Genomic DNA, 111,415 nt, shown 5'->3' with positions numbered 1-111,415 from the left:
GCCTGCCGCAGCGCCTCGCCGTCGGTGTGCAGCAGCGGCCAGATCATCGCCGGCGTCCCGTCGCCGAGCGCGACCTCCGTCAGCGGCCCGGCCGTGGCGGGGACGCGCTCGGCGGTCGTGGTGGTGGTGGTCACGAAGCTGTAACGCGCGCACGGTGCCGATCCCTCCGGGATGTGCGCGAACACACGGTGCGTCCTCTCGTTGCCGCGAGGCCCCGCAGCGCGGAGCCTGGGTGGATGAGCCGCAGCGGGACGTCGGTCGGCACGGTCGTGCGCTGGGACGAGCAGGCGCACGGCGCCCTCCTCGAGGTGTCCGGGCTGCCCGGCGACTGCTGGGCCGACGCCTCCGTCGTGGACACCGCCGACGGCACGCTGCGCGCCGGGCAGGTGGTCTCCGTCCAGTGGACCGAGGAGCCCGAGCACGGCCGCCCGTTCCGGGCGGTGCGCGTGCAGCGGCGGGAGGACCTGCAGGCGACGCCGGGCGCCTGAGCCCGCCGGTCCCCGCACTGCGAGACTCGCGGCACCGTCTCCCAGCCTCCAGGAGGACCCGTGCGCGCCGCCCAGATCGCCACCCTCGACGGCCCCTCGGCCATCTCCGTCGTCGACGTCCCCGAGCCCGACGGCGCCGGCAAGGTGGTCGTCGACGTGCACGTCGCCGGCGTGACCTTCCCCGAGGTGCTCCTCAGCCGCGGCGAGTACCAGCTCAAGCCGCAGCCGCCGTTCGTGCCCGGCAGCGAGGTGGCCGGCGTCGTCCGCAGCGCCCCGGAGGGCAGCGGTCTCACCGCCGGCCGGCGGGTGGCGGCCTTCCCCGGGTTCGGCGGCTTCGCCGAGGTGGCGGTGGCCGACCCCGGCTTCGTGTTCCCGCTGCCCGACGCGGTGTCCTTCGAGCAGGGCGCGGCGCTGCCGATGAACTACCTGACCATGCACTTCGCGCTGCGCCGGCGCGGCCGGCTGCGCGAGGGCGAGACGGTGCTCGTGCACGGCGCGGCCGGCGGCCTGGGGACGGCGGGCGTCCAGCTGGCGAAGGCCTACGGCGCGCGCGTGTTCGCCGTCGTGTCGAGCGAGGCCAAGGGCGAGGCGGCGCGCGCCGCCGGCGCCGACGAGGTCGTCCTCGCCGACGGGTTCCGCGAGCGGGTCAAGGAGCTCACCGGCGGCCGCGGGGTCGACGTCGTCGCCGACCCGGTCGGTGGCGACCGGTTCACCGACTCCCTCCGCAGCCTGGGCCGCGAGGGCCGGCTGCTGGTGCTCGGCTTCACCGGCGGCGAGATCCCCACCGTGCGGGTCAACCGGCTGCTGCTCAACAACGTCTCGGTCGTGGGCGTCGGCTGGGGCGCCTTCTGGTCGGGTGAGCCCACCTTCATGCAGGAGCAGTGGACCGACCTCCTGCCGCTGCTGGAGCAGGGCCGCCTGCAGCCGGTGCTCGGCACGGTGCACCCCCTGGCCGACGCCGCGGCCGCGGTCACCGAGCTCGACGAGCGCCGGGCCACCGGGAAGGTGCTGCTGCGCGTCCGCGACTGACCGGCGCCAGGGGCTGTCGCCCCACCCCGCCGGCCGGCGGGGTGGGGGATCACCCGTGCGGGGGTGTGCCGGCGCTCCGGGGCGGCCGCCGCCTAGCAGGTCTCCGCCGAGTCCGCCAGGTGTCCGCTCCCCACAGCTCCCGGCCGGCCCTGTGGCGAGACCGCGCAGGGCCGTATCACCGCGAGGTCACAGCTGGCCCGACCTGCGCGTCTTTCCTTGACGGCGCGCTTATCGTTCCGCCGCATGTGGTCCATCTCACCGCCAGTGGTGGCGGCGCCGTGCTGAGCGTCGACTCGCTGCAGGTCACCTACGGCGGCGCCGTCGAGGCCGTGCGCGGCGTCTCCATGGAGGTGCCCGACGGCGCCGTGGTGGCGGTCCTGGGCAGCAACGGGGCGGGCAAGAGCACGCTGCTGCGCACCATCTCGGGCACCCTGCGGCTGCACCGCGGCCGGGTCGACGCCGGGACGGTGCGCTTCGGCGACCTGGACCTGACCCGCCGGGACGCCGGGCAGATCGTCCGCGCCGGCGTCGTCCAGGTGCCGGAGGGGCGCCGGATCTTCGGCCGGCTCACCGTCGAGGAGAACCTGCGCGCCGGCGGCATGGGCAACCGCGACCGCGCCGCCAAGGCCGAGGCGATCACCCGCGTGCACGACCTGTTCCCGGTCCTGCGGGAGCGCAGCGGCCAGCGCGCGGGGCTGCTGTCCGGCGGCGAGCAGCAGATGCTCGCCATCGGCCGCGCCCTGATGGCCAGCCCCCGGCTGCTGCTGCTCGACGAGCCGTCCCTCGGCCTCGCGCCGCGGGTCATCGGCCAGATCGGCGAGGTGATCGCCGAGATCAACCGGCAGGGCACCTCGGTGCTGCTGGTCGAGCAGAACGCCACCATGGCCCTCGGGGTGGCCACCCACGCCTACGTGCTCGACGTCGGCCGGGTGTCCCTGTCCGGCGACGCCCGCGAGCTCGCGCAGTCCGACGAGGTGCAGCGGCTCTACCTCGGCCACACCGGGGCCACCCCGGAGCAGCAGCGCACCGAGCGGGCACCCCGGCGCACCCTGTCGCGGTGGACGGCGTGACCGCCGCCCCGACGTCCGCCCCGACCACCCGGGACGACGTCCCGCCGGTCGAGGTGGAGTCCGTGAGCGTCGCCTTCGGCGCCATCAAGGCCCTCAACGACGTCTCCTTCACCGTCGCCTCCGGCTCGATCCACGCCGTCATCGGCCCCAACGGCGCCGGCAAGTCGACGCTGTTCAACGTCCTCTCCGGCGTCTACCAGGCCACCGAGGGCGAGGTCCGCTTCGGCGACGCGCGGCTGAGCGCCATGCGGCCGTTCCAGATCGCCGGCGTCGGTGTGGCCCGCGCCTTCCAGAACATCGCGCTCTCGGGCACGCAGACCGTCGCCGAGAATCTGATGCTCGGCCGCCACCACCTGACCAAGGCCGGGTTCCTCTCCTCCGGGCTGCGGCTGCCGCGGGCCACCCGCGAGGGGAAGGTGCACGGCGAGCGGATCCGGGAGATCGCCGAGTTCCTCGACCTCGGGGACAAGCTGCACACCCCCGTGGGCGTGCTGTCCTACGGCGACCAGAAGCGGGTCGAGGTGGCCCGGGCGCTGTGCATCGAGCCGCGGCTGCTGTTGCTCGACGAGCCGGTGGCCGGGATGAACGCCCAGGAGACCGCCCGCATGGCCGACGCCATCCGGGAGATCCGCTCGGCGCTCGGCATCACGGTCATCCTCGTCGAGCACGACATGGGGATGGTCATGTCGCTCGCGGACCGGGTGACCGTCCTCGACTTCGGCCGCCGGATCGCCGACGGCACCCCGGCGCAGGTGCAGTCCGACCCCGAGGTCATCCGCGCCTACCTGGGCTCGGGGACCGACGACAACCCCGCCGACGCCGTGGCCGCTGCCTCGAGTGTCACGGCCCATCCCACCGACACCCCGGGGAGCCGGTCGTGACCCAGTTCCTGTCCCTGCTCCTCAACGGGATCTCGCTGGGCGCGATCTACGCGCTCATCGCCCTGGGCTTCGTGATCATCTTCAAGGCCAGCGAGGTCGTCAGCTTCACCCACGGCTCGCTGCTGCTGCTGGGCGCCTACGCGATCGCCCGGCTGGCCGACCCCCTGGGCTTCCTGCCCGCCGTGCTGGTCGGTGTCCTCATGACCGCGCTGGCGGCCTTCCTCGTCGAGCGGCTGATCATCAACCGGCTGCGCGGGGCGCCCGTCATCAGCCTGGCGATCGTCACCATCGGCGTCGACATCATCCTGCTGACCGAGCTGATCCGGCAGATCGGCCCGGACATCCTCAACATCCCGCACCCGTGGGGCGGTGACTCCGTCCGCATCGGCGGGGTCGGCATCAGTGAGAACCGGCTGATCGCCATGGGCGTGGCCGGCGTGCTCATCGTCGCCTTCTTCGTCGCCTTCAAGTACTCGAGCTGGGGCGTGGCGATGCGCGCCTCGGCCGAGGACGGCGAGGCCGCGGCGCTCATGGGCATCCGGCAGGGCCGGGTGTCGGCGCTGGCCTGGGTCGTCGCCGGCGTGCTCGCGGCGGTGGCGGCGCTGTTCCTCGTCGGTGCCCCGACCCCGGGCGTGAGCGCTGCGGCCTACACGGTCGCGCTGCGCGCCTTCCCGGCGGCGATCCTCGGCGGCCTGGACTCCACCGGCGGCGCGCTGGTCGGCGGGCTGCTCATCGGCATCACCGAGGCGATGGCGGCCGGCTACCAGGAGCAGCTGTCGTTCCTGGGCCGCGGCTTCGGCGAGGTCGCGCCCTACGTCGTGATGATCGTCGTGCTGCTGGTCCGCCCCTCCGGCCTGTTCGGGACCAAGGAGCTGACACGTGTCTGACACCCTGTCCGCCCCGGCCGGGGCGACCCGCCGGCCACCGACGGCGGCCGGGTCGGCGGCCCGGCGTTCCCCGGCGCGCTTCGTCAAGCCGCTGCTGCTGGTGGCCGCGCTCCTGCTGCTGCTGGTCCTCCCGCTCTACGTGGAGGAGTTCTGGCTGCGCACCGGCTTCGCCGTGGCCGGCGCCATCGTGGGCGCCATCGGGCTGAACCTGCTCGTGGGCACCACCGGTCAGCTGTCGCTGGCGCACGCGTTCTTCCTCGCCGTCGGCGCGGTCAGCTACACCTTCGTCTCCGGCGAGTCCGGCGGCCTGGGCACCCGGGCGGCCCTGCGCGGCCTGGAGCTCCCGCCGATCGTGGGCATGGTCGTCGGCGTCCTGCTCGCCGGCCTGGCCGGGCTGCTGTTCAGCCCCATCGCCGCCCGGCTGCGCGGCATCTACCTCGGCGTCGCCTCGCTCGGACTGGTCTTCATCGGCGTCCACGTCCTCAACACCTGGACGCCGGTGACCGGTGGGTTCAACGGCCGCTCGGTGCCGGAGTTCTCGCTGTTCGGGTTCTCCTTCGGCAACGACGACCCGCAGCTGTTCGTCCTCGGCGTCCCGTTCCGGGAGGCCGAGCGCCTCTGGTACCTCGGCATCGTCCTGGCGCTGGCCGCCTACCTCTTCGCCCGCAACCTGCTGCGCAGCCGGCCCGGCCGGGCGCTGCAGACGCTGCGCGACAGCGAGGTGGCCGCCTCGGTCATGGGCGTCAACGTGCAGGCCTACAAGGCGCGGGTGTTCCTGGTCAGCTCGATGTACGCCGGCCTGTCCGGGGTGATGTACGGACTGTCGATCGGCAGCATCGCGCCGGAGTCCTTCGGCCTGACCGTGTCGATCCTCTACCTGGCGATGATCGTGCTGGGCGGCCTCGGGTCGGTGGCCGGCGCGGCGCTCGGCGCGGCCTTCGTCACCGCGCTGCCGCTGGTGTTCCAGCAGTTCGCCGACGTGCTGCCCCTGGTCAGCGCGCCCGGGGAGGGCGGCATCGCTGCCGGCGTCGCCGCCCGCTACCTCTTCGGCCTGGCGATCATCCTGGTCGTCCTCTTCGAGCCCGGCGGCATCGCCGGGTTCGCCAATCGCTTCCGCCGCCGGGGTGCCAGACCCGGCCGCGGATCGCCGGGCGCCGCCGGTGGTCCCGGCGCCACGGCCCCCACCGCCACCGACCCGTCCGATCCACCAGCGCAAGGGAGCAGCAGCAGATGAGAGCAGGAACGCGTGTACGGGGGGCCACCGTGCTGGCCGCCGCCGCCGTCGTGGCGGTGAGCGGCTGCAGCACCAAGGCGCCGGACAGCGGCGGGGGCGGGGGTGGCGGCGCCGCGGAGGGCGAGGTCACCACCGACGTCGGCGTCGAGGGCACCACGATCCGGCTCGGCGTGCTCACCGACCTCACCGGCGTCTTCGCCGCCCTGGGCACCGACATCACCAACGGCAACACGCTGTACTGGCAGGACAACCAGGTCTGCGACACCTACGACGTCGAGCTGGAGGTCCAGGACACCGGCTACGTGCCGCAGACGGGCGTGCAGCTCTACAGCGGGATGGAGCCCAACGTCCTGGCGATGCAGCAGACGATCGGGTCCCCGATCAACACCGCCCTGGCCGGGGACTATGAGAGCGACTCGATCGTCAACTTCCCGTCGGCCTGGGCCCGCACGCTGACCGAGATCCCCGGCACCGGCGTCCTCGGCGCCACCTACGACGTCGAGATCGCCAACGGCTACCAGTACCTGTTCGACCAGGGCCTGCTGGCCGACGGCGACACCGTCGGGCACATCTACTTCGAGGGCGAGTACGGGGAGAACGGCCTGGCCGGCACCCGCGCCGTCGCGGAGGCCCGGGGCCTCAACGTGGTGGAGGCGCAGATCAAGTCCACCGACCAGGACATGTCGGCGCAGGTCACCCAGTTCGCGTCCGAGGGCGTCGACGCCATCGTCCTGACCGTCGCGCCGGGGCAGACCGCCTCGGTGGCCGCGGTGGCGCAGTCGGCGGGGCTCGACGTGCCGATCCTGGGCAGCAACCCGGTCTTCGCGCCGGGCCTGCTGCAGGGCCCCTCGGCGCAGTGGCTCAAGGACCACCTCTACGTGGCCTCGCCGATCACCGCGTGGGACACCCAGCCCGAGCTGCTCGAGCAGTACGAGGCGGCCTACCCGAACACCACGCCCAGCCTCGGCGTGATCTTCGGGTACGCGATGGGCGACGTCATGAAGCAGGTGCTCGACGCGGCGTGCGAGGGCGGGGACCTGACCCGCGAGGGCGTCCTCGCCGCCTTCGGCGAGCTGTCCGACGTCGACACCGGCGGGCTGATCGTGCCGCTCGCCGGCTTCGAGACCGGGGTGTCGCCGAGCACGCAGAGCTTCGTGCTGCGGCCGGCCGACGTCCCCGGCGGTGCCGAGGTCGTCCAGGACGCCTTCGAGGGCGAGCTGGCCACCGACCTCGCGGGGTAGGGACCCCTCCGGGCACCGTCCGGCGCCCCCTCCTCCGGGAGGGGGCGCCGGACGCGTCTCAGCGCAGGACCGGGAGCTCCAGCCGGGACGGGTGCGCGGCGTCGGCGAAGACCTCGAACCGGCACGGGCGGCCGGTGCTCGCCGACGCGAACGGCTCGCCGGTGCCCAGGTTGCGCGCGAACCGCGGGAACGCCCCGCCGGACACCTGCACGCGCAGCCGGTGCCCGGCCCGGAAGCGGTAGGCGGTGGGGAACAGCTCCACGTGGACGGCAAGCACGCCGTCCTCGCCCACGGCGACGTCGTCGGCCGGGACGGTGCGCGGGTCCAGCCGCCGGATGCCGTCGACGACGTTGCGCGACACGCCCCCGGGGTCGACGTCGCACAACCGGACGAACAGGTCGGCGTGGTCGAGGTCGGTGCGGACGTGCACGCGGGCGCGGACGTGCCCGACGACGTCGACGTCGCGGGGGAGCACGGGGCCGGTGAAGACGAGGACGTCGTCGCGGGCCTCGACCGCGGTGTTGTCGCCCTGCTTCCCGGGGCGTTCCAGCAGCGGGCCGCCGACGGTGGGGGTGGGGTCGGCGGGGTCGTAGGTGAACCGGCGGGGTGCCGCGTCGCCGGTCTCCGCCTGCTCGGTGAGGCCGCCGCCGGGCCGCAGGTGGTGCGACACGGGGGAGACCCCCGGCGGCGGCCACGTCTCCGACTCCAGCCACGTGCCGGCCTGCTGGAGGAACAGCCGCACGGGCGCGCCCGTCGGCGCCGGGCCGCCGTGCAGGTGGTGGCGCAGCCAGCGCACGTCGCTGCGGACGATCTCCCTGAGCTCGCCGGGTTCGCCGTGCAGCCACGGGCCGACGGTGATCCGGGCGGGGACCCCGGCGGCGCGCAGGCGCGCGTGGTCGGAGAGCTGGGCGGCGGCGAACAGGTCCCACCAGCCGGTGACCATGTTCGCCGGCGGGAAGCGCGTCAGGTCGGCGTCGTCGTGGTCGGTGGAGTCCCAGAACGGGTCGCCGGGACCGGCGTGGCCGGTGAAGTCGCGCCAGAACGGCACCGGCGCACCGGCGGCGACGGTGTCGGCCGCCTGCAGCGGCAGCGTCCGCAGCGCCCGGTCGACCCGCGCCCGCAGGCCCGGCGGCTGCAGCGGGGCCGGGAGCCCGCCGGCCTCCTGGCGGCCGATGGCCACCGACCAGCGCAGCGCGTTCTCCAGCCCCGGCGTGCCGTGGTCGTAGAAGGCGGTGGTGATCCGCGCGCCGGTGATGTGCGGCGAGACCGCGACCAGCGGCGGGTCGGCGTAGGGGGCCACGGCCCACTGCGTGTGGCCGAAGTAGCTGCCGCCGGTCATCGCCACCCGGCCGTCGCACCAGGGCTGCGCGCGCACCCAGGCGAGGGTGGCCAGGCCGTCCTCGTGCTCGGTGGTGAACGGCCGGAAGTGCCCGCCGGAGCCGAAGGTGCCGCGCGTGGACTGGACGAACACCTGGAACCCGCGCCGGGCGTACGGGGCGGCGAAGGCGTGCGCCAACAGTCCGGCCCGGCCGTAGGGGAGGCGGATGAGCACCACCGGCTGCGGGCCGCCGGCGCCGGCCGGCCGGTAGTGGTCGCCGAGCAGCGTCACGCCGTCGGGCATCGGGACGGCGACGTCCCGCTCGACGGTGTAGGGCACCGGCCGCAGCACCGCCCGCAGCGGCAGCCCCAGCGCCGCGTCCGCGAGCAGCCCGCCCAGCCTGGTCAGCACCGGCACGTCCTCGTCCTCCCGACTCCGCTGCGGCGCTCCCCGCCTGCGGTCGGAGGTCATCGTGGTGCCGCGGCCGGCCGGCCGCCAGGCGTGCGCGAGGGGTTCCCGCCGGCACCGGCGGAGGTCCACCATCGGCGGATGGACCTCGACGCGCGACTGAGGGAACTGGGCATCGAGCTGCCGGAGCCGAGGAGCCCGGCCGGGAACTACATGGCGGCCCGGCAGGTGGGGGACCTGCTGTACCTCTCCGGCGCGGGGCCGGTGCGGCCCGACGGGAGCCTGGTCACCGGCAAGGTCGGGGACGGCGGCGTGGACCTGAAGACGGCCCGGGAGGCGGCGCGGCTGACCGGGCTGCAGCTGCTCGGCACGGTCCGCGCCGAGCTCGGCGACCTCGACCGGGTGCGCGCGGTGGTGAAGCTGTTCGGGATGGTCAACTGCGCTCCCGGCTTCAACCGCACGCCCGCCGTCATCGACGGGTGCTCGGACCTGTTCGTCGAGGTCCTCGGCGAGCGCGGCCGCGGGGCCCGCTCGGCGGTGGGCATGGCCGAGCTGCCCTTCGACATCGCCGTGGAGATCGAGGCGGTCGTCCAGGTCGCCTGACGCCCGTGACGGACCCCAGGATCCTGCCGTTCGGCTCCTGACGCGGGGTCCTCCGGCGAGTAGCTTCGCTGTGGTGACCGTCCCCCAGGACCTGGACGCGGTCACCGGCCTCCGGCCGGGTGACCACCTCTGGCGGTCCTTCGCCGGCGACACGGACCTCGCCGCGGCGATCGTGCCCTTCCTCGACGAGGGGCGCCGCCGCGACGAGCAGCTGCTCCTGGTCGGGTGCTCGCGGCCGGCCCTGCTCGCTGCCGTGTCAGGGCTGCCGCACCGGGACGCGCTGCTCGCCGTCGGCCGGCTCGTGCTGCAGACGACGGGCGACGCCTGCTCACCCGACGGCGGACCCGTCGCCACGGACCTCGTGCAGCGTCACCGCGGCGCGACGCAGGCGGCGCTCGACGCCGGGCGCACCGGCCTGCGGGTGGCCGTGGACGTCACCGGGCTGCTGCGGCGCGGGCGGTCCGGCCGCCGCCTGCTGCACGCCTGCGGGCAGTTCGCCGACGAGACCGTGGGCGCCGTCCCCGTGACCGTGCTGTGCCTCTACGACGCGTCGGTGGGCCCGGAGGCCCTCGGCCCGGTCGCCGTCCTCCACCCGGTGCAGCACCCCGGGGACCGGCCGCCGCTGGCCCGCCTGTCCGGGCGGGGACCGGTGTGGTCGCTGCACGGGGAGGTGGACCTCACCGAGGCCGTGTACGTGGCGACCGCCCTCGTCGACGTCGCCGGCGACGCTCCCGGCGAGGTCGTCGTCGACCTGTCCGGCCTCGCCTTCCTCGACGTCGCGGGCGCGCGTGCCCTCCACAGCGCCGCCGGGGAGCTGGCCGGCCGGGGGATCGCCCTGCGGCTGGCGGGTGCGCACCGGAGCGTGCGCCGCTGTCTCGACCTGTTCGACCTCGATCTGTCCGGGTCGGAGCAGCGGTGACCCGGATGCGCCCGACCGGCGACTGGGACGGGACCCGGCTCGCGCACGAGGGGTTCGTGTTCTCCGCCGACGTGCAGCTCGTCGAGCGGGTCGTGCCCTTCGTCCTCGAGGGGTTCCGCCGGGAGGAGCCGGTGCTCGTCGTCGCCGGCGAACGCGTCCGGCGCCTGCTGGCCGAGCACCTCGGGACCGACCTCGGGCGGCTGGCGGTCTTCGCCGCAGCGGAGACCTGGTGGCGCGGTGGCCACGGCACGCTGCAGGCCTACGACCGCGACCTGCGCACCCTCCGTGCCACCACCCCCACCTGGCGGCTGGCCGCCGAACCGACCTGGCTCGCCCGTGAGGACGGTCGGGTGTGGAGCCGGTTCGAGGCGGTCGCGAACCGCTGCTACGACGCGATGCCCTACTACAGCCTGTGCCTGCACGACGCCCGCCGGCTCCCGGCCGAGGTCCTCCCGGCCGTGGACCGGTCCCACCCGCTCACCTGGGGCGGTGCCGCACCGGCGCCCGGACCGGCCTACGAGGACCCGGCCGGCTTCCTGCGCGCGGTCCAGCCCGCGTGGACCGCCCGTCCGGCGCACGCGGTCGTCGGCACCGTGACCGCACCCGTGCAGGGGCGCCGCGCCATCAGCGCCGCGGTGCCCTCCGACCGGCGGGCCCGGCTCGGCGACGTCGTCCTGGCCACCCACGAACTGCTGGCCAACGCACTGCGCGTCGCGGCGTTCGCCGAGCTCGCGACCTGGACCGACGGGGACACGTTCGTCGTCGAGGTCTCCGACGGCGGTCCCGGCCTGCCGGACGAGACGCTCGGCTACGTGCCGCCCGATCCGGAACGCGGTCCCCGGGGGATGTGGCTGGCCTGGAGCCTGGCCGACGACGCCGCCGTCCGCAGCGGCCCGGCCGGCACCGCCGTCCGGCTGCACTTCGGTCCCCAGCCGTGAGTCCGGTCAGGGGGCGTCGAAGAGGGTGACCCGGTCGGGCTCGGCGACGGGGAACGGGTTGGCCCACTCCGACGGCGTGCCGGTGATCGGCTGGGCGTCGGTGACCACCACGTGCGGCGTACCCGGGTAGACGGCGAGCACGCGGGCGGTCGAGGTGAGCTCCTCGGTGTGCTCGAGCAGCTCGCCGCGGCGCAGCGTCGTCGTCGTCCGCCGGCCGTGCAGCTCGCGGCCCACCTCGGCCACCCACGCGGCGCCGTCCTGGCGGAAGGAGATCGAGTGCACCCGCCGGCCCGGGGGCGCGGGCTCGCAGCCGGCGAACTCGGCGAGGGCCTCGTAGAGCCGCTCGGCCTGGTCGTCGTCGCTCGCGCGGGGGAGGAAGAAGGCGGCCACGGACCCATCCTGACCGCCGGTACCGACAGCCTCGGGATGCGGACCGTGCACCGGGCGTGCACCCTGGGTGCACACGCTCCGCTCCGGTCGAGTAGAGGGGGACTCCTCACCGGCGCACCGGGCCAGGTTCCGAGCTCATGCTCCCTGGCCCGGCTCCGAGGACCCAGGTCGTGCACGACCGGGTGTCACCCCTCCGGGTGTACCTCCGGCGCGCGGCTCACCGTCGCGCGCAGGACCCGGCCGCACACCAGCGTCGCCACCCCGGCCACGACGACGGCGAGCAGGCCGACGCGCAGGCTGGAGGCGTCGGCGATCGCGCCCACCAGCGGCGGCGAGGCCAGGAAGCCGATCCGCAGCAGCCAGTTGACCAGCGTCAGCCCGACGCCGTGCCGCAGCCCCGGCAGGTCGTCGGCGGCGGCGTACACGGCGGGGACGAGGGTGGCGACGCCGAGCCCCGCCATCGCGAAGCCGACCAGCGTCGTCGGCAGCGACGGGACGGCCAGAGCCAGCCCCATGCCGGCGGCGATGACCGCACCGCCCACGCGGGCCACCCGGCGCTGGCCGAACCGGTCGACGACGCGGTCGCCGGTCAGCCGCCCCACGGTCATCGCCACCGACAGCGCCACGAAGCCGAGGCCCGCGGTCGCGGCGCCGGTGCCGATCTCGCCGCGCAGGTACAGCGCGCTCCACGACGAGCCGGCGTCCTCGACGAACGCCCCGCAGGCGGCGAGCACGCCGAGGGCGGCCAGCGCGGGGAGGACGGCGCGCAGCGCGCCGCTCCCTCCGGTGGGCACGACGTCCTCGGCGACCTCCACCTGGTCGGGGCCCGGCAGCATCGACCGGTACGCCACCAGGGCGAGGACGGCGAACACGCCCGCGACCACCCCCAGGTGCAGGCCCAGCGGGATCCCCAGCCCGGCCGCCGCGGAGCCGAGCAGCCCGCCGGCGACCGCGCCGATGCTCCAGATGCCGTGGAAGGCGTTGAGGATCGACCGGTCGTAGGCCCGCTGCACGCGCAGGCCGTGGGCGTTCTGCGCGACGTCGACGACGGCGTCGAGCGCACCGGCCACGAACAGCGCGCCGGCCAGCAGCCACCACGACGGCGCGACGGACGCGCCCCAGACCGCCGCGGCGAGCGCCACCAGGCCGAAGGAGGCCACCCGCGCCGAGCCGAACCGCCGCATGAGCGCGGCCGAGGCCAGCGCGGAGACCAGCGCGCCGAGCGGGAGGGCGGCCAGCGCGGCGCCGAGGGAGGCGTTGGTGAGGTCGAGCCGGTCCTTGATCTCGGGCAGCCGCGGTACCAGGTCGGCGTAGAGGACGGCGTTGATGAAGAAGCAGGCGGCGACGGAGGCGCGGGCGGCGCGCAGCCGCGGCGGGGCGGCGGCCGGGGCGGCGTCGGGCACGGGACCTCTCTCGGGGTGCAGGGGGTGTGGTCCGACCGGGCAGGGCTGCGGCACCACCGATGAGTTTCGGCAGCCGTCGCGGTCGACAGGGCAGACCCCATCACACCCGGAGGCCCGAGATGTCCAGCACGCCGACCGCGCCCGCGCTCGAGACCCGCACCCTCGAGGTGCCCGGCGCCGTCCTCACCTACGACGTCCGGCCCGGCGCGCCGGTGCTGCTGCTGGTCGGCTCGCCCATGGGCGCGGAGGGCTTCGGCACGCTGGCCGGCTACCTCACCGACCGCACGGTGGTCACCTACGACGTGCGCGGCGCCGGGCGCAGCCGCCGCACCGACGGCGTGCCCACGAACACCCCCAAGGAGCACGCCGACGACATCTCCGCCGTGATCGACGCCGTCGGCGGCGGCCCGGTGGACCTGTTCGCCACCAGCGGCGGCGCGATCAACGCCCTGACGCTCGTGGCCCGCCGGCCGGAGCAGGTGCGCACGCTGGTCGCCCACGAGCCCCCCGTGGTGCACTACCTACCCGACGCCACCGAGGCCTCGGCCGCCACCCACGCGGTCGGCGAGGCCTACCGGCAGGGCGGTACCGGCCCGGGCATGGCCGCCTTCATCCGGCTGGCCTCCCACCGCGGGCCGGTGACCGCCGAGCTCGCCGGGCCGGCGCCGGACCCGGCGGGATTCGGCCTGCCCACCGAGGACGACGGGTCCCGCGACCACGCCCTGCTCGCGCAGAACCTCATCCCCTCCACGCACGCGGAGTTCGACGTCGCGGCGCTGCAGGCCGCGCCCACCCGGGTCGTGGTCGCCGTCGGTGCCGGGTCCGAGGGGGAGCTGGCGCACCGGGGCGGCGAGGGCGTCGCGGCGGCACTCGGCACGGCGCCGGTGGTCTTCCCCGGCGGCCACGGCGGCTTCATGGGCGGCGAGTTCGGTCAGGTGGGGGAGCCGGAGGCCTTCGCCGCGCGGCTGCGCGAGGTCCTCGACGGCGAGGTCGCTGACGGCGGGGTCCCCGACGGCGCGGCCTGAGGACCCTTGCCCGGCTCCCGGCGCAGCGGGAGGCTGATCCCGCCAGGACAGCCACGCCAAGCCGGGAGTGTCCGGGAGGTCGCCGTGGAAGCACGCGTGGGGGACAGGATCGTCGTCCGCTCGACCCACCAGGGGGAGCCGGACCGCACGGGACGGGTGACGGAGGTCCGCGGGCCGGCCGGGGGCCCGCCCTACGTCGTCCAGTGGGACGCCGACGGGCACACCGGCGTCTTCTACCCGGCCGGCTCCTGCACCGTCGAGCCGCAGCACGCCGGGACCTGACGCCCGCCCCGCCGGCGGCCGCACCCGCCGGCTGACCGGCGCGGTGTGCACGTGCCGCGCCGGGGGAGGGCTCGCCGCCGCGCTGCGTGCACACGCCGGCGCCCCGCGGCGAGGGAGTGCGTCTCAGCGCAACACGAGCTCCCGCGGTGGCGGTGCGACCGGGACCTGCGGGGCGGCCGCGCGCCGTCGGAAGACCAGCGAGCGCTGTACCGCGTAGCCGGCGCCTCCAGCAGCACCTCGGTGGCCACCTTGGCCGGCAGCAGCGGCATCCCCAGGCCGGTCAGGACGGCGAGCAGCGCGTAGTTGCCCGCGAGCAGCGGGACCGCCAGCGCCGTCGGCGACCAGATCGTCGGCCGTCGTCGTGGTCTCGTCGTACACCTCGACCGTGCCGTCGCGGTAGAAGGCCAGCCCCTCGCGGGCGCCCTCGTCGCGGTAGACGACGCCGTTGCGGATCTCGATGCCGGTGTCGCGGAAGCCGCGGTAGTCGCCGTTGACCGCGAACACCGCGCCGTTGTCCTCGGCGATGTCGGAGGTGTCCTCGGTGATGTTGGTGCCGAAGGCGTCCTGCGCGAAGGCCGACCGCAGCACCGTGGCGTCGGGGAGGGTCGCGTCGGCGACGTGGTAGGTGACCGTGCTGTCGCCGCTGCCGGTGGTGACCGTGGAGACGGTCATCGAGGCGTCCCCGGAGGTGGAGGTGTCGCCGGTGACGGTGCCGGTCGCGCTGCCGGTGTCGGCGCCGGTCACGTCCTGGGCGGCCTCCTAGGCGGAGACGTCGGCGATCTCGACGTGGTCGACGACGAACCGGTCGAGCGCCCAGGCCGTGCCCCCGCCGGCGGCGAGCGTGACGGTGGTGGCCGCGGCGATGACGGCGTTGCGGACCCGGCGGCGGCGGGGTCGGGGGGTCTGGGACATGCCGTCCCCTGTGACGGCCGGGTCTGGGAGGGGCGTGGACCCTCCCTGGGAGATCACTGCGGACCGTCACCGGTCCTCACTGTGTGCTGTCTCACCCCGCCTGGAGGCGTTCACAGGGAGCTTCGAGGCGACGCCCAGTGACATCGCATCGACGGACGGCAACGTGCTCGTCGTCCCGCCGTCGACCCTCGGAAAGCCGGATGTCACCCACCTCGCTCCTGTTCGCCGCCGACCTGCTCGCCATCGGCCTGCTCGCCTTCGGCATCTACTTCCCCCGCCACCGCCGGCGTGACCTGGTGGTCGCCTACGTGGGCGCGAACGCCGGCGTGCTCGCCGTGTCCGCCGCGCTCGAGAGCAGCGGGGTGGGCGCGGGCCTGGGCCTGGGGCTGTTCGGCGTGCTGTCGATCATCCGACTGCGCTCCACCGAGCTCGACCAGCACGAGGTCGCCTACTACTTCACGGCGCTCGCGCTGGGCCTGCTCGGCGGCTTGGGCGACGGCGCCCCGGTGCTCGCGGTCTCGCTCATGGCGCTGCTCGTGGCGGTCACGTACGTCGCCGGCCACCCTGCCCTGTTCCGCCGTTATCCCCAACAGCTCGTCGTCCTGGACGCCGCGTTCACCGACGAGCCCACCCTGATCGGCTCCCCGGAGGCACTGCTCGACGCCCGCGTGCACCAGGTGACCGTGCAGCGGGTGGACCTGGTCGACGACACGACCTGGGTCGACGTCCGGTTCGAGCGGCCACGGGTCCGCGCCGCCGCAGCGGCGGTCGGGGAGGCCCGGACCGCCGCCGTCCCGCAGGACGGGCACGCGCTGCTCCGCTCAGCACCGGTGCAGCCGTGACCGCCGCCGTGCCGCTGCCGCCCGGCGCACCGGCGCTGCCCTCGGCCGCGGACCTGGAGCCGGTGGGTCTGGCCGAGCTCGTCGAGCGTGCCGCACTGCAGACCCGCGTCGACCGCAAGTACCTGCTGTCCCTGACCGACGCCGACGCCGTCCTCGCGGCACTGGCCGCCGAGTGTCCGGTGCGGGTGCTCGACGCCGGCGGACAGCGGGACTTCGCCTACGGCTCGCTGTACTTCGACACGCCCGACCTCGCCGGCTACCACCTCGCGGCGCGCGGCCGGCGGCGCCGGTTCAAGGTGCGCCGGCGCACCTACCTCGACAGCGGCGACGCGTTCTGCGAGGTCAAGACCCGCGGCCGCCGCGGCGAGACCGTCAAGCAGCGCGTGCAAGCAGCGCGTGCCCGCCGACGGCGCGGGGCTCGGCGGCGCCGGCGCCTTCGTCGAGCAGGTGCTCGACGACGCGGGCCTGGGCTGGGTGCGCAGCGGCGACCTGCGGCCGGTGCTGGCCACCCGGTACCGCCGCACGACCCTGCACCTGCCCGGCGCACGGGCCGGAGCCGGTCCCGCCGCCGACGCGCGGATCACCGTGGACACCGGCCTGACCTGGTCACTGCCGGGGGGCCGCGCGCTGACCCTCCCGGGGCTGGCCGTCGTCGAGACCAAGTCCGGAGCGGCCGCCTCGGCCGCCGACCGGGCGCTGTGGCGCGCCGGGCACCGGCCCAGCCGCGTCTCCAAGTACGGCACCGGGCTCGCCGCGCTGCGCGGTGACCTGCCCGACAACCGCTGGTGCCCGGTGCTGCGGCGCCACTTCTCCTCCCTGACCCCCGTTCCCGCCCCCTCTCCCGACAGGACCCTCCCGTGCGACTGACGAAGACCCGTACCGCCCTCTCCGGTGCGCTGATCGCCGCCGTGCTCGCCGCCTGCACCGCCGAGGCCGCCGGCACCACCGCCTCCGGTGGCACCGCGAGCGTCTCGGCGGAGCAGGTGGCGGCCAGCAGCGGCACCACCGTGGCCGACGCCGTCGCCGCCGACGCGACCGCCACCGCCGGCGACGCCGCCTACGCCGAGGCCGACGTCGTGGACGTGACGCTCACCGGCGACTCCGCCGAGAGCGACTCCGACGCGGTCACCGTCGACGGCGGCACCGTCACGATCACCGCCGCGGGCACCTACCGCCTCTCGGGCACCCTCGCCGGCCAGGTCGTCGTCGACAGCCCCGACGACGGCGTCGTGCGCATCGTGCTCGACGCCGCGGAGATCACCTCCTCGACCACGTCCGCGCTGGCCGTCGTGGACGCCGGGAGCACGGTGGTCGTGCTCGCCGACGGCTCCACCAACTCGCTGTCCGACGGCTCCGCCCACGGCACCGGCGACGGCGAGCCCAACGCCGCGCTGTACAGCTCCGCCGACCTGACGATCGCCGCCACCGGCTCGCTGACCGTCACCGGCAACGCCAACGACGGCATCACCAGCCAGGACGGTCTGGTCATCGCGTCGGGCACCGTCACCGTCGACGCGGTCGACGACTGCGTCCGCGGCAAGGACTGGCTCGTCGTCCAGGACGGCACGCTCACCGTCACCGCCGGCGGCGACGGGCTGACGTCCGACGACACCGAGGACACCACGCGCGGCTACGTGTACGTCGCGGGCGGCACGGTCGACGTGACCGCCGGCGGCGACGGTCTGTCCGCAGCCACCGCGACGTCGTCGTGGGTGCCGGCACCGTGAGCGTCGAGACCGGCGGCGGCAGCTCCGGGACCGTGGCCGACGACGGCTCGGCCAAGGGCCTGGAGGGCGACGTCAGCGTGGTGGTCGGGGACGGGGCGACCGTCGACGTCGACGCCGCCGACGACGCGGTCCACTCCGACGGCGTCGTGAGCGTCACCGACGGCACGCTCACCCTGGCCACCGGCGACGACGGAGTGCACGCCGAGGCCGACCTCACGGTGGCCGGCGGCACGCTCACGGTCTCGCGCTCCTACGAGGGCCTGGAGAGCGCGGCGATCACCATCGCCGGCGGCGACCTCGCGCTGACCGCCAGCGACGACGGCGTCAACGTCTCCGGCGGCAACGACGGGTCGGGGCAGCTGGGCCCCGGCGGCAGCAGCGACTCGTCCTCCGGCTCGGGCACGCTGACCATCACCGGCGGGACCACGGTGGTCGACGCCGGGGGGACGGCCTGGACGCGGCCGGGACGGGCACGATGACCGGCGGCACCGTGGTGGTCAACGGCCCGACGGAGAGCGGCAACGGCTCGCTCGACCTCGACGGCGGGCTGGCGATCAGCGGCGGCACGCTGCTGGCCGCGGGGAACTCCGGCATGGCGCAGTCGCCGGCGGACTCCTCGGCGCAGGGCTGGGTCGCCGCGACGCCGGACTGGACCGTGTCCGAGGGCACCGTCGTCTCCGTGGTCGCCTCCGACGGCACGGTGCTGGCCACCTACACCGCCCAGGTGGACTTCTCCTCGCTGGTCTACTCCTCGGCCGACGTGCAGAGCGGCGCGGAGTACTCGGTGGTGTCCGGCGGCAGTGCCTCCGGCGACGAGGTGGGCGGCCTGTCCTCCGGCGGCGACGCCGGGGACGGCGAGGTCGCCACCGCGACGGCGGGCGAGGCGCTCGCCGGCGGCATGGGTGGTGGCCCGGGCGGCGGTCCCGGCGGCGGCCGCGGCTCCGGCGGCTGACCGACCGGTGTCCCGGGCGCGGTGTGTCCCCCCACCGCGCCCGGGACCCCGACCACGTCGCGTCGCGTGCACACGCCGACGCCCCCGCCGCAGGGATGCGGCGGGGGCGTCGGTCGCCGGTTCAGCCCTGCGGGTCCTCCGCGGCCGGGGGACCCTGCGCGCCCTCCGGTCCCTCGGCCAGCAGCAGGTACAGCGAGCGGCGGGCCTCGGCCAGGACCCCGGCCGCGGCGGTGAACTGGGCCTCCGTGCCGGTGCGCGCCACCTGGCGGACCGCGCCGTGCAGCTGCTCGAGCAGGCCGCGCAGGTCCGCAGGCGGAGTGCCCTCGGCAGCGCCGGCGAACGGGTCGCCCCCCGTACCGCGCAGCTGCTCCGCGGTGCTGCGGCCGGTGTCGGTGAGCGTGGCGAGCTTGCGGCCGGCGTCGGCGGTGACCGTCACCAGCCCCTCGTCCTCGAGCTGGCTCAGCGTCGGGTAGATGGCACCCGGGCTGGGGGTCCAGCGGCCGCCGCTGCGATCGGCGATGGCCTGCATGAGCTGATAGCCGTGCATGGGCTGCTCGGCCAGGAGCAGCAGCACGGCGGCGCGGACGTCACCGCGGGGTGCCCGCCCGCGGCCCCGCCGGCGCAGGCCGGCCGTGGGGTCGAAGCCGGGGCCGAAGCCGGGACCGCCCTCGCGGCCGCGCCACCCGGGTCCCCCGAAGCCGGGTCCGCCGAAGCCCGGGCCCCCGAAGCCCGGGCCCCCGGAGCCGAAGCCTCCGGAGCCGAAGCCCCCGGGACCGGGGCCCCCGGTCGCCCCGGGCCCTGCGACGCCGAAGCCGAAGCCCTGCGGGCGGTGGCCGTGGCCGCCGTGCTGCTGGCCGCCGTGCCCGGGGCCGCCGTGTGGGTGGCCACCGTGTCGGTGTTCCCCGTGCTGACCGTGCGGGCCCTGCCCGCCGTGGGAGGGACGGCGGCCGGGCCGCCAGCCCTCGAAGCGTGGATCGAACTCCATGATTGTCCTCCTGACGTATCAGATGACAGTAACGATATGTCGTTAACCGTCACGATGCAAGGACTCGATCTCCGACGTGGCGATCGCCTGGACCGCCGCCTCGCCGAGCGCGTCCACCTCGGGAGCCAGGGCGCGCAGGTCGACCGGCTCCGGTGTGCGGAGCAGGGTGGCGAGCCGGGCGGCGACGTCGTCGATCCGCTGTGCCGGGGAGACGCCGGGAGCGGCCGGTTCCGGTGGCAGCGCGGTCCAGGGCTGGGCGACCTCGGCACTCAGGGCCGGCAACCGACGCAGCAGGGCCGCGCACCCGGCAGCCAGTCGCCACCAGGTACCGGTGCGCAGCTCCGGCGGCCCGGAGGAGCCCGCGGCCGCCCAGCGCAGCAGCCGGACGACGTCGCCCCAGACGACGTCGGAGACGACGTCGTCGACGGGCCGGCCGCCGGGGGAGCGATGCGCGAGCACGAGGGCTCGGGTGGCGTGCGGGTCGAACAGCCAGCGGGCAGGGTCGCCGTCCATGACGGCACGCTGGGCCCCCGGCCTCCCGGGAGCCTGAGCGTGCCCTGGCAGGGACCTGGCAGCTCAGCCCAGGGCGCCGAGCACGGCGACGGCGGCGGCGTCGAGGGCGGCGCGGGCGCGCGCCCACGACGTCGCCACCGGGAAGTCCCCGAGGAGCACGACCACCCGACCGTCGGGCAGCACGCCGGCCGAGTGCAGCTGCCGCCGGCCGTCCACGCAGCACATCCAGCCCTGCTTGGCCGCCACGCCGGCCGCCCCCTGGAGCAGCCCGAACACCTGGTCGAAGCCGTCGGCCGCGGTCGCCGTGGTGGCCCGCATCCACCCGAGCAGGAGAGCCGCCGGCGCGCTCCCGGACGCCGCGGCCAGGCCGGCCAGGAACGTGGCGACGTCGGCCGCGCTCGTGGTCGCCTCGCCCCACTCGCCCGCGACCACCGGCGGCGCGGTGGCGGTCAGCCCCGTGTCGGCCGCCGCGGCGGTGAGCAGGGCCGCGCCGTCGAAGCGGTCCCACAGCACGCTCATCGCGCCGTCGCCGGAGCGCACGACCGCCCGCTCCATGAGCGCGAGGTCGCGGTCGCCGAGCTCGAGCGCGCCGGTGGCGTCGAGGGCGAGCAGACGGCCCACGACGAGGAGCTTCACGAGCGAGGCGGTGTAGCGGACCTCGCCGGAGGAGGGGCCCGCGACCAGCGGCCGCCCGGCGGCGTCCAGGACGACGACGTCGACCGTGCCGCCTGCCGCAGCGGCCGCTGCGTCCACCCCGGCGAGCACCGTGGCCGCGTCCACCGGAGCCGGCGGTGTCACCGGCGCGCTCGCGGGGGACTGCGCGGGGGCCCCGGAGGGCCGCGGCACCACCGCGGCGTGAACCGTGCCCGGGGCGGGCGCGGCCGGGGTGGGCGCGGCGGGGGTGCCGTCCCGGACCAGCAGCACGACCGCCAGCACGCCGCCCGTGGTGACCACCAGGACCGACGCCAGCACCACGGTCAGCGCCGCGGTGACCAGCCGGGAGGCCGTCCTCCGGCGCGGGGGCAGCGGGTGTGCGGTGATCACGCTCCCAGGGTGGACCCGTTCCCTGTCGGGGAGGTGGCCATCTTGTTGCCGGTTCCGTCGCGGGCGAGGCGGGCGCGGACCAGCGCGACCAGGTCCGCCAGGTCCGGGGGCGGGCTGTCGGCCCACCAGGCCAGCCTCACCGGCACCCACGGCGCGTCCCGGAGGGGCCGGTAGACGACGCCGGGCCGCGGGTGCTGTCGCGCGGTGGCCTCGGTGGTCACCCCGGCGGCCTGGCCGGCGGCGATGGCGGTCAGCCACGCGTCCACCCCGCGCACGTCCCGGATCGCCGCGGGCTCGTGCGTTGCGGTCCACAGGTCCCTCGTCGTCGTCCCGGTCCCGCCGTCGGAGGCGAGGACGCGCCCGGTGAGGTCGGCCAGCCGGACGCTGCGCCGGCGGGCCAGTGGATCGTCGGCGGCCACCACGGCGTAGCGCCGCTCCCGCCCCACCTCCGCCGTCGCCAGGCGCGGGTCACCCGGCGGCCGGCGCAGGACGGCGACGTCGGCCAGGCCCTCCGTTAGGCCGGCGGTCGGGGTGTTGGACTGCACGAACAGCAGCGCGGCCCCGGGGTGGGCGTCGGCCCAGGCGCGCTGCACGGCAGCGGTGTGCCGGCCGAGCGCGGCCCAGGCGTAGCCGATCCGCAGCTCGTCCCGGGCCCGCTCGGCGGTGCGGCGGAGCGCGGCGACCTCCTCCAGCACGCGGCGGGCGTGCGCGGCCACCCGGATGCCCGCCGGGGTGAGCGCCACCGTCCGGGTGGTGCGGTGCAGCACCCGCGTCCCCAGTGCGCGCTCCAGCGCGGCGACCGTCCGTGACACCGACGCCTGCGTCGTGTGCAGGGCGGCCGCGGCGGCGGTGAACGTCCCGGTGTCGACGACGGCGAGCAGCGCCCGCAGCTGGCGCACCTCGGGATCCATACGCCGACCGTATCGCCGGGCCCGGCCCAGGCATTTCCCCCCGGCGTCCGGGCTGCTCAGGATGGGTCAGGTGAACAGCGCCCCCGGCACGCCGCCGTCCACCCGGTCCCGGACCGCCCGGAGCGTGGTCACCCTGCTGGCCGGCTCGGCCAGCAACCAGGTCGGTGCCGCGCTCGGCGCGCACGCCTTCCCCGCCGTCGGGCCGGCCGGGGTGGTCGGCGTCCGGCAGTGGGTGGCCGCGGCGGTCCTCGTGCCGCTGGCCCGCCCGGACGTCCGGCGGATGACCTGGCCGCAGTGGTGGCCGGTGCTGCTGCTGGCCGCCGTCTTCGGGGCGATGAACCTGGCGCTCTACTCGGCGATCGAGCGGGTCGGGCTGGGGCTGGCGGTCACGCTGGAGTTCCTCGGGCCGCTGGCCGTCGCCCTGGCCGGGTCGCGGTCGCGGCGGGACCTGCTCGGCGCCCTCGTCGCGGCCGCCGGCGTGTGGCTGCTGGTCCTGCCCGGGGGATCCAGCGACTGGGCCGGCATCGGGCTCGGGCTGGCGGCGGCCTGCTGCTGGGCGGCCTACATCCTGCTCAACCGGGTCGCCGGCGCGCGGCTGCCCGGGCTGCAGGCCCCGGCGATCGCGACGGCGCTGTGCGCGCTGGCGGTGACCCCCGTCGTCGTCGTGCTGGTGGTCCAGCAGCGGCTCACCGGCGCACCGCTGGCGTACGCCGTCGCCGCCGGGGTCCTGGCCTCCGCCGTGCCGTACGCCGCCGACCTGGTGGCGCTGCGCCGGGTGACGCCCCGGGCCTTCGGCGTCCTGTGCAGCGCGCACCCGGTGTGGGCTGCGCTGGCCGGGACGCTCCTGCTGGGGCAGGCGCTGGCGCTGCACGAGTGGGCCGGGGTGGCCGTGGTGGTGCTGGCCAACGTCGTGGCGGTGCTGCACGCCTCCCCGGCGCCGCGGCCGGCGGAGGTCCACAGCGCCGCCACGGCCGCCTGACAGCTACACCACAGGAACGTCCTCCACAGTGAGGGGCGTCGACCGGAGCAGCCGGCCGCAGCCCGACCGAGGAGAACACCGTGCGCAAGAAGATCGTGCTCGCTACGACGGCCGGCGTCCTGGCCGTCGGCGGCGGCCTCGCGTTCACCGTCCCGGCCATCGCCGACGACGAGACGACTCCCGAGACTGCGGCGACCTCGGTCGAGGACCGCATCCGCGACGCGCTCTCCGGCCTGGTCGACGACGGCTCCCTCACCGCCGAGCAGGCCGACGAGGTGGCCACCACGCTCAGCGACGCCGACCTCCGCGACCACGGCTCCGGTCCCTGGCCGGGCCTGTCGGTCGCCGCGGAGACGCTGGGCCTGTCCGAGGACGACCTGCGCACCGCGCTCGAGGCCGAGGGCGCCACCCTCGCCTCGGTGGCCGGAGACCAGGGCGTCGCGGTCGAGGACCTCGTCGCCGCGCTGGTCCAGGCCGGACGCGAGCGCCTCGAGGAGGCCGTCGCCGAGGGCCGGCTGACCCAGGAGCAGGCCGACGAGCGCGCGGCCGAGATGCAGACGTGGGTGACCGACATGGTGAACGGCGCCGGCTCCGGCGACCGCGGTCCGCACGGTGGCTGGGGCCGCGGCTGGGGCGGCGGCTGGGGCGGCGGCCCCGACGGGGACGACGACTGACCCGCTCCCCGTCCGTGGCGCCGCTCTCCCCGGGAGGGCGGCGCCGTGGCGCGCGGGCGACGGCCGTCGGCGCGCCGCGGCGGGTAACCTCCGCGCCCCCGCCCGGCGCGCACCGCCCGGACGGAGGACCGAGGAGGCGACCGTGCCGACCCTGACGACCCCCCTCACCGACCCGGCCCCCGACCCGCGCCCCGACCGGGGCGCCGGGCAGCGGCTGCTGGTCGTCGTCGGCGGCCTGCCCGGCAGCGGCAAGACCACGATGGTGCGGCGGCTGCTCGGCGACGGCGTCCCCGGGGTGACGTCGGTCGACTCCGAGGACGTCGCCGCCCGCTGGCGCACCGGCGCCCGCGTGCCCTACCGCTTCGTGCGCCCGTTCGTGCACACCCGGCACCGGTTCCGGGTGCTGCGGGCGCTCGCCGGGGCCGCCCCGGTCGTGGTGCTCTCCGACCCGTGGACCAGCCGCTGGTGGCGCCCGGTGGTGCGGGGCACGGCCTCCCTGACCGGCCGCACCGTGCGCCTGGTGCTGCTCGACGTGAGCCCCGGCGACGCCGCCGACGGTCAGTGCATCCGCGGCCGCCGCATCCCCGAGGGCCGCATGCGCCGGCACGCCGGCCGCTGGGACCGCTACCTCGCGGCCGGACCGCTGCCCGGCGACGCGCTCGTCCTGGACCGCCCGGGGGCCGGCCAGCTCAGCCTCGGGGAGCTGCTGGGGGCAGCTCCTGCGGAGCCGGCGGCGGGCTGAGGGTGCCGGTCAGGCCCAGCGCCCGCTCCAGCACGCGCAGCCGGTAGGCCGCCGTCAGCACGGCGAACCACACCACGAGCGCCGGCAGCACGATCTGGAAGACCGGGTCCGCCGCCTCGGTGAGCCCGAAGTAGTCGGTGAACGACGGCCAGAACAGCCCGGCGGAGAACACCACGACCAGCGCGGCGACCAGCAGCGCCGGGCGGCGGTCGCCGTCGGGGCGGGTCCAGGCGGCGAACCACCGGTTGGGCGGCTTGAGGAACAGGACCAGCAGGAACGCCGCGTAGGACACGAACGTCGACAGGCCGGTCTGCGCGCCGATGGTCGCCGCCGCCTCGGCGAACCCGACGTCGTCGGAGGACAGCCCGGTGTAGTCCTCGAACTCGTCGCGGACGAACGGGGGGAGGTCCGTGCCGGAGAGGCCCTCGAGCAGGCCGGTGTAGAGCCGGGTGTAGACGGCGACGCCGGCGGCCGCGGTGACCAGCATGGCCGGGACGACGAACCGCCACAGCGTGGTGAGCAGGTGCGGGTCGGGCGCCTGCGGGCGGGCCCAGGCGGTGAGGAACAGCGTCGGGACGCCGACCGTCAGCAGCGTCAGCCCCACGTTGGCGGGGGAGTAGGGGAACCCCAGCCCGAGCATGGTGACGGCGAGGATGACCAGCCCCTGCGTGCCGACGCGGGCGAGGAAGACCTGCATGGAGGTGCTGATCCCGGTGATGATCCGGCGGCCCTCGTGCGCGGCGGGCAGCAGCGCGCCCAGGGAGTCGCCGGTGAGCACGATGTCGGCGACGTCGCGGGTGACCGCGCTGCCGCTGGCCATCGCCACGCCGACGTGCGCCCGCTTGAGCGCGCGGGCGTCGTTGACGCCGTCGCCGACCATGGCCACGTAGCCGCCCTGCCGGCGCAGCGCGTCGACCAGGCGCTCCTTCTGCTCCGGGGCGATGCGCCCGAACACCGTCGTCCGCCCGACGACGGCGTCGAGCTCCTGCTCCGACAGGCCGGCGAGGGCCGGGCCGGCCACCGGCTCCCCGGGCTCGAGCCCCGCCTGGCGGGCCAGCGCGGCCACGGTGGACGGGTCGTCGCCGGAGATGACCTTCACCGCGACGCCGTCGGCGGTGAGCCGGGCGAGGGTCTCGACGACGTCGGCGCGCAGCTCGTCGGCCAGCGCGACCACGGCGAGCGGCTGCAGCTCCGGCAGCCGGGCCCGGCCGGTGTCGTCGCGCAGCGGGGCGTCCCGGTGCGCGCGGGCCAGGACGAGCACCCGCAGGCCCCCGGCGGTGAGCTCGCGCACCGGGCGCCCAGCGGCGGGCCGGTCAGCCGCGGCGCCAGCGTGTCGGGGGCGCCGAGGACCAGCACGGCGTCGCCGGTGCGCAGCGCGCTCCAGCGCAGCGAGGAGGAGAACGGCACCTCCTCGGTGACCGGCACCGCCTCCCCGGGCAGCACGTCGGCCAGCGCCGTCGTCGTCAGGTTGCCCGCGGCGGCGCTGCGGGCCATCGACCCGAGCAGCCGCTCGACCTCCGCGGCGGGGACGTCGCCGACCGGGCGCACCTCGGCCAGCGACAGCCGCCCGGTGGTCAGCGTGCCGGTCTTGTCGGTGCAGACGACGTCGACGTTGCTCACCGACTCCACCGCGTTGACCTGCTGGACCAGTGCACCGCGCCCGGCGCTCCGCGCGGCACCGACGGTGTAGGCGACGGCGACGAGGAAGAACAGGCCGTAGGGCACCAGGCCCGAGAGCACCGCGGTGGTCTGCACGGTCCGGACGAGCGTGAACCCCTCGAGCGCGGCCTGCGCCAGGATCGTCACGCTCATCAGCAGGACCAGGAGCATCACCAGCCGGACGACGAAGTCGATCCGCCGCTGCAGCGGCGTCTTGTCGGTGGAGACCCGCCGCGCCTCGGCGGTCAGCCGGCCCGCGTAGGACGCCGCCCCGACGTCGCGGGCCAGCTGGGTGCCCTCCCCGCCGACGACGAACGAGCCCGACAGCAGGTCCCCGCCGGGCTCCTTGGGCAGCGCCTCGGACTCGCCGGTGAGCAGCGACTCGTCGACCTCGAGCCGCCCGCCGAGCACCGGCCCGTCGACGACGACCTGCGCGCCGGGGACCAGCCGCAGCACGTCGCCGCGCACGACCTCCTCCGGCGGCACCTCGACGTCGGCGCCGTCGCGCACCACGGTCACCGTGCCGCGGGCCAGCAGCTGCAGCCGGTCGAGCTTGCGCTTGGCGCGGATCTCCTGGACCGCGCTGATCGCGGCGTTGACCAGGCCGAGACCCACGCTGGTGAAGGCGTCGCTGTAGCGGCCCAGCGCCAGCAGCGCGGCGCCGATGGTGAACAGGATGACGTTGAAGAAGGAGAAGACGTTGGTGCGCAGGATGACGCCGTAGCTGCGCGAGGACGCGCTGACCGCGACGTTGCCCTCCCCGCGCCGGTGCCGCTCCCGCGCCTCTGCCGCGGTCAGGCCGCCGGGCTCCACCGTGCCGGGCGCGGGGGGCGGCGACTGCGTCTTCACCGGGACGACGATGACAGGCCCGGCGGCGGAGGGCAGGGCGTGGCGCACGCTCCTCAGCCGACTCCTGCCCGGTGTCCAGGGAACGCGCAGCCGCGCCGCGCACCGTGACGGCATGACGACGCGAGTCCTGCCGGGGCGCGGTCCGACGACGGGCGCCCGGTCCCGCTCGCTGCGGGCGCGGCTGCTGTGGGCCTTCCTGGTACCCCTGGCCCTCGTCCTCGCCGTCGTCGGGACCGCCGCGACCGCCGCGGTCCACGGGGAGCTGCTCGGTCAGGTCGACGACCGGCTGGCCGCCGCCGTGGACCGGTCGGCGCACGCCGACGGCGCCCCCGGCGACGGCGAGGCGGGGGACGGCGAGGCGGGGGACGGCGAGGCGGGGGACGGGGACGGGCCGGACTTCCTGCTGGTCCCCGGCCAGGGCGACGGGACGCTGGGCGCCCGCGTCGTGGACGGCGCCGTCGTCGAGGCCGCCGTCATCGGGACCGGGGGCGAGGGCGAGGCGCTGACCCGGGAGCAGGCGGCGGTGCTGGCCGGCGTGCCCGCCGACGACGTCGCACGCACCGTCGACCTCGGCCCGCTCGGCGACTACCGGGTGGTCGCGACGGCGACCGGCGACGGCGGGGCGATCGTCACCGGCCTCCCGCTGGCCTCCGCCGAGACGGCCCTCGTGCGGCTGGTCGCCGTCGAGGCGGTCGCCGGCCTGCTCGGGCTGCTCGCCGCCGGCGCCGTCGGGTCGGTGGTCGTGGGCCGCACGCTGCGCCCGCTGCACCGGGTCGCGGCCACCGCCGGCCGGGTCGCCGAGCTGCCGCTGTCCAGCGGGGAGGTGCAGCTGGCCGAGCGGGTGCCCGCGGCGCACACCGACCCGCGGACCGAGGTGGGCCGGGTCGGTGCGGCGCTCAACCGGCTGCTGAACTCGGTGGAGTCCGGCATAGCCGCACGGCAGGCGTCGGAGACCCGGCTGCGCCGCTTCGTCGCCGACGCCAGCCACGAGCTGCGCACCCCGGTCACCTCCATCCGTGGCTACACCGAGCTGGTGCGCCGGCGGGGCGGGCTGCCCGAGGACGCCGACGCCTCGCTGCGCCGGGTGGAGGCCGAGGCGGTCCGCATGTCCGGTCTGGTCGACGACCTGCTGCTGCTCGCCCGCCTCGACGCCGGCCGCGAGCTCGCCGTGGACACCGTGGACCTCACCGGGCTGGTCATGGACGCCGTCAGCGACGCCCACGCCGCCGGGCCCGCGCACTCCTGGCGGGTGGACCTGCCCGCCGCGGCCGTGCTGGCCCCCGGCGACGCCGCCCGGCTGCACCAGGTGCTGGCCAACCTGCTGGCCAACGTCCGCACGCACACCCCGCCCGGCACCACGGCGACGACCCGGCTGCGCGCCGAGGACGGCACCGCCGTGCTCGAGGTCGCCGACGACGGCCCGGGCCTCCCCGCCGGCCTGCTGCCCGGCGTGTTCGAGCGGTTCGCCCGCGGGGACGCCTCGCGCTCGCGGGCCAGCGGCAGCACCGGCCTGGGCCTGGCGATCGTGGCCGCCGTGGTCGAGGGGCACGGCGGGACGGTCGGCGTGGACAGCCGGCCCGGGCGGACGGTCTTCACCGTGCGGCTGCCCGGCGCCACGGTGGCCGAGTTCGAGGACGACGACGCCGAGGAGCCCGCGCCGGCCCCCGCCTGACTAGGCCGGGGCCAGGCGGCGGCACTCGGGGCAGACGTCGTCGGCACCCAGCCCGCGGCTGCCGTTCCACGCCCCCTGGACGACGGCGACCGGCGTGCCGCAGGCGGCCACCCACGGCGGCGGCCCGTCGGCGGCCTCGCGCGGGACGGCGTGCGCCCGGCTGCTCTCCTGGTCCCGGCCGGCCGCGTGCCCGCGCCCCGTGCTCGTCACCGCCCCAGTCTCCCCGCAACCGGCTCGACGGGCCGCGACGGAGGCGGGCAGGCCGCGCCCCGTGCGGACGACCGAGCACCGGGTGAGCGCAGCGGAGGGGATCGACCTGTGGGTCGAGGAGCGCGGCGACCCGGCCGCGCCGCCGCTGCTCCTGGTCACGGGCGCCGACGCCGGCGTCGTGGGCTGGCCCGGGGAGCTCGTCGACCTGCTCGCCGCCCGGCACCGCGGAATCCGCTACGACCACCGCGACACCGGCCGCAGCAGCGCCGTGTGCGACCGGGCGCCCTACGCGATCCGCGACCTGGCCGGCGACGCCGTCGCGGTGCTCGACGGCCTCGGCGTCGAGCGCGCGCACGTCGTCGGGATGTCCCTGGGCGGCACGCTGGTGCAGCTGCTGCTCCTCGACGCGCCGCACCTGCTGCGCAGCGCCACGGTGTTCGCCACCTCCGCGCTCGGCGCCGGACTGGCCGACGTCGCGGGCACCGGCGGTCTGCCCGGCCCGGCTCCCGAGCTGCTGGCCCACTGGCAGACGATGGGGGAGGCGCGCGACCGTGAGGCCGAGCTGGACTGGCGCGTCGAGCACTGGCGGCTGCTGTCCGGGGGCGCTGCCCTTCGACGCCGCCTGGTTCCGGGCGCAGGAGGAGCGCACGATGGAGCACGCCGGCACGGTGCGCAGCCCGGTCGCCCACGCCCTCGCCGACCAGTCGGGCCTCGACCGCGGTGCCGAGCTGGCCGGGGTGCGGGTGCCCACCCTCGTCGTCGAGGCCCCCGAGGACCCGATCAACCCGCCGCCGCACGCGGCACACCTCGCGGCCGCGATCGGCGGCGCGCGGCTGGTGACCGTCCCGGGCACGGGGCACGCGCTGCCACCCGTGGTGCACGGGCCGCCGGCCGCGGCGGTCACCGCGCACACCGCCGCCGCGGACGCTGGCACGGCGGTCGGCTGACCGGCTGACCGGCTGCCCCGCCGATGGCGTGTGACCTGCGCGACACGCCCGGCGGACCATCCGGCCTCGCGGTGTGCTCGGCTGCCGCGCACCTCCGGCGCCGTGGCCGGGGCGGACCCGACCCGTTCCTGCGGAGGACCCGGCGCGCCCCCTGCGGAGGTGACCCTCCGCAGGGGGCGCGCCGCGTTCCGATCCGGCCGGGCCCCGTCCGGTCCAGGATGTCGGCCGTGACCGCCCCGTCGACGCCGCTGCCGTGGTTCCCCGCGGCCGAGGCGCCCGGCGGGCGGCCGGTGCCGGCACGGGCCGGGGGTGGGCTCGACCGGCTGGTCCTCGACCCCGCCGCGGTCTCCCTGGCCGGCCCGCGCGGGCACGACCAGGACGCCGGGTACGCCGGCCCCGGGCTGCTCGTCGTCGCCGACGGCGTGGGTGGCGGCCGGGGCGGTGCCACCGCGGCCCGGGTGGCCGTCGGCGAGGTCGTCCGCCGCGCGGCCGCCGCCCGCGCGGACGGCACCGAGGCCGCGCCCGACGCCGGCCTCGCCGGGACGCTCGCCGCCGCCGACGCCGCCGTCCGCGCGGCCGCCGCCGCGGACCCGGCGCTGACCGGCATGGCCACCACCTGCACCGCCGCCGTGCTGGCCCGCGACGGGCGGGTCGTCGTCGCCCACGTCGGGGACAGCCGCGCCCTGCTGCTGCGCGGCGGCGTCCTCACCCGGCTGACCACCGACCACTCGCTGGTGCAGGCCCTCGTCGACTCGGGCGACCTGACGCCCGAGGAGGCCGCGGCCTCCCCGATGCGCTCGGTGCTGCTGCGCGCGCTCGGCGGCTCGCAGGACCCCGGCCCGGCCGACCTCATCGCGGTGGCCGCCGAGCCCGGTGACCGCCTGCTGCTGTGCTCCGACGGCCTGTCCGGCGTCGTCCCGGCCGCGACGCTGCGGCGGGTGCTCGCCGCCGAGCGCCGTCCCGCGGCCGCCGCCGCCCGCCTGCTCATGGCCGCGCTGGCCGCCGGCACCCGGGACGACGTCACCGCGGTGGTCGCGGACGTCGCCCCCGCCGGGTGGGCCGGCGGCGCGGCGGAGGTCCGTGTGGGGTCGGCGGGGGACATCCCGGACGACTGAGTCCCCGGGGTCTTGCCCGGCGCGCGCGTCCGGGGGCAGGGTGTGAGCCACACCACATCCCGCAGCGACCCATGAGGCCCGGGAGGTCCCCGTGCGCATCCCCCACCAGGACAGCGACCGGCCCGGCGGCGGCCGTGGGTAGGGACGTCGTCCCGGCGCCGGCGCCGAGGGAGCCGGCCCGGGTGCGCAACGTGGCGCTCGTCGGCCACGCCGGCGCGGGCAAGACCACCCTCGCCGAGGCCCTGCTCGTGGCCACCGGCGCCCTCCCGCGCGCCGGGCGGGTCGAGGACGGCACCACCTGCCTGGACAGCGACGACGTCGAGGTGCGCCAGCAGCGGTCGGTGACCCTCGGCGTGGCCACCGTCGAGCACGACGGCACCCGGATCACGCTGCTCGACACCCCGGGCAGCCCCGACTTCGTCGGCGAGCTGCGCGCCGGGCTGCGCGCCGCCGACGCCGCGCTGTTCGTCGTCTCCGCCGTCGGGGGCGTCGACGCCTCGACCGTCGCGCTGTGGGAGGAGTGCGCCGCGGTCGGCATGCCGCGCGCCGTCGTCGTCACCCAGCCCGACCGCGCCCGCGCCGACGTCGAGGAGACCGTGCGGCTGTGCCGGACGGCGCTCGGCGCGGGCGTCTACCCGGTCCACCTCGTCGACCGCGCCCCCGACGGCACCGTGCGCGGGGTGGTCAACCTGCTCGAGCCCGGGGCGGCGGCCGAGGACGCCGACCGCCTCCGCAGCGAGCTGATCGAGGGGATCATCGGCGAGAGCGAGGACGAGGCGCTGATGGAGCGCTACCTCGCCGGCGACGAGCTCGTGCAGGGCGACCTGATGAGCGACCTCGGCACCGCCGTCGCCCGCGGCCACTTCCACCCCGTCCTCTGCGCCGCCCCGCTGCTCGGTGTCGGCCTGGACTCGCTGCTCTACCTCCTGGTCAACGGCTTCCCGTCCCCGCTGGAGCACGGCTGCCCGCCGGCCACCCGCCCCGACGGGGCCCCGGCGCCGCCGCTGTCCTGCGACCCCGACGGCCCGCTGGTGGCCGAGGTGGTCAAGACGACGACCGACCCCTACCTCGGCCGGGTCTCGCTGCTGCGGGTCTTCTCCGGCACCCTGCGCCCCGACACCCCGGTGCACGTCTCCGGGCACGGCGGCGCCGAGCGTGGCCATCCCGACCACGACGCCGACGAGCGCATCGGGGCGGTGTCCTCCCCGCTGGGGTCGGCGCTGCGCCCGGTCGCCGCCTGCCCCGCCGGTGACGTCTGCGCCGTCGCCCGGCTGAGCTCGGCCGAGACCGGCGACACGCTGTCCTCGCCCGGCGACCCGCGGCTGGTGCCGCCCTGGGAGCTGCCGGTGCCGCAGCACCCGGTGGCCGTCGAGGCCGCCTCCCGCGCCGACGAGGACCGGCTCGGCCCGGCGCTGACCCGGCTGGCCGCCGAGGACCCCACCGTGCGCGTGGAGCGCTCCCGCGACACCGGGCAGCTGCTGCTGTGGTGCGTGGGGGAGGCGCACGGCGAGGTGCTGATCGAGCGGCTGCGCACCCGGCACGGCGTCGCGGTGACGACGGTGCCGGTGCGGGTGCCGATGGTCGAGACGCTGGCCGGGCCCGCGCGCGCCACCGGCCGGCTGGTCAAGCAGTCCGGCGGCCACGGGCAGTACGCCGTGGTCGTGGTCGAGGCCGAGCCCGGCCCACCCGGGTCGGGCATCACCTTCGCGCAGCGCGTCGTCGGGGGAGCGGTGCCCTCCAACTACCACGGCAGCGTGGAGAAGGGCATCCGCGCGCAGTGCGCCCGCGGCGTCCACGACGACCGGCCGCTGGTCGACGTCGCCTTCGTCCTGGTCGACGGCAAGGCGCACTCGGTGGACTCCTCCGACGCCGCCTTCCAGTCCGCCGGGGCGCTGGCGGTCCGCGAGCTGGCCGCGGCCGCCGGCACGCGGGTGCTCGAGCCGTGGTGCGTGGTGGAGGTGGTCGTGCCCGCCGAGCACGTGGGCGCGGTCATGAGCGACCTGTCCTCCCGCCGCGCCCGGGTCACCGGTAGCGACGCCGACCCCGACCGGGACCGCACCACCGTGCGCGCCGAGGTCCCCGAGATCGAGCTGCTCGGCTACGCCGGCGCGCTGCGCTCGGTCAGCCACGGCACCGGGTCGTTCGGCCGGCGCGCGCTCGGCCACGAGCCGGCGCCCGCGTCGCTGGTCGCCGTCCCTGCCTGACGCTCGGCCCCGCTGCGGGGGCCCGCCACGAGCTCGCGAGTGGCGGGGGGCTGCGGGGTCCGTCGACTAGCCTCGGGCACGGTGTGCAGCGGGGTGGAGGAGCAGTGACGTCGTCGCAGGGGCCGTCGGCCGCCGTGCCGGTGACCCCGGCGGCGGGGACGCCGGTGGTGTCCGACCGCAACGCGCTGCCCGACCGGGTGTGGACGGTGCCCAACGCGCTGTCGGTGCTGCGGCTGCTCGGCGTGCCGCTGTTCCTGTGGCTGCTGCTGGGCCCGCGCGAGGACGGCTGGGCCGTCGTCGTGCTCATGGTCGCCGGCGTCAGCGACTGGGCCGACGGCAAGCTCGCCCGGGTCCTCGGCCAGTCCAGCCGGCTCGGCGCGCTGCTGGACCCCGCCGCCGACCGGCTCTACATCATCGCGACGCTCGTCGCCTTCGTGCTGCGCGACGTCGTCCCGCTGTGGGTGGTGGCCGTGCTCGTCGGCCGCGAGGTCGTGCTCGGGCTGATGCTGCTCGTCCTGCGCGTCTACGGCTACGAGCCCCTCCAGGTGCACTACCTGGGCAAGGCGGCCACCTTCAACCTGCTCTACGCCTTCCCGCTGCTGCTCCTGGCCGACGACGCGACGGGCGCCTGGCTGGCGTGGGTCCAGCCGGTGGCCTGGGCGTTCACCATCTGGGGCGGCGCGCTCTACGTCCTGTCCGGGGTGTTCTACGTCGTCCAGGTGGCCGGGATCGTGCGCGCCGAGCGAGCCGGGACCCCGGGAGGGACGACACCGGGAGGGACCCGGCCCGGGGCGGGCGCGCCGGCCCGCCCGGCGCCGTGACCGCCACCCGGCCGGCCCGACCCCCGCGCGGCGGCGGGGTGCGCTCCATGGGTGCCTCCCTGCTCGACCAGGTGCTCGCCGAGACCCTCGACCCCGCCTACGCGCGCGCCGCCGAGGCCCGGGCGGGCCGGGGGACCCCCGCCACCGGCGACTCCTCCGACGGCCGCCGGCGGGGCCTGGGCGCGCTGGCGGTCGCGGTGACGATGGGCGCGGCCGGCCTGCTGTTCGGCGTCACCTACGAGCAGGCCGCCTCCGGCGAGGCCGGCCGCGAGGAGGTCCGCGGCGCGCTGGTCGAGGACATCGGCGCGCAGTCGGACACCATCGACGACCTCTCCACCGAGCTGGAGGACCTGCGCGCGCAGGTCGCCGACGCCCGCGACGACGCCCTGGCCGCCAGCGCGGTCGGCCAGCGGGCCATCGACGACCTCGACGCCGCGGAGCTCGCCGCCGGCCTCGTGGCGGTCACCGGACCCGGCCTGCTGGTCACCCTGGCCGACGCCGAGCCCGACGCCGACGCCGATCCGGTCGGCGGCACCGACGACGGCAGCGGCGACGTCCGTGACGGCGACCTGCAGCTGGTGGTCAACGCGCTGTGGGCCGCCGGCGCGGAGGCGGTGTCGATCAACGGCCAGCGGCTGGGCCCCACCACCGCGATCCGCTTCGCCGGGGAGGCGGTCCTCGTCGACTTCCGCCCGGTGACCAACCCGTACCAGATCAGCGCCGTCGGCGAGCCGGGCGAGCTCCGGTCGCGGTTCCTGGCCAGCCCCGAGGTCAACGCCCTGGCGGTCATCTCGGAGTCCTACGGCCTGCTGTTCGAGTTCGCCCAGGAGGACGAGCTGTCCGTGCCCGCCGGGGGAGTCCCCGAGCTGCGATCCGCCGCTCCCTTCGACGGCCAGCCGGCCGAGGCCGCCGCCGGCGGCTCGGGGGGCTGAGCCGTGATCCCCGTCATCGGCCTGGCCGTGGGCATCGCCCTCGGCCTGGTCCTCGACCCCACCGTCCCGCTGTGGCTGCAGCCCTACCTGCCGATCGCCGTGGTCGCCGCCCTCGACGCGGTCTTCGGCGGCGCCCGCGCCCGCCTCGACGGGATCTTCGACGCCAAGGTGTTCGTCATCTCGTTCGTGTCGAACGTCGTCGTCGCCGCGCTGATCGTCTTCCTCGGCGACCAGCTCGGCGTCGGCGCGCAGCTGTCCACCGCGGTCGTCGTCGTCCTCGGCATCCGCATCTTCGGCAACGCCGCGGCCATCCGCCGGCACCTGTTCCGGGCATGAGCGACACCCCGCGTCCCGCGGACGACGAGCAGCCGCGCCCCGACGACGTCGGGACGCCCGCCGGTCCGCCCGCCGATGCGCCCGCCGGGGAGGCGACGGCGGCGCCGGCGCACGAGCCGGCAGCCGGCCCCGCCCCGGCGCCCGCCCGCCGGCGCCAGCGGCTGGTGGCCGCCTCGCTGATCGCCGTCCTCACCGCGCTGCTCGGCTTCGCCATCGCGGTGCAGGTGCGCAGCACCGACACCGGCCAGGCGCTGGAGGGCGCCCGCGAGGAGGAGCTCGTCGCCATCCTCGACGACCTCGACCTCGAGGAGGAGCGGCTGCGCGCCCAGATCGCCGACCAGCGCGGCGCCCTGCGCGAGCTGTCCGACACCGACAGCCGCTCGGCCGCCGCCCTCGAGGACGCCGACGAGCGCGCCGACGCCCTGGCGATCCTCAACGGCACCGTCGCCGCGGAGGGCCCCGGCCTGGTGATGAGCATCCGCGACCCCGAGGGGCAGGTGCGCGTCGCCGACCTGCTCGACGCCGTCCAGGAGCTGCGCGGCGCGGGCGCCGAGACGATGCAGATCGACGGCGTGCGGGTCGGCGTCTCCACCGCCGTCACCGGCACCCCCGGCGACCTGCGCATCGACGGCCGGCCGGTGTCGGCGCCCTACGAGGTCGTCGTCATCGGCTCCCCGCAGGACCTGCAGACGGCGATGAGCATCCCCGGCGGCGTCGTCGACCGGGTGGGCCGCCAGGGCGGCAGCGTCGACATCCAGCAGCGCGACCGCGTGGTGGTGGACGCGTTGCGGCCGCTCGACGAGCCTCAATACGCTCAGCCCGACACCGGCGACTGAGCGCTCCGCGCGGCGCCGGGCCACCCCCGACCCCTGGAGACGACGCCGCATGGCCACCCCGGACGACCGCCGCTACACCGACCAGCACGAGTGGGCCCTCGTGCAGGGGAGCGGGGGGTCGGGCACGGTCGTGCGGGTCGGCATCACCGACCACGCGCAGGACGCGCTCGGCGACATCGTGTTCGTGCAGCTCCCCGAGGTCGGGGAGGAGGTCGGCCCGGGCAACCCGATCGGCGAGGTCGAGTCGACCAAGTCGGTGTCCGACGTCTACTCGCCCGTGGCCGGCACCGTCTCGGCGGTGAACGAGACCCTCTCCGCCGCCCCGGAGACCATCAACGCCGACCCCTACGGCGACGGCTGGCTGGTGGAGATCACCGTGGCCGGCGACGGCGGCGACCCCACCACCGACCTGCTCGACGCCGCCGCGTACGAGGCGCTCGTCAGCGCGTCCTGACCGCACCCCCGGGCCGGTCGGGCCCCTCGGGGCGATCACTATGCTCCCCTGGGGACCGGCTCTCGACCGGCCCCCGACAGGCCTCGTGGGGCTGCTGTGACGCCGACCGGGCGTCCGGTTGACCCTCGGGACCACCGCTGGTTCCATGACCAACGGCCCGCCGTGCCCCGCACGGCGGCCGACCCGCGACAGCACCGTCCGGTGCCGTCGTCCGCCGGCCGCCCGCGGCAGACCCCCTCGTCCGCGGCGGTGCCCCCTGCACCGGAGGAGACAGACGTGCACTGCACTCGTTGTGGCCACGACAACCCCGAGGGCAGTCGCTTCTGCGCGCAGTGCGGCGCCGCCCTCTCCCAGGAGCGCGTGGGTGAGTCGACCAGCGTCATCCCGAAGGTGGGCGGCGAGGACACCGGCGACGTGCCCGAGGTGGCCGAGCCGTCCACCGACGCCCACGCCGGCGCGGTCGAGTCCCTGCCCGCCGGGTCCGCCCTGCTGGTGGTGAAGCGCGGCCCGAACGCCGGCAGCCGCTTCCTGCTCGACCAGGACGTCACCACCGCCGGCCGGCACCCCGACAGCGACATCTTCCTCGACGACGTGACCGTCAGCCGCCGGCACGTGGAGTTCCACCGCGAGGGCGGCGGCTTCTCGGTGCACGACGTCGGCAGCCTCAACGGCACCTACGTCAACCGCGAGCCGGTCGACGTCGCGACCCTGGCCGGGGGTGACGAGGTGCAGATCGGCAAGTTCCGCCTCGTCTACCTCACCGGCCCGCGCACCGGCGAGCACGCCACCCGCTGACCCCGGTGCCCGGAGCGCCCGCCGGCGCGCACGGGGACGGCGCCGCCGACGCCCGCACCCCCCGACTGACGATCGGGGCGGTGCTGGCGGCGCTGCGCGGCGACTTCCCCGACGTGACCATCAGCAAGATCCGGTTCCTCGAGGGCGAGGGCCTGGTGGCTCCGCAGCGGACGCCGTCGGGGTACCGGAAGTTCTCCCGGGCCGACGTCGACCGGCTGCGCTACGTGCTCACCGCCCAGCGGGACCACTACCTGCCGCTGCGGGTCATCAAGGAGCACCTGGACGCCCTCGACCGGGGGCAGCCGGTGCCCGGCTCCCCGCCGCCCGGTCCGCCGACGTCCGAGCCGGCCGCACCCGGCCCGGCGGTCGACGACGACGGCGGGCGGGACGAGGAGCCGGCCCCCGCTCCGGGGCCGATGGACGCCGGCGAGTTCGCCCGCGCCGCGGGGCTCACGCCCGTGCAGCTGGCCGACTGCGTCCAGTTCGGGCTGCTCGCCCCCGACGCCGAGGGGCGGCACCCCGCGGGGGACCTGCCGATCGCCCGGGCGGCGGCGGGACTGGCCCGGCACGGCATCGAGCCGCGGCACCTGCGGGTGTTCCGCAACGGTGCCGAGCGGGAGGCCGCGCTGGTCGAGTCCCTGCTGGCGCCGGTCCTGCGGTCGCGGTCGGAGGACGCCCGCACCCGGGCGGGGGAGCAGCTGGCCGAGCTGTCCGCGCTGTCGGCGCAGCTGCACCGGGCGCTGCTGGAGGCACGCCTCCGGGACCTGTTGCGCCCGTGACTCCGGCGTACGGTGGACCCTGCCGCCGGACCGGTCGCCCGCCGCGCACCGGCGCCCACCCGTACCGCCGCAGCTGAGGGAGCAACACCGTGCAGGAACTCAGAGTCGTCGGGGTCCGGGTCGAACTGCCCGGCAACCAGCCGATCCTGCTGCTCAAGGAGACGCAGGGGGAGCGGTACCTGCCGATCTGGATCGGGGCGGTCGAGGCCGCGGCCATCGCCTTCGAGCAGCAGGGTGTGCGCCCGGCGCGCCCGATGACCCACGACCTGCTGCGCGAGGTGGTGCGCACCCTCGGTGCCACCCTCGAGGCGGTCAACATCACCGAGATGCGCGACGGCATCTACATCGCCGAGCTCGTGTTCGGCGACGACCGGGTGGTCAGCGCGCGACCGTCGGACGCCGTCGCCCTGGCGGTGCGCACCGGCGCGCCCATCTACGGCGCCGAGGAGCTGCTCGACGAGGTGGGGATCGAGATCCCCGACGAGCAGGAGGACGAGGTCGAGAAGTTCCGCGAGTTCCTCGACCAGATCTCGCCCGAGGACTTCGGCGCCGGCTCGGGCTCCGGCGGCTCCTGAACGCACGGGGCGGGTGGGACCACTCCCGTCACTGTCGTCACACGCGTCCCGGATCGCGGAGTCCGGTCGCGGACGTGCCGATACCACCCTCTCGGGGTAGATGGGGCGACACGCCGCCCGCGTCAGTTGACCGCCCTGGGGGCCCGGCTTACGGTCGCGGACAACACCGGTGTGACCCGTGGGGAAGCGGGAGCACTCCGGGACGCTCCGCCGCGCCCGTGGCGGGACTCGAAGGAGGACGCTGACGTGAGCGACCAGAGCGAGGGCTCCCAGGGTCAGCTCTTCAGCGACGCCGCCGTGGGGGTGACGGACTACGACGAGGTCGACAGCGACCTCGTCGGGTACCGCGGCCCGACGGCGTGTGCCGCCGCCGGGATCACCTACCGGCAGTTGGACTACTGGGCCCGTACCGGACTCGTGGCCCCGTCGGTGCGCAGTGCCACCGGCTCGGGGACGCAGCGGCTGTACTCGTTCCGCGACATCCTGGTGCTGAAGGTGGTCAAGCGGCTGCTGGACACCGGGGTGTCGCTGCAGAACATCCGCAAGGCCGTCGACCACCTGCGCAACCGCGGGATCAAGGACCTCGCCAACGTCACGCTGTTCAGTGACGGGGCGACGGTCTACGAGTGCACCTCGGCCGAGGAGGTCGTCGACCTGCTGGCCGGCGGCCAGGGCGTGTTCGGCATCGCGGTGTCCGGCGCGCTGCGCGAGCTGTCCGGTGAGCTGGCCGAGCTGCCCGCCGAGCGGCTGGACGGCGCGCCGCTGCACACCGCGGACGACGAGCTGGCGATGCGCCGCCGGCGCCGCGCACAGCCCGCCTGAGCTCTCCCCGCCCGTCCCGAGGGGGCGTCCCGCATCCCGCGGGGCGCCCCCTCGGCGTGTCCGGGCCGGCGGCGCGGAGGGGGGACGGCGCACTGCCGGTGTTCCTCGTGCCGTGCCGGTCCTGCGGACCCGGTAGTGCGCGCGACACCGGCAACCCCGGACGACGGCGTCCGGCGGGGCTCGAGCCGTCCCACCGTGCGGGATCGGCCGCTCCAGCGCTGGTAGCGTCGCGGCAATGGCGGATGCTGCTGGCCCCCTCCCGTCGTTGCGCTCCCTGAGCCCCGCAGGCTCCTTCGCCGCCCGCCACATCGGCCCGCGCGGCGACGAGACGGCCGCGATGCTCGAGGCGATCGGGTACGACTCGCTGCAGTCACTGGTCGACGCGACCGTGCCCGAGGCGGTGCGCGACCGCGACGAGCTCTCCCTGCCCCCGGCCGCCGACGAGGCCACCGTGCTCGCCGAGCTGCGCGAGCGGGCGGCCGCCAACGAGGTCAGCGTCCCGATGATCGGGCTGGGCTACTCCGGCACGGTCACCCCGGCGGTCATCCAGCGCAACATCCTCGAGAACCCCGCCTGGTACACCGCCTACACGCCCTACCAGCCCGAGATCAGCCAGGGCCGGCTCGAGGCGCTGCTGAACTTCCAGACGATGGTCGCCGACCTCACCGGCCTGCCCGTCGCCGGCGCCTCGATGCTCGACGAGGCCACCGCCGCCGCCGAGGCGATGACGCTGGTGCGCCGCGCCGGCCGGGCCAGGCCCGACGCCGTCTTCGTCGTCGACGCCGACACGCTGCCGCAGACCCTCGCGGTGCTGCGGACCCGCGCCGAGCCGCTGGGGATCCGCCTGCACGTCACCGACCTGTCCGCCGGGTGGCCCTCCGACCTGCCCGGGGCCGGCGCGTTCGGCGTCCTGGTGTCCTACCCGGGAGCCAGCGGTGCCGTCCGCGACCACCGGGCGCTGGCGAAGGCCGCGCACGCCGCCAGCGCGTCGGTGGTCGTCGCCGCGGACGTCCTCGCGCTCACGCTGCTCGAGGCGCCCGGGGCGTGGGGCGCCGACGTCGCCTGCGGCAGCACCCAGCGCTTCGGCGTCCCCCTGGGCTACGGCGGGCCGCACGCCGGCTACCTGTCGGTGCGCGAGGGCCTGGCCCGTCAGCTGCCCGGCCGCCTGGTCGGGGTGTCGGTCGACGCCGACGGCGACGTCGCCTACCGGCTGGCGCTGCAGACCCGCGAGCAGCACATCCGCCGTGAGAAGGCGACCAGCAACATCTGCACCGCGCAGGTGCTGCTCGCCGTCATGGCCGGCGCCTACGCCGTCTACCACGGGCCCAAGGGGCTGGCCGCGATCGCCGCCCGCGTGCACCGCAGCGCCCTGGCGCTGGCCGGGTGGCTGCGCGCCGGCGGGGTCGACGTCGTCCACGGGTCCTTCTTCGACACGGTGCAGGCGCGGGTGCCCGGCCGGGCCGACGAGGTGGTCGCCGCCGCCGCGCAGCGGCGGATCGACCTGCGCCGGGTCGACGCCGACACCGTCGCGGTCGCCTGCGACGAGACGACGACGCCGGAGGTCCTGCGGCAGGTCGCCGAGGCGTTCGGGGTGGCCGCCGACGAGTCGGCCCTCGACGACGACGGCCCCGACGCGCTGCCGGCGGAGCTGCGCCGGCGCACGCCGTACCTGACCCACCCGGTCTTCTCCGCGCACCGCTCGGAGACGGCGATGATGCGCTACCTGCGCGCGCTGTCGGACAAGGACCTGGCGCTGGACCGCACGATGATCCCGCTGGGCTCGTGCACGATGAAGCTGAACTCCGCCGTCGAGATGGCCGCGGTGACCTGGCCGGAGTTCGCCGGGCTGCACCCCTTCGCCCCCGCCGGGCGGGCCCGCGGCTACCGGCAGCTGATCGACGAGCTGTGCACGTGGCTGGCCGAGATCACCGGCTACGCGGCGGTGAGCGTGCAGCCCAACGCCGGCTCGCAGGGCGAGTTCGCCGGACTGCTGGCCATCCGCGGCTACCACGCCTCCCGCGGCGGGTCGCACCGCGACGTCTGCCTCATCCCGAGCTCGGCGCACGGCACCAACGCCGCCAGCGCGGTCATGGCCGGCATGCGGGTGGTCGTGGTGGCCTGCGACGAGGCCGGCAACGTCGACCTCGCCGACCTGCGGGCCAAGGTGGACCAGCACGCGCAGCGGCTGGCCGCGATCATGATCACCTACCCGTCGACGCACGGGGTGTTCGAGACCGACATCCGCGACATCTGCGCCGCGGTGCACGACGCCGGCGGGCAGGTCTACGTCGACGGCGCCAACCTCAACGCGATGGTCGGGCTGGCCCGCCCGGGCCGGTTCGGCTCCGACGTCAGCCACCTCAACCTGCACAAGACGTTCTGCATCCCGCACGGCGGCGGCGGCCCCGGCGTCGGCCCGATCGGCGTCCGCGAGCACCTGGTGCCCTTCCTGCCCGGGCACCCGCTGGTCGAGACCGGCGGGCAGGGCCCGGCGGTGTCGGGAGCGCCGTTCGGCTCGGCCGGCATCCTGCCCATCTCCTGGGCCTACCTGCGGCTGATGGGTCCCGACGGGCTCACGCGCGCCACCGAGCACGCGGTGCTGGGCGCGAACTACCTCGCCGCCCGGCTGCGCGAGCACTTCCCGGTGCTCTACACCGGCGCCGGCGGCCTGGTGGCCCACGAGTGCATCCTCGACATCCGGCCGCTGACCAAGGCCACCGGCATCACCAACGACGACGTCGCCAAGCGGCTGGTCGACTTCGGCTTCCACGCCCCGACGATGAGCTTCCCGGTGGCCGGCACGCTGATGGTCGAGCCCACCGAGAGCGAGGACCGGGCGGAGCTCGACCGGTTCGTCGAGGCGATGGTGACCATCCGCGGCGAGATCGAGAAGGTCGTCAGCGGTGAGTACGACCGCGAGGACAACCCGCTGCGCAACGCCCCGCACACGCTGAAGATGCTGGCCGGCGGGTGGGAGCGGCCCTACCCGCGGTCGGCGGCGGTGTTCCCGGTGGCCCGGCTGACCACCCGGGGCTACCTGTCCCCGGTGCGCCGGATCGACCAGGCCTTCGGCGACCGCAACCTGGTGTGCTCCTGCCCGTCGCCGGAGGCCTTCGCCGAGCCGGAGCCGGCGCACGCGCCGCAGACGCACGTGCCCGCCCGCGACGAGGGCGCCCCCGACGACCTCGGCACCGCCGCCGACGTGGTGGGCGCCACCGCCTGATCGACCGCCTGATCGAAGGACCCCGCTGCTCCGTCACGTCACCGGCGTGCGGACGGCCACGGAGGCGATGCCGAGCCAGGTGTGCCGGTTGCCCGCCCAGCACCAGCCGACCTTCGCCGCTCCCCGGCGCTCGCGTCCGTCCCGCCCGGTGCCGTTGCTGATCCACAGCGCCGGCGTCCGCGCGTCCAGGGAGCCGTTCGCCCGCCGCAGCCGCGAGCCGACGGTCATCGTGCAGGTGTTGCGCTCGAGCACGTCCGGGCACTGCAGCAGCCAGGTCAGCCCCTCGGTCACCGTCAGCGGCGTCCGGCCGGCGGCCCGGATGCGCGGCAGCGACTCGTCGGGCGTGCAGTTGCGGTACGCGTCGCCGCGGTCCGGGTCGCGGAGCGCGTAGGCCGGCGCGGGCGGGACGGCGTCGGCGAGCGGCGCGAAGTCGTCGAGGTCGGTCATGTCCACCACGACGAACACCGGCCGGTCCCGCCAGGTCAGCAGGTCCGCCAGCGCCGAGGCCGGCAGCAGCGACGGCGCCAGGACGAGCAGGTCGCCGTCGGGGACGCCGGCCGCGACACCGCGCAGGTCGGCGGCGGACAGTCCGGCCCGCTCGTGGGCGCCGGCGCCGAGCAGCCGCTCGACCTGGTTGGCGGGGGAGGGGAGGGTCAGCAGGGCGGCGGTGGGCACGGGGGACCTCCGGCGACGGCGACGGGCGGACCGCGGACCAACGCCCGGGGTCGTGGTCCGGTTCCGACCTCTGCCCCGTCGACGGCGCCGCGGTGCGGGGAGGACCATCGGCCCATGGCGCTGGAGGGTACGGCGGATCGGGTGCGGCGGAGCGCGTGCGCGGCGGTGCTGGCGAGCGGCGCGGTGCTGCTCGCCGCGTGCGGCGGCACGGGCGGGAGCGCGGACGACGAGGCGGCCGGGCCGGGCGCGGTGAGCCCCGCGGCCGCCACCGAGGAGGCTCCCGAGCCCACCCCGGCCCCGGCCGGGGACCCGGGCGGCACGACCGCGTCCGGCGACCTGGCCGGCCGGCTGCTGCCCGCCGAGGCGTTCGGCGCCGACGCCGAGGTCGTCCGCCTGGACGAGGGGCAGCCCGGCCACGACGGTTGGTACGGCGGCTGGGGCCGGGGCGGCTGGCACGACCACGGCGGCGACGACCACGGCGGCGACGACCACGGCGGCTGGCTCGAGGAGGTCACCGTGACGCCGTCCACGTGCGGGGACTTCCTCGAGGCGCTGCCGATGCCGTCGGAGGACGCCGCCGCCCCGACGGTCGCCGCGCAGGCCGCGCACACCGACGCCGTGCACAGCTGGCAGGTGGTCGCCGAGGCGCCCGAGCTCGAGGGGCTGGCGTTGCCGGTCGAGGAACTCGTCGCCGCGTGCTCGTCGGTCACCGTGGACGGCCCCGGCGGGTGGGGCGCCACCGTGCAGCTCGCGCAGGCGCAGGTGCCGGCGGTCGGGGAGGACAGCGGAGCGCTGCAGGTCACGGTCGCGGGGTGGGGACGGGAGATGACGGCGCTGGTCGGCATCGCCGTCGACGGGCCGCGCGGGATGCTGCTGGCCCAGACCGCCGAGCCCGGTGCCCCGGCGCCGGACGCCGCGGCGTTCGCCACCCTCTTCGAGCAGGCCGGAGCGGTCGCCTTCGGGTGACGCCCGGAACGACACGGCGCCCGGCCCCAGGAGGGGACGGGCGCCGGTGTACGGCCTCCCTGCGGGGGCCCGTCGCGAGGTCGCGGGTCGTGGGGGGCAGGGAGGTCCTTCCTCAGGCGGGGACGAGGCCGGCGGTCCGCCACTCGTGGTGGTCGGCGACGGCCCGGCCGTCGGGGAGCAGTTCGCCGTCGTCGTCGAAGAGGACGACGCCGTTGCACAGCAGACTCCAGCCCTGCTCGGGGTGGCTGCTCACGACGGCCGCGAGGTCACGCGCGTCGCTGGTGGCGTCGGGGCAGGGGGTGGTGTGTACGCACATCAGGAGGACTCCCGATCGGGTCGGCGGGGAAGGCCGAGATGTCACTGGCGGTGAACGTCCGGTGACCGGACGTCTACGAGTGTGCGCGCGCCGACAGCACCTGTCAGGTGACGGAACTCACCAGCTGACCCTTTCGGGTCGTCAGTCCTCGCCATGGCGAGCACCGCCGCGGCGGGCGGACCATGCCGCCCGGACCCCGTCGCGTCAGCGCACGAGCATGCCGGCGTCCACCGGCAGGGCCATCCCGGTGACGTAGCGCGCCTCGTCGGAGGCCAGGAACGCCACCGCCGCGCTGACGTCCTCGGGCTCGATCAGCGTCACGTCGAGCAGGTTGGCCACGTCGTCCGGGGACTTGCCCCGTCGTCGGTCAGGGGCCGCCGAACAGCGCCTCCACGGCGGGGTCGAGCACCATGGGGGTGGCCACGCCCGACGGGTTCACGCAGTTGACCCGGATGCCGTGCGGGGCCAGCCAGGTGGCGAAGGTGCGCATCAGGCCGACGACGCCGTGCTTGCCGGCCACGTAGCCGTCCCCCCCGCCGGTGCCGTCACCGCCCAGACCGAAGACGGAGCTGGTGAGCACGACCGCGCCGCCGTGGCCCTGCTCGAGGAGCACCGGCACGGCGGCGTGCACGGTGTTCCACACGCCCACCAGGTTGACGTCGAGCTGGTCGCGGAAGGCCTGCCGCGGATCGGCGGCCGGGTCCATGAGCCCGATGCCGGCGTTGGCCAGGACGACGTCGAGGCCGCCGAGCCGTGCGACGCCGTCGGCCACCGCGGCCGTGAGCGCGTCGGCGTCGCGGACGTCGACCTGCGCGGTCACCACCCGGCGTCCCTCGGCCTCGACCAGCCGGGCGGTCTCGGCGAGGTCGTCCGGCGTGGCGAGCGGATGGGCGACGGTCCCCACCGGCGCGCAGACGTCGACCGCGAGCACGTGGGCGCCCTCCCGGGCGAGGCGAGGGCGTGCGCGCGGCCCCGGCCCCGCGCGGCCCCGGTGACGAACACGGTCTTCCCCTCGAACCTGCGCATGGAGGGAGGATCGGCCGGGTGCGGCGGACTCACCGGTCGGCCACCTCCCGGTACACGGCGCGGGCCCGCTCGACCACGTCGACCAGCGCGCCGAGCTGCTCGTCGCGGTGCGCGGGGTCGAAGCGGCCCTCGGCGGTGACCAGCGCCTCGAGCGCGCCGAGCGCGGACAGGCACCAGCGGGCCGACGCGGGCACCGCCACCCGGCGGCCGCCGACGTCGACGAACACCGGCCCGGTGTGCGCGAAGACGGGCGCGCCGAGGGTGTGCTCGTCGTCGTCGCCGTAGGCCGCCGCGGCCAGCCAGGTCCCGGTCTCCACCGGCACCTCCACCTCCAGGTCGGCACCGCCGGTCTCCGCCAGCACCGCGCCACCGGCGCCGTGCAGCACCAGCCGCTCCACCCCGCCGCCGGTGACCGTGGCGCGGACGGCGAGCCGGTCGCCGGGGGAGCGGTCGAGCACCGCGCCGGGCCCCGCGCCGTCGACGCCGAGGGTGGGCCACGGGCCGTTGGTGACCACGGTGCGGCCGGCGGCGACCGCCGACCGGAACGCGGCGGCGGTGAGCTGCTCACCGCCCAGGTGCGCGTACACCCGGCCCCAGCCCGGCGGGTTGGACGCGACGCCGGGGCCGTGGGCGAAGGAGAGGAAGACGTCGGTGCCGGCGACCGCCGCGAGCCGCAGCCCGCAGTCGAGCAGCCGGTGCCACAGCACCACGGCGCCGCGGTCGTCGAAGCAGGAGACCACCTCGACGGCGTCGACCAGGCCCAGCGCGGCGTCGGCAACCAGCTCGCGGGCCTCGACGGTGCGGGCCGGCGCGTACAGCTGCCCGACGTCGGTGAGCGCCGAGTACACCGGGTGGGCGTAGGTGGCCAGCCCGCCCCGGTCGCGCAGCGCGGCGCAGACGGCGGCGTTGGGCGGCCAGTCCCACGGTGCGGCGGTGCCCTCGTCGCCGGAGTGCAGGACCTCCGGCACGCCGGCCAGGCCGAGCGCGTGCACGTGCCCGAGCAGGCCGTTGCGGTACTCGAGGCCGGCCACCCCCACCCGGTCGCCGGACCACAGCTCGGTGCCGGCGGTGGCATCGAGCAGCTCGCGGTCGTAGACCAGCGCCCCGCCGAGGTTCCCGGCGACCAGCTGCACCAGGTGCAGGCCCTCGCCGGCCTGCATGCGGGCGGCGTCGGCCGGTTCCAGCACGGCGTCGCCGGAGTAGTTGAGGTGCACGTGCAGGTCCCCGCCGTACCAGCCGGCGGCCGCGGGGTCGAAGCGCCGCTGCGGCTCCCAGGTGACCTCCGCGGTCCCCCCGGGGGCGGGGTCCACCGTGAGCGTGGTGCGCCGGTACTCCAGCCCGCGGGCGACCACGACCTCCAGCGGACCGGCCGGGACGTCGAACTCGGCCTCGCGGGCGTGCCAGTAGGGGCGGTGCGTGACGTCCCACTTGGCGGGCAGGCCGGGTGGCCCCCACCCGCCGCCGGTGGCGTCGGTGACCGACCAGCGCGCGCACACCGGCGCCGAGACGCGCAGCCGGGCCGCCGGCACCTCCCGCACGGCGACGACGTCGGCCCGCGCCGGGCCGCAGGTGACCGGCACCGCGGGCGCGGCCGGGTCGACGTCGACCACGGCCAGCCCCACCCCACCGGCCGGGACCGCGACCGCGGTCCCGGCGACGGACACCGTCCGGTCCTCCCGCGCGTCGGAGAGCACGACGACGTCGATCGGCAGGGACGCGCCCGCCGGGCCCGGCCGCGGCGGGCCGGTGCGCACGGTCAGCTCCCCGCCCGCGCCGGCGGTGACGACGGCGACCCCGGCGGGCGGGTCGCCGTCGCCGAGGGCCGCGCGGACGGCGGCCGGCCAGTCACCGGTGGCGGCGGCCGCGTCGAAGGCCGGCCCGAGCAGGGAGAACCGGGCCCACCGGAACAGGTCGGGCAGTGCGCCCTCGCCCCAGCCCCAGCCGTGCGCGTCCCGCATCCGGCGGTAGCCGGCCAGCGCCTCCAGCACCGGTGCCGGCAGGCCGAGCACCGCGTCCTCGCCACAGCACATGCCGGCGACCCTGGCACGATCCCCGGCCCGATGCGCCCGTTATCCCCAACTCAGCCACTGAAACCGGCGCACGGGAAGACGACCGCGAGGGGAGGGGGTCAGAGCTTGCGCAGCAGGACCCGGCGCACCGAGTGGTCGGCGGACTTCTGCAGCACCAGGCGGGCGCGCGACCGGGTGGGGGCGATGTTCTGCCGCAGGTTGGGCCCGTTGACCGCCGCCCAGATGGACAGGGCGGTGGTGCGCGCGTCGTCGTCGCTGAGGTCGGCGTAGCGGTGGAAGTAGGCCGAGGTGTCGGCGAACGCGGTCCGGCGCAGCGCGAGGAACCGCTCGACGTACCACTGCTGGATGTCGGTCTCGGCGGCGTCGACGTAGACGGAGAAGTCGAAGAAGTCCGAGAGGAACACCTCGGGCAGCCGGCCGTCGTCGCGGCGGCCGGCCTGCAGCACGTTGAGCCCCTCGACGACGAGGACGTCGGGCCGGTCCACCACCTGCCGCCGGTCGCCGAGCACGTCGTAGGACTGGTGGGAGTAGACCGGCGCGCTGACCTCGCCGCGGCCGGACTTCACGTCGGCGAGGAAGCGGATGAGTCCCCGCCGGTCGTAGCTCTCGGGGAAGCCCTTGCGGGCCATGAGCCCGCGGGCCTCGAGGACGGCGTTGGGCCACAGGAACCCGTCGGTGGTGACCAGGTCGACGCGCGGGGAGCCGGGGGCGGCGGCCAGCAGCGTCTGCAGCAGCCGGGCGGTGGTGCTCTTGCCGACGGCGACGCTGCCGGCGACCGCGATGACGTAGGGCACCTTGGCGGTGGTGTCGCCGAGGAAGCGGTTCTGCGCGGCCCACAGCCGCTGGCTGGCGGTGACGTGCAGGTTCAACAGCTCGGCCAGGGGCAGGTAGACGGTGGCGACCTCGTCGAGGTCGATGCGGTCGCCGAGGCTGCGCAGCGCCCGCAGGTCGGCCTCGTCCAGCGGCAGCGTGCGGGCGACGGCCAGCGCTCGCCACGCGTCGCGGTCGAACGCCGCGTAGGGCGAGATGGAGGGGCGCGTCCCGGCCGTCACGGTGCCCATCGTGCCGCCCGGGTCCGCGCGGCCCCGTCGCCGGGTCACCCGCGGGGGTGGGGCGGCGGCACCGGCCGGGCTCCTCGGGCGCTCTGGCGGGGAGGCGCGTCTAGGGTGCCGGTGTGCCGTCCCGCCCCGGGCTGCTCGACCGCGTCGAGCAGTACGCCGTCGTCGCGTCGCTGCCCGACGCGCCGCCGGTGGCCGCAGGGGCGCTCGCCGTCCCGATCGGCCCGCCCGCCTGGCCGTTCCCCGCCCGCCCGTACCCGGGCACCCGCACCGTCCCCGCCGACGACGTCCGCGCCGCGGTGGCGCTGCAGGAGGAGGCGGGGCTGCCGGCCGCCGTCGAGTGGGTGGTCGACCGGACGCCGTCGCTGGCCGCGGCCGCCCGCGCGGCCGGGCTGCTGGTCACCGAGTTCCCGCTGCTGGTCGTCGACGACCCGGTCGAGCTGCTGCTCCCGCTGGGCGTGCGGCTGTACGTGGTGGGCGGCGACGACCCGGCCCTGCCGCACTACCAGCACCTGCTGGAGACCGGGTTCGCGCCGCACGCCGCCGAGGGACCGGGGAACGCGGGGGAGGACCCGGCCCCGCCTGACGAGGCGCGCACCGCCGTCCTCCGCGAGCGGGTCGCCACGGGCCGCACGGTGGTGATGGTGGCCGTCGAGGACGGCACGCCGGTCGCCGTCGGCTCGCACCAGCCGGTCGACGTGGACGGCACCGAGATCAGCGAGGTCGTCGGCGTGGCCAGCTCGCCGCGCCGGCGCGGCCGCGGGGTCGGCGCGGCGCTGGCCTCGGCGCTGGTGGCCCAGGCCCGCGAGACCGCCGACCTGGTGTTCCTCACCGCCGGGGACGACGACGTCGCGCGCGTCTACGAGCGCGTGGGCTTCGCCTGGCTGGGCTCCACCGGCGTCGCCGCCCGCCCGCCGGACTGACCGGCCGCCCTCACGCACGGGGCGGCGGCAGCGCCGCCCGGGCCCGGTCGTGGCCGACCGAGGCCGTCACCTCGCTGAGCAGCACGACCACCCGGTTGCCGACGACGGCCACCGAGTGCAGGTGCCGCATCCCGTCCACGCAGCACATCCAGCCCTGCTTGACCGCCGGCAGCCCCGGCACGGTGCCGAACGCCCCGAAGCGCTGGTCGAACCCGTCGGCGGCCGTCGGCGTGGCGGTGCGCATCCACGCGGTCAGCGTCGCGGCGTCCGCTGGGTGGGCGAGGACCGGCAGCAGCGCGAGGAAGCGGGCCAGGTCGCGCGCGGTCGTCGTCTCGCCGCACTGGGTGGGGTCGGCCGGGGGAGCGGTGCCGGTCAGGCCGTAGCGGGCGGCGACGTCCCGGACCGTCTGCGGGCCGTCGACGCGGTCCCAGAACTCGGAGGCGGCCGGGTCCTCGGAGGAGCGGATCATCGCCTGCAGCTGCCGCCAGTCGCGGGCGTCGAGGGTCAGGGCGCCGTCGCGGGCCCGGCGCAGCACGTCCTCGGCGAGGAACAGCTCCACCATCGAGGCGGTGGGGAAGGGGCGCGTGGCGGCGCTGCCGTTGTCGGCGGTGCGCCGTGCCGTGCCAGCCGCCCCTCGCGCGCGTCGAGGGCCCGCGCGGTGAGGCCGTCCGCGGGCGCGGCCCGGGGCGGTCAGCGCGACGGCGAGCGTGTCGCCGGGGATGCCGTAGGCGCTCACCACGGCGGGCACCTGCTGGGCGGCCGGTGGTCCGGCCAGCGCACGCCGGGTGCCGCCGAGCCCGGCCTCTGCCAGCAGCAGGTACAGCACGAGCACGGGGAGGAGCGCGCCCCCGGGGGAGAGCCGGCGGGGTACCCGGGGCGTCATGGCACCCGGGTACCCCGTGCCGGCCCCGGCCTCCCGCGCCGGGGAGGACGGAGCAGTTCCGTGGGTCCTGCGCTCAGTCCTGCAGGTAGACCGGGACGAGCACCGCGCGGGCCAGCGTGTGGCCGAACAGGTTGAAGCCGTGGAAGGCCGGGCTGGCGTCGGCGGGCACGCCCATGTCCTCGACGTCGAGGGCGTGCACCACCGTGAAGTAGCGGTGCGGGCCGTGCCCGGCCGGGGGAGCGGCCCCGACATAGCCGGCAAAGCCCGCGTCGTTGCGCAGCTGCCGGGCGCCGGCCGGCAGCGCCGCGCCGTCCTGCGACCCGGTGCCGGAGGGCAGCTCGGTGACGTCGCCGGGGATGCCGGTGACCACCCAGTGCCAGAACCCGGACACGGTGGGGGCGTCGGGGTCGAACACGGTGACGGCGAAGCCCCGGGTGCCCTCGGGGAAGCCCGACCAGGACAGCTGCGGGGAGCGGTCGTCGCCGCCGGCGCCCATGACGCCGCTGACGTGCGGCATCGGCAGCACCTCGCCGTCGGCGACGTCGGTGCTGGTCACCGTGAACGACGGGACGGGCGGCAGGAAGTCGTACGGGCTCGGCGGGACGGGCCGGTCGGCCATGGCGGTCCTCTCCTCGGAACGGGGTCGGCGGCCGCTGCCGCCGGGCCGACCCTAGGCAGCCGCTCCCGGCCGCGCGCCCCGGCGGAGCCGAGCCCCCGCACCCGGGCGCTGCCCACGGGGAGTGGGCAGAGCACGACCCCGAGCCGCACACTCGTGCTCTGCCCACGGGGAGTGGGCAGAGCACGACCCGCGGTGGGGGAGGGAGGACCCGGGCGGGTGGTGCTGCGGTCTCGACAGGTGGCCGCGCCGCCCGCGCCGTAGCGTGGGGGATCGTGCTCGGACTCCCCGACGGCATCCGCGTCTGCCTCTTCGACATGGACGGCGTGCTCACGCGTACCGCCACCGTGCACATGGCCGCGTGGAAGCGGACCTTCGACGAGTTCCTCCGTGCCCGCGACCCGCAGGCGCCGGAGTTCAGCCAGCTCGACTACAACCGCTACGTCGACGGCAAGCCGCGCGCCGACGGCGTCCGCGACTTCCTCGCCAGCCGCGGCATCACGCTGCCCGAGGGCACACCGGAGGACCCGCCGGCCGCGCAGACGGTGCACGGCATCGGCCGCCGCAAGAACGAGCTGCTGCTCACCGAGCTCGAGGAGAACGGCGTCGAGGTCTACCCCGGCTCGATGACCTACCTGCGCGCGGCCAAGGAGGGGGGGCTGGCGACCGCGGTGGTCACCGCCTCGGCCAACGGCGAGCAGGTCATTGCCGCCGGCGGCTTCGCCGACCTCATCGACGCGCGCGTCGACGGCGTGGTGACCGCCCGCGAGGGCCTGCGCGGCAAGCCGGCCCCCGACACCTTCCTCGCCGGCGCCCGCGCACTCGGCGTCGAGCCCTCGGCGGCCGCGGTGTTCGAGGACGCCCTCGCCGGCGTCGCGGCCGGCCGGGCGGGGGACTTCGGCTTCGTCGTCGGCGTGGACCGGGTCGGGCAGGCCGACGCCCTGAAGGAGAACGGCGCCGACGTCGTCGTCACCGACCTCGACCAGCTGCTGGAGGACGCCACGTGACCGAGGGGCGGGCCACCTTCCCGGTCGAGCCGTGGTCGCTGACCGAGATCGGCCTCGACCACTCCTCCCTGGGGGTGCACGAGTCGGTCTTCGCCCTCGCCAACGGGCACATGGGCCTGCGCGGCTCGTTCGAGGAGGGCGAGCCGATCGTCGTCCCCGGCACCTACCTCAACGGCTTCTTCGAGGAGCGGCCGCTGCCCTACGCCGAGGCCGGCTACGGGTTCCCCGAGCAGGGGCAGACCGTCGTCAACGTCACCGACGGCAAGCTGATCCGGCTGCTGGTCGGCGACACCCCGCTCGATCTCGACTACGGCGAGATCGTCGAGCACCGCCGGACGCTGGACCTGCGCCGCGGCGTGCTGCGCCGGGTCACCGAGTGGCGCTCGCCCAACGGCCGCACGGTGCGCGTCACCAGCACCCGGCTGGTCTCGCTGCGCCGCCGGTCGATCGCCGCCATCGAGTACCAGGTCGAGTGCACCGACGACCGGGGCGACCTCTACATCGCGCTGCAGTCGGACCTGCTGGCCAACGAGCCGGTCGACAGCGGCAGCGAGGCCGACGACCCCCGTGCGGCGGCGGCGCTGCGCCGGCCGCTGGTCAGCGAGCTCGCCGTCGGACGTGGCCACCGCGCCGTCCTCGTGCACCGGACCAAGCGCAGCCACCTGCGCATGGCCGCCGGGATGGACCACGTCATCGAGGTCCCCGACTCCGTCACCGAGGACATGGAGGCCGGCGAGGACCTCGCCCGCTACACGCTGGCCGCACGCCTGCCCGGCCGCGGGTCCAGCGTGACGATGATCAAGTACCTGTCCTACGGCTGGTCGTCGCGGCGGTCCGCGTCGGCGATGCGCGACCAGGTGGAGGGGGCGCTGGCCACGGCCAAGCTGGCGGGCTTCCGCCGGCTCGCCGAGGAGCAGCGGCAGGTCCTCGACGAGTTCTGGGCGACCGCCGACGTCGAGATCGAGGGCGACGACGAGCTGCAGCAGGCGGTGCGGGTCGGGGTCTTCCACGTGCTGCAGGCCGGGCTGCGCGCCGAGCGTCAGCCGATCCCGGCCAAGGGGCTCACCGGTCCCGGCTACGACGGGCACACCTTCTGGGATACCGAGACCTACGTGCTGCCGGTGCTCACCTACATCGCGCCGGCCGCCGCCCGCGACGCGCTGCGCTGGCGGCACTCGACGCTCGACCTCGCCCGCTCCCGGGCGCGCGAGCTCGGCCTGCACGGCGCGACGTTCCCCTGGCGGACCATCCGGGGGGAGGAGACCTCGGGGTACTGGCCGGCGGGCACGGCGGCCTTCCACATCAACGCCGACATCGCCGACGCCGTCGTCCGCTACCTGCACGCCACCGAGGACGAGGAGTTCGACCGCGACTTCGGCACGGAGCTGCTCGTCGAGACCGCCCGGCTGTGGGCCTCGCTCGGTCACTTCGACGAGGAGCACGGCTTCCGGATCGACGGGGTCACCGGGCCCGACGAGTACACCGCCGTGGTGGACAACAACGTCTACACGAACCTCATGGCGCAGCGGAACCTGCGCGAGGCGGCAGCGGCGGTCGAGCGGCAGCCCGACGTCGCCGGCCGGCTGCAGGTCACCGAGGACGAGACGGCGACCTGGCTGCGGGCCGCCCGCCTCATGGCCGTGCCCTACGACACCCGGCTGGGCGTGCACATGCAGTCCGACGCCTTCACCCACCACGAGGAGTGGGACTTCACGAGCACCCCGCGCGACCGCTACCCGCTGCTGCTGCACTACCCCTACTTCGACATCTACCGCAAGCAGGTGATCAAGCAGGCCGACCTGGTCATGGCCCTGCACCTGCGCGGGGACGCCTTCACCTTCGAGGAGAAGGTCGCCGACTTCGCCTACTACGAGGCCCGCACCGTGCGGGACTCGTCGCTGTCGGCGGCGCAGCAGGCCGTGGTGGCCGCCGAGACCGGGCACCTGGAGCTGGCCTACGACTACTGGGCGGAGGCCACGCTCACCGACCTGCAGAACCTGCACGGCAACTCCGGTCACGGCCTGCACATCGCGTCCATGGCCGGCGGCTGGACGGTCGCCGTCGCGGGCTTCGGCGGCATGCGCGACCACGACGGGCACCTGCTGTTCGCGCCGCGGCTGCCCGAGCGGATCACCCGGCTGCGCTTCCGGCTGGCCTACCAGGGACGCCTCCTGCAGGTGACGGTGACCAAGGAGCAGGCCACCTACCGGCTGCTCGACGGCGAGGCGCTCGACGTGCACCACCACGGCCGCCGGCTGACGGTGGACCACGCGGACGTGGTGGTCGACATCCCCCCGGCGCCCGACACGGGCAAGGTCACCCAGCCGCACGGGGCCGAGCCACGTCGGCGCAGTCGCTACGGGGCCCTGTGACGACCGTCAGGGCACCAGCAGCCACCTGACCGCGAGCGCCAGGGCGGCGACGTCGACCAGCAGGAAGACGCCCACCCACAGCAGCGCGGGCAGCCGGGTGAGCCGGGCCAGTTGGTCGGCGTCGGAGTCCGGCGCGGCCCGCCGCCGTCGTGCCCCGGGCAGCTCCAGCACGGTGCGCGGCGCGGCCAGCAGCAGGAACCAGGTGACGGCGGCGGCCACGGCGGCCTGCCCGGCCGGCGGCAGCCACGCGGTGACGGCGGCCAGTCCGGCGCCGGTGACCAGCACCGCCCACAGGCCGTAGAGGTTGCGGATCTGCAGCATCAGGAGCGCGAGCAGGGCCAGCACCGCCCACAGCACCCCGACGGCGTACCCGGCCGCGAGCAGGGCCGCGGCGCCCAGGCCGAACAGCGCCGGGCCGACGTAGCCCGCCGCGCAGGTGAGCACCATGCCCAGGCCGGTGGGGCGTCCCTTCGAGACGGTCAGCCCCGAGGTGTCGGAGTGCAGCCGGATCCCGGCCAGCCGGCGGCCGGTGGCCAGTGCGGCCAGGCCGTGGGCGCCCTCGTGGGCGATGGTCACCACGGTCCGCGCCGGCCGCCACAGCGCCGGGGTGGCGACGACGAGCAGTGCGACGACGGCGGCCCCGGCCAGGACCTCGAGCGGGAGGGGCGCCTGTTCGGCCACGCGGGTCCAGAGGCGGTCGACGGCGTCCATCCCGGGGAGTGAACCGCACGTGCCTGGGAGCGCCCCGGATGCCGGCTCGTTCGCCGTGTCGACCGTTATCCCCAGCTGTCCGCAGCAGACCCAGTGGGTCGCGTCGGAGACGGGGAAAGCAGCGAAGAGCGGGCAAGATCACGCCCCGGCGACCTGCGGCGTGCCCGGCCGCTCGCCCATCCTGGAGGCGTGACGTCGCCGCTCCCGGTCGCCGCCCGGCACCTGCCGGTCACCGTCTCCTTCACCCGCCGTGCCGACCCTGCGCACACCCGGGAGATGACCGCCTGGATCCGGGCGGGCATGACGATGGCCGAGTCCTTCCCCGGCTTCCTCGGCGCCGGGTGGGTCCGCCCGCGCGACGGCTCCGACGAGTGGCACATGCTCTGCCGGTTCGCCGACCAGCAGGCGCTCGACGCCTGGGAGGCGTCCGCGGAGCGGGCCTGGTGGCTGCGCTCGGCCCAGGGGCTGGCCGAGGTCACCCGCACGGAGCGGCGCACCGGCATCGAGGGCTGGTTCGACCAGCCGGCCGGCACCGAGGTGGTGGCGCCCTCCGGCCCGCCGGCCCCGCCGCGGTGGAAGCAGGCGACGACGATCTGGCTGGTCTTCTACCCGCTCAACCTGCTGGCCACGGTGACGCTGGGCGCGGTGCTCGCCGACGTGCACGTGGCACTGCGGGTGCTGGTCGTGACCCTGGCGCTCACGCCGGTGATGACCTACCTGCTGCTGCCGTGGATCACCCGCCGGCTGGAGTGGTGGCTTCACGGCCGTCCCTGGCGGCAGCGGCGCGCCCGCTAGCCGGTCCGGACGCGGCGCGGGGCAGGGGAGCGGTCCCGCCCAGGCACCGCCGATGCCGGCGGTGCGCAGGCGGTCGTGCGCTCGTCCTGACGGGACCGGCTCCACCGGCCGGCCGTGATGACCGCGGAGGTCAACCCGTGCCCGGCGACGCCGGCGCACGTGCATCGCCTGTTCGGCCGTTATCCCCAACTAACATCACAACGTTTGTAAGCAACAAGCACCCGCCAACGAGGAGGGCTTCCAGCGTCGGTGAGTGCCCTCCTCGGGTCGGGATCAGGACCGCCCACGACGCCGGTACGCCCAGCCGGCCGCGGTGACGGCGGTCGCGAGGATCCCGCTGCACCACAGCAGCGCGAGCCAGCCGGAGGAGCCGCTGGGCGTGCCGGTCAGCAGCCCGCGGACCGTCTCGATGACGGGGCTGATCGGCTGGTGCTCGGCCACCGCGCGCAACGCCGTCGGGAGAGTCTCCGGCGGGACGAACGCGCTGCTCAGGTAGGGCAGGAAGAGCATCAGGAAGCTCAGCGCGCTGGCCGACTCGACGCCGGAGGCGAGGACGCCGAGCAGGGCGGCCAGCCAGGACAGGGCGGGGACGTGGAGCAGCAGCAGTCCGGCGACGGCGAGCCACCTGGAGGGTCGGATCACTCATGCGCATGTCGTACGCGCAGGGAGGGGAGGGGACCGCAGTTGGACAGGGAGCAGCCCGAGCTGCCGCCGCAGGTGGCGCTCCTCTGGGGCCGGCGGGGCCCGGCCCGCCGCGGACGCGCCTCCGGGCTGGGTGGAGAGGCGATCACCCGGGCCACCATCCGCGTCGCCGACGCCGAGGGCCTGGCCGCCGTCTCCATGGCCCGGGTCGCGGCCGAGCTGGGCAGCGCGCCGATGTCGCTCTACCGCCACGTGGACAGCAAGGACGAGCTCCTGCTGCTCATGTCGGACGCGGCCCTCGAGGGCGCGCCCGAGCTGGCCGGCTCCGACTGGCGCGAGCGGCTGACCGCGGGGCCTACGCGGTGCTCGCCTGCTTCCGGCGGCACCCGTGGTACCGGGAGATCCCGATCAGCGGGCCGCCGGTGGGCCCACGCAACCTCGAGTGGTTCGACCGTGCCCTGGGCGCCCTGGCCGACACCGGCTGCCCGAGTGCGAGAAGGTCTCGTCGTCATGGGCCAGATGCCCGTCGTGCACGGCCAGGCCCAGCTGTCGATCGACCTCGCCGCCGGTTACGAGGCGGACCCGGAGGCCTTCGTCGCGGGCTGCGCACGGGCACTGGCCGCGGTCGTCGACCCGGCCCGGTACCCGGCGCTGAGTAGGGTGATGGCCTCGGGTGTCGTCGGACCTCCCGGCCAGGGGGGTGACGACCCCCCTGCCCGAGGGGTATGACGACTCCGGAACCTAGTTCGCCTTCGCGCTGAGCTGCTACCTCGACGGCGTCGCGGCGTTCATCGAGCGGACCACCGAACCGCGGTGACGGATTGACACCTGGCATCGTTATCCCCAACAAAGTGAACGCCGGACCGGTGGTCCGGACTCGCCGGTGGGACGAACACCTACCACGTGATCGTGAGGTTCACCGCGTTGCCGTCAGGGTCCCGGACGTGGGCGACGCGCTGACCCCACGGCATGTCGGTGGGCGGTGCCTGCACCTCGCCGCCGAGCTCGGGAACGCGGGGGAGTGCGGCGTCGACGTCGTCGACCTCGATGCTGACCAGCACGCGACCGGGGGAGCCGGCCGGGACCTCGGCGTCGGCGACCACGCCGAGGTCGGAGTCCCCGATGCGCAGGCCCTGGAAGAACACCGGCCCGTCGTCGGGGACCCGCTGGGTGAGCACGGCGCTGGCGACACCGACGTAGAAGCGCACGAGGCGCTCCGGGTCGGACGTCACCAGCATCGGCTGCACGCTGCTGGGCACGGGGCCTCCTCGGGCTCGCGGTCGTCGCAGGGAGGACGGCCTGGTCGACGCGGACTCATCGCCCGTGCGCCGACCGGCCGGCAGCGCGCAGACCGTCGCCGAGGAGCACGAAGGCGGCCACCGCGACGACCAGCACGAGGCTCGGCAGGACCAGTGCGTGCGGCGCCCGCGACGCCACCTCACCGCCCTGCTGCAGCAGGATGCCCCAGGACTCGGTGGGCCGCTGCAGACCCACGCCGGCGAAGGTCAGCACGGCCTCGGCCGAGACGAGCACCCCGGCGTAGGCGCTGGCGAAGACCACCAGCGGGCGGACGGCCGAGGGGAGCACGTGCCGGGTCAGCAGCCGGCCGGGGCCGGCGCCCAGGGCGCGTGCCGCGGTGACGTACTCGAGCGTCAGGGCCTGCCGGGTGCCGGCCCGGACGATCCGCAGCATCAGTGGCCAGCTGAACACCGCGAGCACGGCGACGACCTGCCACACTCCGCGCCGGTCGGTCGCGCTCAGCAGGACGACGCCGCCGAGCACCAGCGGGATGCCCGACCAGACGTCGGTGACCCGCGAGACGACGCCGTCGAGCAGCCCCCCGGCGTAGCCCGCCAGGGTCCCGAGGACGACGGCCAGCAGCCCGGTGAGCACGAGGACCGAGACGGCGAGCAGCAGCGAGGTCCGGGCGCCGTAGAGCGTCTTGGCGAGCAGATCGCAGCCGAAGAGGTCGAAACCGAAGGGATGGGCACGGGACGGCGGCACCAGGGAGTCGGCGAGGTCGCACGAGCGCGGGTCGTCGGTGGTCAGGGCGCCGGGGACCAGCGCCATGGCGCCGAGCAGCCCGAGCAGGACGACGGCGACGCCCAGGGGTGCGTTCCAGCGGTGCAGCCCCGCAGCCGGGCGCAGGAGGGACGGGGAGGGCACCGGGCGAGTCTCGCCGAGCGGACGCTCCTGCGTCGACCGTGGTGATCACGGGGCTGCCACGATGACGGCCGTGCTCGCGTTCGCCCTCCGCCGGTCCGGGCAGATGCTGCTCAGCCTCTGGGCGGCCGTGACGCTGGTGTTCCTCGCCGTGACGCAACTGCCCGGCGACCCCGTGCGGGCGCTGTTCGGCTTCCGGGCGGCGCCTCCCGAGCTCGTCGCCCGCATCCGCGCCGAGTACTCCCTCGACGAGCCCGTGCTCGTCCAGTACGGCCGCTACCTGCGCGCCCTGGTGACCGGGGACTGGGGTCGCGGACTCCCGGCCCTGCGGGGCACCGTCGTGGAGCCCGGGCCGGCCGTCGCGGACGTCGTCGTGGCGACCGCGCCGGTGAGCGCGGTGCTGCTGGGCGGCGCGGTCGCCGTGCAGTTCGTGGTGGGGGTCGTCGCCGGTGCGCTGGCCACGAGCGGGCGGAGGACCGGCAGGGGCGTGTACGCCGTGGCCACGGTGCTGGTGGGCACGCCGGTCGTGGTGGCGGCGTACCTGCTGCGGTGGGTGTTCGTCTCCGAGCTCGGCTGGGCACCGTTCAACGGCCGGACCGGTGATCCCGCTGCCTACGTGCTGCCGATCGTGGCGCTGGCGGCGCTGTCGACCGGGTCCGCCGCGCTCATCACCCGTGCCGAGGTCGGCGACACCCTGCGGGCGCCGTTCGTGCTGGCTGCCCGCGGGCGGGGACTGCCGCCGTGGCGGGTGGTCGGCGTGCACGCGCTGCGGCCGGCGCTGACGCCCGTGGTGACCTTCGTGGCAGCCAGCCTGGGGCAGTTGGTCGTCGGGCTGGTCGTCGTGGAGGGCGTCTTCGGGATGCCGGGCGTCGGGGCGGCGATCCTGGCGGCGATCGAGGCGCACGACCGGGCGCTGCTCATCGGGCTGACCACGGTGGTGATCGCGGCGGTCATGGTCGCCAACGCGGTGGCCGACGTCGCCGCGGCCGCCGTCGACCCCAGGGTCCGGCTGCAGCCGGCGACCTGAGTCCGGTCGTGTCCGTCAGCGGACGACGGACCGGTGGGCGGAGACTCCAGGGGACCGGTCATCCAGGTGCGGGGAGTGGGTCCGCGCCGAGCTACTTGACATAATGTGCATTATCGGCGCTGGTTCTCCGAGCGGCGAGAGGGGTTCCAGGACGCCGTTCGACCCGCCTACGCCTCGAGGTCGCCGAGGCCGTTCTCCACTCGGGTCGACACCGACGGGGCGGACACCGCCCGTCCCGTCGGCACGTGCGGGTCGTCCTCGTCCTGGTGGTGTCCCGGACCGACGTGCCGCCGCCGTCGCTCGCGGAGACCTCCGCCGGCCGCCGGCGGCCACGACATCGTCATCCGTCCGGCCCCCTACCGCCCCATCGACGATCCCTGACCGCCTGGACCGCCCTGGGCAACTGGCGACTCCCGATCCGCTCCGGACCTCCGCCGGCACTCGGTGCGGACGTCCCGTCCCGGCCCAGACCCCTCCCGCTCCCATCCGCCGACACCTCCGCCGATTCGTCACTGTGACGTTACTAGCGAGGTGTCTGCGGCTTCGACGGGCGGCTCGCCGGGTGCCTCCGTAGTGTCGGGTGCATGCAACTCCGACGTCCGATCGCTGCACTGATGACCGCGTTGGCGCTCTTCGGGGGCGGCGCCACGCTCACCGCCTGCGGCGACCCGGCGGGGCTGGACCGTAACGACGGCACCACCGACGACAGCGAGAACACCAGCGGCGACGACCCGTCCGAGGACTCGCAGGACAACCTCCCGGACAACAGCAACCCGGACCCGGGCGCGCCCGAGGACCAGGACGACGACACCCAGGACCCGGACTGACGGTCCCGGCTCAACCGGCGGCCCGCTCGGACACCCACAGCTTGTCGAGCCGGCCCGTCGAGTGCACCAGGTCGGCGAGCATGCGCTCGAGTTCGGCCTTGGTGTGCCGCTCGCCGAGCAGCGTCTGGACGTCCTCGAGCGCGCAGCGCAGCTGGAACAGCCGGTCCTGCAGGCCGTCGAGCTCGGCACGCCGCACCAGGACGACGTCCTCGGAGAGACCGGCCTTGGCCGTGGCCGTGCGCTGCTCGTAGGCGCGCTGGCGGCAGGCCTGGCCGCAGTACATCCGCGGGCGGCCGACCGACCCGGCCTGGGGCAGCACCCGCCGGCACCACCCGCACCGCCGTTCGGCGCCACTCCCCTGCCGTCCCGTCGTCTCGGTCACCGTCCCGTCCGTCGTCCCGACCGCTCGGTCGAGCTGCTGCTTGCCCACGGCGGGCACGCTAGACGGCCCCACCGACAGTCCTGGCGGACACGCCCGACGGGCTCGCGAGAAGGGGCTGGTGAGAGCGTCGCCACGTCCGGTTAGCGTGTCGCCCGTGCCCCGCGCCCGGTTCACCTACCTCGACGGGCCGACGCCGTTGGCCATGGCGCACCGCGGCGGGGCGATCGAGCACCTGGAGAACACCATGCCGGCCTTCGAGGCCTGCGTGGCGATCGGCTACCGGTACCTGGAGACCGACGTCCGGGTGACCGCCGACGGCGTCGTCGTCGTCTTCCACGACCCCACGCTGGACCGGGTCACCGACCGCACCGGCCGGGTCGAGCAGCTGCCGTGGTCCGAGGTCGCCGGCGCGCGCATCGGCGGACGGGAGCCGATCCTGCGGCTGGAGGAGCTGCTCGGCGCCTGGCCCGACGTCCGGTTCAACCTCGACATCAAGGCCGCCGGCGTGCTCGCGCCGCTGGTGCGGGTGCTGCGCCGGATGGACGCGCTCGACCGCATCTGCCTGGGGTCCTTCTCCGACGCCCGGGTCGCGGCCGCCCGGCGGCTGCTGGGACCGACGGTGTGCACGTCGCTGGGCCCGCGCGGCGTGGCGGCGCTGCGGCTGTCGTCCTACTCCCCCCGCGCTGCGGGGCTGGTGCGCATGCAGGCCGGCTGCGCCCAGGTGCCGCTGCAGCTCGGCGGCCGGGCCCTGGTCGACGAGCGCTTCATCGCCGCCGCGCACGCCCGCGGCCTGCAGGTGCACGTGTGGACCGTCGACACCGAGGAGGAGGCGACGGCGATGCTCGACCTCGGCGTGGACGGGATCATGACCGACCGTCCGGCCATGTTGAAGGAGATCCTCGAGAAGCGCGGCCAGTGGGCGGGCCGGTGAGCGGCTGGACCGAGCGGCTGCGCACCTGGCGGCCGGCCCCGCCGCCGCTGCCCGACCACCTCGAGGGCATCCTCCGCGACGGCGATCCCGAGTGGTTCGTCCGCGAGCTGGCCATCGCGGCGGCGCCGCCGTGGTGGTTCTGGCGGTTCCTGCTGCGCAACTTCTCCTGGCTGGTCGACCTCTTCGGCCGGGTGGAGATCACCGGCTCGATCCCCGAGGAGCTGCGCCGGGGGCCGCTGTTGCTGGCCGCCAACCACGTCGGCGACTTCGACCCGTTCCTCGTCGCCGTCGCGCTGCACCGCCTGGGCGTGGTCCCGCGGATCATGGCCACCGGCGGGATCATCTCCGCGCCGGTCGCCGGGCCGCTGCTCGAGCGCGCCGGCGGCATCCGCGTGCAGCGCGGCACCGAGGACGCCCGGCACGCGGCACGGGTCACCGAGGTGGCGCTGGTCCACGGCGGGCACGTCGTCGCCTATCCCGAGGGGCGGGTCGGCCTGGCGCCCGACGGGTGGCCCGAGCGCGGCCGCACCGGCATGGCGCGGCTGGCCCTCGGAGTCCGCGTCCCGGTGATCCCGGTCAGCCAGTGGGGCGCCCAGGAGGTGCTGCAGTACGGCAACGACTGGGGGAAACTGCGCACTCTGGCGCGCTCGCTGGTGCGGCGGCCGGTGCTGCGGGTGCACGTCGGCCCGCCGGTGTTCATGGAGGACCTCGAAATGGGCCGGGTGGGCGACGCCAACCGCGCGCGGATGCGCATCGCCGCCGCCATCACCCGCGGGCTGGTGCCGCTGCGCGCGGCCAGCCGGCCGCTGCACCCCGACCCCACCCGGCCGACGACGGGCGCCGCCGCGTTCCCCGGCGGCGTCGTACCCGAGGACGTGCCGTGAGCGGACACACCGTGACACGCGCGTGCTGGATGTGCCCGGTCGCGGCTGGCACCCTCCGCCCGTGACCGCCCCCGACGTCGACGCCGCGCAGCCCGTCGACCGCGCACTGCGCCGCGAGCGCTTCGGCTGGTACTCCTACGACTGGGCGATGTCGGTGTTCAACACCAGCGTCACCACGGTCTTCCTGGGCCCGTACCTGACCAGCGTCGCCGAGGACGCCGCCGGCGCCGACGGCCGGCTGCCCTTCCTGGGGCTGTCCATCCCGCCCGGCAGTTGGTTCTCCTATGTCCTGTCCTTCTCGGTCGTCCTGCAGGTCGTCGTCCTGCCGCTCACCGGCGCCGTCGCCGACCGGTCGGGGCGCAAGCGGCACCTGCTCGGCGCGCTGGCCGCCCTGGGGGCGCTGGCCGCCACCTGCCTGTTCTTCGTCGCCGACGGGCGGTACCTGCTCGGCGCGGCGCTGTTCGTCGTCGCCAACGTGGCCTTCGGCGCGGCCACGGTCGTCTACTACTCGTGGCTGCCCGACCTGGCCGGGCCCGACGAGCGCGACGCCGTCTCCAGCCGCGGCTGGGCGTTCGGTTACGTCGGCGGCGCGCTGCTGCTCGCCGTCCACCTGGGGCTGTTCCTGGGGGCGGAGTCCCTGGGGCTGACCTCCGGCGAGGCGGTGCGGATCTGCCTGGCGACGTCGGGGCTGTGGTGGGGACTGTTCACGCTGGTCACCGTCTCGCTGCTGCGCGACCGGCCGGCGCAGGCCGCCGCGCACGGCGCCGCCACCAGCGGGTTCCGGCAGCTGGCCGCGACGCTCCGGGGCATGCGGGCGTTCCCGCTGACGCTGTGGTTCCTCGGCGCCTACCTGCTGTTCAACGACGGTGTGCAGACGGTGATCTCGCTGTCGGCCACCTACGCCAGCGAGGAGCTGGGGCTGTCGCAGTCGGTGCTCACCGGCGCGATCCTCATGGTGCAGGTGGTCGCGGTGTTCGGGGCGCTGGGCCTGGGCCGGGTGGCCGCCCGCTACGGCGCCAAGCGCACGGTGCTCGGCTGCCTGGTGGCCTGGACGGCGGTGCTCGTGGCCGCGTACACGCTGCAGGAGGGCGCGGTCGCGCAGTTCTACGCGCTGGCCGCCGTCATCGGGCTGGTGCAGGGCGGCACGCAGGCGCTGTCCCGGTCGCTGTTCAGCCACCTGATCCCCACCGGCCGGGAGGCGGAGTACTACAGCTTCTACGAGATCAGCGACCGCGGGACCAGCTGGCTGGGTCCGCTGGCCTTCGGCCTGACCTACCAGCTGACCGGCTCCTACCGGTACGCGATCATCAGCCTGGTCGTCTTCTTCGTGGCCGGCTTCCTGCTGCTGCTCCGGCTGCCGATGCGCCGGGCCGTGCTGGCCGCCGGCAACACCCCGCCGGAGCGGCTGTGAGCGATCCGTCCGTCCCGCTCGCCGCGGTCCCCGCGGCCGGGGACCGGCGGCGCGCCGTGGCACCGGCGCACCTGCGGTTCTTCCACGGGCCGATGGACTGCGGCAAGTCCACCCTGGCGCTGCAGGTCGACCACAACCAGAGCCGGCAGGGCCGCTCGGGGCTGCTGGTCACCCAGGGCGACCGGTCGGCGGAGCCGCGGATCAGCTCGCGGGTGGGGCTGTCCCGCGACGCCGTCGAGATCGACCCCGGCACCGACCTGACCCTGCTGGTCCGCAGCCACTGGGCCGACGGACGGCGGGTGGACTACCTGATCGTCGACGAGGCGCAGTTCCTCACCCCCGCGCAGGTCGACCAGCTCGCCGAGCTCGTCGACGCCTCCCACGTCGACGTCTACGCCTTCGGGCTGACCACCGACTTCCGCGCCCGGCTGTTCGCGGGCACCCAGCGGCTGCTCGAGGTCGCCGACGACGTGCAGCGCATCCAGGTCGAGGTGCTGTGCTGGTGCGGCCTGCCGGGCCTGCTCAACGCCCGCGTCGTCGACGGCGCGATGGTGCGCTCGGGCGCCACCGTCGTGGTCGCCGACACCGCGCCCACCCCGGCGCCCGGTGAGACTGACGACCCGGCCACCGGCACCGAGGTGCACTACCAGGTGCTGTGCCGGCGGCACCACGTGCTCGGCCAGCTCGGCCCCACGGCGGCCGGTCCGGGGCAGCTCGCCCTCTCCTGAGGGGTGCGGCCTCCCCCGTCCGGGGGGCGGTGCGCGCGCCAATACCACCCCATGCGATGATCGGGAACTGACTCAGCGGAATCTCTCCGCGAAATCCGCCGTTGGTCTCCATGACACCCTCCGCAGTGGGTACCCCCTGCTGTGACGGAGAGTCCTGACCGACACCATCAGCACGAGAGGACGGTGTGCCATGGGCGAGCGTTCCCTGCGGGGCAGCCGACTGGGCAGCGTGAGCTACGAGACCGAGCGGAACACCGCGCCGATCGAGCGGCAGTACGTCGAGTACAAGTGCCCCTCGGGTCACCAGTTCACCGTCCCGTTCGCGGACGACGCCGAGGTGCCCGACACCTGGGAGTGCAAGTTCGACGGCGCCTCGGCCAAGCTGGTCGGCGGCTCCGAGCCGGCGCCCAAGAAGGTCAAGCCGCCGCGGACGCACTGGGACATGCTGCTCGAGCGTCGCTCCGTGGAGGACCTCGAGGAGGTCCTCGCCGAGCGACTGGAGGTGCTGCGCGGCCGGCGGACCCGCGCCAGCTGAGCTCGGCCCGACCGACGGAACGGCCCCGGTGGGACTCCCCACCGGGGCCGTTCCGCGTCCGGGGCCCGATGGGTTCCGGTGCGGGTCCTCCCCGCGGGGAGCGCTAGCGGACCAGGTGCCCCTCCCCCGCGACCTCGCCCTCGATGACCCGCACCGGGCCCTCGGGCCGCGGGAACGTCTCCACCCGGGTGCTGCGCACCCGCACCGGCCGGACCACGCCCAGCTTCGCGGCCAGCCCGCGGCCCACGGCGGCGCGCACCAGCGGCCGGGTGGGCGGCAGCAGGCACAGCAGGCCGACGACGTCGCCGAGGAACCCCGGCAGCACCATCAGCACGCCGCCGACGGCGACCAGGCCGGCGTCGGCGCCCGCGGAGCCCGGCGGGCGGTGTGCCAGCGCCCGCTCGCGCAGGTCGGCCAGCGCCTGCGTCCCCTGCCGGGCCATCAGGGTCCAGCCGAGGACGGTGGTCGCCAGGGCGGCCAGCAGCGTCCAGCCCACGCCGATCCAGGCGGCGACCACCGCGAAGACGACGACCTCGGCGAGGGCCCACAGCCCCGCCACCACACGTACCCGGTGTGCCACGGCACTCCTCGGTCCGGCCACGCGGGCGGTCCGGGTCCGCCTACCGGACCTCGCTGGACCGCCCGCCGTCGCGGACCCGTCCCGGCACGGGCGGAGGGACCCGGCCCGGCAGCCGATCGGCCAACCGGTCCTGCAGGCCCCATCCGGTGACCCGTGCCAACGCCTCTACAACGATCGAGGACGTCATCTTGCTCCTGCCGGACGCCCGTTCGCTGAAGGTGATCGGCACCTCCACCACGCGGGCGCCCGCGCGCCAGGCCCGCCAGGCCCAGTCGACCTGGAAGCAGTAGCCCTGGCTGGCCACCTCGTCGAAGGGCAGCCGGTCCACCAGGTCCCCGCGGACGGCGCGGAAGCCGCCGGTGGCGTCGGCCAGGGGCAGCCGCAGCGCCCGCCGGGTGTAGACGTTGCCCAGCCGGGACAGCAGCAGCCGTCGGCGCGGCCAGTCCTCGACCCTGCCGCCGGGCACGTAGCGCGAGCCCAGCGCCAGGTCGGCGCCGTCCAGGGCGGCCAGCAGTGCCGGCAGCTGCTCGGGGTCGTGGGAGCCGTCGGCGTCCATCTCGACCAGGACGTCGTAGTCCCGCGCGCGGCCCCACCGGAAGCCCGCGACGTAGGCCGGACCCAGCCCGGCCTTCTCCGTGCGGCGCAGCACGTGCACCCGCTCGTCCTGCGCGGCGAGCTCCTCGGCCAGCTCGCCGGTGCCGTCGGGCGAGCCGTCGTCGACGACGAGGGCGTGCGCGTCGGGGACGGCGGCGTGCAGCCGGTCGAGGACCGGCTCCAGGTTGTCCACCTCGTCGTAGGTCGGGACGACGACGAGCACCCGCGACCCGGTCACCGGCCGGCTCGCCGCGCCTGCAGCCGGCGGCGCACCGCCGGGCCCGCGACCGCCAGCACGGCTCCGAGGCCCAGCGCGGTCAGGAGCCACTCCGGCGCCGCGCCCAGCCGCTCGGCGACGGTGGCGGAGTCGCGCTGGGCGACGTCCTCGACGAAGACCGCGGGGGTGAACAGCTCCGAGCGCCGGGCCAGCGAGCCGTCGGGGGCGACCACCGCGGAGATCCCGCTGGTGGCGGCCACGACCACGGTGCGGCCGAACTCCACCGCACGCAGCCGGCTGGCCGCCAGCTGCTGCTCGCTCTCGTCGGTGAACCCGAACGTGGCGTTGTTGGTCTGGACGACGAGCATGCCCGCGCCGGCCTCCACGGTGTCGGCGACCAGGGAGTCGTAGACCACCTCGAAGCAGATGACGTCGCCCACCTGCGCGCCGCCCATCTCCAGCACACCCACCTCGGTGCCGTGGGTGAAGTCGCGGCGGACCAGGTCGACCTTGTCGCTGAAGAAGCGGAAGAAGTCCCGCGCGGGCACGTACTCGGCCAGCGGGACCGGGTGCCGCTTGACGTAGGTGTCGCCGGGGCCGGTCTCGGGGTCCCAGACGATGCCGGTGTTGCTGATGAACCGGCCCGGCCCGTCCACGACCGCGCCGACCAGGATCGGCGCGCCGATCGCCTCGGCGGCCCGGCCGATCTGCCGGGCGGCGTCCTCGTTGGTGTAGGGGTCGATGTCGGAGCTGTTCTCCGGCCACACCACCAGATCCGGCTGCGCCCGGTCGCCGGCCCGCACGGCCGCGGCGAGGGAGATCGTCTGCTGCACGTGGTTGTCCAGCACCGCCCGGCGGCGGGCGTTGAAGTCCAGGCCGGCCTCGGGCACGTCGCCCTGGATCACCGCGACGGTCCGCGGGGGGCCGCCGTCGGTGAGCGAGGGGCCGGGCAGCGGCAGCCAGGCGAGGGCGCCGAGCAGCGGGACGGCGAGCACGGCCGCGACCGCCGCCACCGCGGCGCGCGGCGTCGTGCCCCCGTCGGCCGCGCGCCAGGCGCGGACGAGGGCGAGGACGGCGGCCGCCAGCAGGGTGCCGGTGAGCGCGACGGCGAAGGAGACCCCCGGCACCCCGCCGTACGCCGCCAGGGACAGGAACGGCCCGTCGGTCTGGCTGAGCCCCAGCCGGCCCCAGGGGAAGCCGCCGAACGGGACGCGGCCGCGCAGCGCCTCGTCGGCCACCCACAGCGCCGCGGTCCACAGCGGCCACAGCCGGAACCGGGAGACCACCGCCGTGGCCGCCCCGAGCAGCGCCACGAACAGCGCCTGGGAGACCGCGAGCGCCAGCCACGGGAACGAGCCGACGTAGACCCCGCTCCAGGACAGCAGCGGCACGAAGAACGTCAGGCCGAGGACCAGGCCGAGCCACGCCCCCGAGCGGGCGCGGCGGCCGCGGACGGCCAGCGCCAGGGCGGCGGGGCCGAGCACGGCCAGCGGCGGGAGGGAGTAGCCGGGGAAGGCGAGCAGCAGCGCGAGGCCACCGGCGGCGGCGAGCGCGGTGGGCCACGGCAGGCGACGGCGGGACCGCTGCGCGCTCGCGGAGGCGCCGGGGCCGGTGTCGAGCGCATCGGTCACGGCTGCTGGCGGCACTCCCGACCTCCCCCCGAGGACTGGCCGCGGGCGGCGCCCGGGCACGGCCACGATCGTGGCCCGTCGACCAGCATCCCACCCCGCCGGGCGCATCCCGCCGCGCGACCTGCGGGATCCCCCGCCCGTGCGGTCACCGGACCGGGCGGTTACAGCGACCGCAGCGGACGGCCCGCCACCACCAGCTGCCGGCAGCCGGGGCGCGAACGGCGGTCGAGGACGGCGGAGAGGCCGGCGTCGGTGTCCCAGAGCGCCAGGTCGGCCGGTGCGCCCGGCGCCAGCGGGCCGGCGGCGGTCCCGGCGCGGACCGCGTGCCAGCCGCCGTGGGTGGCCGCGTCGAAGGCGTCGAACGGGCGCAGGCCGGCGCCCTCGGTGCGGTGGTCGACCGCCGCGTGCACGCCGCCCCAGGGGTCCATCGGCGTCACCGGGGCGTCGCTGCCCAGCGCCAGGGCCACCCCGGCGTCGGCGAGGTCGGCGAACGGGTTGCACGCCGCGGCCCGGTCGGTCCCCAGCCGCTCGGCGTACATCCCCGCCGGGCCGCCCCACGCGGCGTCGAAGGCGGGCTGGACGCTGGCCACCATCCCCCACGACCGCATCCGCTCGACCGCCGCCGGACCGGCCATCTCCACGTGCTCGACCCGGTGCCGGCAGGCCCGCACCGCCGGCAGACCCAGCTCGCCGACCACCGCGCCCACGGCGTCGAGGACCTGGTCCACGGCGGCGTCGCCGATGCAGTGGAAGCCGGCCTGCACGCCGGCGGCGGTGCACGCGCGCAGGTGCTCCACCAGCTGCGCGGTCTCGAAGCGCAGCGCCCCGGCGGTCCCGGGCCGGTCGCGGTAGGGCGCGCTCAGCGCCGCGGTGTGCGACCCGAACGCCCCGTCGCAGAACAGGTCCCCGCCGGCGCCGGCCAGGCCCAGCTCGCGCACCAGGTCCAGCCCGCCGCGCTCGCTCAGCTCCCCCCAGTAGCCGGCCACCCGCGGCCCCGGCCGCTCCCGGGCCAGCGCCAGCAGCGCCCGCAGGTCCTCGGCGCTCGACACCTCGGGGCCGGCCATCTCGTGCAGGCTGCCGATCCCCAGGCGCCCCGCCTCGGCGAGCGTGGCGGCCTGCGCGGCGGCGCGCTGCTGCGCCGTCACGGCGCCGTGGGCGGCCTGCCGGGCGGCGTGGTGGGCATCGAGGCGCAGCTGCCCGTCGGGAGAGAAGCCGGGCAGGTCGCGTATCCCGGGCACGAGGTCGAGCAGCGCCGTCGACACGGTCGCGGAGTGCACGTCGACCCGGGCGAGGTAGGCCGGGCGGTCGCCCAGGACCGCGTCGAGGTCGGCACGGGTCAGCCCCCGGCCCTCCGGCCAGCCGGTCTCGTCCCAGCCGGTGCCGAGCAGGATCCCCGGTGGCGCGGTGCGGACCGCCCCGGCGACCGCGGACAGGGCCTTCGCGAGGCTCGACCTCGAGTGGAGGTCGAGACCGGTGAGCGCCAGGCCGGTGGCGGTGGCGTGCACGTGCGCGTCCACGAACGCCGGCGTCAGCAGCCCGCCCTCCCCGGCGAGCACCTGCCCGGCCCGCGGCGCGTCGGCGGCGGCGCCCACCCAGGCGATCCGCCCGTCGACGACGTGCACGGCACGGCCGGGACGGTCGCCGACGGTCACGTCGGTGAGCAGCAGGTCGGGCGGCGCGGTCACGCCCCGAGCATGACGGCGCGCGCGGGTGCCCGCGGCGGCGGGTCGGCGGATAGTCCCGGACGCCCCGGGTAGGCAGCCGCGATGCCGGACGGGGAGCTGCTGACCGACCGGCTGCGGCTGCGCCCGTGGACCACCTCCCGCGACGACCTCGCCCGGCTCACCGACATCTACCGGCGCGAGGAGGTCACCCGCTGGCTGGGCGGCACCCCCTCGGTCGGCCCCGTCGAGCTCGTCTGCCGCTGGGCGCAGATCCGCCGCGCCGATCCGGTGCACGGCTGCTGGGCGGTCGAGGTCCGGGACGGGGCTCCCCCGCTCGTCGCCGGCACGGTGCTGCTCAAGCCGCTGCCCGGCGGCGTCGGGGAGGTCGAGGTCGGCTGGCACCTGCACCCGGACAGCTGGGGCCGCGGGTACGCCACCGAGGCCGCCGGGGCGGTGGTCGAGCACGCCTTCGTCGCCGGGCTGCCGGAGGTCTACGCCGTCGTCCGGCCCGGCAACGAGGCGTCGCTGGCGGTCTGCCGCCGCCTGGGCATGACCCCGCTGGGCCGGCTGCGCCGCTGGTACGACGTCGAGCTGGAAGCCTTCCGGCTGATGGCGCCGGTGGTCGTCGAGTAGGGCGCCTCAGGCGGCGTCGCGACGGCGGGTCAGGCGGCGCAGCCGGGCCCGCCGGGTCGTGCGCGCCTTGATCCGGGTGCCCGCGGCGTCGTCGCGGTCCCGCCGGGCGGCCTCCTCCAGGGTGGGCGCGGTGCCGCCCAGGTGCCGGGGCAGCCACCACAGGTCGTCGGGGCCCTCGGGCTGCTGCGGATAGGTGCGCTGGGCCTCGTCGAGGAGGGCCTCCATGGCCACCCGGGTGCGCGCCAGCAGCGTGGCGGACGTCTCGCCCGGCTCGGGCACGATCGGCTCCCCCAGCAGTACGGTCACCGCGCGGCCCCGGGTGAGGTCCACGGGGTGCTTCTTGGTGGCCACCCGGTGCCCGCCCCACACCGCGGCGGGCAGGATCGGCACGCCGGCGTCGAGGGCCATCCGGGCCGCCCCGGCCTTGAGGTCCTTGACGGTGAAGCTCTGGCTGATCGTCGCCTCGGGGAAGACGCCGACCACCTCGCCGTCCTTGAGCGCGCGGACGGCGGCGTCGAAGGCGGCCGCGCCGGCCTTGCGGTCGACCGGGATGTGCTTCATGGCCCGCATGAACGGCCCGGCGAACCAGTGCCCGAAGACCGAGGCCTTGGCCATGAACCGCACCAGCCGGTGCTGCGGCAGCGCGGCCAGGCCCAGGAAGGTGAAGTCGAGGTAGCTGACGTGGTTGCTGCAGATCACGGCGCCGCCGGCGGTGGGCACGTGCTCGGACCCGCGGACGTCGAACCGCAGCCGTAGCAGCCGGAAGACCAGCAGCGTGACCCGGATGACCAGCCGGTAGGGCCCGTCCCCGCGCCCGGGCCGCCGTCCGAACAGGTCGCGCCGCACGACGTCGCGCCAGCTCGCGGTGTACATGACGGGACGATAACCGCCGTTCCCGCGCGCCACCCGCGGTGTCACTCCCCCGTCGTCAGTCCTCCGTCGTCAGCCGTACCGCCGCGCGCACCACCGCGGTCAGGTCCCCGGTCTCCCGGTGCACCCGCCGCTGCAGGTCGGCGCCCGTGCCGCGCGCCAGGACCGCCGCCACGCCGTCGGCCACGCGCTGCCGGTCGCCGGTGACGTCGAGGGCCGGACCCACGTGCTCGAGCAGGGCCGCGACGACGTCGGCGGCCGGCGCCGGGCGGCCCGTCCTCGGGTGCACGAGGTCGCCGGTGGTCCCGGAGCGGCCGGCCCGCCAGGCGGCCACGCGCAGCACCTCGCTGCGCACCCGCGGCGCCGGGACCCCGTCGCGCCACGCGCGGGCGGCGGTCTCCACCAGCCCGCGGACGAGCCCGGCGTGGGTGACGGCGTCCTCCACCCGCAACGCGACGTCGGCGGTGCGGACCTCGACCGTCGGCCAGGTCTGCGAGAGGCGGGCGTCGAAGTAGACCATCCCGGCGTCGACGATCGTGCCGGTCGCGACCAGGTCGGCGACGACGCGGTGGTAGGTCGCCGCGTCGCCGAACGGCTCGGTGGCGCCCGAGGAGGGCCAGCGGTTCCATGCCTGCGACCGGAAGCTCGCGTACCCGGAGTCCGCGCCCAGCCAGAACGGGGAGTTGGCGGTCAGCGCGGTGAGCACCGGCAGCCAGACGCGGATGCGGTCGAGGACGGCCACGCCCTCCTCGTCGTCGGCCACCGACACGTGCACGTGGCACCCGCAGGTCAGCTGGTCGCGGGCGATGAGGCCGAAGGTCTCGGTCATCTCCTCGTACCGCTCCCCCGGCGTGGTCTGCGGCTGCACCCCCACCGGCGAGGTGGCCAGGGCCGCCACCCGGGCACCGACGGCACGGGCCGCGGCGTCGGCGCGCCCGCGCCAGTACCGCAGCTCGCCGGTCACCTCGGCCAGGTCGGTGCACACGCCGCTGCCCAGCTCGACCTGCTCCCGCTTGAGCTCGGGCACCAGGTGCCCGGGGGACTCCCCTCCCCCGTCGCCGGCGCGCTCGTGCTGCTCGGGCGTCTCGCCCTCCCCGCGCCGCGCGGCCACCTCCAGCGCCTCCGGCCCGAGCGGCACCGGCGTCCCCGACGGGTCGACGACCAGCAGCTCCTCCTCGACCCCGACCGTGCGCACCGGCACATCCTCCCCACCGGTCCCCGGGACCGCAGGACCGCCGGTCAGTGCACGAGCCGGGGCAGGACCTCCTGCACGGCCTCCCGCAGCGACGACGCCGCCTCCGGGTCCCCGGCGAGCTGCCGCAGCAGGGCCTGCTGGAAGAGCCCGTCCAGCACCGCGTAGAACACCGTCGGGGGGACGCGCGGCCGCGCACCCGAGAGCTCGGCGTACCGGCTCACCACGCGCCCGACCATGCGCTCGAGCAGCAGGTCGATCTCGGCGACGTCGGCGCGGAACGCGGGCTCGAACATCGACTGGTTGCGCAGGTCGTACCAGAGCCGGTGCATCTGCGGCTCGCCGGTGAGGGTCGCGGTCTGCTCCCGCAGGAACCCGGCGACCAGCTCCTCGGCCGTGGTCGCCGTCGCCACCGCCTCGTCGTAGCGGGTCGCGCAGCGGGCCTTGTACTCGCGCACGCAGTGGGTGATCAGCTCCACCTTGTCGCGGAAGTAGTAGTGCAGGACGCCGTGGGAGTACTCCGAGCGCGCGGCGATGTCCCTCAGCCCCGTGCGGGCGTAGCCCAGCTCGGCGAGCGTCTCGAGCGCCGCCGTGGCGAGCTCGCTGCGGCGCTGGGCCACCTTGTCGACGGCGCGCCCCTCGACTGCGGGACCCACGGCTCTCCTCCGGTGCAGGGGACGGGCAGCGGTCCTGCGCCCGGACGCAGCGTAGCCGCGCCCACCCTGTCTTGACGACTGTCCAGGAAAGTCTTGACGGTCGTCCAGAGGCGGGTCGAGCATGACCGGCGTCACACCCGGCGGCCCAGACCTGCGCCCCGGACACCTCGACGACGAGGAGAGACCCATGTCGGTCCCCGCACTGCACGGCCGCACGGCGCTGGTCACCGGAGGCGCCCGCGGCCTCGGCCAGGGCATGGCGCAGGCCCTGGCCCGCGCCGGCGCCTCCGTGGTCGTCGCCGACGTCCTCGACGAGGAGGCCGCCGAGACCGCCCGGGTGCTCGCCAAGGAGGGGGTGACCGCCGGCTCGGTGCACCTCGACGTCACCGACGAGGCGGGCTGGGAGGCCGCCGTGGCCGCCACGGTGGAGCAGCTGGGCGGGCTCGACGTCCTGGTCAACAACGCCGGGGTCGAGGTCACCGCCCTGGTCACCGAGATCGACCCCGCCGACCTGCGCCGCATGCTCGACGTCAACGTCGTCGGCACGGCCCTGGGGATGAAGCACGGCCTGCGCGCGATGCGGCCCGGCGGCGCCGCGGGCACCGGCGGCTCCATCGTCAACGTGTCCTCGGTGGCGGCGACCATCGCCTTCCCGGGCATCGCCGGCTACTCGGCCACCAAGTCCGCCGTCGACCGGATGACCCGCATCGCGGCCGCCGAGGCCGGCAAGCTCGGCTACGGCGTGCGCGTCAACTGCGTCTACCCGGGCCTGGTGCCCACCGCGATGGGCATGAAGCTCGCCGTCGACTGCGCCGGGATCGGGCTGTTCGACAGCCCCCAGGCCGCGGTCGAGGCGGTCGTGGCACAGACACCCTCGGGACGTCTCGGAGAGGTGGCCGACATGGCCGACGCCGTCGTCTTCCTCGCCTCCGACGCCGCCCGCTTCGTCAACGGCACCGGGCTCGCCGTCGACGGCGGCATGGGCTCCTGACCCCCACCCCCCGAGGAGATCCCGCCATGAGCACCAAGCCCGTCGTCGTCTACGGCGCCTCCGGCTACACCGGCCGGCTGATCTGCGAGTACCTGCGCGAGCTCAACGTCCCCTTCGTCGCGGCCGGCCGCGACAAGGACCGGGTCCAGGAGGTCGTCGGGAGGATCCCCGGCATCGAGACCGCCGACCACGACGTCGTGGAGGTCGAGCACACCGTCGAGGCGCTCACCGACCTGTTCACCGGCGCGAGCGTCGTCTGCAACACCGTCGGCCCCTTCATCAAGTACGGGCCGGAGGTGGCGCAGGCGTGCCTGGCCACCGGTGCCCACTACCTCGACACCACCGGCGAGCAGGACTGGATCCTCGACGCCCAGCAGCGGTGGGGGACGGCGTTCGCCGAGGCAGGCCTGCTGCTCTCCCCCGGCATCGCGCAGATGTACACGACCGGCGAGATCGCGGCGAACATCGCGCTGGAGACCCCCGGCCTGGACACCCTCGACGTCCTGGTGCTGTGGAAGGGGTTCCCGACCAGCGCCTCCACCGAGACGATCTTCACCATCCTCAAGGCCGACTGGTTCCACCTGGCCGAGAACCAGTACGTGAAGGTCGACCCGCTGGCCAGGTGGGACGTCGTCGTCCCCGGGCAGCACGAGCTGGGCCTGGCCGTGCCGTGGGGCGGCACCGCGCACCCCGTGTGGTTCAAGGACGACCCGCGGGTGTCCAGCGTCAAGGTCGCCGGCGGGGTGCTCAACCGCCCGGTGATGGAGGCCGTCGTCGCGACCACCGCGATGGTGGAGAGCGACATCAAGACGCTGCCCCGCGAGCAGTGGGACGACGCGCTGGCCGAGATCGCCGCCGCCTGGTCCTCGGGGATGCCGCCCCGGGAGAACCCGCGGCTGAACACCTCGGTGGACTCCGTGCACGCCTCGGGGCCACTGGGCCGCAAGCACGTGGTCATCCACGGCAACTCGAACTACAAGCAGACCGGGCTGCTGCAGGCCTGGGCGGCGATGTCGCTGCTGCAGCAGCCGCCGCGGCGGGCCGGCTTCGCCTCCGGCTGCCAGGCCTTCGGGCACCGGCAGCTGCTCGGGGTGCTGCGCCAGTTCGGCCTCGTGCTCGACCCGGTGGTGACCGAGCACCGATGAGCCTCACCGCGTACCTCGACAAGGGAGCCTCCCTCGGGCCGGACGCCGCGTGCCTCACCTGCGGGGACCGCACGATGACCTACGCCGAGGTACAGCGGCACAGCCGGCAGGTCGCCGGGGCGCTCGCGCGCTCCGGCGTCCTGCCGGGCGACCCGGTCGCGGTCCTGTCGGCCAACGACCCCACCGCCTTCGCCAGCGTCTTCGGCATCGCCCGCGCCGGCGCGGTCTGGTGCCCGGTGAACCCGCGCAACGAGGCCGGGGAGAACCGCGAGCTGCTCGACCTCTTCGGGTGCACCGCGCTGCTCTACCAGCGCTCGTACGCGCCCCTGGTGGCGGCGATCCGCGACCGCCTCCCCCGGCTGACCACCCTGGTCTGCCTCGACGGCGAGGGCGACCGCGGTGACCCGTCCCTCGCCGACTGGCTCGCCGGCGCTCCCGAGGCCGGTGACGCCGAGCCGCCCGGCGGCCTGGTCATGCTGGTCGGGACCGGCGGCACCACCGGCCGGCCCAAGGGCGTGCGGCTGACCGACCGCAACGTCGAGACCATGTCCGCGCTGACGCTGATGAGCTACCCGTTCGAGGGGCGGCCTACCTACCTGGCACTCGCCCCGCTCACCCACGCCGCCGGCGTCCTGTGCTTCCCGGTGATGGCCCTCGGCGGCGAGATCGTCGTCATGCCGGCGCCGGACCTCGGGGAGTTCCTGGCGCTCGTCCAGGGCCACCGGGTCACCCACGCCTTCCTGCCGCCCACGCTGGTCTACGTGATGCTGGACCACCCCGACCTCGACGGCACGGACCTGTCCTCCCTGCAGTGCCTCTGGTACGGAGCAGCCCCCATGTCCCCGCACCGCCTCGAGGAGGCGATCCGGCGCGTCGGTCCCGTCCTCGGGCAGCTGTTCGGCCAGTCCGAGGCGCCGATGATGATCTCGACGATGTCACCGGCCGAGCACCTGCACCCGGACGGCTCCCCCGCCCGCGAGCGGTTCTCCTCCGCCGGCCGGCCGACGCCGCTCACCACCGTGGCGGTCATGGACGGCGAGGGGCGCCTGCTCCCGGCCGGCGAGCGCGGCGAGATCGTCGTGCGCGGGTCGCTGGTCATGGACGGCTACCACCGGGACCCGCAGGCCACCGCGGAGGCGAGCCGCTTCGGCTGGCACCACACCGGCGACATCGGCTACCTCGACGAGGACGGCTGGCTGTACCTCGTCGACCGCGCGAAGGACATGATCATCAGCGGCGGCTTCAACGTCTACTCCGCCGAGGTCGAGCAGGCGCTCATGGCCCATCCCGGCGTCCAGGACTGCGCGGTCGTCGGACTGCCCGACGAGAAGTGGGGCGAGCGAGTGGTCGCCGTCGTGCAGGCGCGGGCCGGGACGGCGCTGGACCCGGCCGACGTCCGGGCCTTCGCCCGCGCGCGCGTCGGCGGCGTCAAGGCCCCGAAGGAGGTCCTCGTCTGGGCCGACCTCCCCCGGTCGAAGGTCGGCAAGGTGCTCAAGCCCGACATCCGGGCGCACCTGATGCCGACCACGGGCGCGTAGCGGCAGGCACCCTGCGTCGACCAGGCCCTGGCCGAGGTGTCCGGTCCGCATCCCGGTCGCCGTCGCCGTCGCCTGCGGATCGTCCTCGCGTTGGCGTAACTTGCTGTTTTCGGGGTTCTCATGGTGTGAAGCTAAGTTGGGGATAACGGGTAAGATGAGCGCATGACCAAGGGCTGGCAGGGACCGCTGCCGGAGATGCCGTCACTCCCCGCGGCGCGCGCCTGGGCCCGACTGGCGCCGCCCGAGGGCTACGCCGTCCAGTGGCGCCGATTGATCGACGCCGCGCTGGAGCTCGGCCTCGGGCCGGAGGAGCTCGCCGAGGGCGGGATGGACGACGTCGCCGCGGCCCGGGACTGGAAGCCGGCCACCGTCACCCTGTACAGCAAGGTCGCCCGCTACGGCGGGGTCCCCCTGCCGACGCCACCGACGCCGGAGCCGGACCCGCGGACGCTGGACCTGCGGCCGCTCACCGAGGTCCGCAGTGAGGACCCCGAGCACCTGCGCACGGTGGTCTGGTGCGCGATCGCACTGCGCTGGCCGGCGCCGGTGGGCGGCTTCCGGGACCTGCGGCGCGAGCAGGTGCACGCCACCGCCCGCCGCCTCGTCGTCACCACCGACGACGGCGAGTGGTCGGTGCCCGGGGCGCTCACCGCCTGGCACGCCTGGGAGGCGGTGCGCAACCGCTTCCCCGCCCTGGCCGGCAGCCCGTGGGTGCTGCCGGCACTGCGTCGCGGCCCGGGCTACACCTCGCAGGTGGGCGGCCGGCTGTCGAGCCAGGCGCTGCAGGTGACGTTCACCAAGCACGCGGTGCGAACCGCGCTGTACCTGCGGGCGACGACGACCGGCGGACGGCGGACGCGGGCCGAGGCGCTCGCTGCCGTCTACGAGACGCTGTCCTACGACTCCTACCGTCGGCTGGCCCTGGCCGCCGGCGCGGAGCCGGTGGCCGCCCGCGGTGCGGTCCGGGCCGAGCGGGCGACGCGGGCCAACAAGGCCGCGGCCGCTCCGCCGGCCTGAGCCCCTCCCCTCCCCCGGACAGCACGACGGCCCGGGCGGGTGCCCGGGCCGTCGATGCGGAGCGCGAGGAGCGCGAGGTGCGCCGTCAGGTCGCGGAGTAGGTCAGGCAGCTGGCGGTGTCGTGGTCGAAGCCGACGCGGATGTCGGACGCGCGGCACTCGAGGGCGTCGTTGTGCACGCAGTCGGTGCGGGAGCACGCGCCCACCTGGGCCTCGGCGCGCGGCAGGCCGCCCCTGATGGTGAGCGGGACGAACGTGCCGCAGTCGGCGTGGCCGTCGGTGCCGCTCACGGTGATCGCGAAGGCGTGACAGCCGTGGTCGTTATAGGAGCAGCCGTCGACGGTGCACTCGCTGACGGGGGGCATGACGGTGGTCATCTCTGGTCCTCCGGAGTCGGATGGATCACTCGACCCGAGTGTCCCCCCGAATGGCTAAACAATCGAGTCGAGCGACCATTCCGCGTGTCGCACGGCGCCATTTTTGAGGCTAGCCTCACCTGCATACGGGCAGTTCAGCGGGCCGAACAGCTCCCGGACCAGGCGAGGCTATCCTTCCTCACACGCCATTCCGGTTGCGATCCCTCCTTGTGAGGGCAGCCTTCCCTGACCATTTCCACGCCTCAGATGAGCGCGAGCTGACCGGGGACGTCGCCGGCGCGGGCCTTCCTCGCCCGGGCTCCGCGCGGGCGCTCGGTGGCGTCGCGGGCCGGCGGCAGGCTCCCGGCCGGGAAGGCCGCCTCGTCGTCGCCGGGGACGCCGGAGGAGGCCTCGGCGCCCCGGGCCGCTCCCCCGGGCCGGCCGTCGAGCCCGTGCCGGCGCAGCAGCGGCGTCACGCGCTCGGCGAGCCACGCCCGGTACTCGGCCGGCACGTAGGCGCCGCCGCGGTAGAGCTGCCGGTAGCGCCCGACCAGGGACGGGTGCTCGCGGGTCAGCCAGGCGGAGAACCACTCGCGCGCGCCCGGGCGCAGGTGCAGCGGGACCACGGTGACGCCGGTGGCGCCGGCCTCGGCGATCGCGCCGAGGGCCGTGTCGAGGTCGGACTGCCGGTCGGTGAGGCCGGGCAGCACCGGGGCGAGGAAGACGCCGCAGGGCAGGCCGGCGTCGGTGACCGCCCGCACCAGGTCCAGTCGGGCGCGCGGCGACGGCACGCCCGGCTCGAGGCTCGCGTGCAGGTCGTCGTCCCAGACGGCCAGGGAGACACCGAAGCCGACCGGGACGTCCTTCGCGGCGCCGGCCAGCAACGGCAGGTCGCGGCGGGCCAGCGTGCCCTTGGTGAGGATGGAGAGCGGCGTCCCGGAGTCGGCCAGCGCCCGGATGACGCCGGGCATCAGCCGGTAGCGGCCCTCGGCGCGCTGGTAGGGGTCGGTGTTGGTGCCGAGCGCGACGTGCCGGCGCTTCCACGACGGCTTCGCCAGCTCCCTGCGCAGGACCTCGACGAGGTTGGTCTTGACGACGATCTGCGTGTCGAAGTCCCGGCCGGCGTCCAGGTCCAGCCACTCGTGCGTCGAACGGGCGAAGCAGTTGTGGCTGATCACCCCGTCGGCGACGAAGTCGCCGGTCCCGGTCGTGATGTCGAACATGGGCATCTCCAGGCCCAGCGCCTGCAGGTCGACCACCTGGAGCGCGGCATCGCTCTCGACCGCGATGCCCTCGACACCGCACCTCCGGCGGATCGCGGGGTCGACCAGGTGGACGAAGCGCATGTGTTCGCGCAGGCCACCCCGGACACGGACGGTGGCGAGACCGTCGTCGCGCCGCCGGTCCTCGACGACGGCGTCGAAGTCCAGGCCGGACAGCGCGTTCCGGGTGCGCTCGAGGATCTCCGGATCGGTGTTGCTGACCCTCAGCGCTCCCCCACTGCGACTGCCCTCGGCGTCGAAGATCCCCGCGAGGAAGCCCCGCTGCCACGCCGCGGTCGGCTGACCAGGCCATGCGACGAGGTCGGCGATGCGGCCGACGGCGGCCGACGAGGACGCCCGGATGGCCCGTATCGCCCGTCTCGCCCCGACAGCCCCCGCGAAGTCGAAGCGGTCCGTGCGGATGCCCTCCTCGGCGAGGAACGCCTGGGTGCGGTCGAGACCCTCCTCGTCGACCAGCGCCAGGCGGAACCGGTGGTGATCGTCGTGGGTACGCCCGGGTCGCTCGTGGTGATCGACGCCGAGGTGTCCGTCCCCGCGGATCATCCCGGCCAGGTAGCCCCGCCGGTACTCCGCACAGACGACGAGGGACACCCCTGTCCGCCCGAAGCCCATGAGCTCGTCGTTGGTGGTCAGGTGCGGTCGCCGCTCCCGGCCGGACGTCGTGCCGGTGACGTACTTCCAGCCACGGCGGGTGAGGAACCGGTGGTCCCCGCTCGCCGTGAGCTCGGTCCCGTCAGCCAGGGTCACCCGGTGCGCCGGCTTGACGGTGCCCCAGTGGGCGAGCACCTCGGTCTCCACGTAGTGCCGGTAGGTGCCACGACGCTCGGTACCGATGATGCGGTCCCCCACCCGCAGCTCCGAGATCGGCCGCTGGCTGCCGTCTGCCATGAGGATGCGCGTGTCCCCAGCGAGGCAGTACACGCACTGATGGAGGCAGCCCCTGTACGGGTTGATCGTGTGCGAGAACGGCATCCGTGAGCCCTCGGGCACGGGGTTGAGCGCCGACCGGCAGAGCACCTCGTGCATCGTCACACCGGGGAACTCGGGCACCTCCACGCTCCGCAGCAGTCCGCGCAGGCTCGGCATGCCCGGCAGCAGCGACTCGTCGTCGGCGTCGAGCCGTCGGGCGTCCCACCTCATGCCCTCGATGCGAACACGTGTTCGACGCGCTGTCCAGTGGTACCGCTGTCGTTGCGTTCTCCCCGTCCTCGACGCGCCCACCGGTTTTCGCGCGTTGCCGTTAGGGATAACGGCACATGTCGAGTGAGGTGTCGGAGGACGGGATCGTCCGGTCAGCGACGGACCGCCGCTCCCGGCCGCTGAGACGGCCCGCTGCTGCGGGTGAGCAGGACGATCCCGAGGACGGCGACCAGCCCCGCCGGCCCCCACACCACGGCGTGCCCGGGCTCGAGGTGCTCCCCCAGCAGCAGCCTGGCCGCCGGCACCGCGGCCAGCGGGTCCAGGACCGCGAGCGCCGGCAGGGACGCGCTCAGCGATCCGCGCCCGTAGGCCTGCTGGGCGCCCACCTGGGAGACCACCCCGGCCACGACGGCGCCCCACACCTCGGGCCGGCCGAGCGCGGCGGCCACCCCGGCGGCCGACACCACGGTGAGCCCTGCGGCGACCAGGACCGCCGCCACCCCGGCGGCCAGGCCTCCGGTGACGCCGCAGGTGAGGGCGGCGCCCCGGCCGGCACCGAGCCGGGCGGTGAGCGCGACGGCCAGCGTGACCGCCACGACGGCGGCCACGACCGCCCACCCGGGCGGTGACCTGTCGAGGGCCGCGGGGCCGGGGCGGGCCGCTGCCACGAAGACCGCGATCCCCGCGACGGTCAGCCCCGCCCCGATCACCTCCACCCGGGTCGGCGGGATCCTCGTGCGCACGGTGCGGACGGCGAGGGCGGCCACCAGCGCCGCGGCCAGCAGCGGTTGCACCAGCGAGACCGGCGCCAGGGCGAGCGCCGCCACCTGTGCCCCCGTCCCGGCCGTCGTCGCCGCCTGGCCCAGCAGCCAGGTGCGCCGGCGGAGCATCGCCCGCACCGGCAGCCGCCCGTCGACCGCGACCCGCGCCGCGGCCTCGTGCTGGAGCACCGAGCCCAGCCCGAACAGCAGCGCCGCGGTCAGGGCCAGCACGGTGCCGGGCAGGTGGTCGCCCACCCCGCGGGCCAGCTGCAGGCCGGGCTCCTGCGCTGCGGCAGCCCAGACGGTCACCGGGCCACCCTGCCGGGTCACGCGGCCGGGGAGGGCTCAGACGGGAGGACGGTCCTCGTAGAAGGTCGAGAGGACGACGGTCGTGCGGGTGGCCACGTTGGCGGTGGTGCGGATGTCGCGCAGCAGCGCCTCCAGCGCCTCCGGGGAGGCCACGCGCACCTTGAGCAGGTAGCTCTCCACCCCCGCCACCGAGTAGCAGGCCTCGATGGCGTCGAGGTGCATGAGCTTGGCCGGGGCGTCGTCGGCCTGCGCCTGGTCCAACGGCGTGATCGAGACGAACGCGGTGAGCCCCGCGCCCACCTGCCGCGCGTCGACCGTGGCCCGGTAGCCGGTGATCAGGCCGCGCTGCTCGAGCCGGCGCACCCGCTGGTGCACCGCCGACACCGACAGCCCCACCCGCTCGGCGAGCTCGGTGTAGCTGGCCCGCCCGTCGCGCACCAGGGCGGCCAGCAGCGCCCGGTCGACGTCGGCGGTGTGCTCAGCCGGGGAGGACGACGAGCTCACGGGGACCCTCGTTCAGCGTGCGGACGCCGTCGTCGGTGCAGACCACGATGTCCTCGATGCGCGCGCCGCAGCGCCCGGCGAGGTAGATGCCCGGCTCGACGGAGAAGGCCATGCCCGACTCCAGCGGCAGGTCGTTGCCCGCGACGATGTAGGGCGCCTCGTGGGTGTCCAGGCCGATGCCGTGGCCGGTGCGGTGGATGAAGTGCCCGCCCCACCCGGCGGCGGCGATCCGGTCGCGGGCGACGGCGTCGACCTCCTCGGCGGTCACGCCGGGCCGCACGGCGGCGACGGCGGCCTCCTGCGCCTCCTGCAGGACCGCGTACCACTCGGACACCTCGGCGTCGGGCTGCCCGCCGACGACGTAGGTGCGGGTGCAGTCGGAGCGGTAGCCCGTGGCGGTCTCCCCGCCGATGTCGACGACGACGAGGTCGCCGGCCGCCACGACCCGGTCGGAGAGCTCGTGGTGCGGGCTGGCGCCGTTCGGGCCGGACCCGACGATCGTGAAGTCCACGCCCACGTGCCCCTCGGCGAGGATGGCCGCGGCGATGTCCGCGCCCACGTCGGCCTCGCTGCGGCCCACGCGCAGCCACTCCCCCATCCGCGCGTGCACCCGGTCGATGGCGGCTCCGGCGAGGGCGAGCTCCTCCACCTCGGCCGGCGTCTTGACCATCCGCAGCCGGTCGAGCACCGGCGTGGCCAGCTCCAGCGCCGAGCCGGGGATCGCCCGGTGCACGCCGAGCGCGTGCTCGGCCCAGGTCCGCGCCCCCACCGCCACCCGCGCGGGGGCGGCGCCCAGCCGGGCGGTCACCTCCCGCGCGAGGACGGCGAAGGCGTCGTCGGTCTCGTCCCAGGCGCGCACCTCCAGGTCGAGCGCGCCGGCCGGGCTGGCGTCGACCATCGGCGCCTCGAGCCGGGGGACGACGAGCAGCGGCTCCCCGGAGCGGGGGACGACCAGGGCGGTCAGCCGCTCCATGGCGTGGGCGTCGTAGCCGCACAGGTAACGCAGGTCCGAGCCCGGTGTGAGGACCAGGACGTCGACGCCGAGCTCGGCGGCGACGCTGCGCGCGGCGTACACGCGGTCGATGCTGACGAGGGCCCCCGCGCTGCTTGCCACGCCGGGACACTAACCCCGGGCACCGGCCGCTCCCGCCGGGGTTTCCCGGACCGTTACCGTCCCCGCCCGTGACGACGATGCTGCTCGACGCCGCGAGCCTCTACTTCCGGGCCTTCTACGGCGTCCCGACCAGCGTGACCTCGCCCGACGGCCGCCCGGTCAACGCCGTCCGCGGCTTCCTGGACATGACCGCCCGGCTGCTCACCGCCCACTCCCCCGACCGGCTGGTCGCCTGCTGGGACGACGACTGGCGCCCGGCGTTCCGCGTCGAGGCGCTGCCGTCCTACAAGGCGCACCGGCTCTCCTCCGACGGCGGTGAGGAGACGCCCGACGAGCTGGGGCCGCAGGTGCCGGTGCTGGTCGACGTGCTCGCCGCGGCCGGCATCACCCGGGTCGGGGCGCCGGGCTACGAGGCCGACGACGTCATCGGCACGCTGGCCACCCGCGCGCGGGGGCCGGTCGACGTCGTCACCGGGGACCGGGACCTCTTCCAGCTCGTCGACGACGCCCGCGGCGTCCGGGTGCTCTACACCGCCCGGGGCATCGCCGACATCGAGGTGGTCGACGAGGCGGCGGTGGCGGCGAAGTACGGGATCCCGGGGCGCTCCTACGCCGACTTCGCGGTGCTGCGCGGGGACCCCAGCGACGGCCTGCCGGGGGTGGCGGGCGTCGGGGCGAAGACCGCGGCGGCGCTGATCACCGAGTTCGGCGACCTGGCGGGCATCCGGGCGGCCGCGGCGCGGACCGTGGTGCCCAGGGCGCCGCTCACCGCGGCGGTGCTGAAGCGGCTGCACGCGGGCGGGGACTACCTCGACGCGGCGCCGGTGGTGGTGGCCGTGGCGCGCGACATCGACATGCCGGCGGTGGAGGGGGCGCTGCCCCGCCGCCCGGCGGACCCCGGGGCGCTGGCCGCGCTGGCCGACGCACACGGGCTGCGGTCGTCGCTGGGCCGGCTGGGTGCGGCCCTGGGGTGGCCGGCCGACGCGTTGGAGTGAGCGGCGGCCGGCCACCTCGTCAGGGGGCGCGCCGCTAGGAGGCGACCTCCCACGTGTAGGCCGCCGAGTCCGCGTCGGTGATCGCGACCTGCAGCGTCACGTCCTCGCCGTCGTCGGTCCGGCCGGTGCACTCGTAGGTGGCGCCGTTCTCCACGACCATCTCGTCGTCGCAGGTGACGTCGACGGGCGTGCCGTAGGTCTCCTCGAACTGCGTGGCGATGTCCTCCTCGGCCCGGGACCGGTCGAGCACGTCCTGGCCGAGCACGATCGGCAGGATGATCGCCGCGGCGATGACGACGACGGCGAGCGCGACCAGGCCGATGATCAGCCCGGTCCGCGACTTCTTCTGCGGCTGCTGACCGTAGGGCCGGCCGTACTGCCCCGGCTGCCCGTACTGGCCGGGCTGCTGGCCGTACTGCCCGGGCTGCTGGCCGTACTGACCCGGCTGGGCGTACTGCCCCGGCTGCTGCCCGTACTGACCGGGCTGCTGGCCGTACTGGCCCGGCTGCTGCCCCGGCTGGCCGTAGCCGCCGGGCTGGCCGTACTGCCCGGGCTGCCCGTACTGCCCACCACCCGGCTGGCCGTACTGCCCGGGCTGCCCGTACTGGCCCGGCTGGCCGTACTGCCCCGGCTGCCCGTACTGCCCCGGCTGGCCACCCTGCGGGGGGTTGGTCATCGTCGCTCCTGCTCGTTCCGTCGACCCGGACGGGTCCTCCCATGACACTGCGTCACGGGAGCGGGGGGATTGTGCACCACGGGAGCCCTCCGGCAGCCCCCGCGCGCCGTGGTCGCCCACCCGGGTCGGGGGGCGGGAGCGCCGCCGGCAGGCACCCGCGGGGTCAGCCGCTGACGGCCACCGCGACCACGCCGCGCCGGACCCGGCCCACCGCGGCGCGGGCCACGCCGGCCACCGTCTCGTCGGCCACCTTGGCCAGCTGGTCGAGCAGGTCGACGAGCTGGCGCGCCCAACGGACGAAGTCGCCGCCGGACAACTCGGTGCCGGCCTGCTCGGCGCCGGCGAGCACCCGGTCGAGGCTCTGCCCGTCGGCCCAGCGGTAGGCGGCCCAGGCGAAGCCGAGGTCGAGGTCGCGGCTGGCGGGCAGGCCGCGGTCGAGCTCCACGTCCTGCAGGCGGGCGCGGATGCCGCGCATCTCGGCGATCGCGCCGCCCACCTTGCCGGCCGGGACCGCGGGCTGGCCGGGCGTCTCCCGCCGCGCCTCGAAGACCAGCGTCGACACCACCGCGGCGAGCTCGGCCGGGCCCAGCCCGCGCCACACGCCGGCGCGCAGGCACTCGGCGACCAGGAGGTCGGCCTCCGACCAGATCCGCGCCAGCCGCCGTCCCTCCTCGGTGACCCGGGGGACGTCGTCGACGGGGGTGGGCTCCTCGGTGTCGGCCGGCACCAGCGGCACCACCTCGGGCACCAGGTAGCCGAGCTCCTCGAGGACGTCGCAGGTGCGGTCGAACAGCCGTGTCAGCGAGCCGGTCCGTTCGGCCATCTTGCGGTGCGTGGCCTCGGCGTCGGCGACCGCGCGCAGGTACCGCTCGGCGGAGCGGACCCGCTCCTCCCGGCCAGTCAGCGCGTGCACCGGGTGGTTGCGCACCGCGCGGCGCAGGTCGTGCAGCACGGGGTCGTCGGCGGCCGCGGAGCGGTTCTTGACCCGCCGCGCGCCGAGGTCGTTCTCCAGCCGGGCCGAGCGCAGCGTCGAGGCGAGGTCGCGGCGGGCGTGCGGGCTTCGGTGGTTGAAGTTCTTCGGCACCCGGACCCGGGCCAGCGCGGTGACCGGCGTCGGGAAGTCCACGCTGCCCAGCCGCCCGGCCCACTTGTCCTCGGTGAGCACCAGCGGCCGCGGGTCGGTGAGGTCGGTGATGCCGGGATCGAGGACGACGGCCAGGCCCTGGCGGCGGCCCGAGGGCACCCGGATGACGTCGCCGGGGCGCAGCGCCGCCAGCGCGTCGGCGGCCTCGATGCGGCGCTTGGCCTGCGAGTCGCGGGAGAGCTCCCTCTCGCGGTCGGCGATCTCCCGCCGCAGCCGGGCGTAGGCCAGGACGTCGCCGCCCTCACTGGCCATCTCGGCGGCGCACTTCTCCGCGTCGCGCTCGGAGCGGGCCGCCTGCCGGGCCAGGCCCACCACCGAGCGGTCGGCCTGGAACTGGGCGAAGGAGGAGGCCAGCAGCTCGCGGGCGCGGGCCCGGCCGGAGGAGCCGACCAGGTTGACCGCCATGTTGTAGCTGGGCCGGAACGACGAGCGCAGCGGATAGGTGCGCGTGCTGGCCAGCCCGGCGACGACGGAGGGGTCCATCCCCGGCGCCCACACGACGACGGCGTGCCCCTCCACGTCGATGCCGCGCCGTCCGGCCCGCCCGGTGAGCTGGGTGTACTCCCCCGGCGTGACGTCGACGTGCCCCTCGCCGTTCCACTTGACCAGCCGCTCGAGCACCACGGTGCGGGCCGGCATGTTGATGCCCAGCGCGAGGGTCTCGGTGGCGAACACGGCCTTGACCAGGCCGCGGACGAAGCACTCCTCGACGGTCTCCTTGAACGCCGGCACCAGGCCGGCGTGGTGGGCCGCCAGCCCGGCGAGCAGCCCCTCGCGCCACTCCCAGAAGCCGAGGACGTGCAGGTCCTCGTCGGGCAGGCTGCCGGTGCGCTCGTCGACGATCCGGGCGATCTCGGCCCGCTCTGACTCGTCGGTCAGCCGCAGCCCCGACTGCAGGCACTGCGCGACGGCGGCGTCGCAGCCGTTGCGGCTGAAGATGAAGGTGATCGCCGGCAGCAGCCCGGCGCGGTCGAGGCGCTCGACCACCTCCGAGCGCGCCGGCGGCCGGTAGCGGGGCTTGTGCCAGTCGCGGTCCCGCCGCGAGCCGCCGTTGCCGCCGCCGCCCCACGTGTCCAACCGCCGCTCGTACTCGCGCACGAACCGCACGAGCTCGGGGTCGACGACGCTGGCGCCGCGGTCGCGGGTGGACAGGGTGCGCGGGGTCTCGCCCGACTCGGCGGCATGGGCCGCGGGGCGCAGGCTGAACAGGTCGAACACCCGGTTGCCGACGAGCATGTGCTGCCACAGCGGGATCGGCCGGACCTCGCTGACGACGACCCGGGTGTGCCCGCGGACGGTGACCAGCCAGTCGGCGAACTCCTCGGCGTTGCTCACCGTGGCCGACAGCGACACCAGGGTCACCGACGCCGGCAGGTGGATGATCACCTCCTCCCACACGGCGCCGCGGAAGCGGTCGGCGAGGTAGTGCACCTCGTCCATGACCACGTAGCCGAGGCCGTCGATGGCCGGCGAGTCCGCGTAGAGCATGTTGCGCAGCACCTCGGTGGTCATCACCACCACCGGGGCGTCGCCGTTGACGGCGTTGTCGCCGGTCAGCAGGCCGACCCGGTCGGCGCCGTAGCGGTCGACCAGGTCGTTGTACTTCTGGTTGGACAGCGCCTTGATCGGCGTCGTGTAGAAGGCCTTGCGCCCCTCGGCCAGCGCCTTGTGCACCGCGAACTCGCCGACGACGGTCTTGCCGGCCCCGGTGGGCGCGCACACCAGCACCCCGGCACCCTCGTCGAGCGCCTCGCAGGCCTCGACCTGGAACGGGTCGAGGGAGAAGCCGAGCTCGGACGTGAAGTCGGCCAGGGTCGGGTGCGCGCTGCGCCGCCGGGCAGCCGCGTACCGCTCGGCGGGGCTGGACATGCTCCCCACGTTAGGCGCTCGTCCCGATGTCCTCACCGCGAGCCGTACGTCCCCGGCCGCGGGGGCCGCTCGCCCGGTCGTCGCCTCGTCGCGTGTCCGTCGTCAGCCGCAGGTGAGTTGGGGATAACGGGACACTCACGGGCGTCGTCCCGTCGTCCTGGCTCCCCGTGGTGCGTCCTGGCTCCCCGTCGGCACCGAGCCAGGACGCACCACGATCGGGCCTGGTCGTGCGTCAGGTGCGCGCCGAGCCCACCACCCGCAGCACGCCGGGCACCGCCTCGGCGAGCACCGGCAGGGCGGCCACCGGCTCGCCGTCGGCGTAGGTGGTCAGCCCCGCCCCGGCCAGCTCCACCCGTGCGGCGCGGTGCACGGAGACCGCGGGGTGCTCGACGTGGGTGCCCGCCGTCAGCCGCGGCCGGGTGCGCACCAGCTCGCGGCGGGTGATCGGCCCGACCACGGTGACGTCGAGGAGGCCGTCGGCGGGGTCGGCGTCCGGGCAGACCCGCATGCCGCCGCCGTACCAGGCGGTGTTGCCGACGGCGACCAGCGTCACCGGCAGCGTCCGCGGCTCGCCGTCGAGGGTGAGCGTGACCTCGCGGGGCCGCAGCCGGGCCAGCTCGGCGAGGATGGCGACGTCGTAGCGGCGCGGCCCGCGCGGCCAGCGCAGCCGGTCGGCCCGGTCGGTGACCGCCGAGTCGAAGCCGCAGCAGAGCACGGTGGCCCACCAGCGGGCGCCGGTGCGGCCGGCGTCGAGGGTGCGGACGGCGCCCTCGCGCAGGTCGGCGGCGGCCGCCGCCGCGGCGGCCACCGGCTCGGGCGGCACGCCGAGGGCCAGCGCCAGGTCGTTGCCGGTGCCGGCCGGGACGACGGCCAGCGGCGTGCCGGTGCCGGCGACCGCCTGCAGCGCGGCGTGCACGGCCCCGTCCCCACCGACGGCGACCACCGCCCCGCTACCGGCCGCGACGGCCCCGGCCGCCGCGCGCTCGGCCTCGGCGCGGGTGGTGGCCGTCAGCACCGTGGGGGCGAGTCCGCCGCGGCGGAGCGCCTCGAGGACCATCGCCGACGCGGCGCGCGCGCGGCCGCGGCCGGCGGCGGCGCTGACGAGGACGGCGACGTCGAGCCCCACCTGACTCCCTCCCCTGCGTCCCTGCGGCCGGCCCACGCTACGGCTCGGCGACGATCGGCGGACGGGCCTCCGACCTGCGGCGCGCGCCGAGGCGTGGGCCGCCGGGTAGCCGGCCGCCGGGTGGCCGGCCGGTCTCAGCGCCGCGAGCGCTCCGCCGGCGAGCCGGGCACGAGGTCCTCGGGACGGGTGGGTGCCGCGTCCAGCGTCGAGGGCCGTGCGTCGAGCGGGGACGCCTCGCCGTCGGGGACGTCGTGGAAGTGCTCGGTGGCCTCACGCCGGGCCCGCCGCTTGTCCACGACCCGCGCGACCTGGATGGCCATCTCGAACAGCAGCACCATCGGCAGCGCCATGGCGAGCATCGTGAACGGGTCCTGGGTGGGCGTGACGAACGCGGCGAACACGATGGTGAGGAAGAAGATCCACCGCCGGCTCTTCGCCAGCGCGGCGTGGCTGAGCACCCCGACCAGGTTGAGCGCCACCGCGATCAGCGGCAGCTCGAAGCTCAGCCCGAAGGCGACCAGCAGGCTGATGACGAAGCCCAGGTAGTCCGGTGCGGTGAGCTGGAAGGCCACCTCGTCACCGGCCAGCTCCAGCAGCAGCTCCAGGCCCTTGTAGAGGGTGACGTAGGCCAGCACCGCCCCGAGGGCGAACAGCGTCGTGGAGGCGGCGACGAAGGTGACCGCGTGGCGCTTCTCGTTGCGCTTGAGGCCCGGGGTGATGAACGCCCACAGCTGCCAGAGCCAGAACGGCGAGGACAGCACCGCGCCGGCGATCAGGCCGATCTTAAGCCGCAGCAGCACGCCGCCGAAGACGTCCAGGACCACCAGCGAGCAGCCCTCGTCACCCTGGAAGCGCAGGTCGGCCGGCAGTGAGCAGTAGGGCGCGCTGAGGAAGGTCAGCAGGCCGTGGTCGTACCAGAGGAAGCCGGCGACGGTACCCAGTGCCAGCGCGAGGAGTGCCTTGGCGACGCGGTTGCGCAGCTCGGTGAGGTGCGCGATGAGGCTCATCGTCGCCTCGGCATCCCGCGGCGGCCGGCGTCGGCGGCGCCGCAGCGACGGACCGCTCACGGTGCTGTCCTCGGGGGAGGTCAGCGTGCGTCGGCGGCGCCGGGCTGCGCGGCGCGGGCCCGCAGCTCGGCCGCGCGCGCCTCGGCGGCGGCCGCCTCGGCCTCGAGCTGCGCGCGGCGGTCGGCGTCGGCGGCCTGCAGCACCGCGGGTGTGGCGGGAGCCGGCGGAACGGCGCGCGCGTCGTCGTCCCTCATGCCCTTCATCTCGCCCTTGAAGATGCGCAGCGAGCGGCCCAGCGAGCGCGAGGCGTCGGGCAGCTTCTTGTAGCCGAACAGCAGCAGGACGGCAAGGATGATCAGGCCGATCTCGAGCGGGCCGAGGTTCATGCGTCCTCCAGGTCGCGGGGGGCGGGGCTGATGCTACGCCGGGGAGCGATCGTCCCCGGGGCCCCGAGCGGACGTGCGGGCGGCGTTCAGCCCCCGTCTGCCTGCCGTTCGCCCGCCTGCAGTGCGGCCGCCCGGGCGGCGGTGGCCTGCGCCTGCTCGAGGAAGGGCCGCACCTCCCGCTCGGCGGCCTCCAGCTCCCGCCCCAGCCGCTGGAACGCGCCGAGCAGGCCGTGGGCGAGCACGCCGAGCACGACCAGCGACAGGACGGCGGCGGTGATCCAGACGACGAGCATCAGCACGGGAGCACCCTAGGCGCCCTGTCTCAGGCGCCGTAGCGGGCGAGGGCCGCGCGCGCGTCGGCGGCCACCGCCTGCGCCAGCCCGGCCGGCTCGTCGACGGCCGCCGCGCCGCCGAGGGAGGCCACCAGCCGGCGCGCCCACGCCAGGTCGTGCGTGCGCAGGGCCACGGCCAGCCCGCCCGGCGGGTCGTCGACCTCGCGGACCTCCTCGACCGGGTAGTACTCGGCCACCCAGCGGGCGGTGCGGGCCAGCCGCAACCGCACCACCGGCGCATCGGGCCCGGGCCGGTAGACGCCGGACTCCACGTTCCGCGGCGCGGCCTGCGGCGGCGGGGCGGCCGGCTCGTCGAGCACGACGACGTCGTCGATGCGGTCGAGGCGGAACAGCCGCACGCCGGCCACCTCGCGTGACCAGGCCTCGAGGTACCACCGGCCGTCGACCAGGTGCAGCCGCATCGGGTCGACGGTGCGCTCGGTGCGCTCGTCGCGGGTGGGGACGTAGTAGTGCAGGTGCAGCGCCCGCCCGCGCTCGAGCCCCTGGCGGACGACGGCGAGGGTCTGCTCGCGGGCGTCGACGCTGAGCGCCACCGGCGTCACCCCCTCGACGGCGTGCCCGGCGGCGGCCGACACCTTGGCCAGCGCGCGGCTGACCGCCTCCTGCTCGGCCAGGCCCGGCAGGTCCAGCAGCGTCCGCAGCGCCACGACCAGGGCGACCGCCTCGTCGGTGGTCAGCCGCAGCGGGCGGACCATCCCGGCGGTGAAGGTGACCCGCACCCGGTCGCCCTCGAAGGACAGGTCGATGAGGTCACCGGGCCCGTAGCCGGGCAGGCCGCACATCCACAGCAGCTCGAGGTCGCGGCGCAGCTGCCGCTCGGGGACGCCGAAGTCGCGGGCCACCTCGGGCAGCGGCACGCCCTCGGGGCGGGCGGTGAGGTACGGGACGAGGGACAGCAGCCGCGTCATCCGCTCGTTCGTGGCCGGGCTGGTCATCGGTCCCCCGTCGCCGCGAGCCGGGTGAGCCGCTCCACTACCGCCGCGCGCACCGCCGCCGGGGACTCGACCAGCACGTCGGGTCCGTAGGCGGCCAGCTGGTCGGCCAGCCGCCACGGCTCGGTGGTGCGCAGCTGCAGCCGGTCGTCACCGTCGGGACCGGCGCCCAGCGGGGTCGCCCACCGGCGCAGCCCCACCGCGGCGCCCGGGCGGGCGCGCACGACCACCAGCTGCTCCTCGCCCCTGCCGCCGAAGGCCCCGGCGACCAGCTCGGCGAGGTCGACGTCGGCCGGCGGCTCGAAGGCGTTCTCCGGCCCGCTCGCCCTCGGTGTCCCGACGACGCGGGAGAGCCGGAACACCCGCGGCGCCTGCCGGTCGAGGTCCAGGCCGACGAGGTACCAGCGGCCGTGCCAGGCGACGACGCCCCAGGGCTGCACGTGACGGCGGGCCGGGGTGTCCTCGTCGGGACGGCGGTAGTCGAACTGCAGCACCCGGCGGTCGCGCGCAGCGGCGTAGCAGGGCTCGAAGGCCGGCTCGTCGGAGTCCAGCCGCGGCTGGACCGGCGCCCGGGCCGGGTCGACGTCGACGCCGGCGGCGCGCAGCTTCACCAGCGCGCTCTGCGCGGCCCCGGCCAGCTGCGCGGACTCCCACAGCCGCAGCGCCAGGCCGACGGCGGCGGCCTCCTCGCCGGTCAGCGTGATCTCGGGCAGCTCGTAGTCGGCGCGGGCGATGCGGTAGCCGTCCTCGGTGTCGAAGACGCTGGTGCGGCCGGTCTCCAGCGGGACGCCCATCTCGCGCAGCTCGGCCTTGTCCCGCTCGAACATCCGCTTGAAGGCCTCGTCGGCGCGCGCGGTGCCGTCGTCGGGCTCGTAGCCGGGGACGGTCTCGCGGATCTTGGCGGCCGTCACGTACTGGCGGGTGCCGAGCAGGGCGATGACCAGGTTGACCAGCCGCTCCGCCCGCTTCGCCGACACGCGCCCCAGGCTAGTCAGACGGAGCCCGGAGCACCCGTCCCGGGCCGCGCCCCCTCCCCGTCCCGGGCCGCGGACCGATCGGTCCCTGGCTAGCCTCGCCGTGTGGGGGAGAACCGGACGACCGTGCAACGGATCCGCTGGCGACGCGGGACGGTGACCGCGACGGGAAGGAGCTGGCGCGACGCCCTGGAGCTCACCGTCGAGGTGCCCGGCGACGGCGAGGTGCGCTCGCTGGCCCACCCGTCGCTGGTGGGCGTCCCCGAGATCGGCGACGAGGTGCTGCTCAACACCACCGCGTGGGCGCAGCGGCTGGGCACCGGCGGCTACGCCCTCGTCGTCGCCGTCCCCGACCGGCTGCCCCCGGACCCCACCGGCCCCGGCCACCTGGTCAAGGCGCGGTACACGCCGATGCAGGTGAGCGTGCAGGGCGTCGACGAGCAGGAGACCGAGCACCACGACACGATCGCCGCCGCCGAGGACCTCGGCGGGATGCCGGTCGTCGTCGCCGACCTGCACTCCGCGCTGCCGGCCGTGCTCATCGGCGTCTTCGCCACCGACCCCGACCTGAAGGTCGCCTACGTCATGACCGACGGCGGCGCGCTCGTCGCCGGGTTCTCCCGGACGCTGCACACGCTGACGCCGTCGCTGGCCGGCGTCGTCACGGTCGGTCAGGCCTTCGGCGGCGACCTCGAGGCGGTGACGCTGCACACCGGTCTGCTGGCCGCGCGGCACGTGCTCGGCGCCGACGTCGCCGTGGTCACCCAGGGGCCGGGCAACCTCGGCACCGGAACCCCGTGGGGCTTCTCCGGCGTGGCCGCCGGGGAGGCCTGCAACGCCGTCAGCGTGCTCGGCGGCGAGCCGATCGGTGCGCTGCGGATCTCCGACGCCGACCCGCGCCCGCGGCACCGCGGCGTCTCCCACCACTCGCTCACCGCGTTCGGGCGGGTGGCGATGGCCGGGGTGACGCTGGTCGCCCCGCGCGGGCTGGGCTCGGAGCTCGGGCAGCAGGTCGAGGAGGACCTCGCCGGGCAGCCCGAGCGCAACCGGGTGGTGTGGGTCGACGTCGACGGCCTGGACGAGGCGCTGCAGCTCTCGCCGGTCACCCTGTCGACGATGGGCCGGGGCTGGCCCGAGGAGCGCGCCTACTTCCTCGCCGCCGCGGCCGCCGGCCGTTACGCCGCCGTCCGGGTGCCGCTGCCCGAGGAGGCCTGAGCGCACCCCTGCGGACCTGGACCGAGCAGGTCCGCGCGGCCCCCTCCCGGGTCCCGCCCCGAGCGTGCGAGGGGTGGGGGGGAGGGGGTCCTTCGGTCACATCGAGGCGATGAGCTTCTCGACGCGCTCGTCGACGCTCTTGAACGGGTCCTTGCACAGCACGGTGCGCTGAGCCTGGTCGTTGAGCTTGAGGTGCACCCAGTCGACGGTGAAGTCGCGCCGCTTCTCCTGGGCCTTGCGGATGAACTCACCGCGCAGCTTGGCCCGGGTGGTCTGCGGCGGCACGTTCTTGGCCTCGAACACCAGCGGCTCGTGGGCGACCCGCTCCACCTGCCCGCGGCGCTCCAGCAGGTAGTACAGCCCGCGCTTGCGGCTGATGTCGTGGTAGGCGAGGTCCATCTGCGCGATGCGCGGCGAGGACAGCGACAGGTCGTTCTTGGCGCGGTAGCGCTCGATCAGCGAGAGCTTGGTGGCCCAGTCGATCTCGCGGTCGATCAGCGACAGGTCGCCGCTGTCGACGGCCTTGAGCACCCGCCCCCACAGCTCGAGCATCTGCCGGTGCACCGGCCCGAAGCCCTCGCGGTCGACGAACTCCGCCGCGCGCGAGTGGTACTCGGCCTGGATCTCCAGCGCGCTCATCTCCCGGCCGTTGGCCAGGCGGACCTTGCGGCGGCCGGTGATGTCGTGGCTGATCTCGCGGATGGCGCGGATCGGGTTCTCCAGCGTCATGTCCTTGATCGGCACGCCGGCCTCGATCATCCGCAGCACCAGGTCGGTGATCGCGACCTTGAGCAGCGTCGTCGTCTCGTTCATGTTCGAGTCGCCGACGATCACGTGCAGCCGCCGGTAGCGCTCGGCGTCGGCGTGCGGCTCGTCGCGGGTGTTGATGATCGGCCGCGAGCGGGTGGTGGCGCTGGAGACGCCCTCCCAGATGTGCTCGGCGCGCTGGCTGACGCAGTAGATGGCCCCGCGGGGGGTCTGCAGCACCTTGCCCGCGCCGACGACCAGCTGCCGGCTGACCAGGAACGGGATGAGGACGTCGGCCAGCCGGCTGAACTCCCCGTGCCGGCCGACCAGGTAGTTCTCGTGGCAGCCGTAGCTGTTGCCCGCCGAGTCGGTGTTGTTCTTGAACAGGTAGATGTCCCCGGTGACACCCTCCTCGGCCAGCCGCTGCTCGGCGTCGACCAGCAGGCCCTCGAGGATCCGCTCGCCGGCCTTGTCGTGGACGACGAGCTCGGTGAGGTCGTCGCACTCGGCGGTGGCGTACTCGGGGTGGCTGCCGACGTCGAGGTAGAGCCGGGAGCCGTTGCGCAGGAACACGTTGGAGCTGCGACCCCACGAGACCACCCGCCGGAACAGGTAGCGGGCGACCTCGTCCGGGGACAGCCGCCGCTGCCCGCGGAAGGTGCACGTGACGCCGTACTCGGTCTCGATCCCGAAGATCCGTCGGTCCACGGACCGAGCCTAGGCGCCGGATGCGACTCCGGCCGGTTCCCGCCGCGGCCCGCCGTCCGGTTCCCGCCGCGCCGGGCGCCCGGACGCCGCGGGAGGTCGCCGGACGCCGCGAGAGCGGTCAGCTGCCCCCGTCGGTGCCGCCGCCGACGCCGTCGGCCGGACCCGTCTGGGGACCGCTGCCCTCCCCCGACCCGGCGGTGCCGCCGGCGGTGTCGGGCGCGGCCGGGTCGCCCAGGCCCGCGGGGGTGCCCGGCTGGGGCACGCTCGGGGTGTGCGCGTGCGTCGCGCCCTCCGGTGCCTGCTCACCGGCGGACCGGTCGCCGAGGAGCGTCCCCAGCGCGGCGCCGACGACCCGGCGGAAGGCCCGCTTGGGCCGGCTGCGGTCCAGGACGGCGACCTCGAGCTGGCCGGCCGGCAGCAGGCCGCGGTCGCCGTTGCCCGACAGCGCCGGGCTGGACGCCGACAGCGCGCGGACGCCGACCATCAGCGCGTCGGACAGCGACAGGCCGGCGCGGAAGTTCTCGCGCAGCTGCCCGGTGACGGCGTCGGCCTGCCCGCCCATGACGACGAAGTCGGGCTCGTCGACGACCGAGCCGTCGAAGGTCAGCCGGTAGAGCTGGTCCTGCTCGGAGGTCTCCCCCACCTCGGCGACGCAGAGCTCGACCTCGTAGGGCTTCATCTGCTCGGTGAAGATGGCGCCGAGGGTCTGGGCGTAGGCGTTGGCGATGACCCGGCCGGTGACGTCGCGGCGGTTGTAGGAGTAGCCGCGGACGTCGGCCAGGCGGACGCCGGCCACCCGCAGGCTCTCGAACTCGCTGTAGCGGCCGACGGCGGCGAAGCCGATCCGGTCGTAGATCTCGCCGACCTTGTGCAGCGTGGAGCTGGGGTTCTCGGCGATGAACAGCACGCCGTCGGCGTAGGTGAGGACGGCGACGCTGCGGCCGCGGGAGATGCCCTTGCGGGCGTACTCCGAGCGGTCGCGCATGACCTGCTCGGCGGAGGCGTAGTACGGCATGGTCATGGGTCAGGCCTCCCCGACGTCCCGGCGCTCGGCCTCGGCGCGCTCGCTGATGATCGTGTCGGCGACCTCGGCCACCTCGGGGTCGGTCAGGCGCACCGCGCCCTCAGCGTCGACGCGGTAGACGATCGGGTACAGCCGCCGCACCGGGTCGGGGCCGCCGGTGGCCGAGTCGTCGTCGGCGGCGTCGTAGAGCGCCTCGACGACGGTGCGCGTGGCGGCGCCGGCGTCCAGGCCCGAGCGCCACGTCTTCTTCAGCGAGTTCTTGGCGAACAGCGAGCCCGAGCCGACGGCGGCGTAGCCGCGCTCCTCGTAGTTCCCGCCGGTGACGTCGTAGCTGAAGATCCGGCCCGGGGTGGCGCCCTCGGCGGCGTCGAGGTCGAACCCGGCGAACAGCGGGACGACGGCCAGGCCCTGCAGGGCCGCGCCGAGGTTGCCGCGGATCATCTGGGCCAGCCTGTTGGCCTTGCCGTCGAGGCTGAGGGTCAGGCCCTCGATCTTCTCGTAGTGCTCGAGCTCGACCTGGTAGAGCCGGACCATCTCGATCGCGATGCCCGCGGCGCCGGCGATGCCGATCACCGACCACGAGTCGGCCGGGTAGACCTTCTCGATGTCGCGGCTGGAGATCAGGTTGCCCATGGTGGCCCGCCGGTCGCCGCCCATCAGGACGCCGCCGGCGTAGGTGACCGAGACGATCGTGGTGCCGTGCGGGGTGAGGTCGCCGGCCTGCACGCTCGGGACCGGCCGGCGGCTCGGGAGCAGGTCCGGTGCCGCCTGGGCGAGGAAGTCGGTGAACGAGGAACCCACCCGGTCCAGGTAGGCGGGCGGGAAGCCGCTCCGGCCGGTGTGCGACTGGGTCAACCCGTCCACCCTCTCCGCGCCCCACCGGGGTGCTCCTCGACGTGCCGCGGGTGCTCCGCGACGCTCGCCGTCGACCCTACCGGCGGAGCTGACGGCCCACCCGGGACGCGAGCAGGCCTGGTCCGGCGGACCCGTGGGCCCTACGGTGCGCCGTCGCACACCGACGAGAGGGGCCGGCATGGCCGACGGACGGCACACGACCGCCGCGGGAACGGCACCGGGCGTGCCACGGGTACCGGCGGGGCGGCGTCGCGCGGCCATGGCCGGGACGGGCCTGCTGCTGGCCGTGCTCTGCGGGCTGTGCGCGGCCTGGGGCCATGCGGTCCTGGACAGCGGTGCCATGTGGCCGGCGGTCCTGGTGACCGCGGTCGTGCTCCTGGCGGCGTCCGGCCTCTTCTCGCGGGTGCGGCACGACGTGCCCGGGCGGCTGCGACTGGAGGGGACGGTGCTGATCGGGTGGACCCCGCTCGGTGAGCACGGGGTGGACCTCGCCGGGGTGACGGCGGTGTCCGTCGGCTCCGATGCGGAGCTGGGCGGGATCGTGTCGCTGCGGCTGGCCGCCGACCACGGGCACCTGCTGGTCCCCTGGTCACGACTGAACGCCCTGCCGGAGGCCGGGGAGGTGCGCCGACTGCTCGTCGAGCGGCATGGGCGGCGCGCGCTGGTGCTGCCGCGGATCCTGTGCGATGCCTGGGACCTCCCCGCGCCGCCCGAGGAACCCCCCACGGCGGGCGTGCCCCGCGACGGGGTGGCGCGCCTCATCACGGCGCTGACCCTCGTCGGCTCGATCACAGCCGGAACGGCCGGCGTCCTGCTCGCATGACATCCGCGCGGGTCCGGCTCCGGGGCCGGCGGGGCTGACGCCCACCCGGGACGCGGGCGGTCGGGCTCCGGGCCTCCGCGACCCCGTCGAGGAGTCGTCACCGCCCCGACCGTGGTGGGCTACTCGTCTCGGCCTGGTGACCGCACCGGCCGCCCCGGGCTGACTCACCCGCTCGCCCCCGAGTCGGCCGCCGTCCCGCTCTGGAGTCCACGGTGGTGGAGGACGTACAGGGCCGCGGCGCGCAATATCTCGGGGTCGTCCTTGAACTGACCCAGGCCACCGTTGCAGTTGAAGCACAGCAGCGCCCGCACCCTGCCGGTCACGTGGTCGTGATCCACGTGCTCGGCCGGCGCCTTCGCGCAGATGGCGCAGAGCCCGCCCTGCTCGGCGAGCATCGCGTCGGCCTCTGCAGCGGTGATGCCGTACCGCCTCTTGAGGTGGTAGGTCCGCGACCCACCCATCCTCTCCTTCGACGCTCTGCCGCGAGCGTTGTGACACGGCTTGCAGTACGGCTGCCGCCCCGCCGGCTGGCTCCTGTTGCGCACGAACTCGTCGATCGGCTTCACGGTGTCGCAGTCCGGACACCACTTGTGCCCGTCGGGTACGGCAATCTCCCGGCGGTGCCTGCTCTTCGGCGGACCCTGACGCGCATCCTTGGCACGGAGGAGTCGGCGGCGGGCGTGCACGCGGCAGTAGAAGCTCAGGCCGTCCCGTCGTGACCGGTCGGAGGAGAACTCCCCGACCGGCCGCTCCTCACCACAATCCCGACAATACTTGGTATTGTTTGGTGCACGAGAAGTGCTGTCGGGAGAATGGCCTATTGGCCGCCTTTCTGCACATAGCTGCGGACGAATTCCTCGGCGTTCTCCTCGAGGACGTCGTCGATCTCGTCGAGAATGGCGTCGACGTCCTCGGACATCTCCTTGTGGCGCTCGGCGACCTCGGTGTCGACCGAGGCCTCGACCTCCTCGGTCTCCTCCTTCGACCGCGTCGACCGCTGCTGCCCGCCGGTGTCCCTGGTGGCCATGTGCCCTCCCCTGGTGCGCGCCGAGTGCGTGCTGCCGCCGAAACTACCCGCAGCCACCGACACCCGGCCGTCTCAGCCGGGCGCGCCCAGCCGGGTCAGCAACGACGCCCGGATCGCCGGCCGGGAGCCGAACACGAGCAGGAACAGCGCCTCCCGCGCCGTCCGCTCCGCCACGCTGCCCGCACGCACCGCACCGCTGCCCGTGGCGACCACCAGCGCCCCCGCCGCCCGGTGCGCCAGCGCCGCGGCCCCGGCCCGGGCGTCCGGGAGCTCCTCGGGACCGGCGGCGTCCAGCCGGGACCGCGCGGCGGCCAGGTCGGCGTCCAGGGGTGACGAGCCGATCAGCCGGGTGCACCGCGCCACCAGGCCCAGCGACAGCGAGCCGTTGATCCGCAGCCCGGCGGCATCCCTGGCGCGGACGTCCGCGAGTGGTGTCCGGCCCAGCAGCCGGTCGGCAGGCACCCGGTGGCCGGACATCCGCAGCTCGACCGTGGCGCTCGCCTGCACGGCCACCAGTGACTGCGGCACCACCGTGAGCGTCGGCCCCTCGACGGTGTCCACCAGCACGAACGCCACGTCGTCCCCGTCCCGTGCGGCCACCAGCAGCAGGTCGACGAGACCCCAGCCGGTCACCCACGGCGCCGCGCCGTCGAGCACGAGGTCCCCGCCGTTCCGCCGCACGGTCACCGGCGCCGCGTCGGGACGGGTGGCCGCCTGCAGCGCGATGCCGGCCCGCACGCGCCCGCGGCAGAGGTCGGCGAGCAGGTCCGGCCTCGAGCCGGCGGCGGCGAGCCAGCCGACCGCGCCGTGGTGCTGCAGCCAGACGAAGGCGGTCGCGAGGTCACCGGCGGCGAGCTCCTCGACGACGGCGGCGAGGGTGGCCTCGTCGGCGTCCAGTCCCCCGGCGTCGGCCGGCCCGATGACGCCGTAGAGCCCGCCCTCGGCCAGCGCGTCGAGGAGGCCGCGCGGGAGGACCCCGTGGCGTCCACGTCCGCCGCCGCGGGCGCGAGCAGCGAGGCGGCCAGCTCGCGGGCGACCTCGACCGGCGACGACATCAGCCGCCCGTGATGGTGTCGACCAGCTCCTGCGCGCTCGACGTCGACTCGAACAGCAGGCCCACGTGGTCGCGCGTGCCGCGCAGCGGCTCCATCGTCGGGATGCGCACCAGGTTCTCCCGGCCGAGGTCGAAGACCACCGAGTCCCACGACGCCGCCGCCACCTGCGCCGGGAAGCGCCGCAGGCACTCGCCGCGGAAGAACGCCCGCGTGTCGGCCGGCGGGGTCACCATCGCGCGGATCACCTCGTCGTCGGTGAGCAGCCGCCGCATGGACCCGCGCGCCACCAGGCGGTGGTACAGCCCCTTCTCCGGGCGCACGTCGGAGTACTGCAGGTCCACCAGCTGCAGCCGCGAGTCGCCCCAGGACAGCCCGTCGCGGGAGCGGTACCCCTCGAGCAGCCGCAGCTTGGCCGGCCAGTCCAGCCGGTCGGCCAGCCGCATCGGGTCGGTGGCGAGGTCGTCGAGCACCTCGGACCAGCGGCGCAGCACGTCGGCGGTCTGCTCGTCGGCCTCGCCGCCGCGGTCCACGAACCGCTCGGCCTGGTCGAGGTAGGCGCGCTGGACGTCGATCGCGGTCATCCGGCGCCCGTCGCGCAGCCGCACCAGCGCGGTGAGCGACGGGTCGTGGCTGACCGCCTGCAGCGTGGCGACCGGCTCCTCGATCGACAGGTCCTGGGTCAGCGCCCGCGCCTCGATCATCGCCAGCACCAGCGACGTCGTCCCGACCTTGAGGTAGGTCGACAGCTCCGCGAGGTTGGCGTCGCCGATGATCACGTGTAAGCGGCGGTACTCGTCGGGGTTGGCGTGCGGCTCGTCGCGGGTGTTGATGATCGGCCGCTTGAGCGTCGTCTCCAGGCCCACCTCGACCTCGAAGAAGTCCGCGCGCGAGGAGAGCTGGAAGCCCTGGGTGCGGCCCTCGGTGCCGATGCCCACCCGTCCGGCGCCGGCGAACACCTGGCGGGTCACGAAGAACGGGATGAGCCCGCGGATGATGTCGATGAACGGCGTCCGCCGGTCCATCAGGTAGTTCTCGTGGGCGCCGTAGCTGGCGCCCTTGCCGTCGGTGTTGTTCTTGTACAGCTGGATCGGCTGGGTGCCCGGGATGCGCGCGGCCCGGCGGGCCGCCTCGGCCATCACCCGCTCCCCCGCCTTGTCCCACAGGACGACGTCGCGCGGGTTGGTGACCTCCGGCGTCGAGTACTCCGGGTGCGCGTGGTCGACGTAGAGCCGGGCGCCGTTGGTGAGGATGACGTTGGCCATCCCCGAGTCCTCGTCGAGGTCGGTGTGGTCCAGCGCGTTGGCCGGGGACAGGTCGAAGCCGCGGGCGTCGCGCAGCGGCGACTCCTCCTCGAAGTCCCAGCGCGGGCGGCGGCGGGTCGGTGCGTCGGCCACCGCCCAGGCGTTGACCACCTGGCTGGACAGGGTCGTCGGGTTGGCGGTGGGCTGCCCGGGCACCGATATGCCGTACTCGACCTCGGTCCCCATGACCCGGCGCGCGCTCATGGGACCGAGACTAGGCGTCCCGCGCCGGGCGGCCCGGGGGCCGGGTCGGGCCTCAGGGACGCACCGACGTCGTCGTCCGGCCGCCCCCGGCGGGGACCAGCGCGCAGCGGGCGAACGCGGACTCCGCCCACTCGTCGGGGGTGTCGACCCACACGTCGACGACGTAGCCGTTGGGGACCTCCCCGCCGCCGTACTCCCGTGCCGGCGCGGTGCAGCTGCCGATCAGCGACTGGCGGGCCGGCTCGTCGGGGTACGGCGGGTCGTCGGGCAGCGGCGCGACCTCGGTTCCCACCGGCTCGGCCTCGTGCGGCTCCGAGCACGGGACCACCGAGTAGTCGGCGGGCGAGCCGGCGAAGCAGGCGCGGAAGGCGTCGTCGCCGGTCGCGAGGGCGCCCTGCAGGACGCGGGGCGCCGTCTCGGGCGCGTCGTAGCCGTAGTACACGTCGCACCGGGCCCACCGGGCGCCGGCGGCCCACTGCTCCTCGTCGGGCAGGTAGGCGGCGACGTAGGCGTAGGGGTCGTCGAGGTCGTCGCCGCCGAGGTACTCGCGGACGACGTCGAGGCCGCAGAGGTCCGCCAGCGCCCGACTGACGGGGCTGTCGGGGGCGTCGAGGTCGGCCTCCGTGGGGCGCGGGGCGTCGACGTCCAGGCCGCTCTCGCCGACCACCGCGGTCTCGGCGTCGTGGTCGCCGGAGCACTCCGCCTGCTGTGGCGGCTCCAGCGGTGTCTCCTCCTGGCCGTCGGCGAGCAGCCAGCAGGTCCCGGTCAGCGGCGCGGCCACCGGGTCGGTGCTGCCCGGCGGGGCCGGCGGCACGGTGGGCTTGGCCTGCTCCAGCCCCGCGTAGTAGGCCTCGCCGTCGACGGTCGTGCTGCAGCCGGCCAGGACGGCGGTGAGCACCCCGAGGAGGGCACCGGCGGCGATCCGGGCACGCCGGTGCCCGCGCCCCCGCGCTGTCGGCATGCCGTGGCTCCTCCGGACGTGCGCCGCGCGCCCCGGCCGCCCCGCGGAGGCGGGGCGGCCGGGGTGGGGCTCAGAGGTACTGGCCGGTGTTGGTGGCCGTGTCGATGGCCCGGCCGGAGTCACTGCCCTTGCCGCTGATGAGCGTGCGGATGTAGACGATCCGCTCGCCCTTCTTGCCCGAGATCCGCGCCCAGTCGTCGGGGTTGGTCGTGTTGGGCAGGTCCTCGTTCTCCTTGAACTCGTCGACGCAGGCCTGCATGAGGTGGCCCACCCGCAGACCGCTCGACCCGGTCTCCAGACGGTCCTTGATGGCCATCTTCTTGGCCCGGTCGACGATGTTCTGCAGCATCGCGCCGGAGTTGAAGTCCTTGAAGTACAGGACCTCCTTGTCACCGTTGGCGTAGGTCACCTCGAGGAAGCGGTTCTCCTCGCTCTCGGTGTACATCCGCTCGACGGTGCGCTGGATCATCCCCTGGATGGTCGCCTCGCGGCTCCCGCCGTTCTCGGCGAGGTCGTCCGGGGAGATGGGCAGCGTGGGCGTCAGGTACTTGCTGAAGATGTCGCGGGCGGCCTCGGCGTCGGGGCGCTCGATCTTGATCTTCACGTCGAGCCGGCCGGGCCGCAGGATCGCCGGGTCGATCATGTCCTCGCGGTTGGAGGCACCGATCACGATGACGTTCTCCAGACCCTCGACGCCGTCGATCTCGCTGAGCAGCTGCGGGACGATCGTCGACTCGACGTCGGAGGACACGCCCGATCCGCGGGTGCGGAAGATCGAGTCCATCTCGTCGAAGAACACGATGACCGGCGTGCCCTCGCTGGCCTTCTCCCGGGCGCGCTGGAACACCAGCCGGATGTGCCGCTCGGTCTCGCCGACGTACTTGTTGAGCAGCTCGGGGCCCTTGATGTTGAGGAAGTAGGACTTCGCCTGCCCCTCCCCCTTCACGGCGGCGACCTTCTTGGCCAGCGAGTTGGCCACCGCCTTGGCGATCAACGTCTTGCCGCACCCGGGCGGGCCGTAGAGCAGGATCCCCTTCGGCGGGCGCAGCTCGTACTCGCGGAACAGGTCCGCGTGCAGGAACGGCAGCTCCACGGCGTCGCGGATCTGCTCGATCTGCCGGGCCAGGCCGCCGATGTCGGAGTAGTCGATGTCGGGGACCTCCTCGAGGACGAGCTCCTCGACCTCGCTCTTGGGGATCCGCTCGTACACGTAGCCCGACCGGGACTCCAGCAGCAGCGAGTCGCCGACGCGCAGCGGCTGGTCGCTCAGCGAGTCGGCCAGGTAGACGACCCGCTCCTCGTCGGTGTGGCCGAGGACCAGCGCGCGCTGGGTGACGCCGTCGAGGGGCTCGAGGAGCTCCTTGAGCATGACGACGTCGCCCTGCTTCTCGAAGCCGAGCGCCTCGACGACGTTCATCGCCTCGTTGAGCATGACCTCCTGGCCGGGCCGCAGGCTCGTCGCCTCGACCGCCGGCGACACCGAGACGCGGAGCTTGCGCCCACCGGTGAAGACGTCGACCGTGCCGTCGTCGTGGCGGCCGAGGAAGACGCCGTAGCCCGACGGCGGCTGGCCGAGGCGGTCGATCTCCTCCTTGAGCGTGACCAGCTGCTCGCGCGCGTCGCGCAGCGTGCCGGCGAGCTTGTCGTTGCGCTCGGAGAGGAAGGCCGCGCGGCCCTCCGCCTCGGCGATCCGCTCCTCCAGCGCCCGCACGTGCCGGGGGCTGTCGGCCACCTTGCGCCGCAGCAGGCCGATCTCCTCCTCGAGGTAGGAGATCTGGGAGAGCAGGGCCGAGACGTCGCGCTCGCGCCGCGCTCGGAACTCGTCGGGACCACTTGCAGGACCGGGGCCCATCGCGCACCTCCGCACATCGGTGGAGCCAGGAGGCAAATCTATACACGCCCGCCGACACCGTGCCGGGGGCTCGCGCGGACCGTGACGACCTCGTCACCGCCGCCCCGCGGCACGGTCGTCGGTGCGGGAGGGAGCCCTCCCGCTACTTCTGCGGGCGGCGCTGGCGCATCGGTGCGACGGCCCCCTCGGCCAGGCGGCGCGCGGTCACGAGGAACGCGGTGTGGGCGACCATCCGGTGCTCCGGGCGGACGGCCAGGCCCACCGCGTGCCACGGGCGCACCAGCGACTCCCAGGCGTAGGGCTCGGTCCACACGCCCTGCGCACGCAGCGCCTCGACGTAGGTGGACAGCTGGGTGACCGTCGCCACGTAGCCGACGAGCACACCCCCGGGACGCAGCGCGGCGGCCACGGTGGGCAGCACGGCCCAGGGCTCGAGCATGTCGAGGACCACCCGGTCGACGACCTCGCCGGCGGGGTGGTCGGCGAGGTCGCCCAGGCGCAGGTCCCAGTTGGTGGGCACCCCGCCGAAGAAGGCGCCCACGTTCGCACGGGCGACGTCGGCGAAGTCCTCGCGCCGCTCGTAGCTGGTGACCCGCCCGGACTCCCCGACGGCGCGCAGCAGCGAGCAGGTCAGCGCGCCGGAGCCGGCGCCGGCCTCGAGCACGCGCATGCCGGGGCCGACGTCGCCGCTGCCGACGATCTGGGCGGCGTCCTTGGGGTAGATGACCTGCGCGCCGCGGGGCATGGAGAGCACGAAGTCGGCCAGCAGCGGGCGGAACGCCAGGTAGCCGGTGTTCGCGGTGGAGTGGACGACCGACCCCTCGGGCGCGCCGATGAGGTCGTCGTGCTCGATGGCACCGCGGTGGGTGTGGAACTGCTTGCCGGGGGTGAGGACGACGGTGTGCAGCCGACCCTTGGGGTCGGTGAGCTGCACCCGGTCGCCGGCCACGAAGGCGCCGGGTACGGGCGCGGCGACGTCGGCCGGCTGCTCCCCGCCCGCGGGCACCGGGTCGGCGGCGGGCGCCTGCGCGGCGCTCGACGCGGTCTGACTGGGCTCGGGCTGCGGGTCCACGGGCGGCCAGCCTAGGCGAGCGGGAGGCCGGGCCCTCCCGGCGCGGGCGCTCGGAACCGTCGGAGGGGCGACCTACCCTCGGACTCATGACGGCAGTGGTCCTCCCCGACACGGCGTCCGGCGGCGGCGAGCAGGCTCCCGGGGAGGGCGCGAGGGCACCTCGCCGGCCCTCGCTGTCCCCGAGCCGGGCGGCCGACTTCAAGACCTGCCCGCTGCTCTACCGCTTCCGCACCATCGACCGGCTGCCGGAGAAGAAGAGCGCCGCCGCGGTGCGGGGCACGCTGGTGCACTCCGTCCTGGAGCGCCTCTACGACCTCCCGCCGGCCGAGCGCACGGTCGAGGCGGCCCGCGAGCTGGTGGCCCCGGCGTGGGACGAGCTGCGCGCCGACCCCGAGGTCGAGGCGCTGTTCACCGCGGCCGAGGAGGGGCAGGAGCCGCCGTCGCTGGAGTCCTGGCTGGCCTCGGCCGGGAAGCTGGTGGAGACCTACTTCCGCCTGGAGGACCCGACCCGCATCCAGCCGGAGGGCCGCGAGCAGCTGGTCGAGGTGACGCTGCCCGACGGGCTGCTGCTGCGCGGGTACGTCGACCGGCTCGACGTCGCCCGCAACGGCGCGCTGCGGGTGGTCGACTACAAGACCGGCTCGATGCCGCGCGAGGCGTTCGAGTCCAAGGCGCTGTTCCAGATGAAGTTCTACGCGCTGGTGCTGTGGCGCACCCGCGGCGTCGTGGCCAGCCAGCTCAAGCTCATCTACCTCGGCGACGGTGACGCGCTGACCTACGCCCCCGAGGAGGGCGAGCTGGTCCGTTTCGAGCGGACGCTGCTGGCCATCTGGGCGGCGATCGAGCGGGCCGTGGCCACCGGCGACTTCCGGCCCAACCGCACCCGGCTGTGCGACTGGTGCGACCACCAGGCGCTGTGCCCGTCCTTCGGCGGCACTCCCCCGCCGTTCCCCGCCGAGGCGGCCGCCGCGGCCGGCTGGGCGACGCTGCCCATCGTCGAGCGGGACTGACGCCCCGGGCGGGCGGCACGGGCCACCCGCCGTCGCCCGCGGTCCGTCGCCTGGCACCGGCGAGTCCGACGCCCGGGGCAATCACGGAGGTCCTCCGCCGTACGCCGCCGTGCGTGCCTCCACCTCCGCGTAGGGCGTGGCGGGCGGAGCGGCCTCGCCGTCGCGCAGGCGGGCGGCCACCGCGACCGCGGCGTCCAGGGCCGCCCGGAACAGCAGCGAGCCGGTGCTCACCCGGCGCACGCCCAGCTCGGCCAGGCGCGGCAGCGGGTGCGCCCCGGCCAGCACGTTGACCGGCACCGCCAGCTCCGAGGTCAGGACGGCGATCTCCGCCTCGCCCAGCCGGCCGGGCACGAAGACGCCGTCGGCACCGGCGGCCACGTAGCGCCGTGCCCGGTCGAGGGTGGTCGCGAGGTCGGCGTGCTCCCCCAGCCAGTACGTGTCCACCCGGGCGTTGAGGAAGACCCCGGGCGCGGCCTCGGCGACGGCGGCCACCTTCGCCGCGTGCAGCCCCGGGTCGACCAGGCGCCCGCCGGTGCTGTCCTCCAGGTTGACCCCCGCCGCCGGCAGGCCAGCCACGAGCGCGGCCACCTCGGCGGGGTCGTCGGCGAAACCGTCGGCGAGGTCGACGGTGACCGGCACCGGCAGCCGCGCCAGCGAGCGCGCCAGGTCGACGGTGGCCTGGCGTCCCGCGCGGGAGGTGTCCGGGATCCCCGCGGCCGCGGCCACGCCGAGACTCGTCGTCCCGACGGCGGGATGGCCGTCGGCGGCCAGCGCCAGCGCCGAGGCGACGTCCCAGGCGTTGGGCAGCAGCAGCGGCGCCGGGCCGTCGTGCAGGGCGGCGAAGGCAGCGGCGGCACTCACCGGAGCACCTCCGCCCACGCCTCGGCCAGCGCCCGGCCCGGGCGGCCGTGCGATCCCCGCCCGAACGGCGCGTCGGTCAGGTCCACCTCCACCGTCGTCCCGTCCGGCGCCACCCGCCGGGTCACCGGCACCGGTGGTCCGGCCGCTCCCGTCCGTCGCTGCCCGATCAGCGCGCGCATCGCCGTGTGCGCCTGCACGAGCAGGCACAGTCGCGCCGCCGTCTCCTCGCTGCGCCCGCCGCAGGCGTCGACCAGCCGCTCGAGCGCGGCGTCGGCACCCGGCGACTGCGGCGCGTGCGGCTGGTACGCCGCCGCCACGAGGGCGACGTCGTCCAGGCAACCCGCCGGGAGGCCGAAGGCCTCCAGCAGCGCAGTGGTTGGGTCGGCAATTAAGTTGGGGATAACGGCCGAGGACGGGACGCGGTCGACCCTCGCCCGGCGACGGAGGTGCTCGGGGCCGTCGCAGAAACGGGGCACCTGCGACCGCAGCCAGGTCAGCCCGGCGCCGGCGGGCGGAGCGGCGGGCACCCGGTAGCGCGGGTCCTCGAGGACGGCGGTGGGCAGCAGCGGCATGCGCCCAGCCTGGCCGCGTCCGGCGGGGACCGAACCGTCGGGCGGCTGCACCAGGATGGCGCGGTGCCCCTGACCGCCGACTCGTTCGCCCGGTTCGCCGGGGTGCTCGCCGGCGAACGGGTCCGGCCGACGTCGCTGCGGACGGCGCGGGCCGAGGCGCGGCTGGCCGAGGCGCGCACCTGCTACGACCACCTCGCCGGTCGCCGGGGCGTGACGGTCCACGACACGCTCGTCGCCCGTGGCCTGCTGGCCACCGGCGACGGGCTCACCGTCACCGCCGCCGGGCGGCGCTGGTTCACCGACGTGTGCGGCGACGTGCTCCCCGGCCGCCGTCCCCTGGTCCGGACCTGCCTGGACTGGACCGAGCGGCGCAGTCACCTCGGCGGCGCGCTGGGCGCGGCGCTGCTGCGGACGGCCCTGGCCGAGGGCTGGGTGTCCCGCGTGGAGGCACTCCCCCGTGCGCTGGTCGTCTCCCCCGCCGGCGCCCGGGTGCTCGCCGACCTGCCCGCGGCGACCGGCTGACCACCGGTACGCGCCGGGTCCCCTCGACCGGGCGGCCTCCGGGCCCCAGCATCGCGGACCTCCCGCCGTGCACCCCGAGGAGGCCGACATGCGGGCCTACCGCGCCGACCGCGCCTTCGACGGGGACCGCGTCCTGCCCTCCGGCGCCCTCGTCCTCGTCGAGGACGGCCGCGTCCTCGCCGTCGAGCCGGCCGCCGCCGCGCCGCCCGCAGGAGTGCCGGTCACCTCGCTGCCCGGGACGACGCTGCTCCCCGGACTGGTCGACGCGCACGTGCACCTCTGCGGGGACAGCAGCCCCCGCGCGCTGGACCAGCTGCCCGAGCTGGATCCCGACGAGGTCGACCGGATCGTGGCGAGGAGCCTGCGGCAGCACCTGGCCGCCGGGGTCACCGCCGTCCGCGACCTCGGCGACGTGGGGTGGGCGGTCGTCGACCGGGCGCCGGCGACCGGCCCCACCGTGGTCGCCGCCGGGCCGCCGATCACCTCCCCTGGCGGCCACTGCGCGTCGATGGGCGGGGAGGCCCGGGGCGTCGACGCCCTGCGGGCCGCCGTACGCGAGCGCGCCGAGCGGGGCGCCGCCCTCGTCAAGCTCATGGCCAGCGGCGGGGCCATGACGCCCGGCACGGACATGGCCGCCTGCCAGTTCACCTCGGCCGAGGTGCGGGCCGTGGTCGAGGAGGCCCACCGGCTCGGCCTGCCGGTGACCGCGCACGCGCACGCCCTCGGCGCCGTCCGGCAGGTGCTGGCCGCGGGCGTCGACGGCATCGAGCACTGCACCGGCCTGACCGCGACCGGCTGGGGCCTCCCGCCGTCGCTGGCCGGGCAGCTCGCCCGCGCGGGCACCGCCGTCTGCCCGACGCTGGGCCTCGCCCCGGACGCCGTGCCGCCGCCGCGGGTGCAGGAGCTCATCGACCGGCTGGGCCTCACCGAGCAGGCGCGAGCCGAGGAGGCCGCCCGGCTGCACCGCGCCGGCGTGCGGCTGGTCAGCGGTGTCGACGCCGGCATCGCCCCGGGCAAGCCGCACGGGCTCCTGCCGCGAGCCGTCGGATCGCTCGTGGACGGCGGTGTGCCCGCGGCCGACGCCCTCCGGACGGCGACCGGTGCAGCGGCCGACGCGTGCGGCCTGGCGGGAGGCACCGGCCGGCTGGCGCCGGGACTCGACGCCGACCTGCTGCTCGTCGACGGCGACGCCACGACCGACGTCTCGGCGCTGGCGCGCGTGCGCCTGGTCGTGTCCCGTGGTCAGGAGGTCGGGACCTGAGCGGTCAGGCGCGCGGCGCGGCCGTCTCCCGGTCGAGCAGCAACCGCTCGAGGTCGGCGACGCCGATCCCGGCGAGGGTGTCGCGCAGCACCAGTCCCGGCGCGGGGGCCAGCGGCTGCAGCGACGGCACGCCGAGGACGGCGCACCCGGCGGCCAGGCCTGCCGCGACCCCGGCCGCGGAGTCCTCGACCACCACGCAGTCCGCCGGGTCGACGCCGAGGGCCGCGGTGGCCTGCAGGTACGGCGCGGGGTCGGGCTTGCGGGCGGGCACCTCGTCGCCGCAGACGGTCAGGTCGAACGGCGGCACGTCGGGGAACGCCCGCTCGACCTGCCCGATGACCAGGTCGGCGAGCCGGCGCGGCGTCGTCGTCACCAGGGCCGTGGGCAGCGCGGCCGTGCGGACCCCGGCGAGCAGCTCCCGCGCACCGGGCCGCCAGTGCAGCCCGCCGGCGAGCAGGCCTGCCACCGCGTCCTCCACCCAGGCGATGTCGGCACGGGTGTCCTCGGGGCTGCGCTCGAGGCCGAGGTCGGCCTGGAGGATCTGCATCGAGGTCGCCATGCTCGTGCCGACGGTGGACCCGCGCGCGGCCGCGCGCAGGTTCCCGCCGAGGCGCCGGGCCAGGCCGAACAGCGCCTCGCCCCAGTGCTGCTCGGACTCGACCAGGGTGCCGTCCATGTCGAACAGGACGGCGGCGAGGTTCTTCGGCATCAGGACTGCGGTCTTCCCTACGCGCTCGGCTCCCGGGTACACGACGGGTACACGTCAGGAACGTCCGTGGACAGGATCTCGGCCATCGCCGCACGCGTCGTGAGCTCGTCGTCGGGCTCCGGATAGCGGACACGCGGTCGGTGATCTCCGGTCCCGAGTGTCCCAGCCTGCGCGAGACGGCGACGCCGGACAGCCCGGGTGAGACGAGGCTCGCACCGACGTGCCGCCGGGAGTGCGGCGGGACGGGGAGGCGACGGTGCGCGGGCAGCGGCCGGACACCGCCCGGGCGGGGAGGACTCGCCGGTCGGACCATGACTCAGCGAGCTGCGGAAGGACAGGCTCGTGGACTCAGGCTGGCTCGAGGCTGGCGCAGATGTGGTCGACGATCTCCGGCTCCTCCAAGTCGAAGCGTCCGTGGTACTCGGCGTCGAGCAGTTCCCCGGTCT

117 protein-coding genes and 3 pseudogenes (1 of these 120 running past the window's edge) are annotated in these 111,415 nt (G+C 75.7%); 60 read left to right on the top strand and 60 right to left on the bottom strand.

Translation table 11 applies throughout. The features are described 5' to 3' along the window. On the bottom strand, nt 1–134 hold the 5' end (the start) of the coding sequence (locus BM414_RS08005) for a GNAT family N-acetyltransferase (protein ID WP_139245743.1). It extends 439 nt beyond the left edge of the window; only the first 134 of its 573 coding nucleotides appear in the window; the start codon lies at nt 132–134; its stop codon lies beyond the left edge, outside the window. A gap of 102 nt (nt 135–236) precedes the next feature. Between BM414_RS08005 and BM414_RS08000 the strand changes: the two genes are divergently transcribed. From BM414_RS08000 to BM414_RS07970, 7 genes are all read left to right on the top strand, one after another. Then, nucleotides 237–488 (top strand): hypothetical protein, encoded by a 252-nt coding sequence (locus BM414_RS08000; RefSeq protein WP_093578906.1) that lies wholly within the window; start codon nt 237–239, stop codon nt 486–488. A gap of 60 nt (nt 489–548) precedes the next feature. Continuing rightward, nucleotides 549–1,517 carry an NADPH:quinone oxidoreductase family protein gene (locus BM414_RS07995; protein WP_093578905.1) on the top strand — a complete coding sequence of 323 codons (969 nt, stop codon included), beginning with the start codon at nt 549–551 and terminating at the stop codon, nt 1,515–1,517. 278 nt (nt 1,518–1,795) lie between these two features. After that, nucleotides 1,796–2,587 carry an ABC transporter ATP-binding protein gene (locus BM414_RS07990; protein ID WP_093578904.1) on the top strand — a complete coding sequence of 264 codons (792 nt, stop codon included), beginning with the start codon at nt 1,796–1,798 and terminating at the stop codon, nt 2,585–2,587. After that, the gene (locus BM414_RS07985) at nt 2,575–3,468 is read left to right on the top strand and encodes an ABC transporter ATP-binding protein (protein ID WP_245784566.1); all 894 of its coding nucleotides are present in this window, start codon (nt 2,575–2,577) and stop codon (nt 3,466–3,468) included. The genes BM414_RS07990 and BM414_RS07985 overlap by 13 nt, the downstream gene beginning before the upstream one ends. Further along, nucleotides 3,465–4,355 (top strand): branched-chain amino acid ABC transporter permease, encoded by an 891-nt coding sequence (locus BM414_RS07980; RefSeq protein WP_093578903.1) that lies wholly within the window; start codon nt 3,465–3,467, stop codon nt 4,353–4,355. Before BM414_RS07985 ends, BM414_RS07980 begins: the two co-directional genes overlap by 4 nt. Continuing rightward, nucleotides 4,348–5,589: a branched-chain amino acid ABC transporter permease gene (locus BM414_RS07975; protein WP_093578902.1), complete on the top strand. Its 1,242-nt coding sequence runs from the start codon at nt 4,348–4,350 to the stop codon at nt 5,587–5,589. The genes BM414_RS07980 and BM414_RS07975 overlap by 8 nt, the downstream gene beginning before the upstream one ends. A gap of 29 nt (nt 5,590–5,618) precedes the next feature. Further along, nucleotides 5,619–6,830 (top strand): ABC transporter substrate-binding protein, encoded by a 1,212-nt coding sequence (locus BM414_RS07970; protein ID WP_245784565.1) that lies wholly within the window; start codon nt 5,619–5,621, stop codon nt 6,828–6,830. A gap of 58 nt (nt 6,831–6,888) precedes the next feature. Here BM414_RS07970 and BM414_RS07965 read toward each other — a convergent pair whose 3' ends face one another. Next, nucleotides 6,889–8,559, bottom strand: coding sequence for a CocE/NonD family hydrolase (locus tag BM414_RS07965; protein WP_217644611.1), 1,671 nt, complete (start codon nt 8,557–8,559; stop codon nt 6,889–6,891). 138 nt (nt 8,560–8,697) lie between these two features. Here BM414_RS07965 and BM414_RS07960 point away from each other — a divergent pair, with 138 nt between their 5' ends. The 3 genes from BM414_RS07960 (at nt 8,698) to BM414_RS07950 (ending at nt 11,016) form a co-directional block, all read left to right on the top strand. After that, entirely contained in the window at nt 8,698–9,159 is a 462-nt protein-coding gene (locus tag BM414_RS07960) for a RidA family protein (RefSeq protein ID WP_093578900.1), read from the top strand. A 73-nt stretch (nt 9,160–9,232) separates the two neighbouring features. After that, nucleotides 9,233–10,078 carry an MEDS domain-containing protein gene (locus BM414_RS07955; RefSeq protein ID WP_093579054.1) on the top strand — a complete coding sequence of 282 codons (846 nt, stop codon included), beginning with the start codon at nt 9,233–9,235 and terminating at the stop codon, nt 10,076–10,078. A gap of 5 nt (nt 10,079–10,083) precedes the next feature. Continuing rightward, nucleotides 10,084–11,016 carry an MEDS domain-containing protein gene (locus BM414_RS07950; RefSeq protein WP_245784590.1) on the top strand — a complete coding sequence of 311 codons (933 nt, stop codon included), beginning with the start codon at nt 10,084–10,086 and terminating at the stop codon, nt 11,014–11,016. Between the two features lie 6 nt (nt 11,017–11,022). On the opposite strand, the gene BM414_RS07945 is transcribed toward BM414_RS07950, so the two are convergent. Together BM414_RS07945 and BM414_RS07940 are read right to left on the bottom strand one after the other, a co-directional pair. Next, a complete protein-coding gene (locus BM414_RS07945) occupies nt 11,023–11,406 on the bottom strand; it encodes a hypothetical protein (RefSeq protein WP_093578898.1) in 384 nt (127 codons plus the stop codon). 185 nt (nt 11,407–11,591) lie between these two features. After that, on the bottom strand, nt 11,592–12,809 hold the full coding sequence (locus tag BM414_RS07940) for an MFS transporter (protein WP_093578897.1): 1,218 nt from the start codon (nt 12,807–12,809) through the stop codon (nt 11,592–11,594). Nucleotides 12,810–12,928: 119 nt separating this feature from the next. On the opposite strand from BM414_RS07940, the gene BM414_RS07935 reads away from it, so the two are divergent. Together BM414_RS07935 and BM414_RS07930 are read left to right on the top strand one after the other, a co-directional pair. Beyond that, complete coding sequence (locus BM414_RS07935) at nt 12,929–13,834, top strand: alpha/beta fold hydrolase (RefSeq protein ID WP_093578896.1); 906 nt, start codon at nt 12,929–12,931, stop codon at nt 13,832–13,834. An 84-nt stretch (nt 13,835–13,918) separates the two neighbouring features. Continuing rightward, entirely contained in the window at nt 13,919–14,116 is a 198-nt protein-coding gene (locus BM414_RS07930; RefSeq protein WP_093578895.1) for a DUF1918 domain-containing protein, read from the top strand. A 123-nt stretch (nt 14,117–14,239) separates the two neighbouring features. On the opposite strand, the gene BM414_RS29210 is transcribed toward BM414_RS07930, so the two are convergent. Further along, nucleotides 14,240–14,860 carry a hypothetical protein gene (locus BM414_RS29210; protein ID WP_175551489.1) on the bottom strand — a complete coding sequence of 207 codons (621 nt, stop codon included), beginning with the start codon at nt 14,858–14,860 and terminating at the stop codon, nt 14,240–14,242. A gap of 15 nt (nt 14,861–14,875) precedes the next feature. Further along, on the bottom strand, nt 14,876–15,028 hold the full coding sequence (locus tag BM414_RS29205) for a hypothetical protein (RefSeq protein WP_175551488.1): 153 nt from the start codon (nt 15,026–15,028) through the stop codon (nt 14,876–14,878). Nucleotides 15,029–15,228: 200 nt separating this feature from the next. Here BM414_RS29205 and BM414_RS07920 point away from each other — a divergent pair, with 200 nt between their 5' ends. The 6 genes and pseudogenes from BM414_RS07920 to BM414_RS30105 all read left to right on the top strand — a co-directional run bounded on the left by BM414_RS07920 (nt 15,229) and on the right by BM414_RS30105 (nt 18,549). Further along, complete coding sequence (locus BM414_RS07920; RefSeq protein ID WP_093578894.1) at nt 15,229–15,870, top strand: DUF4956 domain-containing protein; 642 nt, start codon at nt 15,229–15,231, stop codon at nt 15,868–15,870. Then, nucleotides 15,867–16,205: pseudogene (locus BM414_RS31765) on the top strand (VTC domain-containing protein); the annotation flags it as partial. The gene BM414_RS07920 and the pseudogene BM414_RS31765, both read left to right, overlap by 4 nt. 61 nt (nt 16,206–16,266) lie before the next feature. Continuing rightward, nucleotides 16,267–16,737 carry a CYTH domain-containing protein gene (locus BM414_RS30725; protein ID WP_245784592.1) on the top strand — a complete coding sequence of 157 codons (471 nt, stop codon included), beginning with the start codon at nt 16,267–16,269 and terminating at the stop codon, nt 16,735–16,737. After that, a complete protein-coding gene (locus BM414_RS30115) occupies nt 16,728–17,597 on the top strand; it encodes a carbohydrate-binding domain-containing protein (protein ID WP_217644609.1) in 870 nt (289 codons plus the stop codon). The genes BM414_RS30725 and BM414_RS30115 overlap by 10 nt, the downstream gene beginning before the upstream one ends. Next, nucleotides 17,594–18,076 carry a carbohydrate-binding domain-containing protein gene (locus BM414_RS30110; RefSeq protein ID WP_217644608.1) on the top strand — a complete coding sequence of 161 codons (483 nt, stop codon included), beginning with the start codon at nt 17,594–17,596 and terminating at the stop codon, nt 18,074–18,076. The genes BM414_RS30115 and BM414_RS30110 overlap by 4 nt, the downstream gene beginning before the upstream one ends. Next, on the top strand, nt 18,073–18,549 hold the full coding sequence (locus tag BM414_RS30105; RefSeq protein ID WP_217644607.1) for a hypothetical protein: 477 nt from the start codon (nt 18,073–18,075) through the stop codon (nt 18,547–18,549). The genes BM414_RS30110 and BM414_RS30105 overlap by 4 nt, the downstream gene beginning before the upstream one ends. 121 nt (nt 18,550–18,670) lie before the next feature. Here the strand turns inward: BM414_RS30105 and BM414_RS31320 are convergent, their stop codons facing one another. The 4 genes from BM414_RS31320 to BM414_RS07890 form a co-directional block, all read right to left on the bottom strand. Continuing rightward, complete coding sequence (locus tag BM414_RS31320) at nt 18,671–19,534, bottom strand: PadR family transcriptional regulator (protein ID WP_093578893.1); 864 nt, start codon at nt 19,532–19,534, stop codon at nt 18,671–18,673. Between the two features lie 42 nt (nt 19,535–19,576). Then, nucleotides 19,577–20,047 (bottom strand): hypothetical protein, encoded by a 471-nt coding sequence (locus BM414_RS07900; protein ID WP_093578892.1) that lies wholly within the window; start codon nt 20,045–20,047, stop codon nt 19,577–19,579. A gap of 63 nt (nt 20,048–20,110) precedes the next feature. After that, nucleotides 20,111–21,091 (bottom strand): serine hydrolase, encoded by a 981-nt coding sequence (locus BM414_RS07895; RefSeq protein WP_093578891.1) that lies wholly within the window; start codon nt 21,089–21,091, stop codon nt 20,111–20,113. Continuing rightward, complete coding sequence (locus BM414_RS07890) at nt 21,088–22,002, bottom strand: LysR family transcriptional regulator (RefSeq protein WP_093578890.1); 915 nt, start codon at nt 22,000–22,002, stop codon at nt 21,088–21,090. The genes BM414_RS07895 and BM414_RS07890 overlap by 4 nt, the downstream gene beginning before the upstream one ends. A gap of 61 nt (nt 22,003–22,063) precedes the next feature. Between BM414_RS07890 and BM414_RS07885 the strand changes: the two genes are divergently transcribed. From BM414_RS07885 to BM414_RS07875, 3 genes are all read left to right on the top strand, one after another. Beyond that, the gene (locus BM414_RS07885; protein WP_093578889.1) at nt 22,064–22,981 is read left to right on the top strand and encodes an EamA family transporter; all 918 of its coding nucleotides are present in this window, start codon (nt 22,064–22,066) and stop codon (nt 22,979–22,981) included. An 80-nt stretch (nt 22,982–23,061) separates the two neighbouring features. Further along, a complete protein-coding gene (locus BM414_RS07880; RefSeq protein WP_093578888.1) occupies nt 23,062–23,655 on the top strand; it encodes a hypothetical protein in 594 nt (197 codons plus the stop codon). 142 nt (nt 23,656–23,797) lie between these two features. After that, a complete protein-coding gene (locus tag BM414_RS07875) occupies nt 23,798–24,397 on the top strand; it encodes an AAA family ATPase (protein ID WP_093578887.1) in 600 nt (199 codons plus the stop codon). On the opposite strand, the gene BM414_RS30710 is transcribed toward BM414_RS07875, so the two are convergent. Both BM414_RS30710 and BM414_RS31605 read right to left on the bottom strand, forming a co-directional pair. Beyond that, nucleotides 24,345–25,586 (bottom strand): HAD-IC family P-type ATPase, encoded by a 1,242-nt coding sequence (locus BM414_RS30710; protein WP_342716143.1) that lies wholly within the window; start codon nt 25,584–25,586, stop codon nt 24,345–24,347. The genes BM414_RS07875 and BM414_RS30710 overlap by 53 nt on opposite strands. Beyond that, complete coding sequence (locus BM414_RS31605) at nt 25,493–26,905, bottom strand: HAD-IC family P-type ATPase (protein WP_342716136.1); 1,413 nt, start codon at nt 26,903–26,905, stop codon at nt 25,493–25,495. The genes BM414_RS30710 and BM414_RS31605 overlap by 94 nt, the downstream gene beginning before the upstream one ends. Before the next feature lie 112 nt (nt 26,906–27,017). Here BM414_RS31605 and BM414_RS07865 point away from each other — a divergent pair, with 112 nt between their 5' ends. Then, nucleotides 27,018–28,577 (top strand): sensor histidine kinase, encoded by a 1,560-nt coding sequence (locus BM414_RS07865; RefSeq protein ID WP_217644605.1) that lies wholly within the window; start codon nt 27,018–27,020, stop codon nt 28,575–28,577. On the opposite strand, the gene BM414_RS07860 is transcribed toward BM414_RS07865, so the two are convergent. After that, the gene (locus tag BM414_RS07860; RefSeq protein WP_093578886.1) at nt 28,578–28,787 is read right to left on the bottom strand and encodes a hypothetical protein; all 210 of its coding nucleotides are present in this window, start codon (nt 28,785–28,787) and stop codon (nt 28,578–28,580) included. On the opposite strand from BM414_RS07860, the pseudogene BM414_RS31760 reads away from it, so the two are divergent. The 14 genes and pseudogenes from BM414_RS31760 to gcvP all read left to right on the top strand — a co-directional run. Further along, nucleotides 28,777–29,223, top strand: a pseudogene (locus BM414_RS31760) (alpha/beta fold hydrolase); the annotation flags it as partial. The gene BM414_RS07860 and the pseudogene BM414_RS31760 sit on opposite strands and share 11 nt — an antisense overlap. Before the next feature lie 115 nt (nt 29,224–29,338). Further along, nucleotides 29,339–29,734 carry an alpha/beta fold hydrolase gene (locus BM414_RS30095; RefSeq protein WP_245784591.1) on the top strand — a complete coding sequence of 132 codons (396 nt, stop codon included), beginning with the start codon at nt 29,339–29,341 and terminating at the stop codon, nt 29,732–29,734. A gap of 227 nt (nt 29,735–29,961) precedes the next feature. After that, nucleotides 29,962–30,849 carry a PP2C family protein-serine/threonine phosphatase gene (locus tag BM414_RS07850; protein ID WP_175551487.1) on the top strand — a complete coding sequence of 296 codons (888 nt, stop codon included), beginning with the start codon at nt 29,962–29,964 and terminating at the stop codon, nt 30,847–30,849. Nucleotides 30,850–30,983: 134 nt separating this feature from the next. Beyond that, nucleotides 30,984–33,053, top strand: a complete 2,070-nt coding sequence (locus tag BM414_RS07845) for an elongation factor G-like protein EF-G2 (protein WP_217644604.1) — start codon at nt 30,984–30,986, stop codon at nt 33,051–33,053. Between the two features lie 104 nt (nt 33,054–33,157). After that, nucleotides 33,158–33,874, top strand: coding sequence for a cardiolipin synthase ClsA (gene clsA / locus BM414_RS07840; RefSeq protein ID WP_245784563.1), 717 nt, complete (start codon nt 33,158–33,160; stop codon nt 33,872–33,874). 47 nt (nt 33,875–33,921) lie between these two features. After that, nucleotides 33,922–34,806, top strand: a complete 885-nt coding sequence (locus BM414_RS07835; RefSeq protein WP_093578883.1) for a DUF881 domain-containing protein — start codon at nt 33,922–33,924, stop codon at nt 34,804–34,806. 3 nt (nt 34,807–34,809) lie between these two features. Continuing rightward, nucleotides 34,810–35,142, top strand: a complete 333-nt coding sequence (locus BM414_RS07830) for a small basic family protein (RefSeq protein WP_093578882.1) — start codon at nt 34,810–34,812, stop codon at nt 35,140–35,142. Next, the gene (locus BM414_RS07825; RefSeq protein WP_093578881.1) at nt 35,139–35,978 is read left to right on the top strand and encodes a DUF881 domain-containing protein; all 840 of its coding nucleotides are present in this window, start codon (nt 35,139–35,141) and stop codon (nt 35,976–35,978) included. Before BM414_RS07830 ends, BM414_RS07825 begins: the two co-directional genes overlap by 4 nt. Before the next feature lie 49 nt (nt 35,979–36,027). Continuing rightward, on the top strand, nt 36,028–36,432 hold the full coding sequence (gene gcvH / locus BM414_RS07820) for a glycine cleavage system protein GcvH (protein WP_093578880.1): 405 nt from the start codon (nt 36,028–36,030) through the stop codon (nt 36,430–36,432). 249 nt (nt 36,433–36,681) lie between these two features. Beyond that, nucleotides 36,682–37,227 (top strand): oxoglutarate dehydrogenase inhibitor Odhl, encoded by a 546-nt coding sequence (gene odhI / locus BM414_RS07815; RefSeq protein ID WP_093579051.1) that lies wholly within the window; start codon nt 36,682–36,684, stop codon nt 37,225–37,227. 5 nt (nt 37,228–37,232) lie between these two features. Next, nucleotides 37,233–38,006, top strand: a complete 774-nt coding sequence (ftsR, locus tag BM414_RS31315) for a transcriptional regulator FtsR (protein WP_093578879.1) — start codon at nt 37,233–37,235, stop codon at nt 38,004–38,006. 89 nt (nt 38,007–38,095) lie between these two features. Next, nucleotides 38,096–38,581, top strand: coding sequence for a bifunctional nuclease family protein (locus tag BM414_RS07805; RefSeq protein ID WP_093578878.1), 486 nt, complete (start codon nt 38,096–38,098; stop codon nt 38,579–38,581). 246 nt (nt 38,582–38,827) lie between these two features. Beyond that, nucleotides 38,828–39,403 (top strand): MerR family transcriptional regulator, encoded by a 576-nt coding sequence (locus BM414_RS07800; RefSeq protein WP_093578877.1) that lies wholly within the window; start codon nt 38,828–38,830, stop codon nt 39,401–39,403. A 235-nt stretch (nt 39,404–39,638) separates the two neighbouring features. After that, a complete protein-coding gene (gene gcvP, locus BM414_RS07795) occupies nt 39,639–42,626 on the top strand; it encodes an aminomethyl-transferring glycine dehydrogenase (RefSeq protein ID WP_093578876.1) in 2,988 nt (995 codons plus the stop codon). Between the two features lie 33 nt (nt 42,627–42,659). On the opposite strand, the gene BM414_RS07790 is transcribed toward gcvP, so the two are convergent. Next, the gene (locus BM414_RS07790) at nt 42,660–43,301 is read right to left on the bottom strand and encodes a DUF5701 family protein (protein ID WP_245784562.1); all 642 of its coding nucleotides are present in this window, start codon (nt 43,299–43,301) and stop codon (nt 42,660–42,662) included. Between the two features lie 114 nt (nt 43,302–43,415). On the opposite strand from BM414_RS07790, the gene BM414_RS07785 reads away from it, so the two are divergent. Continuing rightward, on the top strand, nt 43,416–44,267 hold the full coding sequence (locus BM414_RS07785; RefSeq protein WP_093578875.1) for a hypothetical protein: 852 nt from the start codon (nt 43,416–43,418) through the stop codon (nt 44,265–44,267). Nucleotides 44,268–44,379: 112 nt separating this feature from the next. On the opposite strand, the gene BM414_RS07780 is transcribed toward BM414_RS07785, so the two are convergent. The 5 genes from BM414_RS07780 to coaA form a co-directional block, all read right to left on the bottom strand. Continuing rightward, nucleotides 44,380–44,583 carry a DUF5999 family protein gene (locus BM414_RS07780; RefSeq protein ID WP_093578874.1) on the bottom strand — a complete coding sequence of 68 codons (204 nt, stop codon included), beginning with the start codon at nt 44,581–44,583 and terminating at the stop codon, nt 44,380–44,382. A gap of 204 nt (nt 44,584–44,787) precedes the next feature. Further along, nucleotides 44,788–44,904 (bottom strand): SDR family oxidoreductase, encoded by a 117-nt coding sequence (locus tag BM414_RS31310; RefSeq protein WP_281246719.1) that lies wholly within the window; start codon nt 44,902–44,904, stop codon nt 44,788–44,790. Nucleotides 44,905–44,950: 46 nt separating this feature from the next. Beyond that, nucleotides 44,951–45,514: an SDR family NAD(P)-dependent oxidoreductase gene (locus BM414_RS07775; protein WP_281246718.1), complete on the bottom strand. Its 564-nt coding sequence runs from the start codon at nt 45,512–45,514 to the stop codon at nt 44,951–44,953. 124 nt (nt 45,515–45,638) lie between these two features. Continuing rightward, the gene (locus BM414_RS29200) at nt 45,639–47,639 is read right to left on the bottom strand and encodes a CehA/McbA family metallohydrolase (RefSeq protein ID WP_175551485.1); all 2,001 of its coding nucleotides are present in this window, start codon (nt 47,637–47,639) and stop codon (nt 45,639–45,641) included. Nucleotides 47,640–47,737: 98 nt separating this feature from the next. After that, nucleotides 47,738–48,700: a type I pantothenate kinase gene (gene coaA, locus BM414_RS07765; protein ID WP_093579049.1), complete on the bottom strand. Its 963-nt coding sequence runs from the start codon at nt 48,698–48,700 to the stop codon at nt 47,738–47,740. Between the two features lie 113 nt (nt 48,701–48,813). Between coaA and BM414_RS07760 the strand changes: the two genes are divergently transcribed. Beyond that, complete coding sequence (locus BM414_RS07760) at nt 48,814–49,620, top strand: GNAT family N-acetyltransferase (RefSeq protein WP_093578872.1); 807 nt, start codon at nt 48,814–48,816, stop codon at nt 49,618–49,620. A gap of 10 nt (nt 49,621–49,630) precedes the next feature. Here BM414_RS07760 and BM414_RS07755 read toward each other — a convergent pair whose 3' ends face one another. After that, nucleotides 49,631–50,503, bottom strand: a complete 873-nt coding sequence (locus BM414_RS07755) for a serine hydrolase (protein ID WP_093578871.1) — start codon at nt 50,501–50,503, stop codon at nt 49,631–49,633. 73 nt (nt 50,504–50,576) lie between these two features. After that, nucleotides 50,577–51,122 (bottom strand): YbhB/YbcL family Raf kinase inhibitor-like protein, encoded by a 546-nt coding sequence (locus BM414_RS07750; RefSeq protein ID WP_093578870.1) that lies wholly within the window; start codon nt 51,120–51,122, stop codon nt 50,577–50,579. A 272-nt stretch (nt 51,123–51,394) separates the two neighbouring features. Between BM414_RS07750 and BM414_RS07745 the strand changes: the two genes are divergently transcribed. Then, nucleotides 51,395–52,126 (top strand): beta-phosphoglucomutase family hydrolase, encoded by a 732-nt coding sequence (locus tag BM414_RS07745; protein ID WP_093578869.1) that lies wholly within the window; start codon nt 51,395–51,397, stop codon nt 52,124–52,126. Next, nucleotides 52,123–54,498, top strand: coding sequence for a glycoside hydrolase family 65 protein (locus BM414_RS07740; protein ID WP_093578868.1), 2,376 nt, complete (start codon nt 52,123–52,125; stop codon nt 54,496–54,498). Before BM414_RS07745 ends, BM414_RS07740 begins: the two co-directional genes overlap by 4 nt. A 6-nt stretch (nt 54,499–54,504) precedes the next feature. Here BM414_RS07740 and BM414_RS07735 read toward each other — a convergent pair whose 3' ends face one another. After that, entirely contained in the window at nt 54,505–55,209 is a 705-nt protein-coding gene (locus BM414_RS07735; protein ID WP_093578867.1) for a M50 family metallopeptidase, read from the bottom strand. 189 nt (nt 55,210–55,398) lie between these two features. Here BM414_RS07735 and BM414_RS07730 point away from each other — a divergent pair, with 189 nt between their 5' ends. Beyond that, a complete protein-coding gene (locus BM414_RS07730) occupies nt 55,399–56,004 on the top strand; it encodes an antibiotic biosynthesis monooxygenase (RefSeq protein ID WP_217644603.1) in 606 nt (201 codons plus the stop codon). Nucleotides 56,005–56,277: 273 nt separating this feature from the next. On the opposite strand, the gene BM414_RS07725 is transcribed toward BM414_RS07730, so the two are convergent. Next, nucleotides 56,278–56,646 (bottom strand): ABC transporter permease, encoded by a 369-nt coding sequence (locus tag BM414_RS07725; RefSeq protein WP_093578866.1) that lies wholly within the window; start codon nt 56,644–56,646, stop codon nt 56,278–56,280. 42 nt (nt 56,647–56,688) lie between these two features. Here BM414_RS07725 and BM414_RS07720 point away from each other — a divergent pair, with 42 nt between their 5' ends. Next, the gene (locus BM414_RS07720) at nt 56,689–57,375 is read left to right on the top strand and encodes a TetR/AcrR family transcriptional regulator (RefSeq protein ID WP_217644602.1); all 687 of its coding nucleotides are present in this window, start codon (nt 56,689–56,691) and stop codon (nt 57,373–57,375) included. 167 nt (nt 57,376–57,542) lie between these two features. Here the strand turns inward: BM414_RS07720 and BM414_RS07715 are convergent, their stop codons facing one another. After that, a complete protein-coding gene (locus tag BM414_RS07715) occupies nt 57,543–57,905 on the bottom strand; it encodes a VOC family protein (RefSeq protein ID WP_245784561.1) in 363 nt (120 codons plus the stop codon). 55 nt (nt 57,906–57,960) lie between these two features. After that, a complete protein-coding gene (locus BM414_RS07710) occupies nt 57,961–58,812 on the bottom strand; it encodes an ABC transporter permease (protein WP_175551484.1) in 852 nt (283 codons plus the stop codon). Between the two features lie 70 nt (nt 58,813–58,882). Here BM414_RS07710 and BM414_RS07705 point away from each other — a divergent pair, with 70 nt between their 5' ends. Together BM414_RS07705 and BM414_RS07700 are read left to right on the top strand one after the other, a co-directional pair. Then, nucleotides 58,883–59,836 (top strand): ABC transporter permease, encoded by a 954-nt coding sequence (locus tag BM414_RS07705; protein WP_175551483.1) that lies wholly within the window; start codon nt 58,883–58,885, stop codon nt 59,834–59,836. A gap of 584 nt (nt 59,837–60,420) precedes the next feature. Beyond that, nucleotides 60,421–60,663, top strand: coding sequence for a hypothetical protein (locus BM414_RS07700; RefSeq protein ID WP_139245739.1), 243 nt, complete (start codon nt 60,421–60,423; stop codon nt 60,661–60,663). A 10-nt stretch (nt 60,664–60,673) separates the two neighbouring features. On the opposite strand, the gene BM414_RS07695 is transcribed toward BM414_RS07700, so the two are convergent. After that, the gene (locus BM414_RS07695) at nt 60,674–61,093 is read right to left on the bottom strand and encodes a hypothetical protein (protein ID WP_245784560.1); all 420 of its coding nucleotides are present in this window, start codon (nt 61,091–61,093) and stop codon (nt 60,674–60,676) included. Between the two features lie 106 nt (nt 61,094–61,199). Between BM414_RS07695 and BM414_RS07690 the strand changes: the two genes are divergently transcribed. The 5 genes from BM414_RS07690 to BM414_RS07670 all read left to right on the top strand — a co-directional run bounded on the left by BM414_RS07690 (nt 61,200) and on the right by BM414_RS07670 (nt 65,534). Further along, the gene (locus BM414_RS07690) at nt 61,200–61,976 is read left to right on the top strand and encodes a glycerophosphodiester phosphodiesterase family protein (protein WP_217644601.1); all 777 of its coding nucleotides are present in this window, start codon (nt 61,200–61,202) and stop codon (nt 61,974–61,976) included. Further along, a complete protein-coding gene (locus BM414_RS07685) occupies nt 61,973–62,860 on the top strand; it encodes a lysophospholipid acyltransferase family protein (protein ID WP_093579044.1) in 888 nt (295 codons plus the stop codon). Before BM414_RS07690 ends, BM414_RS07685 begins: the two co-directional genes overlap by 4 nt. Nucleotides 62,861–62,921: 61 nt before the next feature. Continuing rightward, complete coding sequence (locus BM414_RS07680) at nt 62,922–64,271, top strand: MFS transporter (RefSeq protein WP_093579043.1); 1,350 nt, start codon at nt 62,922–62,924, stop codon at nt 64,269–64,271. After that, nucleotides 64,268–64,999, top strand: coding sequence for a thymidine kinase (locus BM414_RS07675; RefSeq protein ID WP_093578862.1), 732 nt, complete (start codon nt 64,268–64,270; stop codon nt 64,997–64,999). The genes BM414_RS07680 and BM414_RS07675 overlap by 4 nt, the downstream gene beginning before the upstream one ends. A 190-nt stretch (nt 65,000–65,189) precedes the next feature. Further along, nucleotides 65,190–65,534 carry an RNA polymerase-binding protein RbpA gene (locus BM414_RS07670; RefSeq protein WP_093578861.1) on the top strand — a complete coding sequence of 115 codons (345 nt, stop codon included), beginning with the start codon at nt 65,190–65,192 and terminating at the stop codon, nt 65,532–65,534. A gap of 103 nt (nt 65,535–65,637) precedes the next feature. Here BM414_RS07670 and BM414_RS07665 read toward each other — a convergent pair whose 3' ends face one another. The 4 genes from BM414_RS07665 to BM414_RS07650 form a co-directional block, all read right to left on the bottom strand. After that, nucleotides 65,638–66,114 carry an FxsA family protein gene (locus BM414_RS07665; protein ID WP_093578860.1) on the bottom strand — a complete coding sequence of 159 codons (477 nt, stop codon included), beginning with the start codon at nt 66,112–66,114 and terminating at the stop codon, nt 65,638–65,640. A gap of 40 nt (nt 66,115–66,154) precedes the next feature. Further along, nucleotides 66,155–66,946, bottom strand: coding sequence for a polyprenol monophosphomannose synthase (locus BM414_RS07660; protein WP_093578859.1), 792 nt, complete (start codon nt 66,944–66,946; stop codon nt 66,155–66,157). Further along, entirely contained in the window at nt 66,943–68,556 is a 1,614-nt protein-coding gene (lnt, locus tag BM414_RS07655) for an apolipoprotein N-acyltransferase (RefSeq protein WP_245784559.1), read from the bottom strand. The genes BM414_RS07660 and lnt overlap by 4 nt, the downstream gene beginning before the upstream one ends. Nucleotides 68,557–68,717: 161 nt before the next feature. Continuing rightward, nucleotides 68,718–70,241 (bottom strand): amidohydrolase, encoded by a 1,524-nt coding sequence (locus BM414_RS07650; RefSeq protein ID WP_093578857.1) that lies wholly within the window; start codon nt 70,239–70,241, stop codon nt 68,718–68,720. 81 nt (nt 70,242–70,322) lie between these two features. Here BM414_RS07650 and BM414_RS07645 point away from each other — a divergent pair, with 81 nt between their 5' ends. Next, entirely contained in the window at nt 70,323–70,853 is a 531-nt protein-coding gene (locus tag BM414_RS07645; protein WP_093578856.1) for a GNAT family N-acetyltransferase, read from the top strand. A 6-nt stretch (nt 70,854–70,859) separates the two neighbouring features. Here BM414_RS07645 and BM414_RS07640 read toward each other — a convergent pair whose 3' ends face one another. Genes BM414_RS07640 through BM414_RS07630 form a run of 3 tightly spaced genes read right to left on the bottom strand, consistent with a single transcriptional unit; the run spans nt 70,860 to nt 73,571 of the window. Beyond that, nucleotides 70,860–71,726 (bottom strand): lysophospholipid acyltransferase family protein, encoded by an 867-nt coding sequence (locus BM414_RS07640; RefSeq protein WP_093579042.1) that lies wholly within the window; start codon nt 71,724–71,726, stop codon nt 70,860–70,862. 55 nt (nt 71,727–71,781) lie between these two features. After that, entirely contained in the window at nt 71,782–72,918 is a 1,137-nt protein-coding gene (locus BM414_RS07635) for a carboxylate-amine ligase (RefSeq protein WP_093578855.1), read from the bottom strand. 44 nt (nt 72,919–72,962) lie between these two features. Further along, complete coding sequence (locus BM414_RS07630; protein WP_245784558.1) at nt 72,963–73,571, bottom strand: TetR/AcrR family transcriptional regulator; 609 nt, start codon at nt 73,569–73,571, stop codon at nt 72,963–72,965. A 187-nt stretch (nt 73,572–73,758) separates the two neighbouring features. Between BM414_RS07630 and BM414_RS07625 the strand changes: the two genes are divergently transcribed. From BM414_RS07625 to BM414_RS07610, 4 genes are all read left to right on the top strand, one after another. After that, nucleotides 73,759–74,562 (top strand): SDR family NAD(P)-dependent oxidoreductase, encoded by an 804-nt coding sequence (locus tag BM414_RS07625; RefSeq protein ID WP_093578854.1) that lies wholly within the window; start codon nt 73,759–73,761, stop codon nt 74,560–74,562. Nucleotides 74,563–74,588: 26 nt separating this feature from the next. Next, nucleotides 74,589–75,707 carry a DUF5938 domain-containing protein gene (locus BM414_RS07620; RefSeq protein ID WP_093578853.1) on the top strand — a complete coding sequence of 373 codons (1,119 nt, stop codon included), beginning with the start codon at nt 74,589–74,591 and terminating at the stop codon, nt 75,705–75,707. After that, a complete protein-coding gene (locus BM414_RS07615; protein ID WP_093578852.1) occupies nt 75,704–77,245 on the top strand; it encodes an acyl-CoA synthetase in 1,542 nt (513 codons plus the stop codon). Before BM414_RS07620 ends, BM414_RS07615 begins: the two co-directional genes overlap by 4 nt. A gap of 162 nt (nt 77,246–77,407) precedes the next feature. Beyond that, nucleotides 77,408–78,262: a hypothetical protein gene (locus BM414_RS07610; protein ID WP_093578851.1), complete on the top strand. Its 855-nt coding sequence runs from the start codon at nt 77,408–77,410 to the stop codon at nt 78,260–78,262. A gap of 85 nt (nt 78,263–78,347) precedes the next feature. Here BM414_RS07610 and BM414_RS07605 read toward each other — a convergent pair whose 3' ends face one another. The 5 genes from BM414_RS07605 to BM414_RS07585 form a co-directional block, all read right to left on the bottom strand. Further along, nucleotides 78,348–78,638, bottom strand: coding sequence for a DUF1540 domain-containing protein (locus tag BM414_RS07605; protein WP_093578850.1), 291 nt, complete (start codon nt 78,636–78,638; stop codon nt 78,348–78,350). A gap of 242 nt (nt 78,639–78,880) precedes the next feature. Beyond that, nucleotides 78,881–81,040 carry an intein-containing Rv2578c family radical SAM protein gene (locus BM414_RS07600; protein WP_139245738.1) on the bottom strand — a complete coding sequence of 720 codons (2,160 nt, stop codon included), beginning with the start codon at nt 81,038–81,040 and terminating at the stop codon, nt 78,881–78,883. Nucleotides 81,041–81,192: 152 nt separating this feature from the next. Further along, on the bottom strand, nt 81,193–82,110 hold the full coding sequence (locus tag BM414_RS07595) for a DMT family transporter (protein WP_175551481.1): 918 nt from the start codon (nt 82,108–82,110) through the stop codon (nt 81,193–81,195). A gap of 36 nt (nt 82,111–82,146) precedes the next feature. Then, a complete protein-coding gene (locus tag BM414_RS07590; protein ID WP_093578848.1) occupies nt 82,147–82,614 on the bottom strand; it encodes an Lrp/AsnC family transcriptional regulator in 468 nt (155 codons plus the stop codon). Next, nucleotides 82,589–83,728 carry a M24 family metallopeptidase gene (locus tag BM414_RS07585; protein ID WP_093578847.1) on the bottom strand — a complete coding sequence of 380 codons (1,140 nt, stop codon included), beginning with the start codon at nt 83,726–83,728 and terminating at the stop codon, nt 82,589–82,591. Before BM414_RS07585 ends, BM414_RS07590 begins: the two co-directional genes overlap by 26 nt. Before the next feature lie 77 nt (nt 83,729–83,805). On the opposite strand from BM414_RS07585, the gene BM414_RS07580 reads away from it, so the two are divergent. Continuing rightward, nucleotides 83,806–84,723 carry a 5'-3' exonuclease gene (locus BM414_RS07580; protein ID WP_093578846.1) on the top strand — a complete coding sequence of 306 codons (918 nt, stop codon included), beginning with the start codon at nt 83,806–83,808 and terminating at the stop codon, nt 84,721–84,723. A 34-nt stretch (nt 84,724–84,757) separates the two neighbouring features. On the opposite strand, the gene BM414_RS07575 is transcribed toward BM414_RS07580, so the two are convergent. From BM414_RS07575 to BM414_RS07540, 8 genes are all read right to left on the bottom strand, one after another. Continuing rightward, on the bottom strand, nt 84,758–85,399 hold the full coding sequence (locus BM414_RS07575) for a DUF4333 domain-containing protein (RefSeq protein ID WP_093578845.1): 642 nt from the start codon (nt 85,397–85,399) through the stop codon (nt 84,758–84,760). A 163-nt stretch (nt 85,400–85,562) separates the two neighbouring features. Beyond that, nucleotides 85,563–88,412, bottom strand: coding sequence for a DEAD/DEAH box helicase (locus tag BM414_RS07570; protein WP_093578844.1), 2,850 nt, complete (start codon nt 88,410–88,412; stop codon nt 85,563–85,565). A gap of 232 nt (nt 88,413–88,644) precedes the next feature. Beyond that, on the bottom strand, nt 88,645–89,538 hold the full coding sequence (locus BM414_RS07565) for a diacylglycerol kinase family protein (protein WP_093578843.1): 894 nt from the start codon (nt 89,536–89,538) through the stop codon (nt 88,645–88,647). Between the two features lie 134 nt (nt 89,539–89,672). Next, on the bottom strand, nt 89,673–90,605 hold the full coding sequence (gene tatC, locus BM414_RS07560) for a twin-arginine translocase subunit TatC (RefSeq protein WP_245784557.1): 933 nt from the start codon (nt 90,603–90,605) through the stop codon (nt 89,673–89,675). Nucleotides 90,606–90,625: 20 nt separating this feature from the next. After that, complete coding sequence (gene tatA / locus BM414_RS07555) at nt 90,626–90,931, bottom strand: Sec-independent protein translocase subunit TatA (protein ID WP_093578842.1); 306 nt, start codon at nt 90,929–90,931, stop codon at nt 90,626–90,628. A gap of 86 nt (nt 90,932–91,017) precedes the next feature. Next, nucleotides 91,018–91,224 carry a hypothetical protein gene (locus tag BM414_RS07550; protein WP_093579039.1) on the bottom strand — a complete coding sequence of 69 codons (207 nt, stop codon included), beginning with the start codon at nt 91,222–91,224 and terminating at the stop codon, nt 91,018–91,020. Nucleotides 91,225–91,253: 29 nt separating this feature from the next. Continuing rightward, nucleotides 91,254–92,219 (bottom strand): helix-turn-helix transcriptional regulator, encoded by a 966-nt coding sequence (locus BM414_RS07545; protein WP_093578841.1) that lies wholly within the window; start codon nt 92,217–92,219, stop codon nt 91,254–91,256. Then, on the bottom strand, nt 92,216–93,193 hold the full coding sequence (locus tag BM414_RS07540) for a helix-turn-helix transcriptional regulator (RefSeq protein WP_093578840.1): 978 nt from the start codon (nt 93,191–93,193) through the stop codon (nt 92,216–92,218). Before BM414_RS07540 ends, BM414_RS07545 begins: the two co-directional genes overlap by 4 nt. Before the next feature lie 102 nt (nt 93,194–93,295). Here BM414_RS07540 and BM414_RS07535 point away from each other — a divergent pair, with 102 nt between their 5' ends. After that, a complete protein-coding gene (locus BM414_RS07535) occupies nt 93,296–94,405 on the top strand; it encodes a DUF3866 family protein (RefSeq protein ID WP_245784556.1) in 1,110 nt (369 codons plus the stop codon). 96 nt (nt 94,406–94,501) lie between these two features. Here BM414_RS07535 and pafA read toward each other — a convergent pair whose 3' ends face one another. From pafA to prcB, 3 genes are all read right to left on the bottom strand, one after another. Beyond that, on the bottom strand, nt 94,502–95,860 hold the full coding sequence (gene pafA / locus BM414_RS07530; protein ID WP_093578839.1) for a Pup--protein ligase: 1,359 nt from the start codon (nt 95,858–95,860) through the stop codon (nt 94,502–94,504). A gap of 118 nt (nt 95,861–95,978) precedes the next feature. Next, nucleotides 95,979–96,881, bottom strand: a complete 903-nt coding sequence (prcA, locus tag BM414_RS07525; RefSeq protein WP_093578838.1) for a proteasome subunit alpha — start codon at nt 96,879–96,881, stop codon at nt 95,979–95,981. 3 nt (nt 96,882–96,884) lie between these two features. Beyond that, a complete protein-coding gene (prcB, locus tag BM414_RS07520) occupies nt 96,885–97,739 on the bottom strand; it encodes a proteasome subunit beta (RefSeq protein ID WP_093579037.1) in 855 nt (284 codons plus the stop codon). A 178-nt stretch (nt 97,740–97,917) separates the two neighbouring features. Here prcB and BM414_RS07515 point away from each other — a divergent pair, with 178 nt between their 5' ends. Beyond that, a complete protein-coding gene (locus BM414_RS07515) occupies nt 97,918–98,562 on the top strand; it encodes a hypothetical protein (protein WP_139245737.1) in 645 nt (214 codons plus the stop codon). 164 nt (nt 98,563–98,726) lie between these two features. Here the strand turns inward: BM414_RS07515 and BM414_RS30690 are convergent, their stop codons facing one another. From BM414_RS30690 to BM414_RS07480, 8 genes and pseudogenes are all read right to left on the bottom strand, one after another. Beyond that, nucleotides 98,727–99,023, bottom strand: coding sequence for an endonuclease VII domain-containing protein (locus BM414_RS30690; protein ID WP_245784555.1), 297 nt, complete (start codon nt 99,021–99,023; stop codon nt 98,727–98,729). 356 nt (nt 99,024–99,379) lie between these two features. Then, nucleotides 99,380–99,589: a ubiquitin-like protein Pup gene (locus BM414_RS07505; protein ID WP_093578835.1), complete on the bottom strand. Its 210-nt coding sequence runs from the start codon at nt 99,587–99,589 to the stop codon at nt 99,380–99,382. Between the two features lie 72 nt (nt 99,590–99,661). Beyond that, the gene (locus BM414_RS07500) at nt 99,662–100,327 is read right to left on the bottom strand and encodes a hypothetical protein (protein ID WP_245784554.1); all 666 of its coding nucleotides are present in this window, start codon (nt 100,325–100,327) and stop codon (nt 99,662–99,664) included. Between the two features lie 96 nt (nt 100,328–100,423). After that, nucleotides 100,424–100,537, bottom strand: a pseudogene (locus BM414_RS31755) (hypothetical protein); the annotation flags it as partial. A gap of 106 nt (nt 100,538–100,643) precedes the next feature. Further along, the gene (gene dop, locus BM414_RS07495) at nt 100,644–102,149 is read right to left on the bottom strand and encodes a depupylase/deamidase Dop (protein ID WP_093578834.1); all 1,506 of its coding nucleotides are present in this window, start codon (nt 102,147–102,149) and stop codon (nt 100,644–100,646) included. A 52-nt stretch (nt 102,150–102,201) separates the two neighbouring features. Beyond that, nucleotides 102,202–103,110: a septum formation family protein gene (locus BM414_RS07490; protein WP_093578833.1), complete on the bottom strand. Its 909-nt coding sequence runs from the start codon at nt 103,108–103,110 to the stop codon at nt 102,202–102,204. A gap of 70 nt (nt 103,111–103,180) precedes the next feature. Then, nucleotides 103,181–104,962, bottom strand: a complete 1,782-nt coding sequence (gene arc / locus BM414_RS07485) for a proteasome ATPase (protein ID WP_093578832.1) — start codon at nt 104,960–104,962, stop codon at nt 103,181–103,183. A gap of 142 nt (nt 104,963–105,104) precedes the next feature. Continuing rightward, a complete protein-coding gene (locus tag BM414_RS07480) occupies nt 105,105–106,034 on the bottom strand; it encodes a tRNA (adenine-N1)-methyltransferase (RefSeq protein ID WP_281246717.1) in 930 nt (309 codons plus the stop codon). Nucleotides 106,035–106,120: 86 nt separating this feature from the next. Here BM414_RS07480 and BM414_RS07475 point away from each other — a divergent pair, with 86 nt between their 5' ends. Then, entirely contained in the window at nt 106,121–107,044 is a 924-nt protein-coding gene (locus tag BM414_RS07475) for a RecB family exonuclease (RefSeq protein ID WP_093578831.1), read from the top strand. 81 nt (nt 107,045–107,125) lie between these two features. On the opposite strand, the gene BM414_RS07470 is transcribed toward BM414_RS07475, so the two are convergent. Then, complete coding sequence (locus BM414_RS07470) at nt 107,126–107,905, bottom strand: isocitrate lyase/PEP mutase family protein (protein WP_175551480.1); 780 nt, start codon at nt 107,903–107,905, stop codon at nt 107,126–107,128. Then, entirely contained in the window at nt 107,902–108,477 is a 576-nt protein-coding gene (locus BM414_RS07465) for a hypothetical protein (RefSeq protein WP_093578830.1), read from the bottom strand. Before BM414_RS07465 ends, BM414_RS07470 begins: the two co-directional genes overlap by 4 nt. Nucleotides 108,478–108,540: 63 nt before the next feature. Here BM414_RS07465 and BM414_RS07460 point away from each other — a divergent pair, with 63 nt between their 5' ends. Then, nucleotides 108,541–108,999, top strand: coding sequence for a hypothetical protein (locus BM414_RS07460; protein WP_093578829.1), 459 nt, complete (start codon nt 108,541–108,543; stop codon nt 108,997–108,999). 88 nt (nt 109,000–109,087) lie between these two features. Next, nucleotides 109,088–110,260 carry a metal-dependent hydrolase family protein gene (locus tag BM414_RS07455; RefSeq protein WP_093579034.1) on the top strand — a complete coding sequence of 391 codons (1,173 nt, stop codon included), beginning with the start codon at nt 109,088–109,090 and terminating at the stop codon, nt 110,258–110,260. Nucleotides 110,261–110,264: 4 nt separating this feature from the next. Here BM414_RS07455 and BM414_RS07450 read toward each other — a convergent pair whose 3' ends face one another. Then, entirely contained in the window at nt 110,265–110,969 is a 705-nt protein-coding gene (locus tag BM414_RS07450; RefSeq protein ID WP_093578828.1) for an HAD family hydrolase, read from the bottom strand. Nucleotides 110,970–111,415 lie beyond the last annotated feature (446 nt).

This window comes from Geodermatophilus amargosae (assembly GCF_900116515.1).
Taxonomy (GTDB): Bacteria; Actinomycetota; Actinomycetes; order Mycobacteriales; family Geodermatophilaceae; genus Geodermatophilus; species Geodermatophilus amargosae.
This window is presented reverse-complemented; position numbering and strand designations above follow the sequence as displayed.

Excerpts from the sequence above, each read along its gene's own strand:
- BM414_RS07610 (WP_093578851.1), top strand. The coding sequence starts at position 77,408 with ATGACCAAGGGCTGGCAGGGACCGCTGCCGGAGATGCCGTCACTCCCC.
- BM414_RS07865 (WP_217644605.1), top strand. The coding sequence starts at position 27,018 with ATGACGACGCGAGTCCTGCCGGGGCGCGGTCCGACGACGGGCGCCCGG.
- BM414_RS07780 (WP_093578874.1), bottom strand. The coding sequence starts at position 44,583 with ATGTGCGTACACACCACCCCCTGCCCCGACGCCACCAGCGACGCGCGT.
- tatA (WP_093578842.1), bottom strand. The coding sequence starts at position 90,931 with ATGAACCTCGGCCCGCTCGAGATCGGCCTGATCATCCTTGCCGTCCTG.
- BM414_RS07580 (WP_093578846.1), top strand. The coding sequence starts at position 83,806 with ATGCTGCTCGACGCCGCGAGCCTCTACTTCCGGGCCTTCTACGGCGTC.
- BM414_RS07505 (WP_093578835.1), bottom strand. The coding sequence starts at position 99,589 with ATGGCCACCAGGGACACCGGCGGGCAGCAGCGGTCGACGCGGTCGAAG.
- BM414_RS07900 (WP_093578892.1), bottom strand. The coding sequence starts at position 20,047 with ATGGACGGCGACCCTGCCCGCTGGCTGTTCGACCCGCACGCCACCCGA.
- BM414_RS07570 (WP_093578844.1), bottom strand. The coding sequence starts at position 88,412 with ATGTCCAGCCCCGCCGAGCGGTACGCGGCTGCCCGGCGGCGCAGCGCG.
- BM414_RS07950 (WP_245784590.1), top strand. The coding sequence starts at position 10,084 with ATGCGCCCGACCGGCGACTGGGACGGGACCCGGCTCGCGCACGAGGGG.
- dop (WP_093578834.1), bottom strand. The coding sequence starts at position 102,149 with ATGAGCGCGCGCCGGGTCATGGGGACCGAGGTCGAGTACGGCATATCG.
- BM414_RS07700 (WP_139245739.1), top strand. The coding sequence starts at position 60,421 with ATGCAACTCCGACGTCCGATCGCTGCACTGATGACCGCGTTGGCGCTC.
- arc (WP_093578832.1), bottom strand. The coding sequence starts at position 104,962 with ATGGGCCCCGGTCCTGCAAGTGGTCCCGACGAGTTCCGAGCGCGGCGC.
- BM414_RS07835 (WP_093578883.1), top strand. The coding sequence starts at position 33,922 with ATGGGTGCCTCCCTGCTCGACCAGGTGCTCGCCGAGACCCTCGACCCC.
- BM414_RS07785 (WP_093578875.1), top strand. The coding sequence starts at position 43,416 with ATGGCGCTGGAGGGTACGGCGGATCGGGTGCGGCGGAGCGCGTGCGCG.
- BM414_RS07550 (WP_093579039.1), bottom strand. The coding sequence starts at position 91,224 with ATGCTCGTCGTCTGGATCACCGCCGCCGTCCTGTCGCTGGTCGTGCTC.
- BM414_RS07455 (WP_093579034.1), top strand. The coding sequence starts at position 109,088 with ATGCGGGCCTACCGCGCCGACCGCGCCTTCGACGGGGACCGCGTCCTG.
- BM414_RS07620 (WP_093578853.1), top strand. The coding sequence starts at position 74,589 with ATGAGCACCAAGCCCGTCGTCGTCTACGGCGCCTCCGGCTACACCGGC.
- BM414_RS07575 (WP_093578845.1), bottom strand. The coding sequence starts at position 85,399 with ATGACCAACCCCCCGCAGGGTGGCCAGCCGGGGCAGTACGGGCAGCCG.
- BM414_RS07885 (WP_093578889.1), top strand. The coding sequence starts at position 22,064 with ATGGGTCAGGTGAACAGCGCCCCCGGCACGCCGCCGTCCACCCGGTCC.
- BM414_RS07640 (WP_093579042.1), bottom strand. The coding sequence starts at position 71,726 with ATGTACACCGCGAGCTGGCGCGACGTCGTGCGGCGCGACCTGTTCGGA.
- BM414_RS07825 (WP_093578881.1), top strand. The coding sequence starts at position 35,139 with ATGAGCGACACCCCGCGTCCCGCGGACGACGAGCAGCCGCGCCCCGAC.
- BM414_RS07750 (WP_093578870.1), bottom strand. The coding sequence starts at position 51,122 with ATGGCCGACCGGCCCGTCCCGCCGAGCCCGTACGACTTCCTGCCGCCC.
- gcvH (WP_093578880.1), top strand. The coding sequence starts at position 36,028 with ATGGCCACCCCGGACGACCGCCGCTACACCGACCAGCACGAGTGGGCC.
- BM414_RS07735 (WP_093578867.1), bottom strand. The coding sequence starts at position 55,209 with ATGGACGCCGTCGACCGCCTCTGGACCCGCGTGGCCGAACAGGCGCCC.
- BM414_RS07545 (WP_093578841.1), bottom strand. The coding sequence starts at position 92,219 with ATGACCAGCCCGGCCACGAACGAGCGGATGACGCGGCTGCTGTCCCTC.
- BM414_RS07960 (WP_093578900.1), top strand. The coding sequence starts at position 8,698 with ATGGACCTCGACGCGCGACTGAGGGAACTGGGCATCGAGCTGCCGGAG.
- BM414_RS07935 (WP_093578896.1), top strand. The coding sequence starts at position 12,929 with ATGTCCAGCACGCCGACCGCGCCCGCGCTCGAGACCCGCACCCTCGAG.
- BM414_RS29205 (WP_175551488.1), bottom strand. The coding sequence starts at position 15,028 with ATGTCCCAGACCCCCCGACCCCGCCGCCGCCGGGTCCGCAACGCCGTC.
- BM414_RS07670 (WP_093578861.1), top strand. The coding sequence starts at position 65,190 with ATGGGCGAGCGTTCCCTGCGGGGCAGCCGACTGGGCAGCGTGAGCTAC.
- BM414_RS07920 (WP_093578894.1), top strand. The coding sequence starts at position 15,229 with ATGTCACCCACCTCGCTCCTGTTCGCCGCCGACCTGCTCGCCATCGGC.
- BM414_RS07645 (WP_093578856.1), top strand. The coding sequence starts at position 70,323 with ATGCCGGACGGGGAGCTGCTGACCGACCGGCTGCGGCTGCGCCCGTGG.
- BM414_RS29200 (WP_175551485.1), bottom strand. The coding sequence starts at position 47,639 with ATGTGCTGTGGCGAGGACGCGGTGCTCGGCCTGCCGGCACCGGTGCTG.
- BM414_RS30105 (WP_217644607.1), top strand. The coding sequence starts at position 18,073 with ATGACCGGCGGCACCGTGGTGGTCAACGGCCCGACGGAGAGCGGCAAC.
- BM414_RS31320 (WP_093578893.1), bottom strand. The coding sequence starts at position 19,534 with ATGGAGTTCGATCCACGCTTCGAGGGCTGGCGGCCCGGCCGCCGTCCC.
- BM414_RS08000 (WP_093578906.1), top strand. The coding sequence starts at position 237 with ATGAGCCGCAGCGGGACGTCGGTCGGCACGGTCGTGCGCTGGGACGAG.
- BM414_RS07890 (WP_093578890.1), bottom strand. The coding sequence starts at position 22,002 with ATGGATCCCGAGGTGCGCCAGCTGCGGGCGCTGCTCGCCGTCGTCGAC.
- BM414_RS07605 (WP_093578850.1), bottom strand. The coding sequence starts at position 78,638 with ATGACCACCGTCATGCCCCCCGTCAGCGAGTGCACCGTCGACGGCTGC.
- BM414_RS07465 (WP_093578830.1), bottom strand. The coding sequence starts at position 108,477 with ATGCCGCTGCTGCCCACCGCCGTCCTCGAGGACCCGCGCTACCGGGTG.
- BM414_RS07490 (WP_093578833.1), bottom strand. The coding sequence starts at position 103,110 with ATGCCGACAGCGCGGGGGCGCGGGCACCGGCGTGCCCGGATCGCCGCC.
- BM414_RS30690 (WP_245784555.1), bottom strand. The coding sequence starts at position 99,023 with ATGGGTGGGTCGCGGACCTACCACCTCAAGAGGCGGTACGGCATCACC.
- BM414_RS07515 (WP_139245737.1), top strand. The coding sequence starts at position 97,918 with ATGGCCGACGGACGGCACACGACCGCCGCGGGAACGGCACCGGGCGTG.
- gcvP (WP_093578876.1), top strand. The coding sequence starts at position 39,639 with ATGGCGGATGCTGCTGGCCCCCTCCCGTCGTTGCGCTCCCTGAGCCCC.
- BM414_RS07475 (WP_093578831.1), top strand. The coding sequence starts at position 106,121 with ATGACGGCAGTGGTCCTCCCCGACACGGCGTCCGGCGGCGGCGAGCAG.
- BM414_RS07600 (WP_139245738.1), bottom strand. The coding sequence starts at position 81,040 with ATGAGGTGGGACGCCCGACGGCTCGACGCCGACGACGAGTCGCTGCTG.
- prcA (WP_093578838.1), bottom strand. The coding sequence starts at position 96,881 with ATGACCATGCCGTACTACGCCTCCGCCGAGCAGGTCATGCGCGACCGC.
- BM414_RS07625 (WP_093578854.1), top strand. The coding sequence starts at position 73,759 with ATGTCGGTCCCCGCACTGCACGGCCGCACGGCGCTGGTCACCGGAGGC.
- BM414_RS07755 (WP_093578871.1), bottom strand. The coding sequence starts at position 50,503 with ATGACGCCCCGGGTACCCCGCCGGCTCTCCCCCGGGGGCGCGCTCCTC.
- BM414_RS07615 (WP_093578852.1), top strand. The coding sequence starts at position 75,704 with ATGAGCCTCACCGCGTACCTCGACAAGGGAGCCTCCCTCGGGCCGGAC.
- coaA (WP_093579049.1), bottom strand. The coding sequence starts at position 48,700 with ATGGGCACCGTGACGGCCGGGACGCGCCCCTCCATCTCGCCCTACGCG.
- BM414_RS07450 (WP_093578828.1), bottom strand. The coding sequence starts at position 110,969 with ATGCCGAAGAACCTCGCCGCCGTCCTGTTCGACATGGACGGCACCCTG.